Annotated in this window: 94 protein-coding genes, 1 tRNA gene and 1 pseudogene (1 of these 96 running past the window's edge); 62 read left to right on the top strand and 34 right to left on the bottom strand. The window is 43.6% G+C overall.

From position 1 onward, the window contains the following. The 5 genes from BGI33_RS12005 to panC form a co-directional block, all read right to left on the bottom strand. Positions 1–363: IS3 family transposase (locus BGI33_RS12005; protein WP_144235435.1), on the bottom strand; the 363-nt coding region annotated here is incomplete at its 3' end. After that, the gene (locus tag BGI33_RS12010; protein WP_100089939.1) at positions 363–620 is read right to left on the bottom strand and encodes a transposase; all 258 of its coding nucleotides are present in this window, start codon (positions 618–620) and stop codon (positions 363–365) included. The genes BGI33_RS12010 and BGI33_RS12005, both read right to left, overlap by 1 nt. A 483-nt stretch (positions 621–1,103) precedes the next feature. Next, positions 1,104–1,481, bottom strand: coding sequence for a DUF805 domain-containing protein (locus BGI33_RS12015; protein WP_100091416.1), 378 nt, complete (start codon positions 1,479–1,481; stop codon positions 1,104–1,106). 609 nt (positions 1,482–2,090) lie between these two features. Then, positions 2,091–5,789: a DNA translocase FtsK gene (locus tag BGI33_RS13940; RefSeq protein ID WP_257379213.1), complete on the bottom strand. Its 3,699-nt coding sequence runs from the start codon at positions 5,787–5,789 to the stop codon at positions 2,091–2,093. 54 nt (positions 5,790–5,843) lie between these two features. Beyond that, positions 5,844–6,683 (bottom strand): pantoate--beta-alanine ligase, encoded by an 840-nt coding sequence (panC, locus tag BGI33_RS12025; RefSeq protein WP_100091417.1) that lies wholly within the window; start codon positions 6,681–6,683, stop codon positions 5,844–5,846. A 243-nt stretch (positions 6,684–6,926) separates the two neighbouring features. On the opposite strand from panC, the gene BGI33_RS12030 reads away from it, so the two are divergent. The 3 genes from BGI33_RS12030 to BGI33_RS12040 all read left to right on the top strand — a co-directional run bounded on the left by BGI33_RS12030 (position 6,927) and on the right by BGI33_RS12040 (position 10,495). Beyond that, the gene (locus BGI33_RS12030) at positions 6,927–7,718 is read left to right on the top strand and encodes a basic amino acid ABC transporter substrate-binding protein (protein ID WP_100091418.1); all 792 of its coding nucleotides are present in this window, start codon (positions 6,927–6,929) and stop codon (positions 7,716–7,718) included. Between the two features lie 184 nt (positions 7,719–7,902). Beyond that, a complete protein-coding gene (locus tag BGI33_RS12035) occupies positions 7,903–8,904 on the top strand; it encodes an FAD-binding oxidoreductase (protein WP_100091419.1) in 1,002 nt (333 codons plus the stop codon). A gap of 7 nt (positions 8,905–8,911) precedes the next feature. Then, the gene (locus BGI33_RS12040) at positions 8,912–10,495 is read left to right on the top strand and encodes a phosphoethanolamine transferase (protein WP_100091420.1); all 1,584 of its coding nucleotides are present in this window, start codon (positions 8,912–8,914) and stop codon (positions 10,493–10,495) included. Between the two features lie 245 nt (positions 10,496–10,740). Here the strand turns inward: BGI33_RS12040 and clpA are convergent, their stop codons facing one another. Together clpA and clpS are read right to left on the bottom strand one after the other, a co-directional pair. After that, the gene (gene clpA / locus BGI33_RS12045; protein WP_100091421.1) at positions 10,741–13,035 is read right to left on the bottom strand and encodes an ATP-dependent Clp protease ATP-binding subunit ClpA; all 2,295 of its coding nucleotides are present in this window, start codon (positions 13,033–13,035) and stop codon (positions 10,741–10,743) included. Between the two features lie 147 nt (positions 13,036–13,182). Continuing rightward, complete coding sequence (clpS, locus tag BGI33_RS12050) at positions 13,183–13,488, bottom strand: ATP-dependent Clp protease adapter ClpS (protein WP_100091422.1); 306 nt, start codon at positions 13,486–13,488, stop codon at positions 13,183–13,185. 226 nt (positions 13,489–13,714) lie between these two features. Here clpS and BGI33_RS12055 point away from each other — a divergent pair, with 226 nt between their 5' ends. After that, complete coding sequence (locus tag BGI33_RS12055) at positions 13,715–13,918, top strand: cold-shock protein (protein WP_025330479.1); 204 nt, start codon at positions 13,715–13,717, stop codon at positions 13,916–13,918. Between the two features lie 440 nt (positions 13,919–14,358). Here BGI33_RS12055 and BGI33_RS12060 read toward each other — a convergent pair whose 3' ends face one another. Further along, positions 14,359–15,579 (bottom strand): uracil-xanthine permease family protein, encoded by a 1,221-nt coding sequence (locus BGI33_RS12060; RefSeq protein WP_100091423.1) that lies wholly within the window; start codon positions 15,577–15,579, stop codon positions 14,359–14,361. Between the two features lie 201 nt (positions 15,580–15,780). Here BGI33_RS12060 and BGI33_RS12065 point away from each other — a divergent pair. From BGI33_RS12065 to BGI33_RS12090, 7 genes are all read left to right on the top strand, one after another. Beyond that, positions 15,781–15,856, top strand: a tRNA-Thr gene (locus BGI33_RS12065). Positions 15,857–16,605: 749 nt separating this feature from the next. Beyond that, entirely contained in the window at positions 16,606–16,743 is a 138-nt protein-coding gene (locus BGI33_RS13320; RefSeq protein ID WP_180297053.1) for a hypothetical protein, read from the top strand. A 427-nt stretch (positions 16,744–17,170) separates the two neighbouring features. Beyond that, positions 17,171–18,850, top strand: a complete 1,680-nt coding sequence (locus tag BGI33_RS12070; protein WP_100091424.1) for an MFS transporter — start codon at positions 17,171–17,173, stop codon at positions 18,848–18,850. A 14-nt stretch (positions 18,851–18,864) separates the two neighbouring features. Beyond that, entirely contained in the window at positions 18,865–20,124 is a 1,260-nt protein-coding gene (locus BGI33_RS12075; RefSeq protein WP_100091425.1) for an HlyD family secretion protein, read from the top strand. After that, on the top strand, positions 20,121–21,521 hold the full coding sequence (locus tag BGI33_RS12080) for an efflux transporter outer membrane subunit (protein ID WP_100091426.1): 1,401 nt from the start codon (positions 20,121–20,123) through the stop codon (positions 21,519–21,521). The genes BGI33_RS12075 and BGI33_RS12080 overlap by 4 nt, the downstream gene beginning before the upstream one ends. 145 nt (positions 21,522–21,666) lie before the next feature. Further along, complete coding sequence (locus tag BGI33_RS12085; protein ID WP_100091427.1) at positions 21,667–22,506, top strand: RnfABCDGE type electron transport complex subunit B; 840 nt, start codon at positions 21,667–21,669, stop codon at positions 22,504–22,506. Positions 22,507–22,595: 89 nt separating this feature from the next. Further along, on the top strand, positions 22,596–23,039 hold the full coding sequence (locus BGI33_RS12090) for an META domain-containing protein (RefSeq protein WP_100091428.1): 444 nt from the start codon (positions 22,596–22,598) through the stop codon (positions 23,037–23,039). Between the two features lie 127 nt (positions 23,040–23,166). Here BGI33_RS12090 and fumC read toward each other — a convergent pair whose 3' ends face one another. Further along, positions 23,167–24,555: a class II fumarate hydratase gene (fumC, locus tag BGI33_RS12095; protein WP_100091429.1), complete on the bottom strand. Its 1,389-nt coding sequence runs from the start codon at positions 24,553–24,555 to the stop codon at positions 23,167–23,169. A gap of 385 nt (positions 24,556–24,940) precedes the next feature. Here fumC and BGI33_RS12100 point away from each other — a divergent pair, with 385 nt between their 5' ends. Beyond that, complete coding sequence (locus tag BGI33_RS12100) at positions 24,941–26,707, top strand: cation:proton antiporter (RefSeq protein WP_100091430.1); 1,767 nt, start codon at positions 24,941–24,943, stop codon at positions 26,705–26,707. A gap of 170 nt (positions 26,708–26,877) precedes the next feature. On the opposite strand, the gene sbmA is transcribed toward BGI33_RS12100, so the two are convergent. The 6 genes from sbmA to BGI33_RS12130 all read right to left on the bottom strand — a co-directional run bounded on the left by sbmA (position 26,878) and on the right by BGI33_RS12130 (position 34,700). Next, positions 26,878–28,080 carry a peptide antibiotic transporter SbmA gene (sbmA, locus tag BGI33_RS12105; RefSeq protein ID WP_100091557.1) on the bottom strand — a complete coding sequence of 401 codons (1,203 nt, stop codon included), beginning with the start codon at positions 28,078–28,080 and terminating at the stop codon, positions 26,878–26,880. 160 nt (positions 28,081–28,240) lie between these two features. Next, the gene (locus tag BGI33_RS12110; RefSeq protein WP_100091431.1) at positions 28,241–29,560 is read right to left on the bottom strand and encodes a phosphoethanolamine transferase; all 1,320 of its coding nucleotides are present in this window, start codon (positions 29,558–29,560) and stop codon (positions 28,241–28,243) included. Positions 29,561–30,044: 484 nt separating this feature from the next. Next, a complete protein-coding gene (locus BGI33_RS12115; RefSeq protein WP_100091432.1) occupies positions 30,045–30,791 on the bottom strand; it encodes a 5'-methylthioadenosine/adenosylhomocysteine nucleosidase in 747 nt (248 codons plus the stop codon). A 146-nt stretch (positions 30,792–30,937) separates the two neighbouring features. Further along, positions 30,938–32,722, bottom strand: coding sequence for an exodeoxyribonuclease V subunit alpha (gene recD, locus BGI33_RS12120; protein WP_100091433.1), 1,785 nt, complete (start codon positions 32,720–32,722; stop codon positions 30,938–30,940). 39 nt (positions 32,723–32,761) lie between these two features. After that, positions 32,762–33,457 (bottom strand): lipoprotein-releasing ABC transporter ATP-binding protein LolD, encoded by a 696-nt coding sequence (lolD, locus tag BGI33_RS12125; protein ID WP_100091434.1) that lies wholly within the window; start codon positions 33,455–33,457, stop codon positions 32,762–32,764. After that, positions 33,450–34,700: a lipoprotein-releasing ABC transporter permease subunit gene (locus BGI33_RS12130; RefSeq protein ID WP_100091435.1), complete on the bottom strand. Its 1,251-nt coding sequence runs from the start codon at positions 34,698–34,700 to the stop codon at positions 33,450–33,452. The genes lolD and BGI33_RS12130 overlap by 8 nt, the downstream gene beginning before the upstream one ends. Before the next feature lie 597 nt (positions 34,701–35,297). Here BGI33_RS12130 and BGI33_RS12135 point away from each other — a divergent pair. Both BGI33_RS12135 and BGI33_RS12140 read left to right on the top strand, forming a co-directional pair. Continuing rightward, positions 35,298–38,075: a flavocytochrome c gene (locus tag BGI33_RS12135; RefSeq protein WP_180297052.1), complete on the top strand. Its 2,778-nt coding sequence runs from the start codon at positions 35,298–35,300 to the stop codon at positions 38,073–38,075. A 59-nt stretch (positions 38,076–38,134) separates the two neighbouring features. Next, positions 38,135–39,085, top strand: a complete 951-nt coding sequence (locus BGI33_RS12140) for an FAD:protein FMN transferase (protein ID WP_218965202.1) — start codon at positions 38,135–38,137, stop codon at positions 39,083–39,085. Between the two features lie 63 nt (positions 39,086–39,148). On the opposite strand, the gene hisC is transcribed toward BGI33_RS12140, so the two are convergent. The 5 genes from hisC to BGI33_RS12165 form a co-directional block, all read right to left on the bottom strand. Then, entirely contained in the window at positions 39,149–40,210 is a 1,062-nt protein-coding gene (gene hisC / locus BGI33_RS12145; RefSeq protein ID WP_100091438.1) for a histidinol-phosphate transaminase, read from the bottom strand. Positions 40,211–40,296: 86 nt separating this feature from the next. Beyond that, positions 40,297–41,832: a SulP family inorganic anion transporter gene (locus tag BGI33_RS12150; RefSeq protein ID WP_100091439.1), complete on the bottom strand. Its 1,536-nt coding sequence runs from the start codon at positions 41,830–41,832 to the stop codon at positions 40,297–40,299. A 30-nt stretch (positions 41,833–41,862) separates the two neighbouring features. Beyond that, positions 41,863–43,050, bottom strand: a complete 1,188-nt coding sequence (locus BGI33_RS12155; RefSeq protein ID WP_100091440.1) for a 5-(carboxyamino)imidazole ribonucleotide synthase — start codon at positions 43,048–43,050, stop codon at positions 41,863–41,865. A gap of 470 nt (positions 43,051–43,520) precedes the next feature. After that, the gene (locus BGI33_RS14025; protein WP_100091441.1) at positions 43,521–44,129 is read right to left on the bottom strand and encodes a ricin-type beta-trefoil lectin domain protein; all 609 of its coding nucleotides are present in this window, start codon (positions 44,127–44,129) and stop codon (positions 43,521–43,523) included. 28 nt (positions 44,130–44,157) lie between these two features. Then, positions 44,158–45,105 carry a class I SAM-dependent methyltransferase gene (locus BGI33_RS12165; RefSeq protein ID WP_100091442.1) on the bottom strand — a complete coding sequence of 316 codons (948 nt, stop codon included), beginning with the start codon at positions 45,103–45,105 and terminating at the stop codon, positions 44,158–44,160. 416 nt (positions 45,106–45,521) lie between these two features. Between BGI33_RS12165 and BGI33_RS12170 the strand changes: the two genes are divergently transcribed. From BGI33_RS12170 to BGI33_RS12180, 4 genes are all read left to right on the top strand, one after another. Next, entirely contained in the window at positions 45,522–46,838 is a 1,317-nt protein-coding gene (locus BGI33_RS12170) for a DEAD/DEAH box helicase (RefSeq protein WP_100091443.1), read from the top strand. A 294-nt stretch (positions 46,839–47,132) separates the two neighbouring features. After that, positions 47,133–47,273: a hypothetical protein gene (locus BGI33_RS13325; protein ID WP_180297049.1), complete on the top strand. Its 141-nt coding sequence runs from the start codon at positions 47,133–47,135 to the stop codon at positions 47,271–47,273. A 303-nt stretch (positions 47,274–47,576) separates the two neighbouring features. After that, entirely contained in the window at positions 47,577–48,116 is a 540-nt protein-coding gene (locus BGI33_RS12175; protein WP_100091444.1) for an RNA pyrophosphohydrolase, read from the top strand. Between the two features lie 128 nt (positions 48,117–48,244). Further along, on the top strand, positions 48,245–50,230 hold the full coding sequence (locus BGI33_RS12180; RefSeq protein ID WP_100091558.1) for a DNA topoisomerase IV subunit B: 1,986 nt from the start codon (positions 48,245–48,247) through the stop codon (positions 50,228–50,230). Between the two features lie 194 nt (positions 50,231–50,424). Here the strand turns inward: BGI33_RS12180 and BGI33_RS14305 are convergent. Then, positions 50,425–50,517, bottom strand: a pseudogene (locus BGI33_RS14305) (hypothetical protein); the annotation flags it as partial. Between the two features lie 1,328 nt (positions 50,518–51,845). Here BGI33_RS14305 and BGI33_RS12190 point away from each other — a divergent pair. The 4 genes from BGI33_RS12190 (at position 51,846) to BGI33_RS12205 (ending at position 55,930) form a co-directional block, all read left to right on the top strand. After that, the gene (locus BGI33_RS12190; RefSeq protein WP_100091445.1) at positions 51,846–52,208 is read left to right on the top strand and encodes a roadblock/LC7 domain-containing protein; all 363 of its coding nucleotides are present in this window, start codon (positions 51,846–51,848) and stop codon (positions 52,206–52,208) included. A 458-nt stretch (positions 52,209–52,666) separates the two neighbouring features. Then, positions 52,667–53,170, top strand: coding sequence for a PAS domain-containing protein (locus tag BGI33_RS12195; protein WP_257379185.1), 504 nt, complete (start codon positions 52,667–52,669; stop codon positions 53,168–53,170). 1 nt (position 53,171) lies between these two features. Continuing rightward, positions 53,172–53,918, top strand: coding sequence for a PhnD/SsuA/transferrin family substrate-binding protein (locus tag BGI33_RS12200; RefSeq protein ID WP_100091446.1), 747 nt, complete (start codon positions 53,172–53,174; stop codon positions 53,916–53,918). Between the two features lie 614 nt (positions 53,919–54,532). Then, positions 54,533–55,930, top strand: coding sequence for a DHA2 family efflux MFS transporter permease subunit (locus tag BGI33_RS12205; protein ID WP_100091447.1), 1,398 nt, complete (start codon positions 54,533–54,535; stop codon positions 55,928–55,930). A gap of 245 nt (positions 55,931–56,175) precedes the next feature. On the opposite strand, the gene BGI33_RS12210 is transcribed toward BGI33_RS12205, so the two are convergent. Then, positions 56,176–57,570 carry a nucleobase:cation symporter-2 family protein gene (locus tag BGI33_RS12210; RefSeq protein WP_100091448.1) on the bottom strand — a complete coding sequence of 465 codons (1,395 nt, stop codon included), beginning with the start codon at positions 57,568–57,570 and terminating at the stop codon, positions 56,176–56,178. Between the two features lie 224 nt (positions 57,571–57,794). Between BGI33_RS12210 and dapA the strand changes: the two genes are divergently transcribed. The 11 genes from dapA (at position 57,795) to BGI33_RS12265 (ending at position 68,213) form a co-directional block, all read left to right on the top strand. After that, positions 57,795–58,670: a 4-hydroxy-tetrahydrodipicolinate synthase gene (gene dapA, locus BGI33_RS12215; RefSeq protein ID WP_100091449.1), complete on the top strand. Its 876-nt coding sequence runs from the start codon at positions 57,795–57,797 to the stop codon at positions 58,668–58,670. A 46-nt stretch (positions 58,671–58,716) separates the two neighbouring features. Further along, the gene (gene bamC / locus BGI33_RS12220) at positions 58,717–59,862 is read left to right on the top strand and encodes an outer membrane protein assembly factor BamC (protein ID WP_100091450.1); all 1,146 of its coding nucleotides are present in this window, start codon (positions 58,717–58,719) and stop codon (positions 59,860–59,862) included. A 1,331-nt stretch (positions 59,863–61,193) separates the two neighbouring features. After that, positions 61,194–61,433, top strand: coding sequence for an NGO_0222 family membrane protein (locus tag BGI33_RS12985; protein WP_144235437.1), 240 nt, complete (start codon positions 61,194–61,196; stop codon positions 61,431–61,433). After that, the gene (gene rdgB / locus BGI33_RS12230; RefSeq protein WP_100091560.1) at positions 61,423–62,037 is read left to right on the top strand and encodes an RdgB/HAM1 family non-canonical purine NTP pyrophosphatase; all 615 of its coding nucleotides are present in this window, start codon (positions 61,423–61,425) and stop codon (positions 62,035–62,037) included. The genes BGI33_RS12985 and rdgB overlap by 11 nt, the downstream gene beginning before the upstream one ends. Next, a complete protein-coding gene (hemW, locus tag BGI33_RS12235) occupies positions 62,030–63,229 on the top strand; it encodes a radical SAM family heme chaperone HemW (RefSeq protein ID WP_100091452.1) in 1,200 nt (399 codons plus the stop codon). The genes rdgB and hemW overlap by 8 nt, the downstream gene beginning before the upstream one ends. Before the next feature lie 44 nt (positions 63,230–63,273). Then, on the top strand, positions 63,274–63,660 hold the full coding sequence (locus tag BGI33_RS12240) for a RidA family protein (protein ID WP_100091453.1): 387 nt from the start codon (positions 63,274–63,276) through the stop codon (positions 63,658–63,660). A gap of 64 nt (positions 63,661–63,724) precedes the next feature. Further along, positions 63,725–64,558 carry a symmetrical bis(5'-nucleosyl)-tetraphosphatase gene (locus tag BGI33_RS12245; RefSeq protein ID WP_100091454.1) on the top strand — a complete coding sequence of 278 codons (834 nt, stop codon included), beginning with the start codon at positions 63,725–63,727 and terminating at the stop codon, positions 64,556–64,558. Positions 64,559–64,797: 239 nt separating this feature from the next. Then, the gene (locus BGI33_RS12250; RefSeq protein ID WP_100091455.1) at positions 64,798–65,376 is read left to right on the top strand and encodes a hypothetical protein; all 579 of its coding nucleotides are present in this window, start codon (positions 64,798–64,800) and stop codon (positions 65,374–65,376) included. Positions 65,377–65,606: 230 nt separating this feature from the next. Continuing rightward, positions 65,607–66,140, top strand: a complete 534-nt coding sequence (gene hslV / locus BGI33_RS12255; RefSeq protein WP_100091456.1) for an ATP-dependent protease subunit HslV — start codon at positions 65,607–65,609, stop codon at positions 66,138–66,140. A gap of 59 nt (positions 66,141–66,199) precedes the next feature. Then, positions 66,200–67,537, top strand: a complete 1,338-nt coding sequence (gene hslU, locus BGI33_RS12260) for an ATP-dependent protease ATPase subunit HslU (RefSeq protein WP_238791242.1) — start codon at positions 66,200–66,202, stop codon at positions 67,535–67,537. Between the two features lie 85 nt (positions 67,538–67,622). Further along, on the top strand, positions 67,623–68,213 hold the full coding sequence (locus BGI33_RS12265; RefSeq protein WP_100091457.1) for a biotin transporter BioY: 591 nt from the start codon (positions 67,623–67,625) through the stop codon (positions 68,211–68,213). A gap of 103 nt (positions 68,214–68,316) precedes the next feature. Here the strand turns inward: BGI33_RS12265 and BGI33_RS12270 are convergent, their stop codons facing one another. Further along, positions 68,317–68,655: a P-II family nitrogen regulator gene (locus tag BGI33_RS12270; RefSeq protein ID WP_100091458.1), complete on the bottom strand. Its 339-nt coding sequence runs from the start codon at positions 68,653–68,655 to the stop codon at positions 68,317–68,319. A 166-nt stretch (positions 68,656–68,821) separates the two neighbouring features. Here BGI33_RS12270 and purL point away from each other — a divergent pair, with 166 nt between their 5' ends. From purL to BGI33_RS12350, 16 genes are all read left to right on the top strand, one after another. After that, positions 68,822–72,757 carry a phosphoribosylformylglycinamidine synthase gene (gene purL, locus BGI33_RS12275; RefSeq protein WP_100091459.1) on the top strand — a complete coding sequence of 1,312 codons (3,936 nt, stop codon included), beginning with the start codon at positions 68,822–68,824 and terminating at the stop codon, positions 72,755–72,757. 19 nt (positions 72,758–72,776) lie between these two features. Then, positions 72,777–73,283 (top strand): S-ribosylhomocysteine lyase, encoded by a 507-nt coding sequence (luxS, locus tag BGI33_RS12280; protein WP_100091460.1) that lies wholly within the window; start codon positions 72,777–72,779, stop codon positions 73,281–73,283. A 386-nt stretch (positions 73,284–73,669) separates the two neighbouring features. Then, complete coding sequence (nrdA, locus tag BGI33_RS12285; RefSeq protein ID WP_100091461.1) at positions 73,670–75,949, top strand: class 1a ribonucleoside-diphosphate reductase subunit alpha; 2,280 nt, start codon at positions 73,670–73,672, stop codon at positions 75,947–75,949. A gap of 95 nt (positions 75,950–76,044) precedes the next feature. After that, complete coding sequence (gene nrdB / locus BGI33_RS12290) at positions 76,045–77,178, top strand: class Ia ribonucleoside-diphosphate reductase subunit beta (protein WP_100091562.1); 1,134 nt, start codon at positions 76,045–76,047, stop codon at positions 77,176–77,178. Positions 77,179–77,240: 62 nt separating this feature from the next. Next, complete coding sequence (gene yfaE, locus BGI33_RS12295; RefSeq protein ID WP_100091462.1) at positions 77,241–77,558, top strand: class I ribonucleotide reductase maintenance protein YfaE; 318 nt, start codon at positions 77,241–77,243, stop codon at positions 77,556–77,558. Between the two features lie 74 nt (positions 77,559–77,632). Beyond that, a complete protein-coding gene (gene pdxJ / locus BGI33_RS12300) occupies positions 77,633–78,364 on the top strand; it encodes a pyridoxine 5'-phosphate synthase (protein ID WP_100091463.1) in 732 nt (243 codons plus the stop codon). Positions 78,365–78,386: 22 nt separating this feature from the next. Then, a complete protein-coding gene (acpS, locus tag BGI33_RS12305; RefSeq protein WP_100091464.1) occupies positions 78,387–78,773 on the top strand; it encodes a holo-ACP synthase in 387 nt (128 codons plus the stop codon). Beyond that, the gene (locus tag BGI33_RS12310; RefSeq protein WP_100091465.1) at positions 78,770–79,558 is read left to right on the top strand and encodes an NUDIX domain-containing protein; all 789 of its coding nucleotides are present in this window, start codon (positions 78,770–78,772) and stop codon (positions 79,556–79,558) included. The genes acpS and BGI33_RS12310 overlap by 4 nt, the downstream gene beginning before the upstream one ends. A gap of 93 nt (positions 79,559–79,651) precedes the next feature. Further along, positions 79,652–80,092, top strand: a complete 441-nt coding sequence (locus BGI33_RS12315) for a hypothetical protein (protein WP_100091466.1) — start codon at positions 79,652–79,654, stop codon at positions 80,090–80,092. A gap of 84 nt (positions 80,093–80,176) precedes the next feature. Continuing rightward, positions 80,177–80,476 (top strand): accessory factor UbiK family protein, encoded by a 300-nt coding sequence (locus BGI33_RS12320; RefSeq protein ID WP_100091467.1) that lies wholly within the window; start codon positions 80,177–80,179, stop codon positions 80,474–80,476. A gap of 11 nt (positions 80,477–80,487) precedes the next feature. Next, on the top strand, positions 80,488–81,984 hold the full coding sequence (locus BGI33_RS12325; protein ID WP_100091468.1) for a YifB family Mg chelatase-like AAA ATPase: 1,497 nt from the start codon (positions 80,488–80,490) through the stop codon (positions 81,982–81,984). A 98-nt stretch (positions 81,985–82,082) separates the two neighbouring features. Continuing rightward, entirely contained in the window at positions 82,083–82,802 is a 720-nt protein-coding gene (locus BGI33_RS12330) for an SPOR domain-containing protein (RefSeq protein WP_100091469.1), read from the top strand. A 33-nt stretch (positions 82,803–82,835) separates the two neighbouring features. Continuing rightward, the gene (locus tag BGI33_RS12335) at positions 82,836–83,531 is read left to right on the top strand and encodes a thiol:disulfide interchange protein DsbA/DsbL (RefSeq protein WP_100091470.1); all 696 of its coding nucleotides are present in this window, start codon (positions 82,836–82,838) and stop codon (positions 83,529–83,531) included. A 108-nt stretch (positions 83,532–83,639) separates the two neighbouring features. Beyond that, positions 83,640–84,458: an undecaprenyl-diphosphate phosphatase gene (locus BGI33_RS12340; protein WP_100091471.1), complete on the top strand. Its 819-nt coding sequence runs from the start codon at positions 83,640–83,642 to the stop codon at positions 84,456–84,458. Positions 84,459–84,609: 151 nt separating this feature from the next. Next, a complete protein-coding gene (locus BGI33_RS12345; protein WP_100091472.1) occupies positions 84,610–85,761 on the top strand; it encodes an ATP phosphoribosyltransferase regulatory subunit in 1,152 nt (383 codons plus the stop codon). Between the two features lie 36 nt (positions 85,762–85,797). Continuing rightward, positions 85,798–87,090, top strand: coding sequence for an adenylosuccinate synthase (locus BGI33_RS12350; RefSeq protein ID WP_100091473.1), 1,293 nt, complete (start codon positions 85,798–85,800; stop codon positions 87,088–87,090). Positions 87,091–87,290: 200 nt separating this feature from the next. Here BGI33_RS12350 and BGI33_RS12355 read toward each other — a convergent pair whose 3' ends face one another. Then, positions 87,291–88,433 carry a D-alanyl-D-alanine carboxypeptidase family protein gene (locus BGI33_RS12355; RefSeq protein ID WP_100091474.1) on the bottom strand — a complete coding sequence of 381 codons (1,143 nt, stop codon included), beginning with the start codon at positions 88,431–88,433 and terminating at the stop codon, positions 87,291–87,293. 202 nt (positions 88,434–88,635) lie between these two features. Here BGI33_RS12355 and ilvA point away from each other — a divergent pair, with 202 nt between their 5' ends. Beyond that, on the top strand, positions 88,636–90,171 hold the full coding sequence (gene ilvA / locus BGI33_RS12360) for a threonine ammonia-lyase, biosynthetic (protein ID WP_100091475.1): 1,536 nt from the start codon (positions 88,636–88,638) through the stop codon (positions 90,169–90,171). Positions 90,172–90,695: 524 nt separating this feature from the next. Here ilvA and BGI33_RS12365 read toward each other — a convergent pair. The 9 genes from BGI33_RS12365 to rpsF form a co-directional block, all read right to left on the bottom strand. Next, positions 90,696–93,959, bottom strand: a complete 3,264-nt coding sequence (locus BGI33_RS12365) for a hypothetical protein (protein WP_100091476.1) — start codon at positions 93,957–93,959, stop codon at positions 90,696–90,698. 238 nt (positions 93,960–94,197) lie between these two features. Beyond that, positions 94,198–94,803 (bottom strand): recombination mediator RecR, encoded by a 606-nt coding sequence (gene recR, locus BGI33_RS12370; protein ID WP_100091477.1) that lies wholly within the window; start codon positions 94,801–94,803, stop codon positions 94,198–94,200. Positions 94,804–95,058: 255 nt separating this feature from the next. Beyond that, complete coding sequence (locus BGI33_RS12375) at positions 95,059–95,400, bottom strand: YbaB/EbfC family nucleoid-associated protein (protein WP_100091478.1); 342 nt, start codon at positions 95,398–95,400, stop codon at positions 95,059–95,061. Positions 95,401–95,455: 55 nt separating this feature from the next. Next, positions 95,456–97,426 carry a DNA polymerase III subunit gamma/tau gene (gene dnaX, locus BGI33_RS12380; protein WP_100091563.1) on the bottom strand — a complete coding sequence of 657 codons (1,971 nt, stop codon included), beginning with the start codon at positions 97,424–97,426 and terminating at the stop codon, positions 95,456–95,458. A 576-nt stretch (positions 97,427–98,002) separates the two neighbouring features. Further along, the gene (gene mltB / locus BGI33_RS12390; protein ID WP_100091480.1) at positions 98,003–99,079 is read right to left on the bottom strand and encodes a lytic murein transglycosylase B; all 1,077 of its coding nucleotides are present in this window, start codon (positions 99,077–99,079) and stop codon (positions 98,003–98,005) included. Between the two features lie 119 nt (positions 99,080–99,198). After that, positions 99,199–99,654 (bottom strand): 50S ribosomal protein L9, encoded by a 456-nt coding sequence (gene rplI / locus BGI33_RS12395; RefSeq protein ID WP_100091481.1) that lies wholly within the window; start codon positions 99,652–99,654, stop codon positions 99,199–99,201. 15 nt (positions 99,655–99,669) lie between these two features. After that, positions 99,670–99,900 (bottom strand): 30S ribosomal protein S18, encoded by a 231-nt coding sequence (gene rpsR, locus BGI33_RS12400; protein WP_025330416.1) that lies wholly within the window; start codon positions 99,898–99,900, stop codon positions 99,670–99,672. 5 nt (positions 99,901–99,905) lie between these two features. After that, on the bottom strand, positions 99,906–100,202 hold the full coding sequence (priB, locus tag BGI33_RS12405; protein WP_100091482.1) for a primosomal replication protein N: 297 nt from the start codon (positions 100,200–100,202) through the stop codon (positions 99,906–99,908). 19 nt (positions 100,203–100,221) lie between these two features. Then, the gene (gene rpsF / locus BGI33_RS12410) at positions 100,222–100,602 is read right to left on the bottom strand and encodes a 30S ribosomal protein S6 (RefSeq protein WP_100091483.1); all 381 of its coding nucleotides are present in this window, start codon (positions 100,600–100,602) and stop codon (positions 100,222–100,224) included. A 338-nt stretch (positions 100,603–100,940) separates the two neighbouring features. Here rpsF and BGI33_RS12415 point away from each other — a divergent pair, with 338 nt between their 5' ends. The 12 genes from BGI33_RS12415 to BGI33_RS12470 all read left to right on the top strand — a co-directional run bounded on the left by BGI33_RS12415 (position 100,941) and on the right by BGI33_RS12470 (position 114,562). Next, positions 100,941–102,386, top strand: coding sequence for a mechanosensitive ion channel family protein (locus tag BGI33_RS12415; protein WP_100091484.1), 1,446 nt, complete (start codon positions 100,941–100,943; stop codon positions 102,384–102,386). Continuing rightward, complete coding sequence (nudB, locus tag BGI33_RS12420) at positions 102,334–102,816, top strand: dihydroneopterin triphosphate diphosphatase (protein WP_257379169.1); 483 nt, start codon at positions 102,334–102,336, stop codon at positions 102,814–102,816. Before BGI33_RS12415 ends, nudB begins: the two co-directional genes overlap by 53 nt. Positions 102,817–102,837: 21 nt before the next feature. Next, entirely contained in the window at positions 102,838–103,596 is a 759-nt protein-coding gene (locus BGI33_RS12425) for an endonuclease/exonuclease/phosphatase family protein (RefSeq protein WP_100091486.1), read from the top strand. 152 nt (positions 103,597–103,748) lie between these two features. After that, positions 103,749–104,348, top strand: a complete 600-nt coding sequence (locus BGI33_RS12430; protein WP_100091487.1) for a LysE/ArgO family amino acid transporter — start codon at positions 103,749–103,751, stop codon at positions 104,346–104,348. Between the two features lie 310 nt (positions 104,349–104,658). After that, positions 104,659–105,660, top strand: coding sequence for a porphobilinogen synthase (gene hemB / locus BGI33_RS12435; protein ID WP_100091488.1), 1,002 nt, complete (start codon positions 104,659–104,661; stop codon positions 105,658–105,660). Between the two features lie 84 nt (positions 105,661–105,744). Then, the gene (locus BGI33_RS12440; protein WP_100091489.1) at positions 105,745–107,109 is read left to right on the top strand and encodes an MFS transporter; all 1,365 of its coding nucleotides are present in this window, start codon (positions 105,745–105,747) and stop codon (positions 107,107–107,109) included. A 1,275-nt stretch (positions 107,110–108,384) separates the two neighbouring features. Further along, positions 108,385–109,239 carry a ubiquinol oxidase subunit II gene (gene cyoA, locus BGI33_RS12445; RefSeq protein ID WP_257379231.1) on the top strand — a complete coding sequence of 285 codons (855 nt, stop codon included), beginning with the start codon at positions 108,385–108,387 and terminating at the stop codon, positions 109,237–109,239. Between the two features lie 19 nt (positions 109,240–109,258). Continuing rightward, positions 109,259–111,244, top strand: coding sequence for a cytochrome o ubiquinol oxidase subunit I (gene cyoB, locus BGI33_RS12450; protein WP_100091491.1), 1,986 nt, complete (start codon positions 109,259–109,261; stop codon positions 111,242–111,244). Next, positions 111,244–111,855 (top strand): cytochrome o ubiquinol oxidase subunit III, encoded by a 612-nt coding sequence (locus BGI33_RS12455; protein ID WP_100091492.1) that lies wholly within the window; start codon positions 111,244–111,246, stop codon positions 111,853–111,855. Before cyoB ends, BGI33_RS12455 begins: the two co-directional genes overlap by 1 nt. Beyond that, positions 111,852–112,184: a cytochrome o ubiquinol oxidase subunit IV gene (gene cyoD / locus BGI33_RS12460; protein ID WP_100091493.1), complete on the top strand. Its 333-nt coding sequence runs from the start codon at positions 111,852–111,854 to the stop codon at positions 112,182–112,184. The genes BGI33_RS12455 and cyoD overlap by 4 nt, the downstream gene beginning before the upstream one ends. A 9-nt stretch (positions 112,185–112,193) precedes the next feature. After that, positions 112,194–113,084, top strand: a complete 891-nt coding sequence (cyoE, locus tag BGI33_RS12465; protein ID WP_100091494.1) for a heme o synthase — start codon at positions 112,194–112,196, stop codon at positions 113,082–113,084. Between the two features lie 95 nt (positions 113,085–113,179). Further along, entirely contained in the window at positions 113,180–114,562 is a 1,383-nt protein-coding gene (locus BGI33_RS12470; protein ID WP_218965204.1) for an MFS transporter, read from the top strand. A gap of 198 nt (positions 114,563–114,760) precedes the next feature. On the opposite strand, the gene BGI33_RS12475 is transcribed toward BGI33_RS12470, so the two are convergent. Then, positions 114,761–115,343, bottom strand: partial view of a cation:proton antiporter domain-containing protein gene (locus BGI33_RS12475; protein ID WP_100091495.1) — the 3' end only. The gene runs 1,157 nt beyond the window's last position; 583 of the gene's 1,740 nt are visible here — the last part of the coding sequence; its start codon lies off the right edge, out of view; its stop codon occupies positions 114,761–114,763.

The following is a 115,343-nucleotide window of genomic DNA, read 5'->3' on the forward strand; positions in this document are numbered from 1 at the left end:
CATTGACCAGCATTCACCTTGTTTACTGGGTGCAGATAGTCTTTCTGGGCATCGTGGAGGAATGCATTTTTTACGCTTTACCCTGAGATTAAGCTTTAATTCACAATACACCCGATACACCCGTTTATGATTCCATTTATAGCCGAGCTTTCTGATACGATTAAAACACTTGGGAAAGCCCCAGCGTAAATGCCTGTCAGTGATAGCACTGAGTACTGACACAATCACCGAGTCATCCGGTAATTTAGGTTGATAATAGTAAGCACAGCGGCTTAAGCCAACAATTGCGCAGCTCATAGCAATAGTAACAGGATGACTTTCTTGTAATTGCACAGCCCAAGCTTTACGTGCCTTGGTAGGCACTATAGCTTTTTTATGATTTCCTCCTGAAGCTGAGATTTTAAACTGAGCTCGGCAAACATTTGCTTAAGTTTACGGTTTTCAGCTTCCAGCTCCTTTAAACGTTTGATATCGGAGGTTTCCATACCACCGTATTTTTGCCGCCATTTATAAAAAGTCGAGTTGCCGATGCCATATTTACGGCAAAGTTCTTTAACAGGAATACCGGCTTCAGCTTCTTTTAAAATAGATACGATTTGATGTTCAGTCATTTTTTTCATGATTAAATCCTCTGTGGGTTAATAAAGAGAATTTTCTACTTCAGAGCTGTACTATTTTAAGGGATAGTTACATTGAGCTTCTTTTAAAATGGATATATTTGATGTTCAGTCATCTTTTTCATGTTTAAATCCTCTGTGGATTAATAGAGAGAATTTTCTACTTTGGAGTTGTCCTATTTTAGAGGGTAGTTACAGGCAAATAAAATAAATATTATTCTAAAAAAATGCGCAAGCGTTTCTTATCCGCTTATGAATAGCTATTTTTACCAGTCAATAATTTATGTTAGCTCGGTATTGCAGTAGAAGTAAGTTACTAATACTTAGGTCATAAACAACTTTTTTATGCTTCTCTGCCCAGCAACACCTTTCCACTAAGTAAAATATGGCTACAGAAGCAAGACTGGTTATAAACAGAAAACCCAGCGCAGAAATGGGTAATTTACTCATTCATTGCCATCTGCAAACCAGTCAAAAAAAAACAGATTAAAAAAAACCCTGATGAAAGCGATTCGGTCTACTGGGTAGCAGTGTCAGGATAATAAGCCATATTTGCCCAATTAACGGTATCAGAGAAATCAGAATCCACCATGCGGAACGATTTGTATCATGCAGGCGTCTGAACAGCAATGACAAGCTAGCAATCCAAACTACAAAACCAACCACAAGCACGGCAAAATTAACTGTCCAGTCACCCCAGGTATAGATATCATTAATCGGATGCCCCAGCATTTTTTCAACGATATGCATTAAAATCATACCAAGAGCATAATTTATTACAATAGGCCACCAGTAATCGGTTCGATTGGAGGTGCCAGAAAAATTCAGAATGTTATGCCAAAACCGTTTATAAGATTCAATCATAAACTTGCCTCCTGATAATTAACATATTTATATCTACAGAGTTAAAGATTTAAATTTACATTTCGAATATAGCCAATTCATCTTAAAACCAATTTAGAATCAATACAAACGATTTAATATTTAAAACAATTACTTACAAATTTTATTTTTCTTATAAAACATAATAGAAATTTTATTTTTCTTTATTTATGATTTGAAAATTTATACATGTATTAATAAATTTTCAGCAATATTTTGCACACATTTTTATGCAGCTTTTTAATGTCCCGTATCGGCTGATGCCAAATCCAGCTAAACAGCAGCAATTTACTTAGTAAAATCTGACTAAATGTTGATATTTTTCAAAAAAACAAACTATTAAAGCAACAAAATCACTACATATTTATTTTATTCATACAAATAAATACATTATTTTAACTATAATGATTACATGTGATGTCAGCGCTGATAATATTTAAGCATTACTAATGACTGCGATAATAACTACCCATTTAGAGTGACTACTTCACAGCATAATATTATGATGAAAATAAAAAACGCATACAGTGTGTATGCGTTTTAAAATATTCTGATTAATGTACAGATGCAGGCAGCTCGTGTTATGCGCAGCTAATCATCCAGATGGCTATTCTGTGGTGCCAGTACAGTACGATTACCGTTACCTTCAGCAGGTGAAACAATACCTTCAGTTTCCATCTGTTCTACCAGACGAGCTGCACGGTTATAGCCTATGCGCAACTGACGCTGTACGGAAGAAATACTTGCTTTACGGGTTTTTACCACCAGTGCAACCGCTTCATCGTACAGTGGATCCAGTTCATTCTCATTGCTGCGTGTGGAAGCATTACTGAACATATCATCGTCATTGACACCGGCAGTTAAAATATCATCGATATACTTTGGTTCGCCAAACTGTTTCAGATAATGCACTACACGATGTACCTCCTCATCAGCCACAAATGCACCATGTACGCGTTCAGGATAGGCTGTACCCGGCGGCAAAAACAGCATATCCCCCTGCCCAAGCAGATTTTCAGCACCCATCTGGTCAAGGATGGTACGGCTGTCAACTTTACTGGATACCTGAAAGGCAATGCGTGTCGGGATATTGGCTTTAATCAGGCCGGTAATAACATCTACACTGGGGCGTTGGGTTGCTAGTATCAGATGGATACCGGCAGCACGGGCTTTTTGTGCCAGCCGTGCAATCAGTTCTTCGATTTTCTTGCCAGCCGTCATCATCAGGTCAGCAAATTCATCTACAACTACTACTATATAAGGCAGTTTTTCCAAAGGTTCCGGGTCGCTTGGATTGAGGGAAAACGGATTAAACAGTTTTTTGTTATGCGCAGCCAGTTCGTCAATTTTCTGGTTGAAACCAGCCAGATTACGCACACCAGCATGGCTCATCAGCCTGTAGCGCTTTTCCATTTCATTTACGCACCAGGTTAGCGCATTAGCTGCCAGTTTCATATCGGTTACCACCGGTGCGAGCAAATGCGGGATGCCTTCATAAATGCTTAATTCCAGCATTTTCGGGTCAATCATAATCAGGCGCACATCTTCAGGCGTTGCTTTATACAGCATCGACAGTATCATGGCATTGACGCCCACTGATTTACCTGAGCCAGTTGTACCGGCAACCAGTAAATGCGGGGCTTTAGCCAGATCTGTGACAACCGGCTGGCCAGTAATTCCCTGTCCCAGAGCCAATGTCAGTTTGGAGCGTGACTGCTGAAATACCGGTGCTGAAAAAATTTCACTCAAACGGATAATTTGCCGTTTAGGGTTGGGTAATTCCAGTCCCATACAGGTTTTGCCCGGAATGGTTTCCACCACGCGAATAGATGCAAAGCCCAGACTGCGCGCCAAATCTTTTTCCAGATTAACTACCTGATTACCGCGCACCCCTTGTGCCGGTTCAATTTCATAACGAGTGATTACCGGTCCCGCAAAGGCATCGATTACGCGAACTTTAACTTTGAATTCTGCCAGTTTTTCTTCGATGGTGATGCCATTTTCGAGTAAGGTTTCTTCACTTTGCTGTGCTGCAGGGTCGTAATGTGGTGGCAATAATAAGTCCATGCTCGGTAACAATAGTTTTAACTGCGGCTTGGGCACAGGTTCCGCCGCCGTAGTCTGATGCAATGCTTTTTGTAATGCCATACCGATGGCTGTTTGCTGTGGCGGTGTGCCGGAATTTTTTTTCAGCTCGGTAGGCAACTGTGGTTGCTTTAAACCGGTAACCACACTCACGCTTTGAACCGGTGGTACAGATTCAATCTGGCTAGCGGAGAGTTCTTCAGTCACTAATTCATCAGCTTCGATTATAGTGTCGGTGCTGTTAGCAAGCTGCTTTTCCACTTGTGGCCAGTATTTGGATATGTCTATATCTGTTTCTTCTTCCTCGGGCTTCTCATGCTCTTGGAAATAAACGGGTGTGTCTGCCTGTAGATCAGTATCGGCAAAATAAGGGTCTTCAGTTGCCAATACTGGTGCTTCTGCTACGGCAACATCGCCATCGTTTTTATCCGGCATATACGAAGCTATGCCATCATTACCAGGCATAGAATGAACAGTAGCATTATAATAAGGACTAGAGTTTACTGTGCTGATATCTGCTGATACAGCCTGTGGTACTACTGGCTGTACGTCTGGCGTGTAATGAAACTGGTGCCTTCTCGAACGCACACTATCGGTCATGGCGTTACCCATCCCTATTGCTTCGAGGCTGGCTGGTGTGCCATAGGCTGTATCTTCACTGGTATAACCATCTGCTGGTGACATAGCCACATCTGATGCCACAGTAATAGCCGCTGGCATCGACTGAAATGGAGTAAAGCGTGTTGACAGTGGTGCGCGTTCACTAACAGCAACACCTGTGTAACCAGTTTCTACGGACATATCTGCCACTGGCGCCGTCATTTTGACAGCATGGCGTTTACTGATGCGTGCTGCTGCCGGAATAACACTTTCGCGTACTACTGGCCGTTGAAATTTCTGTTTATTAACCGGGGAGTCGGTTTTAGCCAGATTGGCATAGATTTCATCCTCTGCTATTACCGGTACGCTATAGCCTGAATTAATGTGATGAGAACTCTGTTGATGGCGCTGGCGAGCCAGCCGCTGGCGCAGCAGGTTTAAACGGATATCTTCTTCATCAATAACCTGCACGCTATTATGTTCATTGCTGAGGCTATACTCAAGGGAGGGATGGCTTGACAAGGGTAACACTGGATGAGCCAGATGTGATGGCGCGCCTACCGAATTGCCCAGTTTGCGCTGTGTAGCCTGCTGCAAATCATCCAGATCAAAGTTTTTTAATGCTCGTGCTTTTAATAAGGCAGCCTGTTCGGCTTTTGTACGTGAACGAATTTTATTTAATATAGGATCATCGGCTGTTATTTCTTTTGCGTTACGGTGGCGCTGCTGATTCTGGCTACTCACTGGTTTGTGCTGCCAATTGAGCTGGATAACTTCAAGTACAGGAGCAGATTCCGTTACTGCATCAGCCAGCGGGTGCGTAGCCACTTTGCGCGTAGCTTCAGCCAGAGTAATTACTTCCAGATTTTTATTTGGGGTAAATACCACCGCTGGTTCGACAACTTCTTCACTGGTAACCAGTATTTTTTCCTCAGCCAAAGCTTTGTCTTCATCATCAGCTACATTATCTGGATTTGGGTAGTCTTCTGCTTCTGGTTCAATCTTTAAATGGACATCATCACTACTGGCCACAGTAGGTTGTGTCTTCACCAGCGTCAATGATTCTGCCAGAGCCTGCTGGTTGTTTTCCAGTACCTGCAATTGATAGCCGGTATCTGTTTTATCCCCAGAAGCATCTGTGGCTGTACTTGCAGCACTGGGTTTTACTGGTTTTGGGGTGGCTTCAGTAACGGTAATCTGCGGTGTAATCTGCTTCAGAACCGGCTGATCTGCCGGTGATGGCGGCCGGCTGATTTCTGCCGGTGAATCCTGTTCTGGCTGCTCATAAACATGAGTAGATACTACTGGCTCTGGTGTGAGCTCAGGCTCAGTCTGTACCAGTTCTGTAGCAGATGGCTGCTGTTTTTGTGGTGATGATTGTACTGCCTGATTATGCTGCGTACGCTGTGGCATTACGCTGGGCACAATGTAATCTAGCAGTGACGCTTTAGCCGCCTTTGGTGCAGTAATCTGGCCAGGCTGAAACTGATTTTCATATCGAGATAAGTAGGTCATTTCCAGCTGCCATTTGCGTTCCTGAATATTACGCCACCAGAGTAATGCGCCTATAGCAATAATTAACAGTATTAATACAATCCACCACATACGTATTCACGCTGCCTTTTGGTTAATATCTAGTTAACAAATTATCTTTAATTATTAATTTGACAAATGCACTTCTATATTATCAATCAAACGGGTGGTTCCCAGTATTGCGGCTGCTACAATCACCAGATTAGTATCAGAATTCTGTGCTTTTGTCAGCGTTTGAGCCTGACGGGCCTCAATATAATCCACTTGCCAGCCATGCTGTTGTAAATATGTTGCTGCACTGTTCTCCAGAGCGGCAAAATCTCTGTTTCCCTGTGCGATTGCTTTGGCCATGACTTGTAACTGCTCAGATAACTGCGCTGCCTGTGTGCGCTCATCGTCTGTGAGATAACCATTGCGGCTGGACAAAGCCAGACCAGTTTTTGCACGCTCAATTTCTACTGGAATGATTTCTACATTTATATTCAAATCCTGCACCATGCCTTTTATTACGGCAAGCTGCTGGTAATCTTTTTTACCGAAGCAGGCCACATCAGGCTGCACAATATTGAACAATTTGGTTACCACTGTAGCCACACCGCGAAAATGGCCGGGACGGCTACGGCCGCACAGTTCATTCTGGATTGCTGGCGGTTCTACAAAATAACTTTGTATACCATTAGGATACAACTCACTTTCAGCTGGCGCAAATACCACATCGACACCCGCAGCAGCCAGCTTTTTCACATCCTGTTCCAAAGTCCGCGGGTACTGGTCAAAATCTTCACCAACACCAAACTGTATCCGGTTTACAAATATGCTCACTACCACTGCATCGGCATGGGCTCTGGCTGTACGTACCAGTGACAAATGGCCTTCATGCAGGTTACCCATTGTAGGCACTAAAGCTACACGTTTAGCCTGCCGCCGCCATGAACGCAGTTCTGTAATGGTATGTATTATATGCATTATCTATCCTGTAAAGCTGAATCATACATGACCTGTTTACTGTTAAATACTGTCATGTATTCGTGAAAACAGGATTATAACATTGCTAACCAGCCTCACAGTGCATGTATAAAGCTTGTGTCACCAGTTAAATATGTTACTATCAAGTCAGACATGGCAGTAAGGATGCATATTTTGTGGTGCAAACTGTTGTATGGATAGCAACCTTCAGCCAATAAATCTATCGGAACTCAAGGATTCATCATGAAAATCAAACACTGGCTGGCCGCTGCGGCCATGGGCTCTACCCTGATTTTAACTGCCTGTGGTGGCAGCAATAACAATTCAGCTTCGGCGCCTGCCCAATCTGCTGCTGACAAAACCTATATTGTCGGTACAAATGCGGAATTTGCACCATTTGAATCACGTACAGCGGACGGTTCATTAACAGGTTTTGATGTTGATCTGATGAGTGCAATGGCTAAAGCCGGAAATTTCAAGGTACAGTTTAAAGACCAGCCATGGGACGGCTTGTTTGCCAGTCTGAACAATGGCGATCTGGATATCGTGGCCTCGGGTGTAACCATCACTGATGAACGTAAACAGAGCATGACATTCACTGATCCGTATTTTGATATTTCCATGATGGTATTGACACCGAAAGCAAAAACTTTCCATTCGCTTGCTGAATTAAACAACATGCACCGTGTGGCTGTGGCAACAGGTCAGACTGGTGATCTGGCTGTTCAGAAAGTACTCGGTGCACAAAGCACCAAAATTGCCCGTTTTGACAGCGTCCCATTAGCCATCAAGGAACTGGAAAACGGCGGAGTTGAAGCGATGGTATCAGATGGTGCAGTAATCAGCAATTATATTAAGGCAAATGGTGCAGATAAATTTACCATCAATAAAGTACCTGAATTCGGAGTTGACCATTATGGCTTTGTTGTACGTAAGGGCGATACAGCCACTGCGGAAAAGCTGAACGAAGCCCTGAGAAAAATTCGCGCCAGTGGCGAATATGACAAAATTCACGCCAAATATTTCTCGAATTAAGCTATTTAGTCAGTATCAATTCAAGCCCGTTATCCTGCATAACGGGCTTTTATATTGTATTGCGACACAGCACTCAATATCATTTTTTTACCCACTATGGCTTACAGGGCGGTTAGCGTCCGATTTGGCTTTTGTTTTGCTGCACACTAAAATAGCCGCTTTGTTCAAATAATCTAAAACCGAGATGAGTTATCAGATAACTGTTTTACCAGCTGGTGAAACTTATTGTGCAGAAAAGGGAGAAACGCTGCTTAATGCGGCAATTGAGCACAGCATAATGCTACCGCATGCTTGTAAAAGTGGCTGTTGCGGAGCCTGCAAGGCACGATTAGTCAACGGCCAAACTACCGAGATTAATGCTCAGGCAGCTCTGAATAGTAATGATAATAATCAGCAGGATATTTTATTGTGCTGCCAGAGTGCAGAAAGTGATATTGCTTTTTATCTGCCGAGTTATCAAGGTAAGAATAACCAGCCGGCGCAAACTCTGGCCGCACGAATAGATGATATCCGTTATTGTGCCAATGTTGCCATTGTCAGCCTGAAACTGGCACCCAAAAAGCATTTCAATTTTACTGCCGGACAATATATTGACATTGTTCTGCCTAATAATCTTCGTCGCAGTTATTCCATTGCCTGTTTTAATGCTGATACCCGGCAACTGGTTATTCATGTTCGCCGTCAGAATGGTGGTGTATTTTCGGAACAGTTGTTTGATGGCCGACTCCAGCCAAAAGATATCATTCATATTCATGGTCCGCTGGGCAGCTTCCAGTTAAACTGGCTGCATAAACCACTCATTATGCTCGCTTCCGGCACTGGTATTGCTCCAATCGAAGCGATGTTGGCTGCACTGACGCAACAGCAATACCAGCAGGCTGTATATGTATATTGGGGCGTGGCCGCTGAAGAGAATTTATATGATATTGTTTTACTAGACAAACTCTGTGCCGGCTTGGCACAGGCGCAGTGGACGGCGGTATTATCGCGTGCATCAGCAACATGGCGAGGTGCTCAGGGATATGTACAGGATATTGCCTTAGCCAGACATCCTGACATGAGTAACTATGCAGTCTATGCCTGCGGAAATCCGCAGATGATTGCCCACGCACAAAATTTATTTACCAGCCAAGCCAGTCTGGTAGAAGACGCTTTCTTTGCCGATAATTTCACTCCTGCTGCCTGAGTTATTTATGAAACTGACACCACGTAAACATTACCTGCTGACTGTAGTACTCTTACTCATTTACAGCATTGTAATGATTTATGCGCTAGCCTATCCACCCAATCCAAACCGGATTATTGAAACATGGCTGCTTACTCTGCTGTTACAGCGTTTCTGCCCGCGACTGTGGCAAGGCCTAATGTGGTTAAGTGCCATTATTATTCTGTTATATCACCCCACCGCTGCTCTGTATGGACGGCCAAGTTTTGGTATTGTTGCCTCACTATTAAGTACCACCGCCAGTGAAGCAAGTGAATATATCAGCGCTATTTCATGGCACACTTATTTTGCTACTCTTCTGCTGGCATCTATACCATTATTTGTTGTACGCTTAAGCCGCAGTCTTGCCGCACCACGCTGGCGCGGCTATTGGGGCTTTTTGCTTGTCCTTATCCTTGTGCTGATGACAGCCCAGACAGCCCGCAAAGGCTATACTACTGGCGGTTTTGCCCTGCGCGCACAGCCAATAGAATTTCTGGCCGATGCCTATCTGCAACCTCGTGCCTACTTCGCTGAGCTGGCCAAAATGAAAGCAGACCTGGCCAAACCGGACAACTGGCAAATCAGCAGCAGCCATCAGATTTACCGTAACTATGTATTGATTATTGGCGAGAGTGCACGTGCAGACTATATGCACTTGTACGGATTTAAATACACAAACACGCCATTTCTGGATAAACATGCCAATATTGTTATGGACAATATGCTGTCTGCCGGGCCAAATACCCCCATCTCTCTATTACATGGCCTGACACTAAGCCATGGCAAACCATTCAGCATTCAGAATAATGTGATTACACTGGCCAAAAAGGCTGGCATGGATACTGCCTGGCTATCGAATCAGGGTGCACTGGGACAATATGATACTTCAATTTCCACCATTGCCCATCAGGCAAATCATGTTACCTTTCTGAAAACAACCGGCTATGATTTTGGTGAACGCAGCTTCGACTATCAGCTTGTTGCGCCTTTACAAAAAGTCCTTGCCCAGTCATTGGCTACCTCGCAATCACGCCTGATTGTGCTGCACATTATGGGTTCACATCCTAATCCTTGTGATCGCCTGCCCCAACCACCACATCTCTACGTGGAAAATAACAACAGTAACTGTTATATCGATAGTATCCGGCAGACGGATAGCCTGTTAGGCCAGATATATGCAACATTACAATCCAGCGGCCAGCCGTTCAGCATGCTGTACTTCAGCGACCACGGCTTAAGCCATGATAAAAATACTTATGAGAAAAACAGTATTATGCGGTCGACCAGCATTCTGCGCCATAACGACCATTTCTATCAAAACTATCATGTGCCACTAGTGGTTATAAACAGCGATCAATCTGGACAATCACGCAATAAAGCACAGCGCAGTGGTCTGGAACTTTTGGATGGAATAGCGCAGTGGCTAGGTATCCGTACACCACAATTACCTTATAGCCAGCAGTTTTTTAGTACGGTTGACAGCACACAGCTTCAGGTTCTGGATTTCAATCAGCGCTTACAGTCTGTAAACCAGCTGCAAAGCGACCCACTACCCGCTAATTTTCGTTAAATTATTTTATCATCCCGCCTGTTTTCATTAATAAAGCAAATATCTCTGTTTGTAAATAAAACAGGAATATTTACTTTATACAGGATTATATCTGATTAAACCTTCTTATTTGACTTGCATCAAAACACTTATAATCAAAAGCATTATAATGAATTTACTTTGATTGGTTTCCTCTTGATGTGTGTGTTTAAGTGTGGCATTTAGCCACACTTTTTTTTATCTGTAATTTAGATTTTTTAACATAATTATTCAATGGCTACTGATTCAAGTTTTTTCCGGTCAGACAACTGCGAAGCTGAAAAATCCAATATCACTTCATCTGCCTGCGGCAGATAATCAATAACCACATCACCGCCTTCACTTAAGCGTCCGAACAGTAATTCATCCGCCAGCAATTTACGAATCCGCTCCTGAATCAGACGATGCATCGGTCGTGCGCCCAGTGCAGCATCAAAACCATGTTTAGCCAGATAAGTGCGCAGAGCCGATGTAAATTCCGCCACTACGTGTTTAGTCAGCAGCTGCTGTTCCAGCGCCAGCAAAAATTTATCCACTACTTTGACAATTATCTCTTCATTCAATGCCTTAAATGGCACAATAGCATCAAGCCGATTGCGAAATTCGGGAGTAAAGGTCTTTTGAATCGCTGCCAGACTATCCGCCTGCTCACGCTTTCCAGTAAAGCCTATATTAGGTTGAGCCAGCTCAGCTGCGCCTGCATTGGTGGTCATAATGACAATTGCATTACGAAAATCTGCACTGCGTCCATTATTATCCGTAAGTTTGGCATAATCCATCACCTGCAATAATACATTGAACACATCTGGATGTGCTTTTTCAATTTCATCCAACAACAGCACACAATAAGGCTGTTTATTGACCGCATCGGTCAAAAGACCGCCTTGCTCATAACCTACATAACCCGGCGGCGAACCAATCAGGCGCGAAACAGCATGTCGTTCCATATATTCCGACATATCAAAACGCAGTAGTGGCAAGTCCAGTAACTGTGCCAGCTGCCTGGCTACCTCGGTTTTACCCACGCCTGTCGGACCTGCAAACAAAAAACTACCAATCGGCTTATCTGACTGTTTCAAGCCGGAACGTGCCATCTTTATCGAAGCAGCCAATACATCAATAGCCTGATCCTGTCCAAACACCTTGGCTTTCAGATTATCTGCCAGAAAACGCAGTACTTGTTTGTCGTCATGTGAGACTGCGGTTTCCGGAATACGTGCGACTTTTGCAACAATCGCCTCAATCTCTGCACGCCCGATAACTTTGCGTTGTTTGGATTTAGGTTGAATTTTTTGCGCCGCAGCTGCTTCATCAATAATATCGATGGCCTTGTCAGGTAAAAACCGCTCATTGATATAACGTGCAGACAACTCGGCCGCAGCCTGCAACGCGGCACGGGTATAACGCACCTGATGAAAATGCTCAAATGCCGGACGCAATCCCTGCAATATCTGTACTGTTTCCGGTACAGATGGCTCCACCACATCTATCTTTTGAAAACGCCGGCTCAAAGCATGGTCTTTATCAAAAATAGTGCGGTACTCCTGATAGGTTGTTGCACCTATGCAACGCATGCTTCCCTTGGCCAGTGCTGGTTTAAGTAGATTGGAGGCATCCATCGTACCGCCAGACACACTGCCAGCACCAATAATGGTATGAATCTCGTCAATGAACAATACAGCCTTGTCCAGTTCACTTAATTCCTTGATAACTGACTTCAGCCGAGCCTCAAAATCCCCGCGGTATTTAGTGCCAGCCAGTAAAGCCCCCATATCCAGCGAAAAAACCACCGAGCCCTTAATGGATTCAGGTACCTTTTCATGTACCAGCAAATAAGCCAGTCCTTCCGCCAAAGCTGTTTTACCTACACCAGCCTCCCCCACCAGCAAAGGGTTATTCTTGCGTCGCCGGCATAAAGTCTGAATCAGGCGTTGCATTTCCTCATTACGGCCAATCAGTGGATCAATCCGGCCAGCCAGTACCTCCATATTCAGATTCACCGTATAGTGCTCTAAAGCCTTTATTTCTGGCTTGACTACCTCATTTTCATTGCCCTGTTCAGTATCTTGATCCTGAGTAAGATTAGAATTACCCAAAGTCAGATAGCGCAGTACATCCAAACGGTTTACCGACTGTGATTCAAGAAAATACACTGCATGACTGTCTTTTTCCGACATAATGGCCACCAGTACATCTACCGGCGTTACCTCACCTTTAGTTTGGGCTGCACGCACTTGCACAATAGCCTGTTGCAAAACACGCTGAAAACCAAGTGTGGGTTGCAATTCTGACTTTTCCAGCTCACTTTCCGACAACACGGGTGTATTTTCATGAATACTTTGCTGTAACTGTTTGGCCAGCAGGCTGTTGTCCACGCCAACAGCCTGCAATACTTCACTTACGTCTTCACTTTGCTGCAACAGGCCGAGCAGTAAATGTTCAATACCAATAAATTCAAAAGCATGGCCGCGAGCCTCGGCATAAACATACTGCAGAATTTTTTCAAGCTGTGCCGAAATCATATTCGACCTCCTGACAAAGTAACGTTATCAATTATGACTGTGACCAAATTCATTCATTTGCTTAAACATGAAGCATACACGATAAAATTCAAGTAACACCTATAGGATATTTCATTTCACATATACACTTAACATAAATCAGTAATTTCAAGCCTCTTCAACCAGACATTGCAACGGAAAGCCGGCCGCCTCAGCCCGCGATAAAACCTGATTACATCTGGTTTCGGCAATGTCTTTCTGGAACACACCACACACTCCACGCCCAGATTCATGCACCATCAGCATGATGGCAATGGCCTGCGTGTGTGGTAAATGAAATACATCTATCAACACCGCCACCACAAAATCCATTGGTGTATAGTCATCATTCAACAATACCACCTTATAGCGCTTTGGCGGCCTTAACACGGTTTCCTGATTCTGGCTAACAGTTTGTGTCTTCGTATTTGACATTGTGCATAAATCTACATGTATCTGTGGGTTTTTAGTAACGGTTTTAATAATTTTATCATTTTTCAGTAAGCTTGCTTGACGTTGCTTCTTAACCTATGTAAAAAGACTACTTAACAAGTCAGACATGGGCTGCCAGACAAACTATTGTACAGTCGTTCACTACTTTGTTGGTCTTACTGTGTCGCAAACTTGTTCTTTATTTTGTTTTTTATGTATAGGAAGTTTCATGGCAACTGGTATTGTTAAGTGGTTTAACGACGCTAAAGGTTTTGGTTTTATTACACCAGATGAAGGTGGCGAAGATTTGTTTGCACATTTCTCTGCAATCAACATGAATGGGTTCAAAACCTTGAAAGAAGGTCAACGCGTATCCTTTGATGTGACCACCGGTCCAAAAGGTAAACAAGCGGCCAACATTCAGGCAGCTTAATCTTAGCCGGTTGTCCGGTTAGTATAAAGATAGCGGCAAATGCCGCTATTTTCTGTTTAGTACTGAAAATACATTTATACTACTACCAGTAGCTCGTTATTTATCAATATCGTCTGTACCTGATGGGTACAATTGGCCAGCCATGAATTTTCAGGCAAATCTGATTCAATCGGAATTCAACACATCATCTAATTGTATCTATTGTTTCTGGCTGGCCTTTTCTAATCACAATTCAAATTTATAGCTCCCGCTTACCTCTGCTCCAGATAAACCGATTATTTGGTAATAAAAAATTTACAAGCTGATATTTTTAAATATCACAGCGATCTCCTTATTTTGCAGTTACCCCAAAAGCATAGTGCATCTGTCAATCTGAAGATACAAAAAAATCGCAGTGCCCAGGCAACTGCGATTTTGCAATAAATTCAGAAAGTGACCAATCAGACCCGAGAAGACGATTTGACTGGCAACAGTAAATTCAGCACTATCGCCAACAAAGCACATAAGCCCACACCGGCAAATGCCATAGTGCCAATTTTCACCACCATACCACCAACACCCACAATCAGCACCGAGCTCACAATAACCAGATTACGTGGTTCCATTAAATCCACTTTGGCATCAATCAACGTTTTCAAACCCAGTGAAGCAATCGTACCAAACAGCAACAGCATAATTCCCCCCATCACAGGCAGCGGAATGGAGCTGAGAAACGCATTAAACTTGCCAAAAAAAGCCATAAAAATCGCAAATACAGCCGCCCACGTCATAATCACCGGATTACTGTTTTTAGTAATCATCACTGCTCCAGTTACCTCACCATAAGTAGTTACAGGAGGGCCACCAATTAAACCGGCAATACACACCCCCAAACCGTCACCTGCCAAAGTACGATGCAAACCAGGGTCTTTTACATAATCATGGCCAGTTACCTTACCAATGGCCATAATCCCACCAATATGCTCGATAGCTGGCGCAATGGCCACGGGCAGCATAAACAGCGCTGCCTGCCAGTTAACTTGTGGTGTAGCAAAATGAGGTATTGCAAACCATGGCGCCGCTGCCATCGCACTGGTATCCACCACTCCAGTTAACCACGCCATAATATAGCCTGCAGCCACACCAATCAGGATGGGAATCAAGCGCATCATTTTGCTGCCAAATACCGTTACAATTACCGTTACCGCAAAAGTAAAACCCGATAAGAACAGCGAATGTGCATAATCAACTACCTGTTTGTCACCCGATCTGCCCATGGCCATATTGCTGGCTACTACCGCTACCGATAGTCCAATCACCATAATAACCGGCCCAATTACTACCGGTGGCAGCAAACGGTGTACCGAAGCCAACCCACGCCATTTAATCAGTGCGGCAAAAACAAAATACATAAAGCCAGCAGCAAACAGACCAAACATGGTAGAAGCCAGTCCCCACTCCTGCATGGCGTAAATAATCGGAGCAATAAATGCAAACGAAGAACCCAGATAAATTGGTACCTTGCGTTTAGTACAGATTTGAAACAATAAAGTACCAATACCCGCTCCCATCAACGCCAATGCCGGGTTCAACCCCGTCAGCAGCGGTACCAGAACCATGGCACCGAATGCAACAAATAGAATTTGTGCGCCTGCAAGCGCAAGTTTGAAATGGTGTCCCACCCTGACACTCCCATTAAATAAACAAAACCGTTTATTATAATATAGAGCGATATAAAAAATAGTTATAGTTTGTCGCCCACAAGCTAAAGCTTGAATATTTTAATTAACCAAAAAAACAGCAGTTTATTTGTAAAATAAAAAAATAATTCTAAAAAGGGCTTGCGCAATTTAATTTTATTGCGCATAATGCGCATCTCTTTAGCCGGCATAGCTCAGTTGGTAGAGCAGCTGACTTGTAATCAGAAGGTCCCGAGTTCGACTCTTGGTGCCGGCACCAATTCCAAATATAGCGTAACCACTGGTTACGCTATATTTTTTTAGCTAAAGCAACTGTGCTCAATCAGGATTTATCTTTCTTGTTATGGCGCATTAGTTTTAGTTGATTACTTTGCTGGTTAGCCTAGTTAAGCAGAAAAATTTAATTTATAGCCTATCTTAAAAGTATCCTGACAATTTTACCTTATTAATAATAAATGAAAAAGCGGAAAAAAACCTAAAAATTAACTTGCTTTATTACCAAATAAAATTTACATTGTAAAAACTTAAATTTTCAATAAGATGTAATTAAGAATGATTATGTCAAAAAACTACCTTAATCACACTGGCTATTTTGAGTTTTTCAATACTAAATACAAATGCAACCTGCAAAAATTCTAAAAAGATAATGAACCACATTTATTGATATCTGGCATCCAACTCTAACATTGGACATCTCAATATGTATTGTGTCCCGAAAGGAAATTCTGAATATAGCATTTCATCAAAGTGGGACTATATATAATATATTGCCGAGAATAAGGTGTTTTTGACTTAACTGGCGGTGCAATTAATCATCATTGGTAAACAACATGGATAAAACAGACATCCAGCAAGAACATTTAGCTAGCTGAAATTAATACGCGGGCAAATGAACTGTTTGCTAATATTGATCAATTTGCCCAGAATCTTCAACGAAAATACAACTTTTATTCAGATCTGACTGTATATGCATGTGCTTGCGCATTAGGACATATATCAGACATTAATATGTTAATTTATTTATTGAATCCCCAACTGGCACCGGCATATTTGCAAGGAACTGATTACAACACCATCGTTGAGCGAATCAGAAAGGAAAAAAAAGAATTTGACGAATCCATTGCCAGAGATGTAGAAGAAAATTAATTTTTAAAAAGCTCCTTCAGGAGCTTTAGCTTTTCTCTTTGCCAAATTTTCTATACCGTTCAGATACAATATGTTATTTATTCATATAACTTTCATAAGATACTAACACATACTCTTGGTTACACATAAATAAATTAGATAAATTGTTGTAATATATAAAATTATCCAAACATTCTTCACTCAATTCTTGATAACCTGAAACAGACAGACTTATAAAAACATTATAAAAACATTAATTTAATCCAAAATTTGCTAATATCAGGTTATTATTACATTAATTAATCATTGTTCGTAGAAATCAATATTTTGTTTTAAAATGATTCAAGCAATACCTAAACTGTCCATCCATCTGGATTTATTCAGGCTTAATGGATGGCATTTTCAATTGTAGCTGCTAGAACAAATCATATATGGCAGTAAAAATCCCATGCCTCATACTACTTATCAGTTAAAACCGCATGAACGCCCCATGATGGCAGGTTCGCCCTCATTCCCAGACCATCCATGGCGAAGGCGTGTTTGCTATGCCATCATCGGTGTACTGGTAGGTTTAACTGCCGGCTTTACCAATGGCATGATGCTGGCCAATATTCCGCAGATGCAAGGTTATCTGGGACTGACGCCTGAACAGGGCGGCTGGATACAAGTATCCTATTACATGTTCAGTGCCATTATTAGCGTATTATTATTCAAAATCCGCCAGAATTTTGGCCTGCCGCGTTATGTAAGTTACATTATTCTGGGGCTGATACTAACCAATAGTCTACAGTTTTTCTTCCATAGCTATCATATGGAATTATTCGCCCGCGGTATGAGCGGGCTTGTAGGCGGCAGTTTAAACAGCATGGCCATGTATTACATGATGCAGGCCATGCCAACTATTCATCGCGCTAAAGGTATGATACTTGGTCTGGGGCTAACCCAGCTTAGTCAGCCGCTGGCAAGATTCATCTCTCCCCTACTGTTACAGCACGAACAGTTTCAGCTTATCTTCAGCTTCCAGTTAGGGATGGCGCTGCTGGTATGCGCAGCAGTATGGCTATTGCCCATTCCCTCCGGCTATCTGGAAAAATCATTTGAAAAAATTGACCTCATAAGCTTTCCCTTAATGGCAGCCGGTATTGCGTTTATTTCTGCCGGAGCCGTACAGGGAAGAATTGTCTGGTGGGACAAAGACTGGATTGGTTGGCTGTTTGTAGCCGGTGTCGTGTGCTGTATGCTTTCCGTTATCATTGAATACAATCGCAAACGGCCGATGCTTGATATCAAATGGATGATGCACACCAACGGAATGCTTCAAATTCTGATTTTCGGCTCACTGATTCGGGTTGCCTTATCTGAACAGAATATGGGTGCAGCCGGTTTAATGACTGTATTAGGTCTGAGTAACGACCAAATGATGCATTTTTATGCTGTTACTTCCTGTGGTGCGGCACTGGGGCTGATTACCAGCGTATTCACGTTCAAACCTACCGATATTAAATTACCTCTGGTTATTTCATTTGCCATTATTGCCATGGCCAGTTTTATGGAAGTCGGGCAAAATCAATGGTCACGACCGGTCAATTTCTATATTCCGGAATTTATGATTGCCTTCGCCTCCCTGTTTTTCTTCGGTCCAGTAATGATGGAGGGGCTGATTCGGGCTATTTCAAAAGACTCGGTATACATTATGAGTTTCTCCGCAGTATTCGGTTTTTCCCAGACAGTTGGCGGACTGATTGGTTCGGCCCTGCTTAATGCATTTATCACTATCCGGACACGCATACATTTAATCAATAGTGCCGATGGTTCCTATCTTACAGACCCGCAGGTTAACCACCTAATCCAGCAAAATGCACATGCCAGCGAACGTTTCAGCTTCGACAGCACATGGAATCATGCGTATGGTGTCAGCAAACTGATTCAACAGGATAGCATGCTGGCACAGGTAGCTGCCTACAATGATTTATTTGTGACAGTTGGTATCGGTTCGTTAATCTGTTTTCTGGTTGTCGGCGCGCATCGCTGGTGGCATCAGGTGCATGGCACCAATCCAATTGGGCGTGAGCTGAAAAATTTTGCAGCAGCCCGCCAGCGTGCGATGCAGGAACCACCAAAACAATAATATAGAGGATTATAATGACTAACACACCGCAAAACAGACCTGACCAAATCCCAGAAACTGACCAAAACCAGACTGAAAAACCGTTATCATCCGCCAGCAGTACTGGTAGCGGGCAAACATCCGCACAGGTAGCCGGTAGTCAGGCTGGTTCGAATCAGACGGCAGGTAGTTCTACAGCAGCAGACAAAAGTAATCCACCTCCTGCCCAGCCAGTAGCCAGCCAGTGGCAACCACCGCAACGCAAATGGTTTGTTACTGCCATACTGGTACTGATACTGATGCTGGGTATCCTGATGATTCTACGCGCCTGGCAATTACCACCATTTCGCAATTCCATGGTTTCTACCGATAATGCCTACGTGCGCGGCCAGACCACAATCATCAGCCCGCAGGTTACTGGATACGTGACTAAAGTATATGTACAGGATTTTGACGACGTTAAAGCCGGCCAGCCATTAATCCAGATTGATGACCGCATCTATAAACAAAAAGTTGCTGCGGCTGAAGCCGGAATTGGCCTGCAAGACAGTAGTCTGGCCAATTATGAGCAAAATCGCCGCAGTAAAGAAGCCACACTGGCGGCACGTGCAGCGGATATTGCCAACGCACAGGCACAGCTGGAAAAAGCACAGGCAGACATGGCTCGTGTAAACATACTGGTAGCCGATGGCTCGTTGTCTTTACGCGAGCGTGACCAGACACGTGCCGCATTGAAACAGGCTCAAACCGGCGTAGCCCAAGCCAAAGCACAATATCGTGTGGCTCAGGAAGACTTGAAAAGTACTCATGTCAACAAAAGCGGCCTGAAAGCAAACGTAGATAATGCACACGCTCAACTGGGGCTGGCACAGATCGACCTGTCCAATACAGTCGTGCGCGCACCTGAAAATGGCCGTTTGAGTGAAATCAGCGTTAAAAACGGCCAGCTGGTGAATGCTGGCACACAATTAATGTTTCTGGTACCAGAACGCAAATGGGTAGTAGCCAACTTCAAGGAAGCACAGACAGCTCATATTCGTGTCGGCCAGCCAGCATGGTTTACCGTAGATGCACTCAATGGTGCCAAAATCAGCGGTACCGTAGAAAAAATTTCTCCTGCTGCCGGTAGTGAATTTTCTGTCATCAAACCGGACACCACCACAGGTAACTTTGTTAAAGTACCGCAGCGTATTGCCGTACGTATCCGCATAGATAACCATAATGAATTTTTCGAACGCTTGCGCCCGGGCATGTCGGTGGTAGTGAGTATTGACACAACCAGAGTGAAAGCATGAAAGCATCTTTAGTCCAACTTTTTGCACTAACAGCACTCTCCATCTGTGCAAGTGGCTGTATTCCCCGGATTCCGAGTATTCCGGCAACAGCACGGGTAGAAGCACCGGCACAATGGCACGAACAATATACTCAAACAACACAAAATGCGGATGCACAGTGGTGGACACAACTGAATGATCCGGTTTTAGATCAGCTCATCAACGAAGCCCTTGCCAATAACATCGATATTGCTCTGGCACAAACGCGGATACAGGAAGCACTGGCTCAGGAACATGCCTCGCGCGCTTCATTATTACCCAGTCTCGATGCCAGTGGTGGTACTACCCGGCAAAAAGGCCTGAATGCCTTTGGCATGGCTACCATTACCAGAGTTGAACAGCCGGCTTTTCAGGCTGCCTATGAACTGGATATATTTGGTAAAAACCGTAATGCGTTTAAAGCTGGCCATCTAAGCCGGCAGGCTACCGAAATTGCTGCAGCAGCTACCCGCCTCAGTGTCATTACTACCACAGTTAAATCCTATATTACCCTGCGGGCGCTGGACGAAAAACTGAATCTATTGCAAAAAACACTGGATGCACGTCAGCGTGAACTCAAAATTGCCCAGTCCAAGGCCAACGTAGGCTATACCTCACAACTGGAGCTTAATCAGGCACAAGCAGAGTATGCGGCCACGCTGCAACAGATTCCGGTGATTCAATCCAGCATCAGCCAGCAGGAGCATGCACTGAGTATGCTGGTAGGCAGTAACAGCCACACTATCGAACGGGGCTTATCACTATCTGAACTGCATGCACCAGCCATTCCTGCCATACTGCCTTCCGATCTGATGAAACACCGCCCGGATATCGTGCAGTCATCATTATTACTGGCCGCCAGTGACGCCAGTCTGGCTTCGGCACAGGCAGAATTTTTACCATCAGTAAAAATCAGTGCCACACTTGGCCGTGTGTTTTCTACTGCACCCATTAAAGAACCAGTTAATATATGGAGTATAGGTGGCAGTATACTGGCACCTATCTTTGAAGGAGGTAAAATTCAGGCCAATTTTGACCTGAACGTGGCCAAACGGAATGAAGCAGCCTGGAATTATCGCAAAACCGTGCTGACAGCACTAAAAGAAGTCGAAGACCAGCTATCTGCCAGCTATCGCTTACAGCAACAGGAGCAGGCTCTGGGAATGGAGCATGATGCACTGGCCAATGCCTTGCACCACGCAACCAATCGCTACCGCGCCGGTTATTCTCCCTATCTGGATGTGCTGGATAGCCAGCGTAATCTGCTTAGTGTGGAAAGCCAGCTTATTCAGAGTAAGGCCGACTATCTGAATGCACAGGTTTCACTGTATCAGGCTTTGGGTGGAGGCTGGACACTAAACACAATGCCTAACCATTAATCAGCATAAATTCAAATATCATCACAGTCTGTGCAGGCAACGGATACATCTGTCTTCAAAAAAGGCCTGAATATGTCTGCAAATTTGCTGATCGGCCTGTATGTTAGAATAGCTGTTTTCCAGTATTCAGCTTCGCAGTCTTATCATGTCTATTGCTTCAGAACACATTGACCGGCTCCTACCCCAGACACAATGCAGGCAATGTGGTTATCAGGGATGTTCTCCATATGCACAAGCGTTAAGCCGGGGTGAGGCTGCCATTAACTTGTGCACCCCGGGTGGTGCCACGGTCATCAGGGATTTGGCGCAATTACTGAATGTGCCAGTACTGCCTCCTGCCGACCCGCTCAAAGCGGAGCAGCCCAAAGCAATAGCTGTGATTGATGAAGCAGAATGCATTGGTTGCACCGCCTGCATCAAAGCTTGTCCGGTTGATGCCATTCTGGGCGCTACCAAACAAATGCACACCGTTATCAGCAATGAATGCAGCGGGTGTGAATTATGCATTGAGCCCTGCCCAGTAGACTGTATCAGCATGCAGCCAGTACAAGAACACTGGCTGCCCCGTGCTCGGCAATTGGCCGAAAATCCACAGGACGAGCGTTTTGCCGCTGCCACACAAGCCAATGCGCGTTTTCAGCACCGCACAGCCCGCCTGCAACGCTTACAACGCGAGAAAGAACAGCAATTGCATGCACGCCAGCAAAAAACAGCAATTGCAGCCACACCGGCAACCAAATCAGCCAGTAGCATCAATCCGGCCGCACTGATTGCCAAAGCCATGGCCAAAGCACAAACCCAGCAGTTACAACGGCGCGTTCCCGACAATCAGGACTCATTCCAGCAACAGCAAATCGCCAAGGCTCAGGAGCAAGCCAGTTATCGCCGTGCGATGCGTGATTTACAATATGGCAGCGAACAGCAGAAAGCTGATGCACTTGTCTGGTTACGTTTATATAAGCAACAGCGCGAATCCCAGCAATAATGCACTTAGTCTGATAAAATCAAAAAAAATGATAAACTTACAAGTTATAATCAATATTAATTAATAACCTAACCTGATGAAATTCTAAAATGAAGAAGCTAAAATTGATTCTGGCATGCGTAGCTACTCTGCTTGTGCTTAATGCCTGTGCTTTTGCATACAAGCCCAATACCAAGTATTTATCCGGTAACTGGCAAATTCGTACTCTGAATGGCGAACCCACGCCTGATGCGTCTTCACGCATTCGTTTTGACCCTAATACCCATCAATACTTTGCTTATTTTGGCTGTAACCAGATAAATGGTACTTATCGCGATTTTCGCCATACCCTGCACTTAAGCCGGCCATTTGGTATCAACAAATTGTGTTCCAATATTGAAGATGAACGCACCGGCACGGGCACACTGGGTTTCGTTGACTCATGGCGCATTATTAATGACTCTATTGGTGTACGCTTACAATTACTGGATAAAAACCGCTATGTTCGGGTAGAGGCACGTTTACTACCAGAAACTGACAATAAAAAGAAATAAAATCTGGTGATAGCAGGAACGCATAACACAAAACAAAGCAGCCCAATTTTGTATTACCGAAAAGCGTCCCAACAAAAAGCCACATTGAATATTCATTACAATGTGGCTTTTTAGCTAGCTTACAACATTAATGCGGAGCAATCATATCTTCAGGAATTACCCATTTATCAAATTCTTCCGCAGTCAGAAAGCCAAGCTCAATCGCAGCCTGTTTCAGGCTGGTATTTTGTGCATAAGCGGTTTTGGCAATCTTAGCAGCCTTTTCATAGCCAATATGGCGATTCAAGGCAGTAACCAGCATCAGTGAATGATGCAAATTGGCATCAATTTTTTCACGTACCGGTTCAATTCCTTCTGCACAGCGCAGATTAAAGCTATTGCATGCATCTGCCAGTAAACGCACTGATTGCAGAATATTAAACACCAGCACCGGCATGAACACATTCAGTTCAAAATTACCGGAAGCACCTGCTACAGTAATTGTCGCATCGTTACCCATCACCTGTGCAGCCACCATAGTCATCGCTTCACACTGGGTTGGATTTACTTTACCCGGCATAATACTTGAGCCTGGCTCATTGGCCGGAATGGTGATTTCACCAATACCACAGCGCGGGCCACTGGCCAGCCAGCGGATATCATTGGCAATCTTGTTCAGACTTACAGCCAGCGTTTTCAGGCTGCCTGAAGCAAATACCACAGCATCCCGTCCGGCGAGGGCTTCAAATTTATTGGGTGCGGTAACAAATGGCAAACCTGTCAGTTCTGCCAGTTTTGCCGCAGCCTTTTCAGCATATTGAGGATGGCTGTTCAGGCCGGTACCCACGGCTGTACCGCCCAATGGCAATTCATACAACCAATGCAATGCCTGCTGCAAACGTGCCAGGCCATGATCCAGCTGGCTGACATAACCACTGAATTCCTGCCCTAGTGTTAACGGTGTTGCATCCTGCAAATGGGTACGGCCAATCTTAACAATATCTTTAAAAGCTTCAGCTTTAGCAGCCAGCGTATCACGTAGAGCCTGCACAGTAGGGATCAGATGCTGGTTAATCTGAATGGCAGTAGCAACATGAATAGCAGTCGGAAATGAATCATTGGTAGACTGGGCATGATTCACATGATCATTCGGATGCACCGGTTTATAGCTGCCGCGCGGCTGGCCAGCAATTTCATTGGCCACATTGGCCAGAACTTCATTCATATTCATATTGCTCTGAGTGCCAGAACCGGTTTGCCATACGACCAATGGAAACTGGTCAGCCAGCTCGCCTGCCAGAATACGTTCAGCTGCCTGCACAATCAGACCGGCACATTCATCACTGATGCGTCCAAGCTGCTGATTGGTTAATGCAGCCGCCTTTTTAACCAGAGCCATCGCCTGGATCATCGCTGGTGGCAAGGTTTCACCGCCAATGTCAAAATTCTGTAGGCTACGCTGAGTTTGCGCACCCCAATAAACATTTTCAGATACAGCGATTTCACCCATGCTGTCATGTTCAATACGTGTATTCATATCGTCTCCATGATTGTTTGCTCATTATTCTTCAAATAAAAACAATAATTTGCATACCAGTCAGGTATTAATTACATTCCCAGACCCTCTAGAATATACTTAATCCCCATTTCTATTATAAGCAGGCTTAATTGTGCAGTGATTCAACCAACTTAGCCACCAATTTATTGCATTTATAAACAGATGTTAATACAAGAATAGGATTTTATTATTAATTTTTATGATAATTTACTAATATATACCAAAGTAGTTTTTTGCTGTACAGCCTGAGTGCTCAGTCAGCAGGTAAAAGATCAAATCGCCAATGTCTATATAAATCAAAATAACAATACGCTAACGAGTTTGTGGCAGAATAGAAATCTGGTAAACAACAAAAGCATAAGTAATGGATATAGCCTTTCAGTTTTCAGCATTACTGGCACTGGGCATGGGCGCACAATGGCTGGCTTGGTATCTGAAACAACCATCCGTACTGTTTCTGCTGTTTGCCGGCATCATCATTGGTCCTGTACTGGGCTGGTTTCAACCTGATGTCGTGATGGGAAACCTGCTTTTTCCCTGCATTTCACTTGGTGTAGCCATTATTCTGTTTGAGGGTGCCCTCACCCTGCAATTTCATGAAATCAGCCAGCATGGACGCATTGTTCAGAATCTGGTCACACTGGGTGCACTGATAACCATCGCCGTGTTATCACTGGCTGCATACTGGCTGTTTAAGCTGGATTTGCGCGTAGCCATACTGTTTGGTGCCCTTGTCTGCGTTACTGGCCCGACAGTTATTGCACCAATGCTGCGCAGTGTGCGTCCGCGTAATCAAATTGCCAATATCCTGCGCTGGGAAGGGATTATTATCGATCCGATTGGCGCTATTGCAGTAGTGCTGGTGTATGAATACATCGTTTCCAACGGGCACGAAAACTCACTGCTACTTTTCAGCAAAATTGTGCTTGTGGCCATCATCTGCGGTGGTTTGGGTGCTGTGTTTCTGGCCAATGCCATCAAGCGCTACTGGTTGCCCGAATACATGCGCAATGTAGTGACCTTTGCTTTTGTGCTCACTGTATTTTCCCTATCCAATTATCTGGAAAGCCAGTCCGGTCTGTTAACCGTTACCATCTTGGGGCTGGCACTGGCCAACTGGCCACAATTCCCCCGACAAAGCATACTGGCCTTTAACGAATCCCTCACCCTATTATTTATTCCTACCTTATTTATTATTCTGGCTGCACGCATGGATGTGGCAGCACTGCTGGGGCTGGGCTGGCATGGTTTAGCCTTATTATTCATCGCCATGTTTGTTGCCCGCCCCCTAGCCGTATGGTTTTCATCTATCCATTCCGGCTTAAGCGTACAGGAAAAGCTGATGATAAGCTGGATTGGGCCACGTGGTATCGTCGCTGCATCCATTGCTTCACTGTTTGCGCTACGCCTGCAAAATCAACATTTAGCTGGAACCGAACTGCTGGCACCGATGGTTTTTCTGATCATTATCGGTACAGTGCTGATTCAGGGCTTAGGTGCAAAAACCATTGCCAGCCTACTCAAGGTACGCGAGCCGGGTAATAATGGCGTACTGATTGTTGGCAGCAATGAAGTAGCCCTTATGCTGGCCAATACCCTCAAACAACTGAATATCGATGTTTTAGTGGCCGATTATCACTATGTACAGATTGCCCGGGCACGCATGCAGGGGCTGCGAACCTATTTTGGCAATCCCGTTTCAGAAAACGCACAAACCCAGCTGGACCTGATTGGCATCGGCCACCTGTTTGCCGTAAGCCGTGATAAAGAACTGAACACCTTATGTGAGCTACAGTTTCGGCATGAATTTGGAGAACAGAATATTTACCGCATCCGTTTTGCCGAAGAGCAGGATTTAACTTCCCGCGCACAAAAACAGCATCAGTACGTATTCCGCCAACTGTTTGAAAAAGATGTTACTTTCAGCAGACTGGAAAATATGCTCAATAAACAGGCAAGGATTAAAATTACCAATATTACTGCTGCCTATGATTATCAACAGTACTGCCACGATCATCCGCAGGCAATACCCCTGTTTCTTCAGGATAAAAACAATACTCTATCTATCATCAGTACTGAATTTCAGCCTGCTATGGCGATTGGCAAAAGACTGATTGCACTGGATTATTAGCAGAGAACAACAGTAGCCTATGTTTTGAAAATACAGCTGTAACTCACAATCAGCAAATATAAATTCAAAAAATAATAGCAGGTAAACAGCACTTAAATTAAATTTTACTTAATAACCATATTTACACGAAAATCATTTTCGCCATACAAATATGAGCATGATAGGTACTATTAATTCTTCTCATGTAATATCGATTCAAAAGCTTTCAGGCGTTTATGAATTGATAAGAGCTCAATAATGGTTTTCCATGAATTAATCAGATACTGAAATGATTCACGCACATTATTAAACACATTAATAATCTGGTTAATCAATCCGAGCGTCATCGTACCCGCAGCGATAGACGGTGATAACATAACCAGACCAAACAGCCCGTCTAGCTGTAAATACCAAGTGCTCACCATATTGAAATAAGCATAGTGGAAATACAAACGATAGTAATTAATCCGCACCCGCTCAAAAAGCTGTTTCAGGGTAGCAGGCTGGGCACGTTCACCATGATCTTCCCCATACACCAGCTCCTTGCGGTAGGCCGCTTCCACTTTCTGATTATTGTACTGAAGACCGGGCAACTTAATGCCCACTACCATCAGCAATACCGTACCGAACAATGACCAGCCCAATGCCGCCCAGACCAGCGAGTATTTAATTTCACCAATCAAGGGTAATACTGGTACATGGCTGGATAGCTGAAACAAAATCGGTAAAAATGCAATCAGTACCATCACTGCTCGTACCAGACTCACACTCAGCTCTTCCACAATCGTGGCAAAGCGCATGGTATCTTCCTGAACACGTTGAGAAGCACCCTCAACAGTACGTAATTTTGGCCAGTGATCAATGTAATACTGATTCATGGCTGTACGCCAGCGAAATACATAATGGCTGACAAAAAAAGCATTCAGCATAATCACGGTTACCGCTACCATCGCAATCAGCAGAAAAGTGAGCATATTCTGATAAATATGATTGATTGGCCCGCCACCACTGCCGAGCATCTTCTGAATCATATCCCAGAATGGGCCATACCAGGCATTGATGGTTACATTTACCTGCACATTAAACCAGATATTGAACAGGATTAAGGCCGAACCCCATATTGACCAGCGCTGCCATGGATGCCGTGCCACCACTGACCAGAAAACAGCAAAAATGGTTGTAGCCAGTACAAACCAGATATAAAACCACAGAAATCCGGGCGACCAGAAACGCGACAGACCAATAGCCAGAGGTTTATCCGCATAGCCCTGCGGCCAACCAAACCACTCACCTGCCGCTTTACCACCCGCATACCAGAGAGCAATATTCAGACCAATCCACAAGATAGCAGACAGGAAAAACCAACGGGGCTTCGGGAAAAATGACTGAAACACAATTTCATCCTGATAAAATAACTGCCGGTTGAGAGACAAAATATTTATGGTTTTAAACTATGTTAGCTAGTGCTTGCTTCGGCCACAATGCTTACACAACCACACTGATTGTAAATCAGCTATTAAATAGTGACTTTTATACAAAGTCAATTAATATAATCTAGTTTTGGTAAGGTCTGATTTCGTCAATGGGCAAATCCCGATAGTCAAAAATATTCAAATCTGTATCCATCACCTGAATTTTTTTACGCGGGATGAAATCTGTTGATAAAACAGAATGTGTATTTAACTCATCAATTTTCTCAATACCCATCCAGTCATAAATTAAATAATAATTATCCTCAGTAGGATATATCTCTCTATATTCACCGACCCATCTACTATTGGCGGGCACATTTGGGCTATACCAGATAAATTGCGGTACATCTACCCCCTCTTTAGTTGGATGCACAACAGCATGCGTGTAGTCTATCTGTCCCCGTTTAATCTTAATAGTTTGCCCATGATCTGAAAAATACAATAATGAAGCTTTTTTGCTGCGTAAATGACTAAAAATTTCTCCTAATATTTTATCTGTAAAATGAATGGAATTATCATAACAGTCTTCTACTGGAGAACGCCCATTTTTAAACACCTGTTCACTTTCTGGGTATTTATTACATGCATTTTTATGACTACCATTAATGTGTAGAATAATCAATTTTTTTTCAACACTATTATCATTCAATATTTTTATAAATCGGGGCAATAAAGTATTGTCATAACCACCGTTCAACCACTCCTTAGTTTCTGCTGCATTTGCAATGGTTGTAATTAATGTATCATATTTATTAATCTTACCCTGTTTACTTAACCAGTAAGTTTTAAAGCCAGCCTGACCAGCCAGATTTACTACGTTATCACCCAGTTTATTAATACCCCTGTCATTTATCGTTCGACTACTTAAAACATTTGGTACCACCATCAATGTTACCGGAGCCGGAGCTACAGCCTGATTAAAAATGAACAGATTTGCCCGCTCTTTGTCGATATTAGGTGTAGTTAATCTGGAATAGCCATAAAGACTTAAATTAGCACGTCTGGCTGATTCACCTATTACGACTACATAAGTATCTATATCAGTTTCTTTACGCTGTAATTTATATACAGTTTGCTGCCCAGCTACGGTTTTAAGAACATTCATATCCTTATAAGCACGCGAAAGTATGGCAAAATTATTCAGTCCAGTATAAGGCCATACTTTTTCACCTAAATCAAAATTTTCCTGACTAAGTCGACCTTTAGCAATCTGCTCTAATGCTTTAAGCGGTATAGCTACTATAAATAGTATTACAATAACTTTAAGAACACGCAAAGATAAAATTTGTGCTGTAGTTTTAATCAGTACAATTAAAATTGCAAATATAAATATTAAGCAAAAGATTATATGCCAGTAAGCGTGCAAAAAATCTATCGCTTCACTGGTATTGGAAGCTAACATAGTAATAGCTAGCTCCACATTAAACTGGCAATGATATATCTGAAATATTATCAGCGATATACTAGTATTAAAGCACCAGACAAGTAACAACAGAATCGAAAATATGCGCGTAAGCCTGCTTTTCCATAACAGAACTAACAGACAAAAATAACCAACTGTCGCACAATATAGACCAATTTGATAAATTACAGAGTAATTCGATGCATCAAGAATAGGTAAGCCACAAAAAGCAAGTAATAATAAAATTACATATTTATTAATAACTAACTTCAATGCTACGTCCCCAATAATACAAAAATAAAGAATTAAATTTTTATATAAATAGCATATAAATATAGTAATTGACTATCTTAATAGCCTAAATTATGCTTAAACCTATATTAAGCAGCAGCTATTACTCAAACTTATAAAAATTTCTGGGTTTTGCAAAGGCTCTATATAAAATAAACCCAATTAATTTCCATACCTGACAATAATTAAATTTTTATATATCGAATTTTACTGAATAATCATGCTGAAACTCTACGGTTTGTGTAATGGATATCAGATTGATTACCATCTTTGCTGAGTGAATAGCTGCTTGCTGCAAAAACTGATCAAAACTAATTGAAGCATTGGCGTCGCCATTGTCTGAAATAGCACGAATAATCACAAAAGGGACATTGAGCTGATGGCAGGTTTGTGCAATTGCAGCAGCTTCCATTTCCACGGCTACCACATCAGCAAAATTTTCTTTGATAAAACGGTTTTGTTCAGCGGTACCGATAAACTGATCACCACTCACGATTAAACCAGTATAGATTTCAGCACCAGCAAATACTTGAGCAGCCTGTTTGGCCACATCAATAAGATGCTGGTTAGCAAAGAATCTTGGTGGCAATTGTGGTACCTGGCCAGGCACATAGCCAAAAACAGTGACATCAACATCGTGATGAGCCACCTCATTACCAACCACTACATCCCCAATCTGAATACCAGCTTTCAGGCCACCAGCACTGCCCGTATTAATAACATAATCAGGTGCAAACCGTTCAATGATAACTGAGGTAGTAAGCGCTGCGTTGACTTTACCTATGCCGCTCAGGGCAAGTATCACCGGTACCCCTTTAATTTCACCCTGATGAAAATGTACCGCTCCGGCCACACTATCCTGCCGGTTACCCAGCTGTTCAAGTAAATAATCCAGTTCGGGCTGCATTGCCGCAATAATTGCAATTAAAGGTTTATCCATGATTCAGTCTTTGTGATATTTCCTGATAAAGCAGAATAGCATAAATTTATTCCACCAACCAGAATATTATAGATACATAAAATTAAGTTTCACAGCATGGATTGTCAAAGTAAGCAGGCAAGATTAAAGCCAGCAAATAGGCAGAATTAAAATAAAGACAACTGCGATTGTTTTTTAGCCAATTGAGCCAAGGCTGCACTTAATCCGCTGCGCCGCTGCTGGTTATTTTTTATACCTTGTGCCAACTGTCTGGCCGTACCACAAAAAGTAAATTGCTGTCTGGCGCGTGTAAGTGCTGTATACAAAAGAGAACGATTAAACAGAGGATCGTCTGCCGCTGCCTGCGCCTGAGGAGCCAGCAACCACACACTATCGTATTCCGAACCCTGACTTTTGTGCACTGTAATCGCAAATGCAGCTTCATGTTGAGGCAGACGGCTAAGGGAAATGGCACGATAGTTCGCACCGTCGGCAAAATAGGCAAGCAGGTGTCCCGAATTATCCCGATCCGGGAGAATGACACCAATATCACCATTAAACAAACCAACCCCATAATCATTCTGGGTAATCAGAATCGGCAGACCTGCAAACCAGCTATCAGTATTCAGATGTAACTGCTGGCGTAAATAACGCCGGTACTGCTGGTTAAATGCTTCTGCATCAGCGCGCCATGCAGTCAATACCATAATATCTGTTAGATGGCTGAAAACCGCTGCGATATTATTTTCAGCCACCGCCTGCCACCACATTCGCTGCTGTGAATATAAATCGCGGCTCAATCGCTGCATATCAGTCTGCTGCAATTGCAACTGTGCTGGGAAACTGGTTACTGCATTAAGTGCTGCACTATCGTCACCATTGATACAAGCCATTGCCAACGCACCAATACCCTGAGTAGCGTCAAAGCGATAACTGTGACTCAAAGTAGCAACATGTGCAGCCATATTGGCTTCATTGCTGGATGGGGGTAAAGGCTGCTCTAGCAAAAGCGCTGCGAGTTGCTGTTTCAGCACAGGAGACAATACTGTCGGCTGAGATAATTCTGCCAGCACATTACCGGCACCTACCGCCGGCAACTGGTTGGCATCTCCGAGCAATATCAGGCGCACATCAGGTTTTAATGCGCGCAACAGTGCCCGAAACAGGGATAAATCTAGCATGGAAGATTCATCAACCACCAGAATATCCACCGGCAAGGGGTGTTCCGCATCATATGGACCCGTTAACAGCGGCGGCTGTAGTTGTAGCAACCGGTGCACCGTCTGACCTGTTAAACGTCCCAGTAATTGCATACTGCTGTCCGGTAGGGGCAGTTTATTCAGGGCACGTTGTAAAGCATTAGCCATATGAGCAGCCGCTTTACCGGTAGGCGCCACCAGCGCAATCTGTGGTGGACGCGACAACGGCCAGGCGTGTTTGAGTAATAATCCCAGAATTTTGGCAACCGTAGTTGTTTTCCCCGTGCCCGGTCCACCATTAATCACCACAAAATGCTGGATTAAGGCCAGTGCAGCCGCGAAGCGCTGCTGGGCACTGTCTGCTTCAGGAAACCAGCTGGCCAGATCGGCAGCCACAGCCGCGTCATTTATCCTTGCAGGCGCAATATCGGCCAACCGCCACAAGCTCTCAGCAATATCCTGTTCTAGCTGCCACATACGCCCTAAAAATAAATGATTGTTTTGCAGAATAAACGGAGTATAAGCTCCGGCAGCGCCCACCAAAACACGACAGTTGCGGATTGCCGCCAGATGTTCGCGGGGTACCACAATATGACTGTCTCCCCGATTGAAAGCCCATAACAGCGCGTCTGCCCATGGCTGCATAACAGCCCACTCAGTGTGTGCGACCACACCAAGCACCTGAGTCATTGCCTGTAGCGCCGGATGGGTAGCCTGTGCGGAAACCTCAACCAGATTGACATTATCAGCCATGCACAATCAACCAAGATGACAAAATACGATTTCCCTACTTTAGTTAGCAATAAATGGTGATAATCTGCCGTCTGTTACCGTTAAAACCTCATCAAAGCGGGCGGCCAGCTCATCATCATGGGTTACCACAACCAGACTGGTATCCAGTTCATGCTGTAAATCCAGCATTATATCCAGTACATTGCCAGCGTTTTTCCGATCCAGATTACCGGTTGGTTCGTCGGCCAGTATACAGGCAGGATGAGTAACCATAGCCCGTGCAATTGCAGCCCGTTGCCGTTCTCCACCAGACAGTTCACCCGGCCGGTGCGCCATCCGCTGTTTCAGTCCCACTTTATCCAGCATTGCTTGCGCCTGCTCTTCAGCCTGAGCTTTAGACATGCGCCCTATCAGCAGAGGCATCATCACGTTTTCTAATGCTGAAAACTCTGGTAACAAATGATGAAACTGATAAACAAAGCCCAGGTACTGATTACGCAACTGACCTACAGCTTTCTGACTCAACTGGGTTATACCCTGCCCCATCAAACGTATTGTGCCACTACTAGGGGTATCCAGTCCCCCAAGCAGATGCAGCAAAGTGGATTTGCCGCTACCGGAAGCACCAACAATACTGATACTCTGGCCACGCCTGACATTAAAATGCAAATCATCCAGCACCGATACCTGTAAATACCCATCATCATAGGTTTTACAAACATGCTCACATTCAATAACATACTCGGGTTTATTCATAGCGCAAAGCCTCTGCCGGTTGCGTTTTGGCGGCACGCCAGCTTGGATACAATGTGGCAACAAAGGCCAGCAACAAAGAAATCACTGCAATCATGCATACGTCAGAAAATTTGACATCCGTAGGCAGATAACTCACAAAATAAATCTGGGACGGTATCAGGTGTTTGCCGGTCATATGTTCAAAAAAGGCAACAATGCGGCCAATATTCAATCCGAGCGTTACCCCGAAAATCACCCCAAAAAAGGTACCGAGAAATCCGGCTACTGCCCCCTGAATCATGAAAATACGCATTACACCACCCGGAGAAAGTCCAAGTGTGCGCAATATGGCAATATCAGCCTGTTTTTCAGTTACAGCCATCACTAACGACGACACCAGATTAAAAGCTGCTACAGCGATAATTAACAACAGAATAATGAACATTATTCGTTTTTCCATCTGCACCGCATCAAAATAGCTGCGATTCTGGAAAGTCCAGTCGCGAATCCAGATTTCATTCTGTAGTTTTGCCGGTACCAACTTCTGAATCACAAAAGGCGCATTCTGCGGATCGGCCAATTTCAGGCGCAAACCACTCACATTATTGCCTAGCCGATACAGTTTTTGCGCATCGGTGATATGGGTTAAGGCAAGCGTATTATCCACCTCATAAATCTTCGTTGTAATCACACCTACCAAAGTAAACTGTTTTAAACGCGGCACCATGCCGGCTGGTGTTACATTGCCATCTGGCGTGATTACAGTAACCTTGTCACCAATATTGGCGCCAAGCCCGTCAGCGAGGTCTTTACCCAAAAGAATACCAAACTCACCCGGCTTAAGACTGGCAAAACCATTATTAGGCATTCCCTGACCATAATCGACAACATTACCTTCCAGTGCCGGTTCAATCCCGCGAATTTGCACACCACGCACCTCTCCTGCATTGGCCAGTAATGCCTGATCAGCTACATAGGGCGCCGATCCCACCACCTGTTGGTTATCTTTTATCAGCTTCTGTAAATCCTGCCAGTGCTGATCCAGACTGTTTTCGTAAAACCCCATTTCAGCATGAGGAGCCACACTGAGTAACTGATTACGGATTTCTTTTTGAAAACCATTCATCACAGACAGTACAACAATCAATGTTGATACGCCAAGCGCGATACCAGCAATAGATACCGCAGTGATGAATGACATAAACCCATTACGTTTCCTGGCACGTAAATAACGTAAGCCAATCCATGTTTCCAGAGATGCCATGAGTGCTATATTTCAATAGAAAAAACAGATTGTACCTGAGCGCGGCAAGCAACGTCATGCTTGTGTCTCATTGTGCAATTGTTAATATTTGTTAATAAAATAAACTCAATCTGTCTGCGTATGGTGAAAATTATCTTAATACAGCCAACAAGATTATATAAACACATGAAATTAATATACTTTTAATATTTATATCGATAGCAGCAAACTTAAAACAAATACTGCTACCCTTATATGTAGCAGCACTATTCTTAATTATTTTATTCTGCCAGAAATCGCCCATGCATAGCCAGATATCAGAAAATTCCTATTTCCAGTGCAATATCATGCAGGACACACCTGCTGTCCTGACCAGAAATTTAATGCTGGCAATAAACTTGCAGAAAGACATATATAACAATAGCCGCAAAAATATATTCATTTTATAAACTACTACTTTACCAGATTTAACCAGCTAAATTTGACACGTATCAATACAATAAATTAAATACATGCCATTGTTATATTTATGCCTTTTATTCAATAGATAACCCCTCAGGTTTTACGCTACCATGCGCATATTTTTTTATACCAAGTTCTGATTAATTGGCATTGAATATGAATAATCCATCTTCTCCCCTTTTTAATCCGCTTACCTTACCCAACGGTGTTGTACTGAAAAACCGTCTGGTGATGGCGCCCATGACTACCTGCTGTGGTTTTTATGATGGTACCGTCACTGATAACCTGATTGATTACTATCGAGAGCGTTCTGGCAGTATAGGCACAGTAATTGTTGAATGCGGCTATGTAGATGCACTGGGACCAGCTTTTCCCGGTGCAATAGGTATTCACAACGATGACTGCATTGAAGGGCTGAGTCTCTTGGCCGCAGCCATAAAAGAACGCGGCTCCAAAGCAGTTATACAAATCTATCATGGCGGGCGTATGGTAGAGCCTCGGCTAATCGGCGGCCAGACACCTGTAGGCCCCAGTGCCATCGCTATTCCACGGCCGAATGCAACCGTACCGGTAGCCATGACAGCTGGCGAAGTTGAAGACATGATTGGTAAATTTGGCGAAGCGGCACGACGTGCAATTGCCGCAGGTTTTGATGGTATTGAAATTCACGGAGCCAACACCTATCTGATTCAGCAATTTTTCTCTCCTCATGCCAATCAGCGGCAGGACAAATGGGGTGGCAGCCGCGAAAACCGTACCCGCTTCCCGCTGGCCGTACTGGAAATCAGCCGGCAGATGGCACAGAAACATGCCACTAGCGAATTTATTATCGGTTACCGGTTCTCACCGGAAGAACTGGAAGTGCCGGGTATTACTTTTGACGATTCCCTATTCCTGCTAGATAAACTGGCTCAGGCCGGTTTAGACTATGTCCATTTTTCCATGGCGGCCACATTACGCCCATCCATTATTGACAGCAGCGATGAAACCCCATTAATTGACAAATACATGCAGCTGCGTTCTGCCACACTGGCCAAAATACCGGTTATCGGCGTGGGTAATGTCGTGAATAAGGCCGATGCAGAAACAGCAATGGCACATGGCTATGATCTGGTTGCAGCCGGAAGAGCCTGTGTAGCTTATCCAGACTGGGCTGAGCGTATTCAGAACCAAAATGATTTACAGCTATCCATGAATAGCGACCAGCGGGCTAATCTGTGCATACCAGAACCATTATGGCGTTTTCCCCTTATTCACAGCATGGTACGCGAAATCAATACGAAAAAATTCCATGCCGGCACTTATCAGCAAACCGTTAGTGACGATTTCGACAATAAATTCGTTATCAATGTTGAACTGGGGCAGGACTTTATTAAAGACCTGTCACTGGTCAATACCGAACAACTGGATCACGTTTCTATTCGTAATTTTAATGAAATCAAAGAGCGTATTCTGGCCGCTAACAGCCCTTATGTAGATGCAATCAGCGGTGCTACTTCACAATGTGATGCATTTAAAAAAGCAGTTACCAAAGCCATATCTACTTCTTATAAAGTGGCCACCATCGTCGAAGGTGGCGATGCTGATGACAAATCATGTGATGTTGTTGTAGTGGGTAGTGGTGGCGCCGGTCTGGCCGCAGCCATTGAAGCACATGATAAAGGTGCTTCAGTTATCATCATTGAAAAAATGCCGGTTACCGGTGGTAATACCAACAAAGCCTCAGCCGGCATGAATGCAGCGGAAAGCCGTTTCCAGCAACAGGCAGGGATTATCGACCATAAAGAATGGTTCTATAATGAAACGCTTAAAGGCGGTAAAAACAAAAACAACCCGCAATTATTGCACTACTTTGTCGAACACGCTCCGGCAGCGATAGACTGGCTGGATGAAAAAGGAATTCAGTTAAATAATTTAACTACTACCGGCGGCATGAGTGTAGACCGCACCCATCGCCCAGATAGTGGTGCAGCCGTTGGTGGTTATCTGATTAGCGGCCTGTTGAAGAACATCAATGATCGTGGCATTGAAGTAATGCTCGATACCTCTGTTACCGATATTGAAATGAAAGATGGCCGCATCAATGCAGTAATGGTGTGCGATGAAGAAGGCAATGAACAACGCATCAGCACCAAAACAGTCATTGTCGCAACCGGCGGCTTTGGTGCCAATGCACAGATGGTTACACATTACCGGCCTGATTTAGCTAATTTTGTCACCACCAACCATAAAGGTGCGACAGGTTCAGGCATTGCACTGTTACAGAAAATCGGTGCCGGCACTGTCGACATGAATGAAATACAGATACACCCCACAGTAGAACAAAATACAGCCTATCTGATTTCAGAATCCATTCGCGGCGGTGGTGCCATTCTGGTATCGCAGTACGGTAAACGCTTTGTCAATGAAATGGATACGCGTGACAAAGTTTCCAACAGCATTATTGACCTGCCTGAACATTATGCTTACATACTGTTTGATGAACAAATTCGAGCCGAAAACAAGGCAGCAGAAACTTATATCGGCAAAGGACTGGCAGTACAGGCCACCTCACTGGCAGAACTGGCCGATAAACTGAACATCAATGCCGAGAATCTTGCTAACACTGTAGAATGCTACAACCGTTTTGTAGAACAACAACATGATGAAGATTTCGGGCGTACTACCGGCATGCGCCATCCATTAAATCAGCCATCCTTTTATGCCATCCAGATTGCCCCGGGCATTCACCATACCATGGGCGGTGTAACCATCAATACCAACACCGAAGTACTGGATACCCAAGCACAGGTTATTAAAGGTGCCTATGCCGCAGGTGAAGTAGCTGGTGGTGTGCATGGTGGCAACCGCATAGGTGGCAATGCCATTGCCGATATCATTATCTTTGGTATTCAGGCTGGCGATCAGGCTGCCGCTTATGCTAAAAACCATTAACTATTAACACATAGCTCATCACCATGTCTGGTTCATGTTACACCTATAGCCAACAGCTCATGGGAACAACTGTTTCCCTGCAACTGTTTGTCGAAAATCAGCAGGCAGTAGCAGCAGTTTTCAATACCATTCAGGCACTGGAAACACGTTTAACGGTCAACCGTGACCATTCAGAAGTGATGAGCATTAACCATGCTGCCGGCAAACAACCGGTAGCAGTAAGTAAACTGGTATTTGATTTAATCCGACAGGCTAAAGCAGCCAGCCTGCTGCCGCACAGTTGCTTTAACTTTGCCATCGGCCCGATAGTCAAGCTATGGAAAATCGGCTTTAATGGACACAGTATTCCTCCGGCAAAAGAAATAGCACACCGATTAACCCTGACTAATCCGCATCTGATCGAGCTGGATCAGGCAAAATATACAGTGTATCTGGCCAAAGCCGGCATGGAAATTGATTTAGGAGCCATTGCCAAAGGCTATATTGCCGATATTACCAGACTAGTATTGGCTCAATATGGCATTCATCAGGCTATCATCAATTGTGGCGGCAATGTATTAACCATTGGCTGCTCACCGCTTACTCCCAACCAGCACTGGCATATCGGTTTGAAACGCCCTTTTGCCAAAGCAGACAGCTTACTCGGTATACTGCACGTGCAGGACAAATCTGTGGTTACTTCTGGGATTTACGAGCGTTATTTTATGCTTAATGAACAGCTTTATCACCACATTATCGACCCGTTCACCGGCTATCCACTGGATAATGAACTGCAAAGTGTAACCATCATTTCAGATAATTCATTAACGGGGGATATTTATTCAACCATTCTGTATGGTTTTGGCGTCAGACAAGGGCTGAATGAACTGGAAAAACACAAAGATATGGGCGCTATATTTGTAACAAAAGATAAAAAAATATTTGTCAAATCCAATCAGCATTTCCAGTTTGAATTACTGGCAGATGATTATGAGCTCTGCCAATCATTCATACCAGAACAGACACAATAAACTGCTTTTGCCCACCCATATCAACTATCGTTATCCAGACGGTAATAGCTGCTAAAATCCAGCTTATTGCGCAAGCATTTCCTCCAGTACCGCAATTAGCCGTTGTTGTTGTTCCTGCGTTCCAACACTGATGCGCAGAAAATTACTGATTCGTTCCTGCTGAAAATGACGTACTACCACACCATGCAACCGCAAGAAGGCGGCAATCTGTGCTGCTTCTTTGCTACCATGGCGTGCAAATACAAAATTGGCTTCAGAAGGCAAAACCTCAAACTCCAGTCGCTGCAACTGTTCAGTTAGCCAGATACGATTTTTAATCACCTTGGCACAAGTAAGACGGAAATAGTCATCATCAGTGAATGCTGCAATAGCAGCAGCCTGTGCTACCCGGTCAAGCGGATAGGAATTAAAACTGTTCTTAACCCGCTCCAGCCCCTCAATCAAATCAGCATGTCCCATTGCCAGACCAATCCGCATTCCTGCCAGCGAACGGGATTTAGACAGCGTCTGCACCACCAGCAGATTAGGATAATCATTAATCAGCCTAACGGCAGATTCTCCACCAAAATCAATATAAGCCTCATCTACCAGTACCACACAGTCAGAATTGGCCTGCAATATCTGCTCAACCTGAACCAGCGGTAAAATACAACCAGTCGGCGCATTCGGATTTGGAAAAATCACCCCCGCCCGAGCACCACAATAATCAGCAGGATTCAGGGAAAAATGCTCATTCAGAGGCACATAACAAGCTTCAACATCATATAACTGACAATATACCGGATAAAAACTATAGCTGATATCCGGCAACAATAACTGCTGTTTACCCTGAAAAAAAGCAGCAAATGCCTGTGCCAGCACTTCATCTGAACCATTACCCACAAAAACCTGCTGTTTGTGCAAACCGTAATAATCAGCAATTGTCTGCTTTAAGTTATCCGCACTCGGATCCGGGTATAAACGCAAATCATCATTAATTGCATCCCGCATCGCAGTAAGAACCATAGGCGATGGCGGAAATGGATTTTCGTTGGTATTCAGCTTAACCAGATTGGTTAGTTTAGGCTGCTCTCCAGGTACGTAAGGCTGTAAGCAATTAGTTTTCTCACTCCAGAATTTATTCATTTCTCCCTCCCAGCCAAATACAGTAAATATTCAGTATAAAGTAATCATACCTGACTACCAGCTTCAGCAACAATAAACAGAATATCTTATGCCACCAGAGACTCACTCATATACTTTTGACATATCAATAAAGATTCAGCATCACGAGTACTAAACTGCTCAGGCAACAAATAATCCAGCTTCTTCGCTATGAGCGCCAAACATGCCTTCTCGCTCAAGCCACATACAAACAACATTTTATCCTGCTGATGTAATTCACGAGCCAGAGCCTGTAAATGAACAAACACAGTGACATCCGCACAGCAGCCAGCGCTCACATCCAGATACACCTTTTGTACATTCAATGTATTAACCAGATCGCGGCTGCGCTGTAATAGCATACAGGCATTAGCAAACAGCAAAACCTGAGGTAAAATAATAACAGCTTCCTGCGCCATAATCTGAACTTCGGGCAATAATACAGGCCAGGCGTACATACGGAGCGAATGCCAGCACATCACTATCAATCCCAGCGAAATAACCAGCCATAAACCAGCATATATACCAAACAGAATAATCAGAATGGCCGAAGCACACAGCCACAACAAATCATCCCACTGTCGATAATATAAACGCAATTCACCCCAGCTAATCTGTACACAAATTATATATAGCGCAATAACCGCAAGCACAGGTAAAGGCACACAAGGCCACCATGACCAGCAATAAATCAGTGCCAGCAGTAATAGCGTTGTCATCAGGGTATTAACCCTGATTTTCACTGACCGATCAGCCACATACCCCACACTGACTACCATACCGCCAGTCATTGCAGCCAGTATATTGGACAAGCCAGCAATGCCAATACCACGCCGAAACTGATCGGGTAAATACTGACAAACCTCCACATAGATTAACAGCGCTATCGTGGCACTTAAAAAAATCAGCAATGGCCAGTCAGCATGCATCAGATGAAATAAAGGCCAGAGTTGCCAGCTTTGCTGAACAGGCGTAGCAATCCCGATAAATGAAAACGGCCATATATGACTGAGAATCCACACCAGCAGCAGTACCCACAAAACCTTGGGCTGAGATTTGGTTCTCCACAGCACCAACAAGGCAAGAGTTAAGCCGGCCAGAACCATACTTGGCCAGTTCCATCTTTGCCAGTTGACCAGAAGTTCCCATTGTTCCAGCCATGAACTACTATTGGCAGAAACACCAAGAATAATCGGCACCAGCATAACCACCAAAGTCAGAACAATACCAGCACCAATACCATGCCACACCGGACGAGGAATCCAGCTCAGACAATGCCTGGGTAATACCATAGCCAGTAATAATAACCAGACACCAGTAAACAAAGTCAGCATACTGGCCACAGCAACCCGCTCCGTTACTGCACCGGCATAATAGGCCACCGATGCCATGAGCATTAGTGCTGAAAACGGCGATGGTGTCAGCAATATCTTCTCTCGGCCACAGAAAAGCACACTGCACAACAATGCGCACATAACACCGGTCAGCGCCATTGATATGGGTAATCCGGCAATACCTGCACATGCCAAAGCCATCGGTAATACATACCCTAGCAATATCCAACCATTTGAAAACCTTAGTAGCGGAGACAATTTTGTGCCCATCAATTTCAAAGTAATATCTTTTTGCCCATATCAACAAGATACATTTAGTGCAGTTGAGCAAAAATTTTGAGCATCATTGTATAGATGAAGATGAAGAGACCGTGCCGTTTGCCATGCCTGGTCAGAATCTTCGGCCAGAACAGTAAAATGTCCCATCTTGCGACCCGGCCGTACCTGTTTTTTGCCATACAGATGTAAACAGGCGGTATTGTGATTCAGCACGGTACACCAGTCCGGTTCCCTGTCTGCCGGCCAGACATCTCCCAGAATATTGGCCATACAGCAAGCCTGTAATAAATCAGTAGCGGCCGGCGGCAAACCACACATTAGCCGTACCTGCTGTTGAAACTGGTCAGAAATACAGGCATCTAAAGTGTAATGCCCAGAGTTGTGCGGTCGGGGTGCGATTTCATTGACAAGTAATTGCATTTCACTGCCCACAATAAACATCTCAACTGCCAGAACTCCTTTATAATCCATGGCATGAGCCAATTTTACAGCCATGTGTTCAGCCTGCTGCAATACAGACTGTGGTAATCTGGCTGGTACTAATGAATAGGCCAGAATACCATTTTCATGCTGATTTTCTGCCGGTGGAAAACATACGGTTTGCTGTTCATTCAAACGCGCGACAACAACAGATATTTCCGCACGCAAATCCACCTTTTTTTCCAACACACAACGCACATTCTGCAATCGTGTAAAAGCGGCGCGCAACTCTTCAATAGTACCTACTTCTATCTGCCCTTTTCCATCATAACCCAGAGTGGCCGTTTTCAGAATTCCAGGCAATAACTCTTCCAGATGACTATCAATATCAGACTCAGCACAAATAACCGCAAACGGCACAGTAGCCAGTCCGGCCTTAGTAATCCAGTCTTTCTCCCGCTGCCTGTCCTGTGCAATAGCCACACAATCACCAGATGGTGACACCTCAGTATATTGTGCCAGCCAGCGCATTGAATCGGCACTTACATTTTCAAATTCAGTCGTCACTGCCGCACATCTGGCCATATTCTGCAAGGCAACAACATCATCAAAAGCCGCACATAAATGCACATCAGCATACTGAACCGCTGGTGCATTCGGATCAGGATCCAAAACCGTTACCTGATAACCCATTGTTTTGGCAGCAACAGTAAACATTGCACCCAGTTGCCCACCACCCAGAATACCTAGCATTGCTGGCGGCAGAATACAGGAAGAAGAGAAAGACATAACGATAAACAGTTACCTTACCTAGAATTATAAACAATATTAGCTTAAGTCAAATATTTCTGCTGATATAGTTATCTGGTGTAAATCAAACGCCTCAAAATATACCAACAATTTTTTTACCTTATAAATCATACTAATAATCAGAAAGCACTCCGTCAAAATCAACACTTACTCAACTACACAGGTGTGCACAGCAGCCAGCACAAACTTGTTTAGCATCAATAAATTTAACTGTTGCATTTATCAATTCCAACAATAAAATCGGGCAAACTCACGAATGATATTAGCAAATATAATATTAACATAAATAAATAGATTATTACAAAAATTGCCAATATATTTAAAACTGTATCCAGTCAGAATAATTTTAATTGTCTTATATAAAACAAATTATTATCAAAATCAGAATAAACAAATAAAATATAACTATACAGCTTATAAAAAATATTCATCAAAACCTATTAACTGCATTAATGAAATTGTTGAGTGGTTACGTCCCGGCAAGGCTGTAACTGCAAACGTCCTTGTGCGCCATCCACACACAAATTACTGTTACGGTCACGTAACTGCCGGCCAGTCAATAGCCAGTTATTTTCCCTGTTAAGCGCACAAGTAACCGTTCCCACAGCATTATTTTTCACTGCCAGACAGCGACTGTTCAGCCATACCTGTCCCTGATGGAAATACATAGCTTCACTGATTTCGCCACTGGAACAGGAATCAAGCATAACTGACTGCCAGGCAGAAGAAATGCCATCATTGCGCAAGCAAACATGACCTACCGGACGCAAGCTGATACTGGGAGACACCGGATAAACCGGAGGATAAGGTAAAACAGTCGGATAAGACGGTACAGCGGGATAAACTGGCGTATCCGTGTAAATAACCGTTGCTCCTGCCGGTGCATCAATGCGCACAGTTTTATTAATGGTAGTGGTAGATGAAACAGGTAAATCAACAATAATATCGCGTTCACCATGCCCTGCATGATAAATCACAGCAGCATCAGCAACTGTCACGAGTAAGCACAGCATACCTAATACACCTGCAACATGTACTATTTGAGCCTTTCCAACCATCACTGTCTCCTAAAACAAACTTTACCAGCTAACGTTTCTGCATCTCCCAGCATTGATGAATACGCGCATTACGAAAATCTTCCGGTACCGTTTTTCTGGAAATATTACTTACCTGATAACGCTGCTCCAGAGCAGGATTCAGCGTAAAGCTGCGCAGATTATTCGAAAAAAACAAAATTCCCTGCGGTGATAACAAACGCATAGCACCATCTATCAGCTTTTCCTGATCACGCTGAATATCAAGAATATCCAACATTTTCTTACTATTGGAAAAACTTGGCGGATCCATCACAATCAAATCAAATTGCTTTCTTTCTTCAGCAGCCATCTGCAAATATTGAAATACATCAGCCCGCACAATCTGATGTGCCCCCATATCCAGCCCGTTCAGCTCAAAATTACGCCGAGCCCATTGCAGGTAAGTATTAGACAAATCAACTGTTTCACTTGACAAAGCGCCACCAGTGCCTGCATATACCGAAAAACTGCCAGTATATGCGAAAAGATTCAGAAAACGTTTGCCCGCAGCCATACAACCTATTTTTTGGCGCGTATTGCGATGATCAAGGAACAAACCTGTATCCAGATATTTATCCAGATTTACCCAAAAAGCCCGCCCATACTCATGAATCACAAAATCCGTGCCATCAGCACCGGTTTTTTCATACTGTTCCTTACCTTTCTGACGCTGGCGCCTTTTCAAATGAATATGTTCTCTGGGCAAACCAGTTACAAATACAATTGCGTCCATAACCCCCGTCAGCCAATCTTCATATTCCGACTTATGCATCAGCCAACCCGTATCGTACTCCTGCAAATGAACCTGATCCGCATAGATGTCCACAGCAAAGGGATATTGCGGCACATCACGGTCGTACATACGCCACGCTTCCAGTCCCTGACGCTGTGCCCATTTACGCAAATGTTTAATATTTTTGCCAAGACGGTTGGCAAATGCACCTAGATCATCACTCATAAATAAAACTTTACATAACTGCCATAATCACGCTAACAGCCACATTGTAACGGAAAAAACCATCTAATACCCCAGAGTATTCGTCACATATACCCCATGTACCAAGTTGCCTAACAAAACGATATAACTTATAATCAATCGAATAATTTGAAGCCATCGTTAGCAACCTAATTAAACACGGCGTACTCAATATCACCATATTATGTAACGCCGTATACCAACATCTGCAGAAATGCATCCGTTGCTTGGTTGTCGCCGATGTATAAAATACCCAAACACACACGCTTACGACAACCAATTGCTATCTTTGATTATTTTTCTATTTGGCTTAAGCTAGCAACTGTTTCCCATAATCTAATTTATCTTTTACAAACTAGATTATCACATTTGGTTGGTCGTTTAACCAAAGGAAAATCATGACATTGTCTTTTTCAGATTTACACTTAGACAAACAACTCACTACCGCACTTACCGCTGCCGGTTATGAAAATCCAACTCCCGTACAACTGGAATCCATTCCCGCCGTTCTGGATAATCAGGATTTAATGGTTTCTGCTCAGACTGGTTCTGGTAAAACCGCCGCCTTTCTGTTACCTACCTTACAAAAACTGCTCAAACGCAGTGAAAAATCAGGCAAAGGCCCTCGGGCACTGGTTTTAACACCTACACGTGAACTGGCACAACAGGTAGAAAAAAATGCTCAGATTTATGGTAAAAACATGCCATGGCTACGCACAGTTACACTGGTGGGCGGTACTGCTTTTGGCCAGCAAATCCGTGCATTGTCTCGCCCGATTGACCTGATTGTTGCTACACCGGGACGATTAATGGATCACATGCGTCAGGGTCGAATTGACTTCAGCCGTCTGGAGGTACTGATTCTGGATGAAGCAGACCGCATGCTTGATATGGGCTTCATAGACGACATAGAAACCATTGTTGCCGCCACTCCTGCTGAACGTCAAACCCTGTTGTTCTCAGCCACATGGGATGGCATGGTTGGCAAACTGGCACAGAAACTAACCCATCAGCCACAGAAAATTGATATTGCCCGCGAAGAAAAACAGGGCAAAATTGATGAACAGCTGCTTTATTGTGATGACACACGACATAAAAACCGGCTGCTTGATCATCTTTTACGCGACACTAGCATTGATCAGGTTGTTATCTTTACCGCCACCAAAGCTATGTCTGAACAACTGGCTGATGAGCTGTATGAAAAAGGGTTTTCTGCCAACTGTCTGCATGGCGACATGCCTCAGGGCTGGCGTAACCGTACACTGATGGATTTACGTAAAGGGCGAATTAAAATTCTGGTGGCTACTGATGTTGCTGCCCGTGGTATTGACGTACCAACCATTACCCACGTAATTAACTATGATTTGCCCAAACAGGCTGAAGACTATGTGCACCGCATCGGCCGTACTGGCCGCGCAGGACGTACTGGTTTGGCCATTTCCTTTGCCGAAGTGAACGAGTACATCAAAGTACACAAAATTGAACGGTATCTGAACCGTAAACTGCCAGAACATACTGTCACCGGCATGGAGCCTACCCGCAAACGTTCTGGCAAAACAGCAGGCAAAGGACGCCGTTCATTTGGTAACCAAAGCAAAAATGGCAACTGGGGTGCAAACCGGCGTCAGAATGGCGAGCAGCAGCCAAACCGTTCCCGTCATCGCAGCAGCAACCAGCAAAACAGACGTACCGGCAACAGCCAGCCTAAGCCTTAATTTTCTACTCTTATCATTACAGTGATCAGGCAGCCACTGCTGCCTGATCTTTCCGCAAATCAGCCGTGTTCTCGGCAATCAATTACATTTCACCCTTAAAGGCAGCCAAAAATTACTGCCTTGCAAAAGTCTGCTATATCTTATATATTGTTAGTGAACAAATAAATAATCATGTTAAAAACAATAACTGTACAGACAACTGATTTACATTATTAATCATCAGTACAAGCTGTACACAAGCTATAAATGACAACAGTTGGTGCACAACACCGACAAGCGAGAAAGGATTTAATTATGCAACACCGTCGTAGACTACAAATTTTTCAGGCTGCTAAACGTGCCGCCTTTTATCAGCATGCCCAACCAGAAAATGGTAAAGAGCAGATTCCTGAAAACGAGAAAACCATTCACAATCTCGAACCTATTCATTCCTAAAACTGATTAGATTAAACAAAATAAAGCCATATCCAACCAGATATGGCTTTATTTTTTAGATAAATACTGTTTATCAACAGTTAAAACAAGCTTAATCATCACCACCTGCTTGGTACGGTATATATACCAGTCTTAATATCAGCTGATAGATTGATTCCAATTCATTTAATACAAAAAAATAACAGTATAAATATTTCATAACTATATAAAATATAACTTAGCTGACACCCCTCCAATTTAATCCTTACTGGTCTCACAACCCAATTTGTGCGAAAATTCGATTTATTTATTGGGCGAACTACCATGTTAGACAGAGAAGGTTATCGCCCCAATGTCGGGATCATCATCACCAACGACCGTAACGAGGTTTTTTGGGGCAAACGGGTACACGAACATTCCTGGCAGTTTCCGCAGGGAGGCATCAAGCCAGGCGAAAGCCCGGAAGCGGCCATGTATCGCGAGCTGATGGAAGAAGTAGGCTTGTTACCACATCACGTCAAAATAATCGGACGTACACGTGACTGGCTACGTTATGATGTACCTACGCATTGGATTAAACGCGAATGGCGAGGTTCTTATAAAGGACAGAAACAGATATGGTATCTGCTGCGTCTGACTGGGCGGGAAAGCGATGTTCATCTGCGCGCTACCCATCATCCGGAATTTGATGCGTGGCGCTGGCATCAGTACTGGGCACCAGTAGACGAAGTTATTGAATTCAAACGTAGCGTCTATCTGAATGCATTGCATGAATTGTCACGCTTTTTGCATGAACTGCCAAGCTGGGCTGATTTTGTTCAAACCCGCCAGAATCATGATGATAAATATTCACTGGCTGAATAAATATCAGTAATCAACTCTTTACCATATTTCCTTTCTACAGTATAAATCAGAAACAAATTACCGAAAAAATAATCTTTTTACGGTAATTTGTTTTATATTGCCATTGATACATGTCTAAAAATAAAACTATGAGCAAATCCATAACATACGATGAATCCAGCGTTACCGTTCTCAAAGGTCTGGCACCAGTTAAAGAACGTCCCGGAATGTATACCAGAACGGAAAGTCCTACCCATATTATTCAGGAAGTAATTGACAATGCGGCTGATGAAGCATTAGGTGGCTACGCACAAAACATTGACGTTACCCTGAATCAGGATGGTTCTGTTACCGTCAAAGACAATGGCCGCGGCATTCCTACCGGATTACATCCAACCGAAAATGTACCCGTAGTTGAACTAGTATTTACCCAACTACATGCCGGCGGTAAATTCAATAAAAAAAGTGGCGATGGTGCCTATGCCTTTTCAGGTGGTTTACATGGTGTTGGTGTTTCTGTTACCAATGCCCTGTCCTCACGTCTGGAAGTTACCGTTAAAAGAAGCGGAAAAATTTATCATATTGCCTTTGCAGGAGGCGATGTTATTCAGCCACTATCCATAATTGGCAAATGTGCGAATAAAGACAGTGGCACAGAAGTTCGTATCTGGCCAGACGGACAGTACTTTGATAACCCACAATACAATCTGGCCGAACTTGAACGCTCATTACGTGCCAAAGCAGTTTTATTGCCGGGAGTCAGCGTCACCCTTACCCGCTATCACAACAACACTGATGAAGCACACACACAAAACTGGCATTACCCAAATGGCCTGAAAAGCTATTTACTTGATTTACTGGCTGACACCCAAACTGCAACCCCGATTTTTGCCAGCGAAAACTATTTAAACGCCAATCATGAAACCGATTTTAATCGGGGCGAAGGTGCAGCCTATGCACTAACATGGGTAGAAGAAGGCCATGCACCAAGTGAAAGTTACGTTAACCTGATTCCTACTGCCGTTGGTGGCACTCACGAAGCCGGCCTAAAACAGGCTGTTTTTCATGCCGTAAACAATTTTATTAACCATCACAACCTGCTGCCGCGCGGCGTAAAATTGCAGTCAGATGATGTTTTCTCACGAGTAGCCTTTGTCCTTTCAGCCCGACTGCTAGACCCGCAATTTCAGGGACAGACAAAAGATAAACTAACTAGTCGCGATGCGCTCAAACTGGTTGCCACCATGTGCAGTGATCCATTGGAATTATGGTTAAACCAGAATATCGATACTGGTAAAAAAATAGCCGAACTGGCCATTCGTCAAGCTCAGGCACGTATGCGCTCAACCAAAAAAATAGAAAAGAAAAAAGGTTCAGGCGTAGCCGTTTTACCAGGTAAACTCACTGATTGCGAAAGTGAAGATATTCGCGAAAATGAACTCTTTCTGGTCGAGGGTGATTCTGCCGGTGGTTCAGCCAAACTGGCACGCGACAAAAATACTCAGGCCATCCTCCCCTTACGCGGTAAAGTCTTAAACAGCTTCGAAATCCATCGTGATCAATTATTTGGTAACGCTGAAATTCACGACATCTCAGTCGCCATTGGGGTAGATCCGCATGGCAAAAACGATAATCCTGATTTATCCGGTCTGCGTTACGGTAAGATTGCCATATTATCCGATGCAGATGTGGATGGTGCTCATATACAGGTTCTGTTACTCACCCTTTTTTATACCCATTTTCCGCGCCTGATCGAAGCCGGTCATATCTATGTGGCTCAACCGCCGCTTTTTCGTGTAGATGTGAATGCTCAGGGAAAAAACAAACCAGCAAGAAAACTTTATGCTCAGGATCAGACAGAGCTTGATAGCATTCTGGAACGGCTACAATCAGAAAAAGTTAAAGAAAGTGCTTACAGCATCAGCCGGTTTAAAGGCCTGGGTGAAATGAACCCGGATCAGCTTAAAGATACTACCATGAGTCCGGGTACCCGCTGCCTGCTGCAAGTTCATATTCCAGATGAAGACAATAGCGAAACCCAGAATATATTCGTCAAATTAATGGGTAAAGGTGAAGCAGCATCCCGACGCGTCTGGATGGAAGCAGAAGGAGACAAAGTAGAAACCGATATTTGATTCAAACAACAACACACAAATGTAACCTTGATAACGCAAAAATTTTTAAATAGCCTATTAATTTTAAAATACAGTAATTTTTATTTACTACAGGTTGTTATCTAATAACAACCTGTCTAATTATGCAGTATCAACCCCATTTTCTCTAACCTTCAGCCTTATTTGTCTGCATAAGCTGGAATGGCAACACACATTCAAACAACAAAATTAAAAGGTGCTAGTTTGTTAAATCCCACGGGAGCTAAATAGCTCAACAATGAATGTAACCGTTTGTGATTGTACCAATAAACATAAGCCGAAAAGGTTCGTTATGATTACCTAATTGTCATGAATTTTTCCCCTTTATCAAACTCAGTTTTAATACTTTAAAATATTGCTGCCGACACCGCACTGTCATACGAGCATCTTTTTTACTCAGCGAGCGTTCAATATCAAATGTATTGAAACCCTTATCTAGTAATTAAATATCAAACTCCTTTCCTCTATCCGAATGAAATAGATTTAATGATGACAATGGTTGCTTAATCTGGCTTAATGCAGACATCACTAAATCTGCCGTTTTATGTTGACTGATACTATAACCGGCAATCTGTCGATTAGATAAATTCAGTAATGCATATAAATAATTCTAGCGATGGTTAACACGAATATAGGTTAAGTCTGCCACTACAATCTGTCGTTTGGTACCTACATCAAACTAACGTTGTAAATGATTAGCTGTTGCGGCGCCATTGCTTAACGAATTCGTCTGGTTCCATATAATTGGTAGCTGCGATTAAAAATAGTCAATATTTTATCAGTGTAATCGGCCACTGCTTTCTGTTTAGTTGCTTTGCTCCGATAATAGACATACCGTCCATGTAGCCCTAAGCAGCGACATAATGCCGTTCATTATAACGATGCTGGTTTGCTCTCAGGGTTTTGATTTTCGTCCCATGACATGATCAGTGCAGTTTGCTTTAGGATATCGTTTTCCATTCGTAGCGGCTTAAGCTCTTTTCGTAACACAATTAGTTCATTTTTTGAGGTACAGTTATCTTTAATCTTAAATGAACCGCTTTGACCAATTCACTGCGCGATTTCCCCTGCTGATAAAGTTTGACTATTTGCGATTTGAAATCAGCACTAAAGATCCATCGTGCACATTTTTCTTGATTCATCATCTTTTCTTTTTAGAGTTAAGTTTACCTTACCCCTAAAAAAAGTTGTATGAATTAGTGTAGCCTATCCAAACCTATTTCCCACCCTTAACATTTAATCATACTAATAGCAGTTAAGGTTAATTAACCTCAACACTTACACTTATCTACCCTAGTCTAAATTTTGTAACTTGATTAATATCAAGAAATCTCTAATAAAGTAATTTTATCCTCCATAATCCGTTTTTCATAATGCTATAATTAATTGTTTCCCTAAAAATATATGACTAACGAAAGTAATAGTTAACTTAAATTTTGCGCTATAAAAGTATCAGATCAATAAAAATAAAATAACATAAATAAATATAGAAAATATAAATAAAGATAATTAATAAAATTTAATAACATTCTTTTGCAAAAAAACTCGCCCCTCTCTATAATTGACAGGGTTATAGTCAATTTTTAGAGGAATTTTCATGAAATATGATTTTATTGAAGGTGTGTTGAAAACACTGAACAGTACTCCCGACATTACTTCTTCAGCCGTTATTTCAACAGATGGTCTGCCAATCGCTTCTGCATTACAGAGCGGCATGGATGAAGACCGTATTGGTGCCATGGCAGCCGCATTACTGTCTTTGGGTAACCGTTCTGCAAAAGAAGTTTTGAAAGGCACTCTGGATAATACTATTATTCATACCGATAAAGGTTACATGTTGCTGTTTCAAGCATCTGAAGCCATCCTGTTAACCATTACTACCACTCATGAAGCCAAATTAGGTTTGATTCTGTTTGAAGCTAAACGAGCATTGAAAGAACTGGCTGATCATTTTGATTAACAATTAGTTTGCTTAATCAGAAATGTACTGTGCCATTTAAATTCCCGCTCATGCATCATTGTAATTATTTATTTTATAAATAATTTTGCAATAAGTATACAATACTGTATAAATCAGACCAGATAGTCCAGTATTGCCGTTATCCCAGATTCTATGTAAAAATCTGGCCGGATTTATGTCAGATAAACCTGAAAAAGACGAAAGCTGACTCAACTGCATGAAAGGGCGTTTAAGTGTTTATAAAAGTTTTTAATGAAAACATCGCATATCTATAAATTGGGTAAATATTATTTCATCCCAATTACATGGAAATTCAGAAGTTTATAGTAGCGATTAATGTATAAGACCAGAAATAACTTTGGCTGCTGTAATTTTACAAAAAAACTCTGAAATGCATCTCGTTAAGTACACTCATCCTTTATTATTCAGATTAAACCAAAATTGAAGGACAAATTAATATGGATATGAGTCGTTGGATTCAGCCAAAGCCAGAAAGCGAATCTTCTGAGCACAAAATCAAACACTATCATCAAGATGGAGAATCAACTGTTTATGTAACCAATGAGGAATTCCCCTATCCGGATGGCGCTCTGATTGTATCTCGCACTGATCTTAATGGCATCATTACTCATGCAAATGACGTATTTGTTGATATCAGCGGCTGGGCCCGTGATGAAATCATTGGTGCACCACATTGCCTGTTACGCCATCCCGAAATGCCAAAAGCACCATTTGCCGACATGTGGGCTACTCTGCAAAGAGGCGAACGCTGGTATGGTTACGTAAAAAATCTGCGCAAAGACGGCGGCCACTATTGGGTATACGCCACTGTAATTCCAAATTTACGTCAAGGCAAAGTAATTGGCTACAGCTCAATCCGCCGCAAACCAAGCCGTGAACGGATTAACGAAATGACCGCCAAGTATGCAGAAATGCTGAAAAACGAACAGGAAGGAAAATAATATGCTGAGTTTAATGGTTGTACCCGATTATCTACCTGATCAGTTCAGCACTTGGTATTTGCTCAACAACTACCTGCAAAAGAAAAGCGACCAGAACATTTCCCTGCTTATGCCCCCTTCATTTGATGAAGTAAAAGCACAGCAGGAAAAAGAAAAAGTATCCATGCTTTTCGTGAATCCTTTTTCAGCCGGTAACTACGTTCGTGAACAAGGATATTTGCCACTGGTAAAACCAAAAAACAAATCAGATGAAATCGTGATTGTTACTGCTGCCGACTCAGATATCAATGCCATTGAAGATCTGAAAGGCAATGTAGAATTAGCACTTTCTAACAATGAAGATGCAAACTTTATTGGTTTACGCCTGTTGGAACCAGCCAATCTTAGCGATGATGAAATCATCATCAAACGCAAAGACAACTTCCTCATGGTAGCTTCCGGTGTCATTCGCCATCATGCTAAAATTGGGATTGTTCAGGCAGATGTATATGAAAGCTTTAACTCAGTTACCAAAAATCAGTTGAAAGTGCTGCTGAAAAGCCGGATTAATGAAGTTTCACATGTGATGTTATATCACCCAGACGTTGCTGCAAAAGCTGAACCACTACAAGAAATACTGTGCAAAATGGCAGATGACCCTGATGGTGCCAATGTTGTCAAAGCCTTAGGCTTTCCAGAAGGCTTCGCTGAATTATCAAAAGAAGATATGGAATTTATGATTGACGTTGTAGATACAATGCGCATGTAATTTCCCTAGCTTATACCAACCCGTGTAACCCTACTAAGGGCACACGGGTTGTTTTATATATAAGCCTTTATCTGGAAACCAGATAAACCAAATCAGAGAATTTTAACTTTTACAATATAATTCCAAATTAAAAGGCATTTTAATTGCCAAAAATATACTATTATCTATTTATTCATAAAAAATAAACTCAGTCTATTTTTAAAATTTTCAAATAAAACATTATTCTAATCTGAAAAACCAGCGACACTTCAATCAAAAACAATGTCCCCCTATTTAAAATCAGGTTGTAAACTTCTCACCCATAAAAGTTCACAAGAACAAATGAACAGCCAATTGTTTTCAAGATAGATTGAGGAAACTCTAAAATATTAAAAGAATTCGAAAAACATTAAGTAATTCTCAATATATTTCAGATAATGCACTTAACTTCATCCAAGCTGATTCTCTCAAGAGTAAAAAGCGTGTTCAATCCAGAAATCATTTCTATTAACTTATTATTATTAATTTATGAAGTACTTATACAATACGTCACAATCTATGTATTTATACCAATGAATCAAAGCTAAACATGATTCTGTTATAATAAATCAAACCATCATTAATAAATAACAATTATGGCTACCATTAATAACAGTAAACCATCACGCTTTTTGCCTTTATTATTGGCAATAGCCATCTTTATGCAGCAATTGGATGCAACCATCCTGAACACTGCCCTGCCATCAATGGCCACAGATCTGGGGCAATCTCCACTAAACATGCAATCGGCTATTATTGCTTATGCACTGACATTGGCCATTATGATGCCTTTGTCTGGATTTCTGTCCGACAAATTAGGCACCCGTAAACTGTTTATGGGTTCCATGGTTATATTTGTTATCGGATCCGTCCTGTGTGCAGCCAGTAATAATCTGGCTCTACTGGTACTGGCCAGAATTATTCAGGGATTGGGTGGAGCCATGCTTACACCAGTAGCCCGTTTAACCATGATGCAGGCTTACGACCGCTCCAAACTAATAACAGTCATGAACTATGCCATTATGCCAGCACTTATCGGACCGGTACTCGGGCCGATTATTGGTGGTTATCTTGTGGTATATACCAGCTGGCACTGGATTTTTCTACTGAACGTACCCATCGGCCTGCTGGGATTGCTGGTTACCTGGTACATCATGCCCAGTTTTAACCGCCCGGCCAATTATTTTGATGGTTTAGGCTTTTTTCTGTTCTCCGCATCAGCTTTTTGCATGACTCTGACCTTTGAAACCATGTCACATGCCAATAATATGCTTTTTGGCTCCATGATGGCTCTCGCAGGCATCGGAGCACTAATTGCCTATTTGGCACATGCACGCCAGAACAATCGTGCATTGTATCCACCGCATCTCATTCTGGTACGCACTTTTCGTCTGGGGCTGGCTGGTAATCTGGTCAGCCGTCTGGGTATGAGTGCATTACCATTATTATTACCATTATTATTTCAGGTCGCTTTTAACTATGACGCAGTCACCTCAGGCTGGCTACTAATGCCACTGGCTTTGGCGGCCATATTTGCCAAACCATTTCTAAAGCCATTAATGAATCACTTTGGCTATCGTGATACATTGGCCTGGAACACTCGTATTATTGGTATATTGATAATATCACTGGCTTTTATTAGCCCCAGTACACCACAATGGCTGATTCTATTACACTTGTGTATTCTGGGTGCATGTAATTCATTACAGTTTACCGGTATGAATACCATTACACTGGCTGATTTACGCCCCAACCAAGTTAGCAGTGGTACCAGCCTGATGGCAGTTAACCAGCAGCTAGCACTGAGCTTCGGCATAGCAATTGGTGCCTTACTATTACAAAATTTCAGTCGCGCCAGCTTTATAAATCACAATATCACTACAGCTTTTCGTCTCACATTTGTTATTCTGGGTGTATTTACCCTACTCTCAAGCTGGATATTTGCACGTTTACATCCTATCGATGGAGAAAATCTGCTGACAAAGAAAAAATAAATATCATTATATAAATTCTTTATTATTCAGCAAAAAGCTTTGACGTACTATCTTGAGAACAACACGAAATCATTCAAATCCCAGTTTACTTTGAGATACAACCTCAAGCAGCTTAATAAGATTTATTTCAAATATAGAATTAGCCCTATATTTAATCTCTTAACGAATGTGCTAAGAGCATTCAATACAGGGCTAATATATAAGACTGCCGAAAAATTTAGCTAGTCTTGTTTATCGCGTATTAATTAATGCGGAATATCATCACTTAAATATACCGCAGGTTCGCTTTTATCATGTGGCAGCAGCAAATTCAAGATAATTGCCACAATTCCGCCCATACAAATCGGATTCTGAAACAGAATGGGTAACTGAGCAAAAACTTCCGGTTCAAACGCTACTCCCAGCCCAAGACCCAGTGAGGTTGCACAGATAACCGCTTCACGGCGACGTATACCAGCAGTAATAATAATTCGTATACCGGCTGTCACAATCAGCCCGAACATAACTACCATCACTCCACCAAGAACCGGGCTGGGAATAGTAGTGAAAACAGCTCCCACCCAAGGAAATAACCCAAGGATGATCAAAATCACTGCAATATATTTCCCGACATGTCGCGAAGCAACACCAGTCATTTGAATCACACCATTATTCTGGGCAAATGTAGTTAATGGCAAAGATCCCAGAGCTGTAGCAATCACTGAAACCAGACCATCAGCCATTACCCCACCACGCAAGCGACTTGTATAAGAAGGTCCGTCTACCGGCTGATTGGAAATCATGGCTGTGGCAGTTAAATCTCCAACTGCTTCAAATACACTTAATAAATAAATAGTACTGGCTACCATAAATGCATGCCAGTCAAAAGCAAAACCATATTTGAATGGAATCGGAATAGTAAACAGTGGCAAATCATGTAAATTGGAAAAATCAACAATACCCATAAAAATGGCAATTACATAACCAGATATCAACCCTACTGCAATACCAGCCATGCGCCACCATGCATTCTTGAAACAGTTAAATAACAGTACAATGAATAGCACAAACGTAGATAATGCCAGATTCGACCATGACCCGAAGGTATGATTAGCTTTGGCTGTGAGGCCGCCGCCAAAATCGGTAATGCCAACATGAATCAGACTCAGACCTATCATCAAAACCACCACCCCGCTTACTGTGGGCGTGATGATTTTTTTCAGAAAAGGCAATAACCATGATGCACCAATTACTAAAAAGGCGCCTACAAAAGAGACGCCCAGCAAAGTAGAAATCATGGCATTTTCATTCATCCCGTTCTCTTTCATGCCCAATCCAAGCGCAATCATCACGGTAACAAAAGAAAAATTAACTGATTGAATTGATAACAGCCCCGAACCAATGACGCCAAAACGGTGTACCTGAATATATGTGCCCACACCTGAGGCAACCATGGACATAGACACCAAATAGGCAGTCATGTCTGCAGGCAGTTTCAGAGCACCGCCAACCACCAGAGCAGGAGCCACCATTGGCACAAAAAGAGCAAGTAAATGGGTTAATGCACTGAGCAAACCATTAAAAACAGGAGGCTTTTCCTCCAGACCATAGACCAGATCAGAGTGTTCATTATGTGTACGAACAGAGGAATTATCGGTCATGTCATCCTTCCTTATTTGCTTTATGCATGTGTTAAATGAATATAAAGCAGCGTATTTTAAGCGAAGCAGGAATATTTAATCCAGAGCAAACTATTGAGCAATAAAATCTTTAACACAACAAAACCACTTTTATCAAAAATAATTCGATAACAGGCTATTTTCCACGAAAGGGAAAAATACGCTACAATCATCACATTTTCAGCTCACCTGTAAAGGGTAGAATTATGTTGACAGGCAGCCTAGTTGCCATCGTAACGCCTATGCATGCAGATGGTAGTATTGATTATGAACAGTACAAACAGCTTATTGACTGGCACATCGAATCTGGTACCGACGCTATTGTCGCTGTAGGAACTACTGGTGAATCAGCTACACTTAGTGTTGATGAACACCTGACGGTGATTAAAACTGCTGTAGAACATGTAGCCGGACGCGTTAAAGTGATTGCAGGCGCTGGTGCCAACAATACGCATGAAGCGATTTATCTGGCTCAGGAAGCACAGCAGGCTGGTGCAGATATGACATTGTCAGTAGTACCTTACTACAACAAGCCCAATCAGGAAGGTATATACCGCCATTTCAAAACCATTGCTGAAGCCACCAGTATTCCCATGATTCTGTACAATGTACCCGGCCGTACTGTTGCCGATATGCAACCAGATACCGCTTTACGGCTAGCAGAAATCGATAATATTGTGGGTATTAAAGAAGCCACTGGTAATATTAGCCGCGCATGCTATCTGTTTAAACATGTACCTGAAGATTTTGCGGTATATTCCGGTGATGATCCTACAGCCATGGCATTCCTTTTATGCGGTGGCCATGGTGTTATCAGTGTTACTGCCAATGTTGCTCCCAAAATGTTTGCTGACATGTGTCATGCAGCCTTACGTGGGGATATTGCCAGCGCACGTATTTTAAATGACAAATTACAGCGCCTGCACGGTGATCTTTTCTGTGAACCGAGCCCGGCACCAACCAAATGGGCCTTATCCAAACTGGGTAAAATCAACCCGGTTTGCCGCCTGCCAATTATCGAACTGTCTCCTACCGGACAGGCTACGATACTGGCCGCTATGCAGGAAGCTGGATTAATCTGAACACAAGCCAACATTGCCATAATAATGCACACAGAAAGTGGCCGATATGAATATAAGTAAAACCGTTGTTCTGACCTTGCTGGCAGCCAGCCTTGCCGCTTGTGCCAGCAAAAAAGACAACCTGCCCAAACTGGATTATCAGTCAAACAATAAAAAAATTGTCCAGCTGGATGTACCACCAGACCTGACTGACCCGAATCAAGGTAATCGTTTCAGTGCTCCGGGCAGTTCACTGATTAATGGTGCGGTACGTGCCAGCGATTTGAACAAGCCTGCCAGCAAATACCAAACCAGTACCAATACTCAGGTGCTGACTCAAGTACCGGATATTCACTTTCAACGTGATGGTAGCATCCGCTGGCTGACCATTGACAATAAACAGGCTGCTGAATTATGGCCACTGTTGAAGGCCTTCTGGCAGGAACAGGGTTTTACTATTGAGCGTGAAGAACCAGCAATTGGCTTAATGCAAACCAACTGGGCAGAAAACCGTGCCAAAGTACCTTCAGATGCCATTCGCGGCATTTTTGAAAAAGTGGGTCTGGGTGGCATTTATTCCAGCGGTGAGCGTGATATGTTTACTATCCGCCTGGAACGCAACAGCAAGGGCGGTACAGATGTATTCTTCAGCCAGAAAGGTATGAAAGAAGTTTATACCAGCAAGGATGGGGACAGTACTGCATGGCAGCCCCGTCCGAACGAACCTGAGCTGGAAGCAGCATTCTTAGCACGTTTCATGCAATATCTGGGCGCGGATGCCAAACAGGTACAACAGCAGATAGCCGCCCAGAAGCAGGATCCGAATGAAAATGCACTGGCAAAGCTGGATGGTAACAGTGTTTATCTGCTAGGTTCGCAAGAGCGCAACTGGCGCCGTGTTGCCCTGGCTCTGGATCGTGTTGGCCTGAATGTCATCGGTGAAAATCGCAACCAATACGCTTATCTGGTTGAAGTAGCAGCTGCTGAAGCCTCCTCTGTTTCCAATAAAAAACCGGGACTGTTTAGCCGCATGTTTGGACGCAGCAAGAAAGCTGAGCAACAACAGCTCAAACAGCAACCGCGTTTAATTGTATTGGCGCAGCCACTGACAGAGGGTGGTACACGTGTCAGTCTGGCCAATGAAGATGGTACGCCCTACACTGGCAAAGATGCCAGAAAATGGATTCAGCAACTGGATCAGCAATTACGTTAATATAAAAGCCTGCTTATGCAGGCTTTTATTTTTCCATACTCAACAATCAGGCACATATCCAATATCATAACAATACTGATAATATCAATCATTTATAGCAAATAAGCAGCAAAAACCATGTTTACCTCATGCCGCAATACAATTGATCGTGAAAATAGTCCGTGAACACCGTCACTCAGAACACTGCACACTCTACCAGCAATATATTAATAATCTGACTCTGGTTATCATCCCCGCTACCTAAAATGGCGACTCAATACACTGAAATAAAAATAACTGATATAACTGTACAAATTCAGTAAAATCTTATTTATCCGAATTTGCTCTGGTAAATTGAAATTCAGATAATATTTAGATATTTAATAGTATAAAGCATGGTTGTAGGATCAATCAGCTTTGATTATTTTTAGCATCACAATCAAATGTTTTCTGGCCAGTATGAATATTTTTCGGGTTAAAATATTATTTTTAGCATTTATAACCCGATACTTGATATATATGTTCGGGATGCAAATAAACGGTTGATACAAACTTTAAATACTGATATTAAAATGCCAAATATGAAAAAACTGATTATAAATTATTGTTTTCTAGCAATGACGGTGATTACCACTCTCGTTATGGGTACCATTTTCTTTGCCGATATACGTTATCCTTTGTGGTACAGTATTTGCTGTTTTATCATTGCTGCCATTGGATTGATAATAATAACACCATTTACGATTAAGCTAATTAAAATCAGCCGGAATTCAAATTAATCACCAGCAGCTGCAAGCAAAAATTCATTCATAGCTAAAGAATAGATATTGATTAAAGTTTTATTGTAAAATAGTGAAAATATTACAAAACTGATCTTCATTAATAGCCTTCTTCTTAAAGGGAACAACACTAATGTAAAAACTGATTATTATCCACATTGTTACATCATTACTATTTATAGCATCCATCAATATCGGTTTTTTACTATATCGAAATGAACAACAGCTTTCTGCTTATAGTACAACATGTTTTATTATTGGTTTGATTATTTCAATTGCTGAAATGCCATTAACCATCAAAATAGTCAAAATGAGCCAGAATAAAAAACAGACATCAGACAGCACTACAGATTTTACATCGCTTGGAAAAAATAAATTTTTACATCTGAAAATACGAATGAGTATATTGAATTGAAGATGCTGTATCTTATTTAAATCCGGATGATAACTAATGATTAATTCATTTTATATTCTATTTCATTCTAAAAACCATAATCTGCTATAAACTATAGTGATTAACCTGATTACTGTAGCCGGCTTCAAGCCATACCATTTATTTTTGAGCATACCAATATGACTAAACTCAAACTTTTATTACTCATCCTAGCGTCATGTACCTTTATGTTTATTGGCTGGGTGATATTAGGCTGTTATTATTGGGTGCATCAACAGCACACTATTGCGATAATTTGCTGTTTACTTGCTTTTGTCAGTGCGCTGGGACAGTTTGCAGCGCTGGCATTTACGCTACGCGAACGTGCCTGCCAGCAAATGTATCAGGCCTTATCTTCTAACGATATTAATCATGAATAAAATTGTTCTTGCCAGTAATAATCAGGGAAAACTGGCTGAATTCAGCCGTTTGTTTAAATCATTGAACATAGAAATCATACCTCAATCGGTTTTCAACATCACCGAATGCCCAGAACCCTACGTGACCTTTGTAGAAAATGCACTGGCTAAAGCTCGACATGCCAGCCGCCATAGCAGTTTACCAGCATTGGCCGATGATTCCGGTATTTGTGCTAATGCCCTGCATGGTGCTCCCGGTGTACATTCTGCTCGCTATGCAGGTACAGAACCAAAATCCGACGCCGCTAATAATGCCAAACTGGATGCCCAGCTGCGTCAAAATAGTGACAAAAGCGTATTTTACGTATGCGTACTGGTACTGGTTCGCCATCCAGACGACCCACAGCCACTGATTGCCGAAGCAAACTGGCCGGGTCTGTGGCAGTCATCTGCTGCCGGAAATAATGGTTTTGGCTATGATCCGCATTTCTACTTACCTGAGCAGAAATTAACCGCAGCACAAATGAGCCATGAAGAAAAAAACCGCATCAGCCACCGAGCGCAGGCTCTGCATATTCTCATGGCAAAACTCCAGCAACAATATGGCCTGAATTCTAATGCCTGAGTTTTCTGTCTCATTACAAACACCACAGAGTCACTCTCCACATCTGTCCAGTTTACCGCCATTATCGCTGTACATTCATATTCCATGGTGTGTGCGTAAATGTCCGTATTGCGATTTCAATTCGCATCAGTTGAAACAGGAGTTGGATGAACAGGCCTATATTGCTGCCTTATTAACCGATCTAGAAACGGAACTGCCCTATTTCTGGGGCAGGCCAGTGCATACGATTTTTATTGGCGGCGGTACCCCTAGCCTGCTTTCGGCCGCAGCTTTTGAGAAGCTGTTAAGTGGTATTCGTGCGCGGGTTAATTTGTTGCCAGCAGCGGAAATCACGCTGGAAGCCAATCCGGGCACATTCGAACGCAATCGTTTTGCTGCTTTTGCGGCAGCGGGCATTAACCGCCTTTCAATCGGCGTGCAAAGTTTTGCCGACGACAAACTGGCAACTCTGGGACGTATTCACAACCGTGATGAAGCGCTAAGTGCAATTGAATCCGGTTTAACTTTATTTCCTAAAGTGAATATAGATTTAATGTATGCCTTGCCTGGACAAACAGTCACACAGGCACAGGAGGATATTCGTATAGCCATTGCAACCGGCGTACAGCATATTAGTGCCTATCAGCTTACACTGGAACCAAATACACCGTTCGCCCATACTCCTCCGCCACAATTGCCAGACGATGACCATATCGCTGATATCGAAGAAACCGTGCATACAGCATTACATCAGGCCGGATTCACTCACTACGAAACTTCAGCTTTTGCCCAGCCACAACAGGAATGTCAGCATAATCTGAACTACTGGCAATTTGGTGACTATATCGGTATTGGTGCTGGTGCTCATGGTAAAATATCTACTGCTCAGGCAATCGAGCGTACAACCCGCAGCCGGCATCCAAAAGACTATTTGCAGGCCATGCAACAGCAACCGCAACGTGCAATTACCCGTCAACAGATATCGGCACAGGATTTGCCGTTTGAATTTATGCTGAATGTCCTGCGACTGACTGCTGGCGTGCCCAGTGCATGGTTTAGTGAACGTACCGGCCTGCCACTGGCTTCGATACAGCATGCCATTACTCAGGCAGTTGAACACGGCTTACTGGATGCAAATCCAGTGTATTTACGCCCCACGCCACTGGGACGCAGTTTTCTGAATGATTTACTGGCTTTATTTTTAAAAACCTGATTATTTGATAATCCTTTTTTTCTTTAATGCAAAGGAGTAGCAACATGAGTAAAAATATTATTCATACTGATAAAGCACCAGCCGCCATCGGCGCTTATTCTCAGGCTGTACGCGCTGGCAACACCGTATACCTGTCCGGCCAGATTCCACTAGTAGCCGAAACCATGCAGGTAGTAGAGGGTGGTTTTGCAGAACAGGCACACCAAGTATTTAAAAACCTTCAGGCAGTTGCAGAAGCTGCTGGCGGCAGCCTGAATGATCTGGTGAAAGTAAACGCTTATTTAACCGACTTAAGCAATTTTGCTACCTTTAATGAGATTATGGCGCAATACTTTACTGCTCCATACCCTGCCCGTGCCGCTGTTGAAGTTTCTGCCTTACCCAAAGGTGTGCAGGTTGAAGCAGAAGGTGTTCTGGTTCTAGACAAGTAAGCAGACAAATTCAGGACAGGCAGTCAAAATGGCTGTTTGTTCCTGAATGGCTGGGAGGTTGGATATGGCGCAATACGTAATTGGTGATATACAGGGATGTCTGGCAGAATTTCAGAGTCTGCTGACGAAACTGGACTTTAATCCCGGTACCGATACTTTATGGCTTACTGGTGATCTGGTCAATCGTGGCCCCCAGTCACTGGCTACTTTGCGTCTGGTTAAACAGCATGATGGCTGTATGCAAACTATTCTGGGCAACCATGATTTGCATTTACTGGCGCTGCATTACGGCTATGGCAAACTCAAACGTGCGGACACAATCAGCGACATTCTCAATGCGCCCGACAGAAAAGAATTAATTGATTGGTTACGCCAGCAACCTTTATACCGCCGGCAGGCAGATTATGTACTGGTGCATGCAGGTATCTGGCCAGAATGGACATGTACACAGGCACAATTGCTGGCACAGGAAGTGGAAACCGTCTTACAGAATACACCGCAACAGTTCTTTGCCCACATGTACGGTAATAAACCCGATCAATGGAACAACAACCTAAGTGGCGATGAAAGACTGCGTTTCATCACCAACAGCTTCACACGGATGCGTGCGCTCACCGATAATGGTGCCATGGATTTTGACTATAAAGGCACACTTAATGATATGCCGGCACATCATTTACCATGGTTTGAGGCTCCAGACCGACAGAATACAGATAAAACTATTTTATTTGGTCACTGGTCGGCATTGGGTCTGTATGAGACAAATAATGTTGTCTGCGTGGACACTGGTGCATTATGGGGCGGCAGCCTGACTGCATTTAATCTGGACGACAGAAGCGTGGTACAGACACCAAGTCAAACAAAGTTAAATTTTGAAAATTTAATGTACAAAAAATAATGACCATTACGTGCAAATGTTTAATCGATAAAGCAAATATTGTATTTAAACATCACGTTGTGCGGAAATTTCTATCCCGGCATTCTTCATACAATAACAATAACGTTTATTGGATATTTTTAATACTAACCAACATTAGATAAAAAAGAATAAGATACATCCATTGCATCTTTACCTAAGCCAAGTATGATGGTTTATGTTATCTAAAAATTTATTCATAAATGCTTGAAGGAGTTGTCATGAAAAAAGTTCTTGTCCCTGCTGTAATGTTAATGCTTGCTCTGACTGGCTGTGCATCTAAATCTCATCACAAGGCACCTGTCACCCAGTCAACCACAACTACTACAACCACAGCAGCTACTGCTGCTGATGTACAGATTGACGGACGTAAAGAAGTATCTTACCTGTGTGGTACCGGCAACGCCAGAAACAGCTTACGTGTAATGTATGGCTTGCAAGGCCAGAACGTAGTGGCAGCTCAGGTAAATTATCAAGGCAAACTGTCTCCGGTAATGATGCGTGATGCCCGCGACGTTAACTACAATACTTTCGTTTCTCCTGAAGGCATCACCTGGAAAACAGCTATTGCTACCAGCGACACTGTAGATCAAGTAGATGCTTTAGGTCTGGTGCAACCTAGCAAACAGGTTGTTAATGGTCAGGAAAGAATTGTTCCGCAAATTGTTACCCAGAATTGCGTCGTAGATAATGGTACAAATGGTACAGTAGCAACTGCTCCTGCGAAAACCAAAACTGTTAAAACCACCAAAACCGTTACCACTAAAAAAGTATACAAGCACAAAAAAACAAAAAAATAAGTAACCGTGTTTGAAAAACGGCAACCTTTCAGGTTGTCGTTTTTTTATATAAATAAAGCAGCCATTCTAAAAATATGATATACCTTAGTTAGTTACATTCATCAGCATACAATATCCCCGCTGAATAAACGGCATATAAACTTGAAAGCCAGCCAGACTGCCCTTATTTAAAGGCAGTTATTTTTTTCCGACAGTTATTGTGGCTGTTGGTCAACAAAGGATCACGAGACATGCAACAATTCGACGGCACCACCATTATTTCCGTTCGGCGCGGCGAAAACGTCGCCATCGGTGGCGATGGTCAAGTGACATTGGGGAATACCATTATTAAAGGCACCGCACGCAAAGTGCGTAAACTGTATAACAATCAGGTTCTGGCCGGCTTTGCCGGTGGTACTGCCGATGCATTCACCCTGATTGAACTATTTGAAAGCAAATTGCAAAAACATCAGGGTAAACTGATGCTGGCAGCGATTGAGCTGGCCAAGGAATGGCGTACTGACCGCGCGCTGCGTCGTCTGGAGGCAATGTTAATTGTGGCTGACAAAAAAAATACACTGGTGATTACCGGTAACGGCGATGTACTTGAACCAGAACAAAGTATTGCCGCCATTGGTTCCGGTGGTGCATTTGCCCAGTCTGCCGCCCGCGCACTAATGGAAAACACCGAACTGGAACCAGCTGTGGTAGTTAAAAAATCACTGGAAATCGCCGGTGATATCTGCATTTATACCAATCAGAGCCATACTATCGAAACCTTGTAATTACCTTGGTTGGTTAATTTAAATTGTCAATAACGGTCAAACCTCAAGATTGGAACAAGATGAGTACAGCAGTAATGACCCCGAGCGAAATCGTTCATGAACTGGATAAACACATTATCGGCCAAACTCAGGCCAAACGTGCGGTAGCAGTAGCACTGAGAAACCGTTATCGCCGCAGTCGTGTTGCCGAACCATTACAAAGTGAAATTGTCCCGAAAAACATTCTGATGATTGGCCCTACCGGCGTGGGTAAAACTGAGATTGCGCGCCGCCTCGCTCGTCTGGCCAATGCGCCGTTTATCAAGATAGAAGCCACTAAATTTACCGAAGTGGGCTATGTTGGCCGCGATGTGGACAGCATTATTCGCGACCTGATTGAAATTGCGCTGAAAAACATCCGCAGCCAGACAATCGCCAAAAATCGCGACCGTGCACAGGATGCGGCGGAAAACCGCATTCTGGATGCCCTGCTGCCGCCACCACGCAGCGTAGGTTTTGCTGGCGAACCGCAGGAAGCACAACCGGAAAACCACACCCGGCAAAAATTCCGCCAAATGCTACGTAAAGGCGAACTGGATGATAAAGAAATTGAAATCGAAGTCGCCGCTTCTCCTTCTCCAGCCATGTCAGTAATGGGCCCTCCGGGAATGGAAGACTTTACCAATCAGTTACAGGACATGTTCAGCAGCATGGGACAGGGTAAAACCAAAGCGCAGAAAATGAAAGTAAGCGCTGCCATGAAACTGTTACTGGATGAAGAGGCAGCCAAACTGGTAAGTGAAGAAGAATTACGCGAGCAGGCTATCAAAGCGGTTGAGCAAAACGGTATTGTATTTCTGGATGAAATCGACAAAATCGCTACTGATAGCAACCGTCATGGTGGTGATGTGTCGCGTCAGGGTGTGCAACGTGATCTGTTACCACTGGTTGAAGGCACAACAGTGCAAACCAAGTATGGCATGATTAAAACTGACCATATCCTGTTTATCGCCTCTGGCGCATTCCATCTCAATCGTCCGAGTGACCTGATACCCGAATTACAGGGACGCTTCCCTATCCGGGTTGAGCTGGATAATCTGAGTGTGGACGACTTCAAAGCCATCCTCACCACCACACATGCCAATCTAACCGAGCAATATGCTGCCCTACTGGCTACTGATGACGTAAATCTGCAATTTACTGATGACGGTATCGCCCGTATTGCCGAAATTGCATTTCAGGTTAATGAAAAAACTGAAAATATTGGCGCACGCCGCTTGCATACAGTGATGGAAAAACTGCTTGAAGAAGTTTCTTTCGAAGCTCCTGCCGGTGATATAGCCATAGATGCAGCCTATGTAGATGCGCGATTGCAGGATATTGCCGAGCGTGAAGACTTAGCTCGTTACGTACTGTAACCCAATATTCAAGCGGCCACGGCCGCTTTTTTATTTGCCTGCCGTGTGTCTTTTCACCTGATTTTTATTCTGTTTAAGGCTTTCCATGAATTCCACATTATCCCGTACCTTTCAGCCTTATCTGCTGCAATACTGTTCTTTAGTCCAGTGGCAGCGCAAATTACTGGCAACTACAGCCGCAGCACTGATAATGGCCTTATCAGCCAATATCAGCATTCCCCTGCAACCTGTGCCTTTATCCCTGCAATCTCTGGCTGTTTTACTGATTGGCGCCGGTCTGGGGCGCAGACTTGCCGTATTGGCCATGCTTGAGTATCTAATACTGGGGGCTTGCGGCCTGCCTTTTTTTGCCGGTGGCCATGGCGGGATAAATGTCCTGACATCGGCTTCAGCCGGTTATCTGTATGGATTTGTTGTCAGTGCCTATATAGCAGGCATAGCGGCCGAAAGAGGTTACGACCGGCATTTTCTTAGCGGACTGTGTGCCTTTGCCCTTGCTCACCAGATTATATTTGTCTTTGGAGTTGTTTATCTGGCTCTCTATCTGCACACTGATATCTATCAAGCCCTGCAACTGGGCTATCTGCCATTTGCCGGTTTTGATTTACTCAAGTTTTTTATCGCCACCGTGACGATGCTGGGGCTGTGGCATCGCCCTGACCAAAAACGGCACTGATATTTTATAGACACAGAAAAACCGTCTGAATACAACTGATTGATACATTAAAGTATTCTGTTGTAGTTGAGTTCAGACGGTATGGTATTAATCTGGCCTGCGTTTAAATTGCCGCCTCATTCTGCTCGCCGGTACGAATGCGCACCGCCTCTTCCACCGGTAATACAAAAATTTTACCATCGCCGATTTTGCCAGAGTGAGCAGCAGCCACAATAACCTCAATTGCCTGCTCTACTCTCTCGTCTGGCAATACCAGTTCGATTTTTACCTTGGGTAAAAAATCTACCGCATATTCAGCACCACGATAAATTTCAGTATGCCCTTTCTGACGTCCAAAACCTTTGACCTCAGATACAGTCATTCCGCTAAAACCTACATCAGACAAGGCCTCACGTACATCATCCAGCTTGAACGGTTTAATGATTGCTTCAATCTTTTTCATACCAGCGCTTCCCTTTTTACTGTATCCACACAATTAAAAACTACCATATCCTTATCTGAAACTCAAACCACTCCTACCCAATAACATAAAATCAAGCATAGCGCCTAGTTTTCGCGTAAAATTGCGCCTCAGCCCAAACCCACTACCAAAGTGAGCTACCCTCATCATGTCAGTTGTACTGTCACTATGCGGCGAGGCCGCACTTTCCCCCTTTCGTATTGAAAAATTGTTACAGCAGGCTGCAAAACTGCAACTGGACTGCAACATTCAGATAAATAGCGAATTTCGCTATTTTGTGGCTTCAGCAACTGCACTCAATTCAGACAATCAGCAAAAACTACTTGAACTATTGCGTGCCACGCACCTAAACTGCAATACCTTGCCTGGTACCCAGCTACTGGTTATCCCACGTTTGGGAACCATTTCGCCCTGGGCTTCCAAAGCCACCAATATTGCTCACAATTGTGGCCTTACTGCAATTGAACGCATCGAACGCGGTATTCTGTATTCCTTTTCCCGCCCGCTCAGTCAGCAGGAACAGGATAGCTGGCAGGTAATATTGCATGACCGCATGACTGAAAGCGTACTTGCTTCTGTTGCAGATGCGGCACAACTGTTTCACGCCACAGCAGCGCAGAGTTTTACCTGTATTGATATACTGGCAGAAGGCAAATGCGCGCTGGAAACTGCAAACCGGCAAATGGGACTGGCATTATCCGCAGATGAGATAGACTATCTGGTGGAAAATTATCAGCAGCTACAACGCAATCCTACAGATGTAGAACTGATGATGTTTGCTCAGGCAAACTCCGAACATTGCCGCCACAAGATTTTTAATGCCAAATTTATCATTGATGATGAAGCCAAACCCGATTCCCTGTTTGGCATGATTCGCGCCACCCATCAGGCTCATCCCGAAGGCACACTGGTAGCTTATAAAGACAATTCTTCCATTATTGCCGGCGCCAGTATTGAACGCTTCTACCCACAGGCTAATCAACAACAGCAATATCGGTTTAATACAGAAGAAACCCATATTCTGATGAAAGTGGAAACTCATAATCACCCTACTGCAATTGCACCTTTTGCCGGTGCGGCTACCGGCTCCGGAGGTGAAATCCGCGATGAAGGCGCAACAGGCAAAGGAGCGCGCCCTAAAGCGGGTCTAAGTGGTTTCAGCGTTTCCAATCTTTCCATACCCGAATTTATCCAGCCGTGGGAACAATATACAGCTACCCGTAATCAGTATGGCAAACCAGCACACATCAGCAGTGCACTGGATATCATGCTGGACGGCCCGATTGGCAGTGCAGCTTTTAATAATGAATTTGGCCGTCCCAATCTTCTCGGTTATTTCCGCACCTTTGAAGAATTATTCAGCGGTACCATGCGTGGCTTTCATAAACCCATCATGATAGCCGGCGGACTCGGTAATATTCAGGCACAGCAGGTTTTCAAGGACAATATCCCTGCCGGTGCATTACTCATTCAGCTCGGCGGCCCCGGCTTGCTCATCGGTCTGGGTGGAGGAGCTGCATCCAGCATGAGTACCGGAACCAATCATGCCGATCTAGATTTTGACTCAGTACAACGCGGTAATCCAGAAATTGAGCGTCGTGCCCAGGAAGTTATCGATCGCTGCTGGCAACTGGGTACAGACAACCCAATTATTTCCATTCATGATGTCGGTGCTGGTGGTTTATCCAATGCCTTTCCGGAACTGGTAAACGATGCCGGCCGTGGGGCTGTATTTCAGTTACGTCAGATACCACTGGAAGAACATGGCCTCAATCCGCTGCAAATCTGGTGTAATGAAGCGCAGGAACGCTATGTATTAGCCATACTGCCAGAAAATCTGGAAATCTTTCAGGCCATTTGCCAGCGTGAACGCTGTCCATTTGCTGTGGTTGGTACCGCTACAGACGACGGACAATTACAGCTGCGTGATGATTTGTTTAACAACAATCCGGTGGATATCCCACTGGACGTATTACTGGGCAAGCCACCCAAAGTTACCCGTACCGACTATACCGTTAACGAAGAAATCGCGCCCTTTGATGGCAGCAAACTGGACATTCGTGAAAGTCTTTACCGGGTATTACGTCTGCCAACAGTAGCCAGCAAGCAGTTTCTGATTACCATTGGTGACCGCAGTGTTGGCGGCCTTACCCACCGTGACCAAATGGTTGGACGTTTCCAGACACCGGTGGCAGACGTCGCGGTTACCAAAATGGGCTTTAATACCCTGCTTGGTGAAGCCATGAGTATGGGCGAAAAATCACCTCTGGCATTATTTTCCGGCGCAGCATCTGGACGCATGGCCGTTGGCGAGGCATTAACCAACATCGCCGCTGCCGACATCGGCACACTCAGTAAGATTAAACTTTCTGCCAACTGGATGGCTGCCTGTGGTTTTGCTGGTGAAGATGCACGTTTGTATGAAACAGTAGAAGCGGTATCTGAGCTATGCCAGAAATTGCAACTAAGTATTCCCGTTGGCAAAGATTCCTTGTCAATGCAAACAATCTGGCATGATACCGGCGAAGAAAAAAGAGTGGTGTCACCATTATCTGCGGTTATCACTGCTTTTGCCCCGGTAAACAATGTTTGTCATACCGTTACGCCTGAATTACAGAATATCGCGGACACTACCCTGCTGGCCATCGACCTTGGACAGGGCTGTAGCCGCATGGGTGGCAGTGCCCTGCAACAGGTATGGAAAAACCTCAGCGGCCGTGCACCTGATGTAAATACACCAGCACTACTGGCTGATTTTTTCCTGCTCATACAATCATTAATCCGCGCACAGAAAATTCTGGCGTATCATGATCGCAGCGACGGTGGTCTGGTGGTGACACTGGCAGAAATGATGTTTGCCGCTCATATAGGCGTAACCATTAACATCGCCTCACTTATCCAGCAAACCAACCAGCACAGCCACAACCAGAAGCTACAGGATGCGGCTGTGCGTAGCCTCTTTACTGAAGAGCTCGGTGCCGTGATTCAGGTACACAATGCAGATGTTGCCGGTATTCAGGCTGCCTTTGCTGCGGCCGGCTTGGCTGATACGCTGCATATTCTTGGCCACATCAACACCACCGACCGGTTAATGGTACATCACGGCAACACGGTTCTACTCAATGAAAATCGGGTAGACCTGCAAAAGAGCTGGAGTGAAACCAGTTATCACATGCAACGCTTACGCGATAATCCGTACTGTGCCGACAGTGAATTTGCCTTACTGGAACAGGAACGCTTAGCCGGATTATTTGCCGAATTAAGCTTTAACCCTGCCGAAGATATTGCTTTGCCCTATATTCATCGTGGTGAGCAGCCTAAAGTGGCTATTCTGCGTGAACAGGGCGTAAACGGACAGCAGGAAATGGCCGCCGCATTCACACGTGCCGGCTTTGCTGCCCATGATGTGCACATGAGTGATTTGCTGGCCGGACGGGTAACACTGAAAGATTTTCACCTGCTGGCTGCCTGCGGTGGTTTTAGCTATGGTGATGTGCTCGGTGCCGGTGAAGGCTGGGCCAAAAGTATTTTATTTAACCAGCAGCTTCGGCAACAGTTTGCTGAATTTTTTGCCCGTCAGGATACGCTAACTCTGGGTGTGTGCAATGGTTGCCAGATGCTCAGCAATCTGGCCGAGATTATCCCGGGTACAGATACATGGCCGCGTTTCCACCGCAATCATTCCGAACAGTTTGAAGCACGCCTGAGTATGGTTACCGTCCCTGCCTCACCATCATTAATTCTGGCGGATATGGTTGGCAGCAGCTTGCCAGTTGTAGTAAGCCATGGTGAAGGACGGGCAGACTTTGCCCATTTATCGGAAAACAGCGTACCGCCAGAGCTGGCCATTGCGCTACAATATGTGGACGGCCATAATCAGGTAACGGATATGTATCCGCTCAACCCGAATGGATCTCCCGCCGGTATTGCAGGTGTCAGCAGTCAGGATGGTCGCGTCACCATCATGATGCCGCACCCGGAACGAGTATTTCAGACAGCACAAATGAGCTGGGCTCCACGAGACTGGCCGGAAATGTCTGGCTGGTACCGGCTGTTTGCCAGCGCTCGGAAAGTTTTAGGCTAACAACTACCAAGGAATCATCATGCCATTACTGGATAGTTTTACTGTAGACCATACCCGCATGCATGCACCAGCAGTGCGTGTAGCCAAAAACATGACGACGCCCAAAGGGGATGACATTACCGTGTTTGATTTGCGTTTCTGCAAACCCAATCAGGCCATTCTGCCAGAAAAAGGCATGCATACACTCGAACATTTGTTTGCTGGTTTTATGCGCGACCACCTCAACAGCGACAAAGTGGAAATTATCGACATTTCCCCCATGGGCTGTCGCACTGGCTTTTACATGAGCCTGATTGGAACACCTGATGAAGCCACCGTGGCCAAGGCCTGGGCAGCGGCCATGCAGGATGTACTTGCCGTAGCCGACCAGAATCACATACCCGAACTGAACCGTTATCAATGTGGCAGCTACACCATGCATTCGCTTGAAGAAGCCAAAGCCATTGCTCAAAAGGTACTGAACAGCCAGATTAGTATTAATTACAACAATGACTTAAAACTGGATGAGTCACTATTGCAACACTAAAGCCCAGTACCTGTAATTACTGTCTAAAATTAAGTGACGCCATGCCGAGCTTATATTTTAGGCAGTATATCTTTTTCCCTGTAAATGTAGCCAGATACAGCGCAGATTTATCCCCCGATATAAAAAAACTAATAAAACTGAAAAATTAATAATTTTTTTTACTGTTTCATTCAAAATGAGACAAATCAAACCAAACTGTTTGTGAATCAACAAAAATCATTACATCGCTTAACCCACCCATTATGAAGAAGCGGATATAGTCAGTTTTGACAAGTCTTTTTTTTAAAGCAAAAAACCAGTATATTGTGTTCAGAATAACAGTTGACCACTACATTTTGTGTCGTCACTGTTTTTTTCTGCTTTACTTGTGCTAGAAAGAATCACTCATGAATGCGGTAGCCAATCTCAAAGTAACCAAACGTAACGGAAGTTTGGAAGACATCAATCTGGATAAAATTCATAAAGTTGTTACCTGGGCAGCAGAGGGACTGGATAATGTATCCGTATCTCAGGTAGAACTACGCTCACACATTCAGTTTTACAATGGTATTCGCACGGATGACATTCACGAAACCATTATTAAGGCAGCCGCCGACCTGATTTCTACAGAAACACCAGACTATCAGTATCTGGCTGCCCGTCTGGCTATCTTCCATTTACGCAAAATTGCTTTCGGCCAGTTCGAACCGCCACATCTGTATGACCATGTAACCAGCCTGACTGAATCAGGCAAATACGATAAACACATATTACAGGATTATTCACGAGCGGAGTTTGATGAACTGAATGCCTGTATTGACCATAATCGCGACCTAACGTTCTCCTATGCAGGAGTCAAACAGCTCGAAGGCAAATATCTGGTACAAAACCGGGTTACCAAACAAATCTTTGAAAGCCCACAGTTCTTATATATGCTGGTAGCAATGTGTCTGTTTGCCCGCTATCCGCAGACAAGCCGACTGGAGTATGTAAAAAAATTCTATCACGCCATCAGTACCTTCAAAATTTCCCTGCCCACACCAATTATGTCTGGTGTGCGCACACCAACACGCCAGTTTTCTTCCTGCGTGCTGATTGAATGCGATGACAGCCTTGACAGCATCAATGCCACCACCAGCTCGATTGTCAAATATGTATCCCAGCGAGCCGGCATTGGTATTAACGCAGGCCGTATTCGCGCTCTGGGCAGCGAAATACGCGGTGGTGAAGCCCAGCACACCGGCTGCATCCCGTTTTATAAAATGTTTCAGGCGGCGGTTAAATCATGCTCACAAGGAGGAGTACGCGGCGGAGCAGCCACCCTGTTCTATCCCTTATGGCATCTGGAAGTAGAAAATCTGCTGGTACTGAAAAACAACCGTGGTGTGGAAGAAAACCGTGTCCGTCATCTGGATTACGGCGTGCAGATTAACCGCCTGCTGTATACCCGCCTGATTAAGGGTGAAAACATCAGCCTGTTTTCACCATCAGAAGTACCGGGGCTGTATGACGCATTTTTTGCTGATCAGGACGAATTTGAACGCCTCTATGTCTTATACGAAAAAGACAGCAGTATTACCCGTCGCAGTATTCCTGCTGTTGACCTGTTCTCACTGTTAATGCAGGAACGCGCCGGTACCGGACGTATATATATCCAGAATGTCGACCACTGCAATACCCACAGTCCGTTTGATCCCAAACTGGCACCGGTACGCCAGTCCAACCTGTGTCTGGAAATTGCCCTGCCCACCCGTCCATTGAACGACATCAATGACCCGGATGGTGAAATTGCCCTGTGTACCCTATCGGCATTCAATCTGGGCGCACTGGAAAATCTGGAAGAACTGGAAGAGCTGGCCGAGCTCGCTACCCGTGCTCTGGATGCCTTGCTGGATTATCAGAACTATCCCATCAAGGCTGCCGAACTGGCTACCATGAACCGGCGTACACTAGGTATCGGGGTTATCAACTTTGCTTACTATCTGGCCAAAAACGGCGTGAAATACAGTGATGGCTCAGCCATCGGCCTTACCCATCGTACATTTGAGGCCATCCAGTACTACCTGCTCAAAGCATCGGTAAAACTGGCAAAAGAGCTGGGTGCCTGCCCTAAATTCAGCGACACCACCTATGCACAAGGCTTATTGCCAATTGATACTTATAAAAAAGATTTGGATAAAATCTGTCAAGAACCGCTACATCTGGACTGGGAAGCCTTGCGTGCTGATATCGTCAAGCATGGCCTGCGCAATTCCACTCTGACAGCACTGATGCCTTCAGAAACATCCAGCCAAATTGCCAATGCCACCAATGGTATTGAGCCTCCGCGCGGACTGGTATCTGTAAAAGCATCCAAAGACGGCATTCTCAAACAAGTTGTGCCAGAATTTGAACGCCTACATAACCAGTATGAGCTGCTGTGGGATATGCCAAACAATGAAGGCTACCTGCATCTGGTGGGTATCATGCAAAAATTCATCGACCAGTCGATATCAGCCAATACCAACTATGACCCGCAACGCTTTGAAGGACAAAAAGTTCCGATGAAGCAATTAATCAAGGATTTGCTGACAGCCTATAAATTCGGCTTGAAAACCTTGTATTACCAGAATACCCGTGATGGTGCCGACGACATGCAGACCAGCATTCAGGATGACGGCTGTGCCAGCGGTGCCTGCAAAATCTGATTCCCCAAGGGTGCTCAGGCACCCTTTTATTACCCTATTTCCCATCTACGTCAATTTGAATAAAGAGTATCGCCATGGCCTGTGAACATCTGTCAATGAACTACAGCACATTCTGTCAAAAACCGAATAATGCCCTGACAGAACCTATGTTCTTCGGTCAGCCTGTCAATGTAGCTCGTTATGATCAGCAGAAATTTGATATTTTTGAAAAACTGATTGAAAAACAGTTGTCTTTCTTCTGGCGCCCGGAAGAAGTGGACGTGTCGCGCGACCGCATCGACTATGCTAACTTACCCGAGCATGAAAAGCACATCTTTATCAGCAATCTGAAATACCAGACTCTGCTTGATTCCATACAGGGACGTAGTCCTAATGTTGCTCTACTGCCTCTAGTATCCATTCCCGAATTGGAAACCTGGATTGAAACCTGGTCGTTTTCCGAGACCATTCATTCACGCAGTTATACCCATATCATTCGTAATATCGTCAACGACCCGTCCATCGTATTTGATGACATCGTACAAAACAAACACATCATTGCCCGTGCCGAAGAAATTGCTTGTTACTATGATGATTTAATCGAATATACTCAATACTACAACTTACTGGGCGCAGGCAAACACGAGATTAACGGCAAAACCGTAGAAATCAGTCTGCATGAGCTGAAGAAAAAACTCTACCTGTGCCTGATGTGTGTCAACGTGCTCGAAGCAATCCGTTTTTACGTTTCATTTGCCTGCTCTTTTGCTTTTGCCGAACGCGAGCTAATGGAAGGCAATGCCAAAATCATCAAACTGATTGCTCGCGATGAGGCTTTACATCTCACCGGCACACAGCAAATACTCAACCTGATGCGTACAGGTGCAGATGACCCAGAAATGGCACAGATTGCGGCAGAGACTGAAGAAGAATGCTTCCAGCTCTTCCACCGTGCCGCCATGCAGGAAAAAGACTGGGCTGAATACCTGTTTAAAGACGGATCCATGATTGGCCTGAATAAAGACATTCTTGGCCAGTATGTCGAATACATCACCAATCTGCGCATGCAGGCTGTGGGTTTACCACCTGCTTTTGAGCATGCCAAGCAGAACCCGATTCCCTGGATTAATGCCTGGCTGTCTTCAGACAATGTGCAGGTTGCACCACAGGAAGTTGAAGTCAGCTCATATCTAGTTGGCCAGATTGATGCTGAGCTGAATGAAGACGATTTAAGCGACTTTGAGCTTTAAATCCCTACTGCGCCAGTCTGGCAAAAGTCACAAACACTAACCAGAATGCAGCAACGCTGAAAATGAGCCTAATCACCACCTGCGACAAAACGTTTACCCTACAACAGGATGAAACCTTGCTGGAAGGGCTAGAACGTACCGGACACGAAGTTGAATACCAGTGTCGCAGTGGTTATTGCGGTTCCTGCCGCCTCAAGCTGCTTTCCGGACAAGTGAGTTATCCAGAGCAGCCACTGGCCTTTATCGCACCAGGTGAAATACTGCCCTGCTGCTGTCAGGTAGATAGTGATGTGCATCTGGACTGCCATCTCAGAAGCGATGCTCCAGAACATAATCCTGATCTTTTTGATAACGATTTATTTGCAGCAAAACAAAGTTAAATTAGTTTATCTTTACAGCCGAGTAAGGGTAAAGTATCGTGATATACCATTTAATCAGCACTAGGTAAAAGCTTATGCTACTTGGCGTAAACATAGATCACGTTGCAACAGTGCGTAATGCTCGCGGCAGTATTTATCCTAGCCCACTAGAGGCAGCACTGATAGCTGAAACGCATGGTGCCGATCTGATTACCATGCATCTGCGTGAAGATCGGCGTCATATCCGTGATGCTGATGTATTTGCTGTCAAAAACGCCATCAGCACGCGCCTCAATCTAGAAATGGCGCTTACCCCAGAGATGTTGGATAATGCGCTGGCCGTTCAGCCAGCCGATGTATGCATCGTTCCAGAAAAAAGGCAGGAAATCACCACCGAAGGTGGGCTGGATGTGCTATCACAGCAAAACAAAGTAGCGGAATACACCCAAAAACTAACTGCTGCCGGTATTCGCGTATCACTGTTTATCGACACTGATAGCCGACAAATACAGGCTTGTCGTGAAGTCGGCGCACCAGTCATAGAACTACATACAGGTGCTTATGCCGATGCCACTAACACACGGGAACGCCAGCAGCAACTGGCGCGTATCGAAGATGCTGCTCATCAGGCCAGCGAAATGGGCATAATCGTCAATGCCGGGCATGGGCTGAATATTCATAATGTCGCCCCCATTGCCAAAATTCTGGCCATTCATGAACTCAATATCGGCCATGCACTGATTGCTCAGGCCATTTTCATCGGATTGCCCCAAGCCATTGAACAAATGAAAACAGCCATTTTTCGTGCGCGCAACATTCCTTATTAATCTTTACCACTAAAGGGAAAAAATGATTTACGGCATAGGTACAGACTTAGTAAAAATTGACCGCATCGCCAAAATGTGTAAAACCTACGGAGCCAATGCCGTGGCCGAAAAAATGCTGTCACGGATCGAAGCACTGGAATGGCCTTCAGCCAATCAGCCTGTCGAGTTTCTGGCCAAACGTTTTGCAGCCAAAGAAGCTTTCGCCAAAGCCGTACATACCGGTTTGCGCAGCCCGGTTACTCTTCGCAACATCGGTATTGGTCACAATGAACTGGGTCGTCCTGAATTTATTGTTGAAAAGCCATTGTCACAATGGCTCAAGCAAAAAAACATTGGGCGTATCCACCTGAGCCTAACTGATGAAGACAATCATATCGTGGCCTTTGCTGTAGCCGAGTATGCCGAATGAGTGATAGCAGTCTAATTGAAGTGGTTGCCGGCATTCTTTACAACCAGCAGGGTGAATTTCTGCTTAGTTCGCGTCCGGCAGGCAAAGTCTATGCTGGCTACTGGGAATTTGCCGGTGGTAAAGTTGAAGCAAATGAAAGCCGTCTGGCCGCATTACAGCGCGAATTTGCTGAAGAGTTGGGCATAGAAATCACCACTGCCGCCCTATGGCTAACCAAAATTCACCATTACGAACATGCCCATGTTCACCTGCATTTCTATCGCATTGCCGCCAACCAGTGGCATGGACAATTAACTGCACGTGAACAGCAAAGCTGGTGCTGGCAAAAACCCGGTAATCTCACGGTTGCCCCAATGTTGCCGGCAAACGCGCCTATTCTGGCTGCATTAGCCATTCCAACTAACATGAGCGGCCATTTAAATACAGGCTTTCATACCGCAACACCACAACAACCAGCATTACAGATACTGCCCTATCAGCCTGGTATAGCTACAACAACAGTTGTTTATGTACCAGCCAGCCAACTAAAACAATTAGCAAATCAACATCCCACAACCAACATCTGGGCTATCTGTCACAACTATAAACAGTGGCTAGAGGCACAAACAGCCGCAGCTATTATCTGGCCTATAGCCAACAGTGAAGATATCCAGCTACTCCTTACCCTGTTACAGCAACATCCATCCGGCGTACCAGTTATGGTTTTACTGGAAAAATCCAGTCAGCCTGTAGCACAGCCCAACTGGTTTACACTAGGCGTCCATGGCGTCATTCAGGAGCAATAATAGTCAACGTCAGTCTGTTTCTTTATCCATCATAGTCTGCCCGACAACTACCAAATATTGACTTCTTAACTTACACTACTGCCTGCCAACACCATGACTCAGCCTGCCAGAAATTCAACCACCGTCATCATCGGACTACTTATCTTTATCATAGCTGTCCCCAGCATCATTGGCATTGTTCTTTGGCAAAACAGCCGTATAAATGCACTAAGCACACTCAGTAATTGCAACGTGCGCACCGGCTGCATATTGCCCGGCGGAGCAGTAATCCAATTTACACCGCCGGCCGATATCACCAAACCCTTTGACATCAGCATGCATCATGTACCAGCATCAGTACAGCGAATCAGCATCCATTTCACCATGCGCAATATGGATCTGGGCTTTAACCGCACCGATTTCAAACCACAAGGACAAGGCATCTGGACAGCGCACCACGCCGTACTACCAGTATGTGTTGATGAGCGCAATGATTTTCTCGGCGATTTAACCCTTGACGGCCAGCACTACAATATTGTGTTTTCTGCTCCCTGAACAACACATAAGCATTGCATTGCCAACTGTTTCACCCGTACAATCACAGACATTGATTACCTTGCCATTAAAAGGATTCAGGTCATGTTCAGCAAAAAGTTTTTTGACGACATCAGCGATAAACTCGGTGATACCATCAGCAACAGCCCTATCAAAGACATGGAGAAAAATGTCAAATCCATGCTTGGCAGTGCTTTCAACCGGATGGATCTGATTACACGCGAAGAATTTGATATTCAGCAGCAGGTGTTACTGAAAACCAGAGAAAAACTGGCCGAGCTAGAAACACGGGTAATTGCACTGGAAGCATTGCTGGCACAAAACAGCAACAACAGCACCACCCCTGCTTCTGCACCAGAGAACAATACCGATTCGCCTGCCTGAGGAATCAACCCATGTCATGGGCAGTTATTTATAGTCGTGCCCTGACAGGCATGGCAGCACCACTGGTAGAGGTAGAAGCCCATCTGGCCAATGGTCTACCTGCATTCAATATAGTTGGCTTACCGGATACCGAAGTCAAGGAAAGCCGGGATCGAGTAAGAGCTGCCATTATTCAGTCCGGTTTCGATTTTCCGGCAAAAAAAATTACCGTTAACCTAGCACCAGCTGATTTGCCTAAAGAATCGGGTCGGTTTGACCTACCAATTGCTATTGGCATACTGGCAGCCTCCGGGCAGATAGACAGCGCCACTCTGCATCAGTATGAGCTAGCCGGAGAACTCGGCCTATCCGGCCAAATCAGGCCAATCCGTGGTGCCATCGCCATGGCAGAAGCAGCACGGCAACACCAGCGCGCCTTTATTCTGCCACAAGACAACGCTTTTCAAACTGCCTTACTGCCGCAAACACGGGTATATGGAGCCAGCACACTGGCTGCTGTAGCTGCCCATCTCAACCAGCAGCAATTACTTACTGCCGTTGAGACACAACACCTGCAACAGCAGCCGGTCGAAGCAGCCTATCCCGATATGGCAGATGTGCGCGGACAGCAAACAGCCAGACTGGCACTGGAAATAGCCGCAGCCGGTGGTCACAGCTTATTGATGTCAGGACCACCGGGAACAGGCAAATCCATGCTGGCGCAGCGCCTGCCCGGTATATTACCTCCATTAACCGCAACAGAACTGGTAAGCGTCTGGTCTTTACAGTCACTTTTACCGCACGGGCAGCAACAATACCAGCAAATACGGCCTTTTCGCTCCCCTCATCACAGCACCTCAGCCGTTGCGCTGGTAGGTGGTGGTTCCGATCCCCGGCCTGGTGAAATTTCTTTAGCGCACCACGGCATTTTGTTTCTGGATGAGCTGCCTGAATTTGACCGCAAAGTACTCGAAGTATTGCGGGAACCACTGGAAAGTGGCGAAATTCACATTTCCCGCGCCGCACGTCAGGCTACCTATCCAGCCAAATTTCAGCTTGTAGCCGCAATGAATCCCTGCCCATGTGGTTATCTTGGGCATCCAGTCAAGCCGTGTCGCTGCACACCGGAAGCCATATCCCGTTACCGAGATAAAATTTCCGGCCCCCTGCTCGACCGCATAGACCTCATTATCGATGTACCCAGCCTGCCGGCCAGTGACTTAATACAACAGGCGAATGGCGAAAACAGCAGCAGTATTCGTGAGCGTGTCAGCACAGCCCGCACGCGCCAGTATCAGCGTCAGGGTAAAATCAATGCACAATTAAGCAACCGTGAACTGGACAATATCGCCCGAATCAGCACTGATGCCAAGCAGACTCTGGCCAGTGCCATGGAAAAACTATCACTTTCAGCACGCAGCTTTCATCGTATTTTGCGTATTGCCCGTACACTGGCAGATATGGCGGATACTCATGACGTTGAAACCAGTCATATTTTGCGCGCCATAAGTTTCCGCCGTGCTTTATAATATCAACAGGGCAAAAAATGGGCGTCATACCCATATGGATGACAATCCGGTCCTGAACAGATTTTGCCGTATACAATGCCAACATAAAGGCTTTCAACATGCATATAAACATACCTCTTCATCAGGCAGGTAAAGGACTCGTCAGCTTTATCGTCGGTTTGCTAATTGCAACCATCGTCATTGCTGGCGTCCTGTTTTACCTGAACAAAAGCAAATCAGATTTCAAAACTCCTGGTCACTCTACTGCTTCTGCGCCGCCACAGCCAGAAATACTCACACCAAATAATGCTTCACCTACCCAGCCATTTATACCGGAGACCTCTGCACCTACAGTCACAGCCAGCGAAACACAGGCTACTCCTACTGCCTCACAGCCGGTTAACATGGGTGGTATCGAAGATGAGGTCATTGACGAAGTCATTACAAACCACTCACAAGTAACCCAGCCAGCCAAACCGCATAAAACACCAGACAAAACACCCAAAAAAGCACCGTCTGCCCCCAAACATGCACATGTCACCCCAGAACAGATACTAAATAACGGCAGTCTGGAAAAAGCCCAGCAGGCTGCGGAAAAACAACATACTGACGGCAAAGTCTATCTGCAAATCGGTTCGTTTAACAATCGCACCGATGCCGATGCACAACGCGCCAAACTAGTGATGCTTGGCATCAACAGTAGCGTGCACAGTGCCAAAGTCAACGGTACAACCAAATACCGTGTTCAGACCGATCACCTGACCCAGACTCAGGCCAGCCAAATTAAAAAAACCTTGCAACAACACAATATCGACAGCCTGACCAGAGCAGCATCCTGAATCAGCCAGCTTTCATGAAAACAAGGAATCAACATGCTTAAAAAAATTATTAGAATCATGGCCACCACACTGGCATTTGCCAGTGGTATGGCACAGGCAGCATTAGTTAACGTAGACTACGTCGTACTCGATAAACCCATTCCACAACTGCACAAAAACAAAGTTGAAGTGCTGGAATTTTTCTCCTACAGCTGTATCCACTGTTCACATCTCGAACCATACATGCTCAAGGAAATGAAATCCTTCGCCCCCGATACCTATCTGCGCCCAGTGCACGTAGTGTGGGATGATAATATTTACTACAATCTGGCTCGTGTCGCCGCAGCAGTAAACAGTACCGGAATGAAACTACAGGCAGACCCGCCAATTTTTGATGCCATCTTTAACAAACAAATCGAATTATGGCGGCCTGAGGTATTCAACAAATGGGCAGTACAGCAAACTACATTTGATGGTCAAAAACTTGTCAAAGCCTACAACAGCCTGGAAAACGCTGCCGCAGCCACCAGCATGCGCAAACTGAGTGAAAAATACGACATCCAGTCCACACCAATCGTTATCGTTGGCGGCAAATACCAACTTAAATTTCCGCGAGGATTCGGAGCGGGAATGAAAACACTAAATGAATTAATTGAAAAAGTACGCAATGAAAATAGCACAGGGGCTACAAATACACGTAAACTACCCAAAAGCATAGGTGCCTCACTGGCTGCTTCTGCAAATCGATAGATTTTAATCTACAACTAAAACAATAGTGTGTTTACCCCTAAACACACTATTGTTTTGCTGTTTTGCGTAACAATCATGGCATCAATACACAAAGCACAGTAAATAAAAATGGATATTATCTTATTTCTAAAAGCCCTAATACTGGGCATCGTCGAAGGCCTAACCGAATTTTTGCCTGTTTCCAGTACTGGCCATCTCATTGTCGTTGGTAATCTGCTCAAATTTCAGACCACAGGTGAAGTATTTGACATCACCATTCAGTTGGGTGCAATCCTCGCTATTGTTTTTGAATACAAACATCGCTTTGCTCATATCATTACCCATATCGGCAAAGAGCCTGCCACCAATCGCTTTGTTCTCAATCTGGCCATTGCTTTTATCCCCGCAGCCATCATAGGTTTACTGTTTAATGAACAAATTAAACACTACCTGTTTAATCCCATTACCGTCGCTGCCGCCCTAGTCATCGGCGGCTTACTAATTCTTTGGATTGAAAGACGCCAGAGCCGCATCAAACCCAAAATCAGAAGCGTTGAAGAAATGCGTCCGCGCGATGCCTTAGTAGTGGGACTAGCACAAATTCTGGCTCTAATTCCTGGCACCTCCCGCTCCGGTAGTACCATCATGGGCGGCATGCTGTGGGGTATTGAGCGCAAAACAGCCACAGAATTTTCGTTTTTTCTGGCCGTGCCGGTAATGATTGCCGCCACCGGTTACGACATGCTCAAGCATCTGAGTGAATTTACCCGGGACGATTTACTTTTAATCGCGATTGGCTTTGTAGCAGCATTTCTATCCGCACTCGTAGCCGTTAAAGCATTACTGCGCTTTGTTGCTCACAAAAACTATATTCCTTTCGCTTGGTACCGGATTATATTTGGCGGCATCATTTTGCTTACCTGGGCTACCGGCTGGGTAAAATGGTAATCTAACCATAATTGTCACTGGTATAAAAACGTTAAATTGTGATAAAGTGATGTTTTAACAGACCTCAGGCACAGCATTCACCTGCCTTTTCATGTCCATGTCACACTGTTCCCACAGGCTCAGTGTGGCTTGTATTTTGTGAGGAATCCCAATGCAGTCTTGGCAATTGCCCGCATACATTGCCGACATCCTTCCTTCTGCCGCGCGCCAGCTAGAAAGCGCCAAAGAACAGCTGTTAGCACTTTATCGCGTTCATGGCTACGAACTTGTCAGCCCTCCTCTACTCGAATACAGCCAATCCTTACTTACCCGTATCGATGAAGGCCTGTCTCTAAAAACCATTCGCGTTGTCGACCAGCTCAGCGGTCGTCAGCTTGGCCTGCGTGCAGATATCACCCCACAGGTTGCCCGCATTGACGCTCACCTGCTTTCAGCCAATAGCGGAGTGAATCGCCTGTGCTATGCCGGTTCGGTACTGCATGCACGCCCCGATGGCTTTTTAAGCACACGTGAACCTTTACAGATTGGCGCAGAACTGTATGGCCATGCGGGCATTGAAGCAGACATTGAACTAATTGATTTAATGCTGAAAAGCCTGGCAATCGTCAACGTACCAGAGCCAACCTTGTCATTAGGCCACATAGGAATTTTTCACGCACTGGCCAAAGCGGCCAATCTGGAAGCACAACAGGCTACTACCCTGTTGCAGCTCATGCAGGCTAAAGACGCCGCCGCTGTACAGCAATGTGTACAGCAATGGCAGCTTCCAGAACAATGGATTAATGCATTCGTGGCATTACCCACATTATACGGCACCGAAAAAGTATTGCAGACTGCCATAGCCACATTGCCGGATTTACCGGAAATACACCAGGCATTACAACAACTACAGCAAATCTGCACTGCTTTTGCCAGCCATAATATATTTATTGACCTGAGCGAACTGCGGGTAGACAACTACCATACCGGATTATTGTTTGCCGCCTATAGTGAAGACTGGCCCGATGCATTGGCACGTGGTGGCCGCTATGATGGCTTGGGTAAATATTTTGGCCGCAGCCGCCCTGCGTCCGGTTTCAGTTTTGACTTACGCGATTTAATCGGGCATCTGCCTCCAGTAGAAAAACTGCGCGGCATAAAAGTCAGCGTGCACGATGCCACCGCTGCAAAAAACGAAATAGAGCAACTGCGTTCAGCCGGTGAATGCGTCATCATCGATTACACGCCTGAATGCAACAATGTCAAAGGATGCGATCGCCAACTAGTGTGGCAAAACCAGCAATGGCAACTGATTCCTTTGTAGCAATAATTAACCCTTAGTATGAGCAGGTAAAACCATATGGCAAAAAACGTCGTCGTTGTCGGCACCCAGTGGGGTGATGAAGGCAAAGGTAAAATAGTAGACTGGCTAACTGAGCGTGCCTCCGGCGTGGTACGTTATCAGGGCGGACATAATGCAGGCCATACCCTGGTAGTAAATGACAAAAAAACCGTATTACGACTGATTCCCAGCGGCATTCTGCATACAGGCAAACGTTGTTTTATCGGTTCCGGTGTGGTTGTATCACCAGAAGCCTTACTCAGTGAAATGGCTGAATTACAGCAGGCCGGTATCGATGTAACCAAACAGCTTACCATTGCACCAACCTGTCCACTGATTCTGCCCTACCATATTGCGCTGGATCATGCCCGCGAAGCAGCCAAAGGCGATAAAAAAATCGGGACAACCGGCCGCGGTATTGGCCCGGCCTATGAAGACAAAATTGCCCGGCGCGCAGTACGCGTCATGGATCTGTTCCAGCCGGATGTATTACAGCAGAAAATCAAAGACGCTGTAGCTATCTATAACTGCCAGCTCACCGGCCTGTATGGTCAGCAAGCACTGGATGCCGAACAAATCTATCAGCAAACTCTGGAACTGGCCGAACAGATACGGCCCATGGTTGGTGACGTTTCCCGCGAGCTGAACGACATGAATGCCCGTGGCGAGTCGCTACTGTTTGAAGGTGCACAGGGTACATTCCTTGATATCGATTACGGCACCTACCCCTATGTTACCTCTTCTAACTGTATTGCCGGCGCCGCAGCCGTTGGCTCAGGTGTAGGCCCCACCAAACTCGATTACGTACTAGGCATTGTTAAAGCCTATACTACCCGCGTCGGTTCCGGCCCATTCCCAACCGAACTCTTTGACAGCGTAGGCGAAGGCCTGGCGCAACGTGGTAACGAATTTGGTGCAGTAACCGGGCGCCCGCGTCGCTGCGGCTGGTTTGATGCAGCACTAATGAAACGCTCCATTCAAGTCAATGGCATCTCCGGCTTATGTCTCACCAAACTGGACGTCATGGATGGCATGGATAGCATCAACATCTGTGTAGGCTATGATTACAACGGCGAAAAAACAGATATTCTGCCCTGTGGTTCAGATGCTGTGTCTGCCTGCACCCCCATCTACGAAACCATGCCGGGCTGGCAGGAAAGCACCTACGGTTTAAAATCATATGATGCCTTACCAGATAATGCCAAAGCCTATCTGAAACGCATTGAAGAAATCTGCGGTGCTCCGATTGCCATGATTTCTACCGGTCCAGACCGAGAAGAAACCATTTTGCTGCAACACCCGTATGAATAATTAATGCAAAAAAGAAACCCATCTACAGATGGGTTTCTTTTTAAATAAAACTTATCCAAAACCGTAACATATACCATTTAACCGTTTACCAGCCCAATCCATATCACTGACAAGCTGAATCAGTCACAGTAACCAAAATCAGCAAGCACTAGCCCAGCCGGAAATATCAACCTGCTTACTGCCTGCATCGCAAAGTATCATCAGCTAAAAAGGCCGCGCCACCACAAAGACACACCATCCAGCCAGCGGCTAAACCAACCAGCTTCACCCACGTCATCCAAGGCCACCACTTCCTGCTGCGCCACTACCTGCTTACCAAGCAGCAATTTCAACGTACCCATACTTTGCCCTTTACGCACCGGCGCTACCACCGGCTGCACCGCTTCCAGTTCCATTGATAACTGCTTTGCCCCACCAGATGGCAAAGTAACATACGCATCACGCAAAAAACCCACAGCTACCTTACCATGCGCCCCCTTATAAACAGCAATATCTGCCACCTTGTGGTTGGCAGGATACACTCTGGCTGTATTAAAAGAAGTCAGCGCCCAGCTCAATAACTTACTGCCTTCTGCCGCTCTGGCCTCACTGCTATCCGCACCTACCAGTACCGCAATAACTCTGCGCTCATTGCGCTTACTGCTCACCGCCAGATTGTAACCGCCATTGATCGTATAACCCACAGCCAGCCCATCCACCTTATCATCCCGGAACAATAGCAAATTACGGTTTAACTGAGTAATCCCATTATAGGAAAATGATTTTTTAGCAAACCAACTTTGATATTGAGGAAAATCACGCACCAATGCCTGTGCCACCAGCAACAAATCACCCACACTGCTATATTGCCCTTCTGCCGGCAAGCCCGTGCAATTAACAAAGTGGGTATTTTCCAGCCCCATTTTCTGTGCTTCCGCATTCATACGCCGTACAAACGCCTTCTCTCCCCCGCTAACTGCTTCAGCCAACGTAATCGCTGCATCATTGGCAGAAACAACCAGCATCCCCTGCACCACCGTTTCAGCATTTACCGGCACACCCTGCTGTAAAAACATGCGGCTACCATCAGTGTGCCAGCCAGCAGTTGAAATCTTCAACGGTTGCTGCGCTTTCAACTTACCACTCTGTAAAGCATCAAAAACCAGATAAGCGGTCATCAGCTTTGTCAGAGCTGCCGGCTCTATCCGCGCATCCTTATCTCTACTGGCCAGAATCATGCCGCTTTGCTCATCAGCCACCGCATATGCAGCTGCATTGATTTCAGGCAAACTCACCGCCTGCGCTAATGGCAGAACACCCATCAGCAAAGCCGTATAGAGCCAACGAAAAACAATTCTCATCATATCTACTATCTAATTTAAATCCGGATTAACCCATATCAAGCACATTCTGTACCCATCATTATAAACAGTTGCCTACCCATAATAGGCCATATTGGCAAATTTACTTGCATAAAAAAAACAGCCGCGTTATCGTTAATTTTGGATTAAATAAGTTAAACAGATAATCTGTATAATAAAATCAGCCATTCCCTCACTACATACCATGAACAATCACGCAAATTACCTTACCCGCATTCTTACCGCCGCTGTTTACGATGTGGCTATTGAAACTCCTCTGGATTATGCTGCCAATCTGTCCGACCGCCTGAACAACCACATCTGGCTGAAAAGAGAAGACCTGCAACCCGTATTCTCCTTTAAAATCCGTGGTGCCTATAACAAAATGGCCAAACTGCAAAGCAGTGCCCTGAAAAAAGGCGTGATTACCGCGTCTGCTGGCAATCATGCTCAAGGAGTAGCACTTTCAGCACAAAAATTAGGTTGTGAAGCTACCATCGTCATGCCCCAAACCACACCACAAATCAAAATAGACGCCGTCAAAAAACGCGGTGGCAAAGTAGTACTGGCGGGAGAATCCTACAACGATGCCTACAACCATGCCATGCAACTCGTTGCCCAAAGCGGCCTAACCTACATTCCGCCCTTTGATGACCCAGACGTAATTGCAGGCCAGGGTACCATCGGCATGGAAATACTGCGGCAGCACCCCAAACCAATAGACGCCGTTTTTGTGGCTATCGGCGGTGGTGGCCTCGCCGCCGGCATAGCAGCCTATATAAAAAACGTACGCCCTGAAATCAAAGTTATCGGTGTAGAAACCGAAGACGCCTGCGCCATGAAACAATCCATTGCTGCGGGCAAGCGTATAGAATTGAAAGAAGTCGGCCTATTTGCCGATGGCACCGCCGTTAAACTGGTGGGTGAAGAAACGTTTGCCCTGTGCCGTGATCTGCTTGACGACATCATCGTAGTAGACACCGATAGCATCTGTGCCGCCATAAAAGATATATTCGATAATACCCGCAGCATAACCGAAACTTCCGGCGCACTGGCACTGGCCGGCCTGAAAGCCTATATTGGCCGTAATCAGTGCCAGCATCAAAACCTGATAGCAGTAACCAGTGGCGCAAACATGAATTTTCACCAGCTACGCCACGTATCTGAGCGCTGTGAACTATCAGAAGGCCACGAAGGCATCTTTGCCGTTACCATTCCAGAAAAGCCGGGCAGTTTCCGCCATTTTATCGATTTGATTGGCAACAGAAGCATTACCGAATTTAACTATCGCTATGGCGACGACCACAAAGCCCATATCTTTGTCGGCATTCAGAGTAATGACACCGCCGACTTACAGCACATTGCACAAGAACTAAACAGCAATGGCCTACCCACGCTGGATTTAACCCATAATGAAATGGCCAAACTGCACATTCGCTATATGGTAGGCGGACGCACCAGCAAAGTAGCCAACGAGCATCTGATAAGCTTTGAATTCCCCGAACGGCCGGGCGCATTAAGACGCTTTTTGCTTCACATGCAATCAGACTGGAACATCACCCTGTTTCACTATCGCAATCATGGCGCCGATTTCGGCCGTGTACTGGTGGGATTGGACATTCCCCCGGCAGATACAGAAAAATTCCAGATTTTTCTGGATAATGTTGGCTACACCTATCAGGAACAGACCCACAATGCTGCTTATCACCTATTTCTGGGCGCGCCAGCAGATAAAAATTGATATTTTTATCTGAATTGTTTATGAGTAATACCATAACTGATTACCCCAATAACCGGTTTATTAACTAATAGTTGAAAAACCGGTTAGCACCATCAACAATTTGTAGACTCAATAAACGAATATCATATTATTTATAGTATTAATTACCAAACATATACTTCACTAATGATCTGGTATAAAAACATCAACTCCTCATAAAACTTAAGCCGTGGAAGACCATCTATTATTCCTGATTTAAATCATCAATACCCACAACCATAAACACCAATTGTAACTTTCAGACGCGACTAAAACATTTAGGAAAGCCACAGCCTAGATGCTTGCCAGTGATGCTTAGTACCGACATAATCATTAAAGCATCCTGTAATTTGGGTTGATATTCATAAGAACAGCTTACGGCAAAGTTCTTTGACAGGAATACCGGCTTGATGTTCAGTCATCTTTTTCATGTTTAAATCCTCTTTGGGTTAATGGAGAGAATTTTCTACTGTTGGGCGGTACTATTTTAGGGAATAGTCACAGTACTACTTTAGGGGGGAGTTATGTATCAATTCTAACAATGGGATATCAGCAACATCATTAGGAATAAAGGGATCATCTTCATCCAAATCCACACCAATACGATCAACATCATTTAAGCCAATTTCCCATGCCCATCTAACATCTAACGCATTCATTTCTATACCTAAGCTATCTTTTCGTGGGAAATCAGTAGTAATACTCTTTAACATTGCATCACATCCAAGATAGAATTTTCCGCAGGAATGGTAAGCTGCAAGAAATCTGTCTAGATTGACATTGTTATTGGGAGTTATTTTATTAATTCGACTGATCATTGTCATTCTTTTGGTCATTGGGGCATTCTTCATATTCTCAGATATCAGTACCCTATAATGAGCTGGATTTTTAACTGAAATACCTTTAACAATACATACACGTAATCTGGATTTACTATTTAATAAGCCTACTGATGATATAAGGTCTTTAAAAATATCTTCACCTACACTAGCATCTTTAAACAATAAATATAACCCCGGGTAACATGATTTGAATTGAACGAAACCCACCCCTTGCCAGAACGTTCTATCCCATAAACGAGGTTTAATTAAATTTTGTATGTAATAATCTTTATGTGTTATATTTTGTGTACTAAATTTCTCTTCCGATGTTCTCTCTCTTCCAAAAATTGGATCACTACCCCCATTCATCTCCAATACTTTAGGAAATTCATTATCCCAAGATTTGTTTCTTAGCAGAGGATAAGTTCTCTTTTCAACACTAGTGGAATAAATTTTCTTAATTTGTTGGTCGATATCATTTCCTAGAACATTTTCAATGGCTTTGACACAAGCACCAAAGTTAATTGCTCTTTCAAATGCTGCATCTTCAAAGATCATCTTTTGAATGTATTCTGTATTTTTTATAAGAAACAACTCAGGGAGAAGATCAAATACCAAATTTTTAAATTCGTTTATAATTTTTTGTTGATCATCGATTTTAAAGAGACTTTTGTCGAAACCAGCACAGTTAATTGTAAGATTTAGCTTTCCACCATCACTATTTATCTCGTGTGATAATGATAAATCATCTTCATCTTCTGCTACTATTTCAATAACTAAGAATGCTTCTTTAAGATGAATGTTATCAACTGCACAAGTTGCAAAAGCACCTTCTAAAAGTGCTAAGACATTAGCTGAAAACTCTGTAAATGGTGAACGGTTTGGAAAGCTAATTTCTATTTTGCATCCAAAAATAAAAGATTTATATAGTCCTCGTTTCTGTTGATATCCAATTATGCATTCACTGTTGAATCCAGTATCAAAATCACGAACCTTTTGTAAAAAATCATCTTGCTCATGATTGGCTGTAGTCCCGTATTCACGTTCAAAATCTTCAATATAACCTAACGAGTATTTAAGGCAACCAGATGATACAAATAACCTTAACTTATCAAGTTCGTCGGGTACGTTAATTTGATGCTCTAACTCTTTCAGATCAGCGTTTAAAATAAGTTTGCTTATATAAAAGTCAATTTGCTGATTTTCTTCCTCGCCAAATGAGTTATCACTAATATTTTGGTTAATAATCAAAAACAATTCATACCATAAAAGAGCATGTGCTAATTTTCCAAGTTTAATTTCTATAAGGCATAAATGGTAATAAGTATTAGCCTGCTTTAGTGAAATCTCATCATATTTCCAATAGTTATCAGTAATCAAAGAAGCTGATAGTAGTAAGCAAGAACGTGAAATCCATAGTAATCCAATAGATTCGTAAGCATAAGCTATAGCTTTTAATGATAAGATTAACTTATCACGTGATTCTTCTTTATATAGCGGGATAAGAGATTTTCCTAGATGCTTTATTGCTTCATAGAAGTGGCCATTTTGGACTTTCTTTATGCCCCTTCTTAGATTTAATAACGCTCCTTTAACATCACCATCTCTTAGAGCAGATTGTTCTGTCAGGTAGTCTAATAATTTCTCATACGCATCAACGTCAAAAAAAATATCGCTCAGCTCATTCAAAAGATGAAAGCTTTTTTCAAAGGGGTAGCCAATTAAATTCTCACTTTTTTTAATAATATTATATAACTCTTCAAAAACAGGAGAAATATCTTCTATGTTTGAAAAGGTTGTCATATTATAAATGGCTTTATAAGTTTGAGCTGTAAGCGAATTACTGGGCCGCGATTCATCCTTTGCTATTTCATCTAATTTGTATAACATATTGCGCTCAATACTCTCAATATCGATTGTAGATATTGCAGCATTGTTAAGTTTTATATAACTTTTATGGACTGTAACTAAGTTTAAAATTTTCTCCCATTTTGAAGAGTTAGTCGATGATGCTATACAGTTATAGGCTAATTGAAGATTTTCTTCAAATATATTAAAATCTTCCATCCAAAAAAGGGACTTCCAAGCATAATGATAATATGCATCCAATAATTGCTGGTTTGTCCCAAATTTTGTTGAAATTTTTATAGCTCTTTCAAATAAACCTTGTGTTTCAATTAATGGTTTCTCAAGCTCAGCACTCAATTCTGCAATTTCTAAAAAAACATCCACTTGCTCATATGAAATTTCAGACGGGTTTACGTTATCTCGGATATACTCAGTTAGTTCATCATATTTCTTTTGTTTTCTATAATCATTCTCACCAAAAATAATCTCTCGTTTATATTGTGTTGGAATTGATAATGTTTCAATAGTCAATTCTTCAAAATGATTTTTGTAAATCTGATCTAGTAGCCAATTACTATCTAGTACACGAACGTCGATTCCTGTTTGTGTTTGTAGTTCATCTTCAACTTCCGAGCGAATATTAGATTTGGCAGATTGATTCGTAATACAGAATATCTTTGTATAACCACGTCCTGTTTCTTTTATTTTAAATACATCTTCACGGCATTTTTTCTTCCAGTCCTTACGTGTACTTACAGCAAAGGCCCAGCGCTCTTTATTTGATGCTTCATTAATCCCTTCGAACCAAAGAAGTTTACTCTGTTCTGAAACAGGAAAGGTTTGTGTATCGGTTTTACCATCGCCTCCAGCAACAGGACCTGTCTGTTCAAGAAGATTAGGACAAATGATTTTTTCACATATTTTTTTCGCAAAATCTTCGAATTGTAATTCTTGATTTCGTGTACTTAACGTTGAAAGGAAGTGTTCAAGTACAACTCTATCTAAAGAGCCAGTTTCTCGAATCGATGAGTCAGAAAATTTTTCAGGACGACGGCGTTTAAGGAATTCTTTGAATGAGAATTTGACATCCTGTACATTCATTATTGTTTTACTCCATTGGTTACCGTATCAAACCCTTATGTTTACCAGCTTTAGATATCATTTATACAACTTTTTAGAGTAAAACACTATAGGATATTATGTTGAAGCAAACTGACTTCATATGACATCTCAAGTTAAAATAACAAAAATAAATGTCTGTGGAAGTCTTAATTTTCACAATTTATTACTTACTCATAGTTTTATTGTTTGAAAAGGTGTTACCCCATTCCATTGGAATTTATTTAATGTTGCGCCGCTCATATACAGCTTGCGCTAAGGTACCGGCATCTACATATTCCAGCTCGCCGCCTAGAGGCATACCCTGCGCCAGTCGAGTGATTTTGGCCGGAAAATCCGCTAGTAACTGAGACAGAACATAAGCTGTTGCATTGCCGTCTGCGGTGAAACTGGTAGCAATGATGATTTCATCTACTTCATGTTCCTGTAGGCGAGTAATCAGCTTATCCAGAGCAATCGCCTTTAAATCTGCTCCCTGCGCTGGACTAACCTGCCCCATTAGCACAAAATACAGGCCATCATGGCAGTTGGCAGCCTCCATACTAGCCACATCCACCGGCATATGCACAATCATCAGCCGTTTAGGATCGCGCTGCTCGTCGGCACAGATATCACACAATTCACCTTCACAAAAAGTGTTACACAAACGACAATGGTGTACCTGCAATAGAGCCGCCTGAATAGCTGCTACCAGTTCTTCAGCTCCGGCACGTTTATGCTGTAACAATTCATAGGCCATGCGCTGCGCTGTTTTGGGACCAACATTCGGCAACACCTTCAATGCGTTTGTTAAACGACTCAATGCATCAGTTGATTTAGGGCTCATTCCGTTACTCATTAATAAATTGGCTGCTGATTCAATATCTCAGCAAACCGGCAACAAGCGTAATTAACAACATAAAATTTTATTTTATTATTGCAACCAGAAATTTAGCTCTAGTTATTAAAAGAAATTTATTCATGATAGCCAGTTTCCAAACTGGCCTGCTGTGCTGGCAGTAAGAATTAACTATTGGGAAATAGCACCGCTTTATTTTTAAGGAGAATAATCTTTAGTAGATTATTCTCCTATTACAGTGAATTATTTAAAAAAGTCACCCATGCCTGCCGGCAGATTCATACCCTGAGTAAATTGTCCCATCCGTTCGGAAGAAGTTGCTTCTGCTTTACGCACAGCATCATTCACTGCAGCAGCAATCAAATCTTCCAGCATCTCTTTGTCATCAGCAGCATCTGCTAACAGACTGTCATCAATATGAATACGTTTCACGCCATAATGACAGTTCATGGTTACCTTAACCATTCCGGCACCAGATTCACCGTCCACTTCTACATTAGCCAATTCTGCCTGCGCCTTTTTCATGCGTTCCTGCATTTGCTGCGCCTGCTTCATCAAACCACCCAAACCTGCTTTTCCAAACATGATAACTTCCTTATACTTCAAATTTAAAGGGAAAAAATTAAACAAAATATTGCAATTATTCTTTATCCAAACGTAAGCTTTCTGGCACCCAGCTTGCATTAAATGTTTCCATCAGCATCTGTACTGCGGGCTGCGCCTCCAAGATAGATTGAGCCTGTTGCTGTTCTTCAGCATGTAATCGCTGCTGGCGCATTTGCGGAGTCTCTAACGCACTCTGCTCCTGCCAGCTACAGGTATGCAACTGAATCGGGCAGCCATAAACTTCAGACAAGGTTTCTGCCAGCCGAGTCAGCAACTCGCGATTAGCTGTCGGTTCGCCCTGCTCTGCCAGCGCAATGGTTAAATCGCCACTATTTTCATCATAATCAGCAATTGCTGTATGTTGGCTAAACAACTGCACAGCCCCCAGCCGGTGCGCCAGCAAAGTTAAAATTTCCGGCCAATTTTCTGCTGTTAACGGTGGGAAATTATCTTTTGCCGTGGTTATTTCTGTAGTATCAGCCTGTGCCGGTATCAAGGTATCATTATGCTGTTTGGCTGATACCTGCTTATGCTCGCCCGTTTCTTTTGTATCTATCAATTCCGGTGCAACAAAGCCGCTATCAGATGCATAAGGAATATCTTCTGCACTAATTTCCCATGGCGGCGGTAGTTCATCATCGGCCATAGCAGACTGGGAAGAACCCATAATTGATGGCGATACATTTTCTGGTATGCTACTAACAGCTACAGCCGGTATTGGTTCACTAACTGTTTCCAATTCTGCCAGTGCTGGTGCCGTATCTGTCTGAGGTACTGCCGCAGACTGCGATACTGAAGTCGAAGCAGGCTCAGCTTGCTCAATAACAGGAGGTGTCACTACTGCCTGATGATTTGTCACCGGTGCATTTTGCAATTGTGTTCCGTCAATCTGCCCATGCAGGCGCTGCGTATTCATTGCTGCCAGTGGTGCAAAGGCCAGCATCCGCAGCAATGTCATCACAAAACCGGCCTTTTCATCTGGAGCCAAAGGTAAATCCGCTTTACCGCGTAAGGCACATTGATAATACAGTTGAATTTGTTCACCGGAAAACAGACTGGCAAAGCGGGTTAAAGCCGCATATTCGGGTTCATCTTTGCCAATCGCCGTAGGCACGGATTGCAATATAGTTAAACGTTGCAATAACAACGCCAGCTCAGTTAGTGCACTGTCAAAACCCACCGCACAACTGGCCATCTCCTCAGCTTTAGATAATAAAGCCTGTCCATCACGTGCTGCCAGAGCCTCCAGTAATGCATACAGATAGCTTTTATCCACTGCACCAATCATATTGCGTACATCAGATTCAGCGACCTTGCCTGAACCAATGGCAATCGCCTGATCAAGCAGACTAAGTGCATCGCGCATTGAACCGGCAGCAGCACGGCCTAACAGCAGCAGTGCGGCGTCTTCATAAGCAATCTTCTCCTGCTGCAATACATAAACCAGATGGTCATGTACTTGAGTGCTATTCAGATTACGCAGTACAAGCTGAAGACAGCGGCTTAAAACCGTAATCGGCACTTTTTGCGGGTCTGTTGTCGCTAAAATGAATTTAACATGCTCCGGTGGCTCTTCCAGCGTTTTAAGCATGGCATTAAAAGCACTTTTCGACAACATATGCACTTCGTCGATGATATAGACTTTGTAACGCCCCATCGTTGGCGCATATTGCGCGTTTTCCAGCACCTCGCGAATGTTATCAATCCCGGTATTAGAGGCCGCATCGATTTCCAGTACATCTACAAAACGGCCGGCATCAATCTGACGGCAGGTATCGCACTGATTGCACGGTTCACCATGTTCAGCATGCAAACAGTTCAGGCTTTTGGCCAGAATACGGGCAATTGTGGTTTTGCCTACCCCTCGCGTTCCTGTGAGCATATAAGCATGATGCAAACGTCCCTTATCAAGCGCATTTATCAATGCCTTGACCACATGCTCCTGCCCCACCAAATCGGCAAACTTTTTCGGTCGCCATTTACGAGCCAATACTTGATAAGTCATAACCATCCACAACTGCCAGCCACAGCAAAATTCAAACTCATTAATTTAAACTTCGTCCGGCAAAAATTCCAAACAAGCACCACATTGTAACCAAAAACCGGTGGCAATGGTTAGGATAAAAGACATGAATGAAGCGCTGCAAACCAGAAGAAACAACCCGAAACAGGTTTTATTAATAAGGACTGAAAGGTAAAATTCAACCTGAATCAGCAAAACGCCTTTAGCCATCGTTGTCGCAAGCTTGTGCCTGTCTCAAAATAGTTGTTCAGTTAATATTTACTATTAAACCGAACAGCCTGAATAACAGGAAACTGTTCTTTAAGCACTACACATCACTACTTAGTAAGAAAAACAAAACAGTACAGCACACAGCCCTACACTGGCTAACATTATCTGTTTAATCTGAAACCGACTAATCGCAAATCTTGTAGCACATATCATATATTGTATAGATAGGTTTTGCCTTGATACCATCCTGCCTACCCTCTTTCAATCACCTAGACTGTCTGTGCAACCTGCTGCAATAAAAAGCCACCCGTCACAGCAGGTGGCTGGTGATTCAGTAACAGATTAAATTTATAAGTTGGCATTCGCAGCGGCCAGATTATTGGCAATCTGGCGAACTGCGGCTACATAATGCCGGCTGTGATTATATTGCCAGATAGTATAAAAATTATTCAGACCAAACCAGTAATCATATTTACCGGGAGATTTTTCCAGACGATATAAAACACCTTTTTCCTGATTCCCAATCTGCGCCGGAATAACCACCCCCAGCTGACGCAACTGCCCGGCGGTATATTTCAGCGCAGTAGGCTCATCAATAATTTGCTGTAACTTTGGTGTCGGCTGCATCGCTACTGGTACGGCAATCGGCGCGCCAGACTGCCAGCCGTGCTGTTTCATATAATTGGCTACTGAAGCCAGTGTATCGCCAGAATTGCGCCAGATATCCCGATGACCATCGCCATCCCAGTCTACAGCATATTGACGAAAACTGGATGGCATAAATTGTGGCATTCCCATGGCACCGGCAAAACTGCCTTTAAAGCTGAATGGGTCCTGCTTTTCTTCATAGGCCAGTTGCAGAAACTCTGCTAGCTCACGCTGAAAATATTCTGCCCGGCGCGGGTAATGATAGCCCAGTGTAGTCAGCGCATCTGCTACACGATACGACCCCATCGTAGCACCATAATTGGTTTCAATACCCACTATGGCTACCAGCAATTGCGGTGCAACACCATAGTGTTTTGCTACCGCCTGAATTACCTCAGTATTATTCCGCCAGAAAACATTTCCGGCACTAATGCGAATATTACTGGCATTATTCTGTACAAATGTATACCACGGTAACGAAGTACCTGGTTTATCCATTCCACGGATAATACTTGGCTTGTAGTGCACTTGCCGAAAGAAATTCTCCAGCTGCGCCCGGCTGTAGTGTCCACGCCTGACCTCATTGTCGATAAAACGGTTAACATCACTACGACCCAGTAAATCTAATCCACTATCGGTTAAAGCAAATACCTTTTCTTCCGCAGACAAAGGCACATTTACTGTCGCAACAGCCTGAACTGGTTTCTCCTGTACAGGCTGTGTACTTTGACAGGCAGCCAGCAATAAAGCTGCACTTATAATCCGAACTAATTTCATTATTCTGGTTCCTAGCATATGCTTAATGCACATTTTAAACTATTCTTACTATTAATAACAAAAAAGCTGTCTGGAATAATCCAGACAGCTTATATTTTCCTGATGTGTGTCAGTTGTACTTATTCGGCAGCAGCCACAACAGTAACTGTAATAGCAGCAACAGCATCGCTGTGTAAAGCCACTTCGATTTCATATTCGCCAATGGCTTTCAGCGGGCCATCAGGCAAACGTACATTGGCTTTAACCACTTCCACACCAAGCGCAGCTTTAATTGCTTCTGCAATATCGTGAGTGGTTACAGAGCCAAACAGACGGCCATCCACACCAGCTTTTTGGGCAACACTGATATTCTGACCATCCAGTTTCAGTTTGCGTGCTTCGGCATCAGCCAGCACGGCAGCCTGATGTGCTTCATATTCAGCACGTTTTTCTTCAAATGCAGCCAGATTAGCAGCATTGGCACGCTGAGCTTTACCCTGAGGGATCAGGAAGTTACGCGCATAGCCATTTTTTACATTAACCAGATCACCCAGATTACCCAGGCCACCGACTTTTTCTAACAAAATAATCTGCATAATAAATCTTCCTTATTATTTATGTTGATCGGTGTAAGGCAGCAAAGCCAGAAAACGGGCACGTTTTACCGCGGTAGATAGCTGACGCTGATAATGTGCTTTGGTTCCGGTGATGCGCGCCGGAATGATCTTACCATTTTCAGTAATAAAGTCCTTTAACAAATCAACTGCTTTGTAGTCAACCTGTTTGATACCTTCCGCAGTAAAGCGGCAAAATTTTCTACGTTTGAATGATTGACGAGCCATGTCGTTTAACCTTTATATTCACGAATTTGTTGGATATGCAGTACCGGACGGGAGTGGTAAATACCTTTCTGGCTGAGAAATCCACTGATTTCCACCATAGTTCCCGGCTGATACAGCCAGTTTTTAGCTAAATCACCCAGTGCTTTTGCCTGAATTTCCACTTTTGCCAGATACCGCTGTTGCAGCTCTATTTGCCATGATTCATGTGTAAGCCACATGGTCAATACTGGCAATCCAGCGGGGGTATAGCGTAAATCGTCCAGACTTTTAATCTGTGCACACAGGCATAATTGATTCAGCAAACCAGCCTCAATAAATTAATCAGGCTTCAGCTTGTTCTGCAGCAGCTTCAGTGCTGTTACCTGCTAACAGATTCTTGGACTTCTCGTCTTTCATCATCGGAGAAGCTTCAGTTACCGCTGCGTCCATTTTCACAGTCAGATGACGCAATACAGCATCATTAAAGCGGAACGCAGTTTCAATTTCGTCAATCACTTCAGGTGTAGTTTCAACGTTCATCAGCACATAGTGTGCTTTGTGAATTTTGTTGATTGGGTAAGCCAGCTGACGGCGACCCCAGTCTTCCAGACGGTGAATTTTACCGTTGGCTTCGGTAATCATGGTTTTGTAACGCTCAACCATGGCACCGACCTGTTCGCTTTGATCCGGATGGACAATGAACACGATTTCATAATGACGCATGTGTACTCCTTGTGGCTAATCGATCCCTTTACCATGCGAAAGTGCAAAGGGCAAGGTTGGAAAACCAGCTATTATAAGCATCTTTGCATTCAGAATCAAATAATAGCCCATAGTATCAGTTTTATTCTCCTAAATAACACTAAATAACTGGTTTTATAAATAATTTTATATTATCCGTTAAGCACAAAAGCACCATTCTCTAATATGGCAGATAGGCACATCTGGTTAAAACTACCTTACCAACCGCTAACCATTGCTAAATTTAATAGGGACAGTTTACAGGGTTCTACTAAAACGCCTAACATTAAGGCTAATTTCAAATTCTTCTTTGCCTTACCATGAACAACTATTTTGACTCCATGTTTGCCCGCAAAGAATTTCTGGCACGACTGATAGTCCATAGCTTACAAACCACTTCCGGTTGGCTGGAGCTGGCTTGTGCAGTCATGATTATGCTTAGCACCTACTGGCTTAGCCTGAAAATCCTGTCAGTTGTATCCAGACATACCCAGCAGCAGAAAAACATTCGATTCCCGCTGCTGCACCATCTGTTTTCACGTCTGTTATGGCCGATATTACTGTTTATCAGTACCATCATTGCCATCGTTGTCTGGCGAGACAGTACAGGTGAATCAGTATTATGGTTACAGATCACTGTATTTGCTGCGCGCTGGTTACTGATGATTCGCATCATCATGGCCATATTGCACAACGCAATTCCCAATAACCTGTTTAATGACTACTACGAACGTTCACTATCCACTTTCCTGTGGGTATGCTTCGTACTATGGCTTACCAGTCTGGATACCTTTATCATTCGCCTGCTGAAGTCACTGGCACTGCCTGTAGGTTCAACCAGTTTGAGCCTCTATACGGTTATTACCGGCAGCATTATTGTCGGAATTGCCATCATTATCGCCATGTGGCTATCGCGCATCACTGAACAACGTATTCTCAAAGCAGAAAAACTTGACGTCAATCTGCGTTATGTGCTGGTGAAAATTATTAAAACCCTGCTGGTAGTCATTGCCGTACTGATTGCCCTACCCATGGTTGGCATCAATCTGACTATTCTTTCGGTATTCGGTGGTGCTCTGGGCGTTGGTCTCGGGCTGGGTTTACAGAAAATCGCCAGCAACTATGTATCTGGCTTTATTATTCTGGCTGATCATTCAGTGCGCCCGGGAGACCGGTTGAATATTAACAACTTCACCGGTTATGTCACCAAAATAACCGCACGTTTTGTGGTATTGCGCAGTAGTGATGGTTCTGAAGCACTGATTCCGAACGATACTTTTGTTTCCAATACTGTTATCAATGATTCTTATTCCAGTAAAATCATGTCTACCAACCTAACTATGCAGGTAGCCTACAATACCAATCTGCCTCAGGCACTGGAAATATTGAAGGAAGCGGCTGCCAAACAGGTACGTGTGTGTGATGACCCCAAACCTAACAGCTTTGTTACCAGTTTTTCTGATTCTGGCATTACTCTGTATGTCAATTACTGGATTCATGATCCGGAAAACGGCTTTATGAGTATCAATTCAGCCATTTTGATGGAAATCTGGAACCGTTTTAAAGAAGTTGGCATTGAATTTTCCTTTCCAAAGCAGGAAATACGCATTCTGAATGATGCAGGAGACCCAATTATCTACGACACAATGCCCAAACCGGTAAATAATGTAGAAACAAAACCTACCTATCCGGAGCCATTACCCACTGAATTAAATGTTTCGTCTTCTTATCGCTCTGGACAACAAACGCATCATGACCAACAATAAACACTACAAACAGCCAATATCTGTGCTGGTTGTTATTTACAACAATAACCAGCAGATATTGTTACTGGAACGCGCAGATAAACCCGGCTACTGGCAATCTGTAACAGGCAGTCAGGAGCCGGATGAGACTCTGGAACAGACTGCAATACGGGAACTGGCCGAAGAAACCGGTATTCACAGTAGTACTATTAATAACTGGCATCAGTCGAGTATATTTGAAATTTACCCGCATTGGCGCCATCGCTATGCTCCCGGCGTTACCCACAACACCGAACATGTTTTTTCTCTATGTATTGCCGCAGATACTCCTATCTATCTGGCACCAAGGGAGCATTTACGTTATGTGTGGTGTTCTCTTGAACAGGCAATCGAGCAGGTGTTTTCCCCTTCTAATCGTGCTGCACTATTGCAATTACCACAACACTGGTAATTTAACTCACCGGCCATTTTCATGAATACCATCACCATTGCCACCTATAATATTCATAAAGGCATGTCTGCACTTAATCAGAAAGTACAGCTTTCCCAAATGGCCTCTGCTTTACAGCAACTTGCTCCGGATATTCTGTTTTTACAGGAAGTACAGGGATACAACAGTAAGCGGGCAGAAAACATTCCTGATTTTCCCCGACAACCGCATTACCAGATTCTCAGCGAACAGCTAGATTATCACGTTAGTTATGGTCGTAATGCACGTTATAAATATCGCGACCACGGCAATGCCATCTTGAGCCGTCATCCTATTGTTACCTGTCACAATCTGGATATCAGTGTAAATAATATGGAACAGCGCGGCCTTTTGCACTGCGAAATCAAGCTGCCCCAATGGTCACGGCCTTTAGTGTGTCTGTGCGCTCATCTTAATCTGCGCGAACCCGACCGCATCAAACAGTATCAAACCATTTCCGACTACATTCAAAGCGAAATTGATCCGGCCAATCCATTGATTCTGGCTGGTGACTTTAACGATTGGCGCCAGCGCTCACATGACAATCTGGGTTTGAAGTTAAATATGTATGACGCATTCTGTACTTACCGCAATGCTCCAAAAACCTTTCCGGCACGCCTGCCCATTCTGAGTCTGGACAGAATTTTTACCCGCCATTTAAATGTACTCGAAGCCAAACCTTTAAGCGGCCTGCCATGGCAAAAACTTTCTGACCATCTGCCTTTATATGCAATCATTGCCCCCGAAAATACAACAAAGTAACCAAATCAATTTTAGTATCAGCAAGCTATAGTCCAAATCAGCCAATATATTAAAATCTATTGTGTTAACTACAAATAAAGAAAAAATCTGGAGAAGCAATATTGATGCACAACTACTCTGTTTACCCAAAAATATAATTGGATAAAAAATAAATGTCTGCCTTACTATCTGGATTAGGACTTGGTTTTTCCTTAATTATGGCCATCGGTGCCCAAAATGCTTTTGTTTTAAAGCAAGGCTTAAAACGGCAATATGTTTTCTGGGTATGCCTGATTTGCTCACTGTCAGATACTATTCTGATTTATCTAGGCGTAACAGGATTTTCAAAAGTACTTAAAAGCTATCCTGATATTATTGTCTACTCAAGGTATTTAGGTTCTGCATTTCTCTTTATTTATGGCGCGCGAAATTTTTATTCTGCATTGATACAAAAGTCAGCGCTGAAGCCAAGTCAAATTGATAAAAGTTCATTGATGAGTGTCCTCGGTGTTTGTCTGGCACTGACGTGGTTAAACCCACATGTATATCTGGATACTGTTATTTTAGTGGGTTCGATATCTGTTTCTTTCAAGGAAAATCTCTATTCATTCGCAATCGGAGTGATGCTTGCATCATGGCTATTTTTCTTTTCTTTAGGCTATGGCGCGAAATATTTATCTCCACTATTTAATAAAAATATTTCCTGGAAAATATTAGATTTTATTATAGGAATTATCATGTGGAGTATAGGCTATGGCTTAATATCTATGTGAGATTAAAAAACAATCAGTTAACCAGCTTCTCATACTGTGCCTGCTTTCTGGCTTGATAAAACTAAAAATTGTTTGTATCTATGCAGATAAATTTTATGCAAATATCACCTGAACAGCACATTCATCAAAACAAGATAATCTAGAACAGAAGCAACTGAAACAAAAATATATTCCAGCACATTAATTAGTACTACTGCTTAAAAAGGTTTAGAATAATAAGCCAAAACTCACAAAGCCTTATTGGCCATGGTTTCCAGCTAATTTATTCAGTTGGCTGTATTCTATTCCAAAAAATATCAGGATAGTTATTATGAATTTTCCTCCGCGAATCATGCCTAATACACGTATGCGTCGTATGCGGCATGATGATTTCTCACGCCGCATGATGCGTGAAACCATATTAACAGCCAATGATTTTATTTTGCCTGTATTTGTACACGAGGAAACTGGCCGTATACCCGTTGCGTGTATGCCGGGAGTCGAACGTTTATCAATTGATGAACTATTAAAGGTAGGTGAACGGGCACTGGAGCTTGGCGTACCGGTACTTGATTTGTTCGGCGTACCCAATCCAGACAGCAAAACCGCAGACGGACGCGCCGCATGGGATGAAAATGGCATTATTCAGAAAGCTATCCGTGCCTTAAAATCGCGCTTTCCAGAACTGGGGGTGATGGCTGATCAGGCTCTGGATCCATATACCACTCATGGCCAGGATGGCTTACCAGACGAAAATGGTTATATTCAGAATGATGAAACCATTGAAGCTATTATTAAACAGTCACTGTCACACGCTGACGCCGGTGCCGATATTCTTTCCCCAAGCGATATGATGGATGGCCGTATTGGGGCTATTCGTGAAGCACTGGAAGAAAATGGTTTTATTCATACGCGGATAATGTCTTATGCGGCCAAATATGCCTCCGCGTTCTATGGGCCATTTCGCAGTGCGGTAGGCAGTGCCGGTAATCTGGGCAAAGGTAATAAATATACTTATCAGATGGATCCTGCAAACAGCAATGAAGCACTGCATGAAGTAGCACTGGATATTGCTGAAGGTGCGGATATGGTAATGATTAAACCGGGTATGCCTTATCTGGATGTAATCAGGCGGGTGAAAGATGAATTTGCAGTGCCAACTTATGCTTATCAGGTGTCAGGTGAATATGCAATGTTACAGGCGGCTATTCAGAATGGCTGGCTCGATGCAGATAAGGTAATTCTGGAAAGTCTGCTGGCATTTAAACGTGCCGGTGCCGATGGTATTCTCACCTACTTTGCACTGGATGCAGCACAGCGGCTACGCCAATAGAACCATATAAAGAAATTACACCATCAACGTTCGGTGGAATATATACACGAGGCACAACTCAATATATTCTGGAAAGAATTTAATATGAAGCAATCGATTGACCTGACAGCCTCAGAAAGAAAGTTAGTGTTTGCTATGACACTATCTAGTATATTGCCATTATTAGATAGCAGTATTGTTAATGTTATTTTACCCTCAATTTCGAATGACATTAATACCTCTTATGCTTATATGCAATGGGCTGTTACCATATATATGCTTGCTTGCGCAGCTGGCATATTACTATCACCTTATGTACATGAAAATTTTGGACTCAAGAAAGCATGGGTATGCTCAATTTTTGTCTTTCTTGTTGGTTCTATATTAGTTGGATTTTCATATAACCTGGTTTCTTTAATCTTGTATAGATGTCTACAGGGTTTTGGTGCAGGAATTTTAATTCCTATTACCCAATCTACAATAGCAACTTATTTTGGTAAGGAAAGACTAAAGCCGGTTATGGCATTGATTGCTATTCCATCAGTCTTTGCCCCTGCACTAGGGCCAATTTTTGGAGCAATCATATCAGAACAGTTAAATTGGAGAATAGCTTTTTTTATCAACATACCTTTAGTACTTATGGCTTTTTTATTTGGCAGGACGACAATGCCTGATAATAAAACGTCTAAATACAATATGAATATTTATGTATTAATGACATTTTTAATTGCTTTAATAATATTTTTCATCTCTATTAAAAATATCATTTCTGGGCATTTTTTTGATATTTTTAATATTATTATGCTAGTTTTAGGTATTGGTTTGATGATGGTTTCGCTTATTATTAATAACAAGTCAGACAGTAAACTGATCGATTTAAGTTCATTTAGTTGTATTCAATATTCGTTTGCAATAATTATGGGATTTCTGACGTCACTTATCTTTTTTGGTTTCATGATTTTTTTTCCCTTAATACAAGCAATAAATGATAATATATCTATTACATATATTGGTATGTTGCTAGCTCTACAAGGTGTAGGTGCTTGGTTGGCTAGAAAATTTATTTATGAATCGCTAAGTGAGATAAATTCATTTCTAATTATTGGTGTAGGATTAATAATATCAGCAATAAGTATATTAATAATTCAAGTAGGTGGCAACGCCTTTGAAATTATCGGTTTTACTGTTCGAGGTTCCGGATTAGGCGTCGCCACGATTGCTGTTCTCTCTTCTCCATTTGAGTTCTGTGATAAAAATCAAATTAAGGACACGAGCGCTATCACGCGTGTTACACAGCAAATTGGTGGTGCATTTGGAGGCGTATTATCAGGAATATTAATCAACCTCACTCAACATCAAATAATTTCAATAAACTGCGCTTATCAGGCAATGTTTTTTTTGTCTCTGGCTTTTGGTTTTCTAGCGGTTATTGTCTATATTTTCTTTGGCCGAGTGAATACAAGGATTTAGTATACAAAAAAACGGAACATGTGAATTCCGTTTTTTTTCGCTTATTCAGCGATACTGCTAAGCCACTTATTCAGTGTTGAACAATTGAATGTACTATTAAAGAGTCTCAACCGCTGACGCAGGTTTCAACTTGAATAAGGTATTTTTTCTGTTTAAACTAATTTTCTAAACCACTTATACAGTGTAACGGTATACTTTTCTTGCAGACATTCTTAGCAGTATGATAAAGCATCAACTAAGAAGATTATCCCGTGACAAGACAGCTAAGTTGTGAATTTAAAATAGTGTAGAGCTATGGTTGCATTTAGCTACACCAGCAAAACGGTCAGTTCTCATACTGGCTGGCTTAAGGGCGGATGCAATCATATATTGAAATTGACGCCCACCTGTCCTGCGTTTCTTTATTTTTATGCCAATAGGTGCCAAAACAGGCTTAATATACCTATATCCTTTGTATTAAGTCTTTACACAATGATTGAATTATCTGACTCTACACTTTGCGTTATTACAATTAAAACCGATTTTTTCATTACTTACCACTAATATGGCATGACAACTGCTTTACACTGGTAAGGCTATTGCTGTGTATGAAAAGTAGACTTAAAAAATATAATAAAATAATTGTCTAATCTTAAGCTTGTAGTCTGCTTTCATTGTGCACTTTCATCAACAAAAGTAGTTACTGGCTGAGTGGCATAGATATATTTGCAACACACCATCAATTGCCAAATGCTCAAGTGTTTTTATAATTTCACACTTAAAACAAATATATAAAAGATAAAATTAGCTGTATTAACTTTTACAGGTATATTTAAGATATTTTTTAAAGCAATAATTTATTTCAAAACTAATGATAATTTGATTTAGATTAAATTTTTCATTAGAGACACGTAAACAAGCATTGAATATCAAATATTTATTTTTAATAAAAAAACTGCTTTTGCTACAACAGGAATGTAATCTAATTACAATAATTATATGTTAATAATTGTATTAATATATTAACTTAACAGTTATTCATAGCATTGATTAATTTAATATCGCTCCAAATTTTTTAAATAAACATTTGATTTATATTAAAAATATAATTTACAAAATAAACTACAAACAATTTTGTTTGTTATACCTTAAATAACATATAGCCTTAGACAATATACAGTTTCGCAACATTGTCTTAAAATAGTAGCTCCCGTTTTTTACAAACGTTAATCGTGTTTCCCGTAATGTTGAGGTCGTTACATGAAATTAAGTAAGCTCTCAGGGATAGTATTGACAATGCTGATCGGCTCGCTGCTTTTAAGCGGCTGTGATGCTGCTCTGCTAAACCCTAAAGGCCATATAGGTCAGGAAGAACGCTCGCTGATACTGATAGCCATAGGCTTGATGTTGATAGTCGTTATTCCGGTGATTATCATGGCGATTCTATTCTCTCTGAAATATAAAGAGGGTAGTAATGCCAAATATTCACCGAAATGGGCGCATTCCAATAAACTCGAGGCCATAGTTTGGGGTATTCCTATCCTGATTATTCTCATTCTGGGGACAATCACATGGAAAACCACTCACTCTCTGGACCCTTACCGTCCGCTGGAAAGTGACAAGAAGCCGGTGGTTATTGAAGTAATTTCATTAGACTGGAAATGGTTGTTTATCTACCCAGAACAGGGTATTGCCACTGTTAATGAAATTGCTTTCCCGAAAGATACCCCGGTAGAATTCAAAATCACTTCCAATACAGTGATGAATTCATTCTTTATTCCCCAGCTGGGCAGCCAGATTTACGCTATGGCCGGTATGCAAACCAAGCTTCATCTGATTGCTGATACTGCCGGTGAATACAAGGGTATTTCATCAAGCTACAGCGGTGCCGGTTTCTCTGGTATGAAATTTACTGCCATTGCTACACCGGACGAAGCCAGCTTCAATCAGTGGGTGGATAAGGTGAAACAGTCACCCAATACACTTAATGACATGGCTTCATTCAACAAACTGGCTGCGCCAAGTGAATTCCACAAGGTGGAATATTTCTCCAGCGCAAATCCGAGTTTGTACGGCAATGTGATTGCTAAATTTGCCAATCACAATATGCCTGCTGCTCTACAGGCCAGTGCTGCCAGCAGTGCTGAGTAAGCTTGCGAGGAAATAAACAATGTTCGGAAAATTATCTTTAGATGCGATACCGTTCCATGAACCTATTGTCATGGTAACGATTACAGCTATCATCGTCATTGGCTTGGCGCTGGTAGGTGCAATTACGTATTTTCATAAATGGGGCTATCTGTGGAAAGAATGGATTACCACAGTTGACCATAAACGTATCGGTATCATGTATATCATTGTCGCAATAGTGATGTTGGTACGTGGTTTTGCTGATGCGGTTATGATGCGTGGCCAGCAGGTACTTGCCTCTTCCGGTACCAGTGACGGCTTTTTGCCGCCTCATCACTATGATCAGATTTTCACCGCCCATGGTGTAATCATGATTTTCTTTGTGGCGATGCCTTTTGTTATCGGCTTGATGAACTTTGTCATTCCGTTACAGCTTGGTGCGCGTGATGTGGCTTACCCATTCCTGAATAATCTGGGTTTCTGGTTTACTGCCGTTAGTGTAGTACTAGTTAACCTTTCTCTGGGTCTGGGTGAGTTTGCCCAAACTGGCTGGCTGGCCTATCCGCCTTTGTCTGGTCTGGAATTCAGCCCGGGTGTAGGTGTGGATTACTGGATATGGAGCTTACAGATATCGGGAATCGGGACTACAGTTAGCGCAGTTAACTTTATCGCTACCATCCTGAAAATGCGTGCTCCTGGCATGACCATGATGAAAATGCCTATTTTCTGCTGGGCATCTTTCTGTAGCAACATTCTGATTCTGACTTCTTTTCCGATTCTGACTGCGTCTGTAGCCATGCTGACATTGGACCGTTACCTCGGTACCCATTTCTTTACCAATGAACTGGGCGGTAACATGATGATGTACATCAATCTGATCTGGGCGTGGGGTCACCCGGAAGTGTATATTCTGATACTGCCGATATTTGGTGTGTATTCAGAAGTTACTGCTACTTTCTCTCGCAAAACCATGTTTGGTTATACCTCTATGGTATGGGCAACCGTGTGTATTACCATCCTGTCATTCATCGTATGGCTGCACCACTTCTTTACCATGGGTTCAGGAGCCAATGTCAACGCGTTCTTCGGTATCGCCACCATGATTATTTCCATCCCTACTGGGGTGAAAATCTTCAACTGGCTGTTTACCATGTATGAAGGCCGCATTTCTTTCCATGTACCAATGCTGTGGACTGTAGGCTTTATTATTACCTTCTCAGTTGGTGGTATGACAGGCGTGCTGCTGGCCGTACCGGGTGCTGACTTCGTACTGCATGGCAGTTTATTCCTGGTTGCCCACTTCCATAACACCATTATTGGTGGTGTGGTATTTGGTCTGTTTGCTGCTCTCAATTACTGGTTCCCCAAAGCATTTGGCTTCAAGCTGGATGAAAAATGGGGTAAGCGCGCTTTCTGGTGCTGGTTTATCGGCTTCTTTGTGGCATTCATGCCATTATATGCACTGGGCTTCATGGGTATGACCCGTCGTCTGAGCCAGCACATTGATCCGGCTTTCCACAATTTACTGTGTGTAGCCGCTGTTGGTGCTGCCATCATTGCTCTGGGTGTGGCCTGCATGGTGATTCAGGTTGTTGTTTCCTGTCTGCATCGCAAGGAAAATCTTGATGTTACTGGTGACCCATGGGATGGTCGTACACTGGAATGGTCTACTTCTTCTCCAGTACCTTTCTACAACTTCGCTGTGCAGCCACAGGTTGAAAGCCGTGATGCATTCTGGGACGAAAAAGAAAAAGGTATTGCTTACAAGAAACCAGCTAAATATGAAGAAATTCATATGCCGAAAAACACTGCTGCCGGTTTAGTTATCGGGGTATTCTCGCTGATTTTCGGTTTTGCCATGATCTGGCATATCTGGTGGATGGCTATCGTTGGCTTCGCTGGCATGATTATTAGCCTCATTGCCAAGAGCTTTGATACGGACGTGGATTACTATGTGCCGGTTGCTGAAATTGAAGCTATTGAAAGCAAACGTTTTGATGAATTAACTAAAGCAGGACTGAAATAATGTCAACTGAAACCTTGATTCACGGTAAGACGTCTGAACACGCTCACCACGACAACGGTTCACTGAAGGTATTCGGGTTCTGGATTTACCTGATGAGTGACTTGATTTTGTTCTCCTGTCTGTTTGCCACCTATATCGTGCTCCTGCCGGGCACGGCAGGTGGTCCAAGCGGCAAGGACATTTTCGAGCTGCCTTTTGTGCTGGTAGAAACTTTTGCTCTTTTATTGAGTTCCATTACCTACGGTTTTGCCGTGCTGGCAATGAATCGCAATAAGCAGAGTCAGGTTTTATTATGGCTGGTTATTACCTTTGTATTCGGTGCCTGCTTCATTGGTATGGAATTATATGAATTCCATCATCTGATTACACACGGTATGGGACCTGACCGTAGTGGCTACCTCTCTGGCTTCTTTGCACTTGTGGGTACCCATGGCTTGCACGTTACTGCCGGTTTGATCTGGATGGCTGTGATGATGATTCAGGTAGCTTCACGTGGCTTAACCAGTGTTAACCGCATGCGTATCAACTGCCTGAGCCTGTTCTGGCACTTTCTGGACATCGTGTGGATTTGCGTGTTCTCAATTGTATATCTGATGGGGGTAGCGTTATGAGTCATTCAAACCATCAAGACCATATCCCACAACATGGCAGTTCTAAAAACTATATCATTGGTTTTATCCTGTCGGTGGTATTAACCCTGATTCCGTTTCTAATGGTAATGAATCAATCTGCAGATAGAACAACTCTGTTTGCTGTGATTGTCATTACTGCTGTTTTGCAGCTTCTTGTTCAGCTGGTATGTTTCCTCCATCTGGGCAGTAATCCTGAAGAACGCTGGAATCTGATTTCATTTATCTTCACCGCGATTGTGATTGTATTGTTGGTAGGCCTTTCCATCTGGATTATGTGGAGCCTCAATGCAAACATGGTGTTAGGTTAAAGGCAGTTCATGATTAAGCCATACCTGCAAGTAACAAAACCAGGTATTATCGTCGGCAACCTTATTTCGGTTGTCGGCGGGTTTTTGCTGGCTGCCAAAGGCAGCATAAACGGCTACCTGCTTATTCTTACCCTGTTGGGCGTGTCTTTGGTTGTGGCTTCCGGCTGTGCGTTTAATAACCTGATTGACCGCGATATTGATCCGAAAATGGAACGTACCAAGAATCGTGCGCTGGCGCGAGGACTGGCCTCTGCGCGTGTTACCTTTGCGTTGGCTACGATATTGGGTATTGCCGGATTTGCTGTACTTTATTTTGGCGCAAATCCGCTGGCCATGTGGTTATCCGTTATGGGCTTTGTGGTTTATGTAGGGATTTATAGTCTCTATATGAAACGACATTCCGTTTACGGAACATTAATCGGCAGTCTATCAGGTGCCGCACCACCAGTTATCGGTTATTGTGCAGTGAGCAATAATTTTGATGCGGGTGCACTTATTCTGCTGGCGATTTTCAGTTTCTGGCAGATGCCACATTCCTATGCAATTGCAATTTATCGCTTTAAGGATTATCAGGCCGCCAATATTCCGGTTTTACCGGTTGTAAAAGGCATTGCGGTAGCAAAACACCATATCACTTTTTATATTATTGCCTTTATGTTTGCAACATTGATGCTGTCTATCGGAGGCTACGCCGGATATAAATATCTGATAGTGGCTGCGGCTGTCAGCATGTGGTGGCTATGCATGGCATTATCTGGTTATAAAGCCCAGAATAATGACCGTATATGGGCACGCAAACTATTTGTGTTTTCGATTATTGCTATCACTACTTTAAGTATAATGATGTCGGTAGACTTTATGACTCCGGCTTCACCAACTGTATTAAGTCTGGCTGGCTGATATCCTGAACATAAATACATAACAATACGCAAACCACCCAACCTGCCTTTGTTTCTTTTACAATAGGCAGGTTTTTCTTTTAAGCTGTATTCAAAATGAATTCCAAGAATAATGATACGCAAATGAATTTTGCCGAAAGGCGTGCAACCTGGGGACTAGGGGCAGTTTTTTCACTGCGCATGCTGGGTATGTTTATGGTATTGCCAGTTCTGACTACCTATGGCATGACATTACAGGGTGCCAGTGAAAGCCTGATTGGGCTGGCAATCGGAATTTATGGTCTGATGCAGGCAATTTTACAGATTCCGTTTGGCTTATGGTCTGACCGTTTTGGCCGCAAACCTTTAATTGTTGGCGGCTTATTGATTTTTACTCTGGGCAGTATCATTGCTGCTTTAACGACCTCCATATGGGGGATAATTCTGGGGCGCGCTTTACAGGGCAGCGGCGCCATTGCGGCAGCAGTAATGGCTTTGCTATCAGATCTCACCCGTGAACAGAATCGCACCAAAGCCATGGCTTTTATCGGCATCAGCTTCGGCATCACTTTTGCGATTGCTATGGTATGCGGGCCGATAATCACACATGCGATAGGTTTGCATGGTTTATTCTGGGTAATCGCAGCACTGGCACTGGCCGCTATTGTGCTTACTCTATTTTTTGTTCCTGACAGCAGCGTCCATATTCTTAACCGTGATTCAGGTATGGTACGTGGCAGCTTTGGTACTGTGTTGCGTAATCATTCGCTGTTTAAGCTGAACATCGGTATTTTTTGTATGCATTTCCTGCTGATGTCAACTTTTGTTGCCCTGCCGGTGCAACTGGAGCTCTCAGGCTTTCCTGCGGCCAGACACTGGCAGATTTATCTATATACGATGCTGATTGCTTTCATTACTGTTCTGCCACCAATCATTTATGCTGAAAGCAAACGAAAAATGCGGCGGGTATTTATCTTTTGCGTTGCCGTGCTGCTAATTGCTGAAGCTATATTGTGGCTGGCTGACACTTCCTTCTGGCCACTGGTTGTAGGTGTTTTATTGTTCTTTATTGCTTTTAATCTGATGGAAGCACTCCTGCCCTCATGGGTAAGTAAAGAAGCACCAGCAGGTTATAAAGGCACGGCAATGGGTATCTATGCTACGGGTCAGTTTCTGGGCGTAGCCTGTGGTGGCACAACTGGCGGCTGGCTGGCAGCACATACTGGTGCGCATACGGTATTCTTATTCGGTATCGGATTAACTTTTGCATGGCTGTTGCTTAGTTTTACCATGCGGGAACCGCCCTATTTAGCCAGCCTGCGCTTAACTCTGGATAGTAAACAAACTTTGCCCGACAATGCTCAGCAGCAATTAATGCAAATGGCTGGAGTACATCAGGTTTTGATTGTGCCAGAAGAGCACAGTATCTATATCAAAATTGACAGTAAAATCACTAGCCGTAATCAACTGGAAACGTTTATCAGCACTATTACAGAATAAATAAAAACAGGCATAAGGCAGTAATCATTAATATTACCAGCCTATGCCTGTTTATTGAGTACTACCGAACAGGTTGCAAAAAAATTTTCAGATTTTCCTGCTAACTTTATCGCAATTTATACTCAAATCCGGTGAAGTTTTACACTGAGCAAAATCTATCTGCATAATTTCCGTTTCTGTGCCCGTATTGATCCTGCACTAAGTGATTGATGCCTGATCGAATACATGCATGATTTCATTGGCTAATACAATCTGGCTGTCGACGACCTTAGTTGCACCTGCCTGAATAAATAACTGTTTGTCTTGCTCGTATCTGCTGAAAGTTACTATTTGTAGCTGCGGATTGAGCGCTATCGCCGCTCTGATAATCGACTCTACCTCGGTTTTATTCTGAATAGTAATAATCAGTTTTTTGGCCTGAGCCACAAATACAGCATCCAGCATACCATCTGATAATGCGTGCCCATAAGCTACGGGTATCTGGCGTGCACGCAATTGGGTGACTACCTCAAGGCGGTTTTCCTGTACATACACGGTTTCATTCTGTGCCTGCAAATGCCTGATTACCTCCTGACCAACCGGACCAGCACCGACAAGTACTGTATGATTGCTTACAGGAGGAGCCACTGCCATGTCTTCATCAATAAAATAAATCGATACCGGTTTAATTGGTGCCGCCACTTTTGCATGGGGCTTATCTGACAACATGCCGCTATCAGGCACACTGGCTGTTGCTACTGTTTCCTGCTGGAATTGTTTTTTCACATAACGATTCAGCCAG

The sequence above is a fragment of the Snodgrassella alvi genome (genome assembly GCF_002777425.1).
Lineage (GTDB): Bacteria > Pseudomonadota > Gammaproteobacteria > Burkholderiales > Neisseriaceae > Snodgrassella > Snodgrassella alvi_B.

What these genes read in the sequence shown, in the direction of transcription:
- BGI33_RS12210 (WP_100091448.1), bottom strand. Translation starts at nt 57,570, where the DNA reads ATGACCGATAATTCCTCTGTTCGTACACATAATGAACACTCTGATCTG.
- BGI33_RS13320 (WP_180297053.1), top strand. Translation starts at nt 16,606, where the DNA reads ATGTTAATTTATTTATTGAATCCCCAACTGGCACCGGCATATTTGCAA.
- BGI33_RS12375 (WP_100091478.1), bottom strand. Translation starts at nt 95,400, where the DNA reads ATGTTTGGAAAAGCAGGTTTGGGTGGTTTGATGAAGCAGGCGCAGCAA.
- hslV (WP_100091456.1), top strand. Translation starts at nt 65,607, where the DNA reads ATGCAACAATTCGACGGCACCACCATTATTTCCGTTCGGCGCGGCGAA.
- BGI33_RS12440 (WP_100091489.1), top strand. Translation starts at nt 105,745, where the DNA reads ATGAAGCAATCGATTGACCTGACAGCCTCAGAAAGAAAGTTAGTGTTT.
- BGI33_RS12310 (WP_100091465.1), top strand. Translation starts at nt 78,770, where the DNA reads ATGAGTGATAGCAGTCTAATTGAAGTGGTTGCCGGCATTCTTTACAAC.
- nrdA (WP_100091461.1), top strand. Translation starts at nt 73,670, where the DNA reads ATGAATGCGGTAGCCAATCTCAAAGTAACCAAACGTAACGGAAGTTTG.
- BGI33_RS12135 (WP_180297052.1), top strand. Translation starts at nt 35,298, where the DNA reads ATGAATAATCCATCTTCTCCCCTTTTTAATCCGCTTACCTTACCCAAC.
- BGI33_RS12090 (WP_100091428.1), top strand. Translation starts at nt 22,596, where the DNA reads ATGAAGAAGCTAAAATTGATTCTGGCATGCGTAGCTACTCTGCTTGTG.
- nudB (WP_257379169.1), top strand. Translation starts at nt 102,334, where the DNA reads ATGTTTCGTCTTCTTATCGCTCTGGACAACAAACGCATCATGACCAAC.
- dnaX (WP_100091563.1), bottom strand. Translation starts at nt 97,426, where the DNA reads ATGACTTATCAAGTATTGGCTCGTAAATGGCGACCGAAAAAGTTTGCC.
- BGI33_RS12200 (WP_100091446.1), top strand. Translation starts at nt 53,172, where the DNA reads ATGCTGAGTTTAATGGTTGTACCCGATTATCTACCTGATCAGTTCAGC.
- cyoB (WP_100091491.1), top strand. Translation starts at nt 109,259, where the DNA reads ATGTTCGGAAAATTATCTTTAGATGCGATACCGTTCCATGAACCTATT.
- BGI33_RS12080 (WP_100091426.1), top strand. Translation starts at nt 20,121, where the DNA reads ATGAAAGCATCTTTAGTCCAACTTTTTGCACTAACAGCACTCTCCATC.
- BGI33_RS12150 (WP_100091439.1), bottom strand. Translation starts at nt 41,832, where the DNA reads ATGGGCACAAAATTGTCTCCGCTACTAAGGTTTTCAAATGGTTGGATA.
- cyoE (WP_100091494.1), top strand. Translation starts at nt 112,194, where the DNA reads ATGATTAAGCCATACCTGCAAGTAACAAAACCAGGTATTATCGTCGGC.
- BGI33_RS12015 (WP_100091416.1), bottom strand. Translation starts at nt 1,481, where the DNA reads ATGATTGAATCTTATAAACGGTTTTGGCATAACATTCTGAATTTTTCT.
- bamC (WP_100091450.1), top strand. Translation starts at nt 58,717, where the DNA reads ATGAATATAAGTAAAACCGTTGTTCTGACCTTGCTGGCAGCCAGCCTT.
- cyoA (WP_257379231.1), top strand. Translation starts at nt 108,385, where the DNA reads ATGCTGATCGGCTCGCTGCTTTTAAGCGGCTGTGATGCTGCTCTGCTA.
- rpsF (WP_100091483.1), bottom strand. Translation starts at nt 100,602, where the DNA reads ATGCGTCATTATGAAATCGTGTTCATTGTCCATCCGGATCAAAGCGAA.
- BGI33_RS12350 (WP_100091473.1), top strand. Translation starts at nt 85,798, where the DNA reads ATGGCAAAAAACGTCGTCGTTGTCGGCACCCAGTGGGGTGATGAAGGC.
- nrdB (WP_100091562.1), top strand. Translation starts at nt 76,045, where the DNA reads ATGAACTACAGCACATTCTGTCAAAAACCGAATAATGCCCTGACAGAA.
- BGI33_RS12470 (WP_218965204.1), top strand. Translation starts at nt 113,180, where the DNA reads ATGAATTCCAAGAATAATGATACGCAAATGAATTTTGCCGAAAGGCGT.
- luxS (WP_100091460.1), top strand. Translation starts at nt 72,777, where the DNA reads ATGCCATTACTGGATAGTTTTACTGTAGACCATACCCGCATGCATGCA.
- mltB (WP_100091480.1), bottom strand. Translation starts at nt 99,079, where the DNA reads ATGAAATTAGTTCGGATTATAAGTGCAGCTTTATTGCTGGCTGCCTGT.
- clpS (WP_100091422.1), bottom strand. Translation starts at nt 13,488, where the DNA reads ATGTCAAATACGAAGACACAAACTGTTAGCCAGAATCAGGAAACCGTG.
- BGI33_RS12085 (WP_100091427.1), top strand. Translation starts at nt 21,667, where the DNA reads ATGTCTATTGCTTCAGAACACATTGACCGGCTCCTACCCCAGACACAA.
- BGI33_RS12175 (WP_100091444.1), top strand. Translation starts at nt 47,577, where the DNA reads ATGTTAGACAGAGAAGGTTATCGCCCCAATGTCGGGATCATCATCACC.
- BGI33_RS13940 (WP_257379213.1), bottom strand. Translation starts at nt 5,789, where the DNA reads ATGTGGTGGATTGTATTAATACTGTTAATTATTGCTATAGGCGCATTA.
- BGI33_RS12140 (WP_218965202.1), top strand. Translation starts at nt 38,135, where the DNA reads ATGGGAACAACTGTTTCCCTGCAACTGTTTGTCGAAAATCAGCAGGCA.
- acpS (WP_100091464.1), top strand. Translation starts at nt 78,387, where the DNA reads ATGATTTACGGCATAGGTACAGACTTAGTAAAAATTGACCGCATCGCC.
- BGI33_RS12335 (WP_100091470.1), top strand. Translation starts at nt 82,836, where the DNA reads ATGCTTAAAAAAATTATTAGAATCATGGCCACCACACTGGCATTTGCC.
- BGI33_RS12250 (WP_100091455.1), top strand. Translation starts at nt 64,798, where the DNA reads ATGAAAAAAGTTCTTGTCCCTGCTGTAATGTTAATGCTTGCTCTGACT.
- BGI33_RS12130 (WP_100091435.1), bottom strand. Translation starts at nt 34,700, where the DNA reads ATGGCATCTCTGGAAACATGGATTGGCTTACGTTATTTACGTGCCAGG.
- fumC (WP_100091429.1), bottom strand. Translation starts at nt 24,555, where the DNA reads ATGAATACACGTATTGAACATGACAGCATGGGTGAAATCGCTGTATCT.
- BGI33_RS12985 (WP_144235437.1), top strand. Translation starts at nt 61,194, where the DNA reads ATGACTAAACTCAAACTTTTATTACTCATCCTAGCGTCATGTACCTTT.
- hemW (WP_100091452.1), top strand. Translation starts at nt 62,030, where the DNA reads ATGCCTGAGTTTTCTGTCTCATTACAAACACCACAGAGTCACTCTCCA.
- pdxJ (WP_100091463.1), top strand. Translation starts at nt 77,633, where the DNA reads ATGCTACTTGGCGTAAACATAGATCACGTTGCAACAGTGCGTAATGCT.
- BGI33_RS12270 (WP_100091458.1), bottom strand. Translation starts at nt 68,655, where the DNA reads ATGAAAAAGATTGAAGCAATCATTAAACCGTTCAAGCTGGATGATGTA.
- BGI33_RS12035 (WP_100091419.1), top strand. Translation starts at nt 7,903, where the DNA reads ATGAGTTATCAGATAACTGTTTTACCAGCTGGTGAAACTTATTGTGCA.
- BGI33_RS12075 (WP_100091425.1), top strand. Translation starts at nt 18,865, where the DNA reads ATGACTAACACACCGCAAAACAGACCTGACCAAATCCCAGAAACTGAC.
- BGI33_RS12345 (WP_100091472.1), top strand. Translation starts at nt 84,610, where the DNA reads ATGCAGTCTTGGCAATTGCCCGCATACATTGCCGACATCCTTCCTTCT.
- BGI33_RS12415 (WP_100091484.1), top strand. Translation starts at nt 100,941, where the DNA reads ATGAACAACTATTTTGACTCCATGTTTGCCCGCAAAGAATTTCTGGCA.
- clpA (WP_100091421.1), bottom strand. Translation starts at nt 13,035, where the DNA reads ATGATTTCGGCACAGCTTGAAAAAATTCTGCAGTATGTTTATGCCGAG.
- BGI33_RS12240 (WP_100091453.1), top strand. Translation starts at nt 63,274, where the DNA reads ATGAGTAAAAATATTATTCATACTGATAAAGCACCAGCCGCCATCGGC.
- BGI33_RS12055 (WP_025330479.1), top strand. Translation starts at nt 13,715, where the DNA reads ATGGCAACTGGTATTGTTAAGTGGTTTAACGACGCTAAAGGTTTTGGT.
- BGI33_RS12340 (WP_100091471.1), top strand. Translation starts at nt 83,640, where the DNA reads ATGGATATTATCTTATTTCTAAAAGCCCTAATACTGGGCATCGTCGAA.
- BGI33_RS12265 (WP_100091457.1), top strand. Translation starts at nt 67,623, where the DNA reads ATGAATTCCACATTATCCCGTACCTTTCAGCCTTATCTGCTGCAATAC.
- BGI33_RS12455 (WP_100091492.1), top strand. Translation starts at nt 111,244, where the DNA reads ATGTCAACTGAAACCTTGATTCACGGTAAGACGTCTGAACACGCTCAC.
- recD (WP_100091433.1), bottom strand. Translation starts at nt 32,722, where the DNA reads ATGGCTGATAATGTCAATCTGGTTGAGGTTTCCGCACAGGCTACCCAT.
- cyoD (WP_100091493.1), top strand. Translation starts at nt 111,852, where the DNA reads ATGAGTCATTCAAACCATCAAGACCATATCCCACAACATGGCAGTTCT.
- hisC (WP_100091438.1), bottom strand. Translation starts at nt 40,210, where the DNA reads ATGAATAAATTCTGGAGTGAGAAAACTAATTGCTTACAGCCTTACGTA.
- BGI33_RS12115 (WP_100091432.1), bottom strand. Translation starts at nt 30,791, where the DNA reads ATGGATAAACCTTTAATTGCAATTATTGCGGCAATGCAGCCCGAACTG.
- BGI33_RS12190 (WP_100091445.1), top strand. Translation starts at nt 51,846, where the DNA reads ATGAAATATGATTTTATTGAAGGTGTGTTGAAAACACTGAACAGTACT.
- BGI33_RS13325 (WP_180297049.1), top strand. Translation starts at nt 47,133, where the DNA reads ATGCAACACCGTCGTAGACTACAAATTTTTCAGGCTGCTAAACGTGCC.
- yfaE (WP_100091462.1), top strand. Translation starts at nt 77,241, where the DNA reads ATGAGCCTAATCACCACCTGCGACAAAACGTTTACCCTACAACAGGAT.
- BGI33_RS12365 (WP_100091476.1), bottom strand. Translation starts at nt 93,959, where the DNA reads ATGAATGTACAGGATGTCAAATTCTCATTCAAAGAATTCCTTAAACGC.
- BGI33_RS12170 (WP_100091443.1), top strand. Translation starts at nt 45,522, where the DNA reads ATGACATTGTCTTTTTCAGATTTACACTTAGACAAACAACTCACTACC.
- panC (WP_100091417.1), bottom strand. Translation starts at nt 6,683, where the DNA reads ATGCATATAATACATACCATTACAGAACTGCGTTCATGGCGGCGGCAG.
- BGI33_RS12155 (WP_100091440.1), bottom strand. Translation starts at nt 43,050, where the DNA reads ATGTCTTTCTCTTCTTCCTGTATTCTGCCGCCAGCAATGCTAGGTATT.
- recR (WP_100091477.1), bottom strand. Translation starts at nt 94,803, where the DNA reads ATGAGCCCTAAATCAACTGATGCATTGAGTCGTTTAACAAACGCATTG.
- BGI33_RS12195 (WP_257379185.1), top strand. Translation starts at nt 52,667, where the DNA reads ATGGATATGAGTCGTTGGATTCAGCCAAAGCCAGAAAGCGAATCTTCT.
- BGI33_RS12320 (WP_100091467.1), top strand. Translation starts at nt 80,177, where the DNA reads ATGTTCAGCAAAAAGTTTTTTGACGACATCAGCGATAAACTCGGTGAT.
- BGI33_RS12315 (WP_100091466.1), top strand. Translation starts at nt 79,652, where the DNA reads ATGACTCAGCCTGCCAGAAATTCAACCACCGTCATCATCGGACTACTT.
- rplI (WP_100091481.1), bottom strand. Translation starts at nt 99,654, where the DNA reads ATGCAGATTATTTTGTTAGAAAAAGTCGGTGGCCTGGGTAATCTGGGT.
- BGI33_RS12355 (WP_100091474.1), bottom strand. Translation starts at nt 88,433, where the DNA reads ATGATGAGAATTGTTTTTCGTTGGCTCTATACGGCTTTGCTGATGGGT.
- lolD (WP_100091434.1), bottom strand. Translation starts at nt 33,457, where the DNA reads ATGAATAAACCCGAGTATGTTATTGAATGTGAGCATGTTTGTAAAACC.
- BGI33_RS14025 (WP_100091441.1), bottom strand. Translation starts at nt 44,129, where the DNA reads ATGGTTGGAAAGGCTCAAATAGTACATGTTGCAGGTGTATTAGGTATG.
- BGI33_RS12040 (WP_100091420.1), top strand. Translation starts at nt 8,912, where the DNA reads ATGAAACTGACACCACGTAAACATTACCTGCTGACTGTAGTACTCTTA.
- BGI33_RS12030 (WP_100091418.1), top strand. Translation starts at nt 6,927, where the DNA reads ATGAAAATCAAACACTGGCTGGCCGCTGCGGCCATGGGCTCTACCCTG.
- ilvA (WP_100091475.1), top strand. Translation starts at nt 88,636, where the DNA reads ATGAACAATCACGCAAATTACCTTACCCGCATTCTTACCGCCGCTGTT.
- dapA (WP_100091449.1), top strand. Translation starts at nt 57,795, where the DNA reads ATGTTGACAGGCAGCCTAGTTGCCATCGTAACGCCTATGCATGCAGAT.
- rpsR (WP_025330416.1), bottom strand. Translation starts at nt 99,900, where the DNA reads ATGGCTCGTCAATCATTCAAACGTAGAAAATTTTGCCGCTTTACTGCG.
- BGI33_RS12100 (WP_100091430.1), top strand. Translation starts at nt 24,941, where the DNA reads ATGGATATAGCCTTTCAGTTTTCAGCATTACTGGCACTGGGCATGGGC.
- purL (WP_100091459.1), top strand. Translation starts at nt 68,822, where the DNA reads ATGTCAGTTGTACTGTCACTATGCGGCGAGGCCGCACTTTCCCCCTTT.
- hemB (WP_100091488.1), top strand. Translation starts at nt 104,659, where the DNA reads ATGAATTTTCCTCCGCGAATCATGCCTAATACACGTATGCGTCGTATG.
- BGI33_RS12165 (WP_100091442.1), bottom strand. Translation starts at nt 45,105, where the DNA reads ATGAGTGATGATCTAGGTGCATTTGCCAACCGTCTTGGCAAAAATATT.
- BGI33_RS12010 (WP_100089939.1), bottom strand. Translation starts at nt 620, where the DNA reads ATGAAAAAAATGACTGAACATCAAATCGTATCTATTTTAAAAGAAGCT.
- BGI33_RS12245 (WP_100091454.1), top strand. Translation starts at nt 63,725, where the DNA reads ATGGCGCAATACGTAATTGGTGATATACAGGGATGTCTGGCAGAATTT.
- hslU (WP_238791242.1), top strand. Translation starts at nt 66,200, where the DNA reads ATGAGTACAGCAGTAATGACCCCGAGCGAAATCGTTCATGAACTGGAT.
- BGI33_RS12325 (WP_100091468.1), top strand. Translation starts at nt 80,488, where the DNA reads ATGTCATGGGCAGTTATTTATAGTCGTGCCCTGACAGGCATGGCAGCA.
- BGI33_RS12180 (WP_100091558.1), top strand. Translation starts at nt 48,245, where the DNA reads ATGAGCAAATCCATAACATACGATGAATCCAGCGTTACCGTTCTCAAA.
- BGI33_RS12425 (WP_100091486.1), top strand. Translation starts at nt 102,838, where the DNA reads ATGAATACCATCACCATTGCCACCTATAATATTCATAAAGGCATGTCT.
- BGI33_RS12070 (WP_100091424.1), top strand. Translation starts at nt 17,171, where the DNA reads ATGCCTCATACTACTTATCAGTTAAAACCGCATGAACGCCCCATGATG.
- BGI33_RS12430 (WP_100091487.1), top strand. Translation starts at nt 103,749, where the DNA reads ATGTCTGCCTTACTATCTGGATTAGGACTTGGTTTTTCCTTAATTATG.
- BGI33_RS12110 (WP_100091431.1), bottom strand. Translation starts at nt 29,560, where the DNA reads ATGTTAGCTTCCAATACCAGTGAAGCGATAGATTTTTTGCACGCTTAC.
- BGI33_RS12330 (WP_100091469.1), top strand. Translation starts at nt 82,083, where the DNA reads ATGCATATAAACATACCTCTTCATCAGGCAGGTAAAGGACTCGTCAGC.
- BGI33_RS12205 (WP_100091447.1), top strand. Translation starts at nt 54,533, where the DNA reads ATGGCTACCATTAATAACAGTAAACCATCACGCTTTTTGCCTTTATTA.